This window comes from Streptomyces sp. NPDC051315, from assembly GCF_044455165.1.
Taxonomy (GTDB): Bacteria; Actinomycetota; Actinomycetes; order Streptomycetales; family Streptomycetaceae; genus Streptomyces.
In genome coordinates, this window is record NZ_JBITEN010000008.1 from 1 (window position 1) to 112,722 (window position 112,722).

At 73.2% G+C, this 112,722-nt stretch carries 95 protein-coding genes and 4 pseudogenes; 54 read left to right on the plus strand and 45 right to left on the minus strand.

What is annotated here, in order from left to right; translation table 11 throughout:
• Positions 1 to 398: 398 nt before the first annotated feature.
• A complete protein-coding gene (locus ACIBBD_RS16720) occupies positions 399 to 1,694 on the plus strand; it encodes an MFS transporter (protein WP_399420137.1) in 1,296 nt (431 codons plus the stop codon).
• A 440-nt stretch (positions 1,695 to 2,134) separates the two neighbouring features.
• On the opposite strand, the gene ACIBBD_RS16725 is transcribed toward ACIBBD_RS16720, so the two are convergent.
• Both ACIBBD_RS16725 and ACIBBD_RS16730 read right to left on the minus strand, forming a co-directional pair.
• A complete protein-coding gene (locus tag ACIBBD_RS16725) occupies positions 2,135 to 2,644 on the minus strand; it encodes a hypothetical protein (RefSeq protein ID WP_399420138.1) in 510 nt (169 codons plus the stop codon).
• A 387-nt stretch (positions 2,645 to 3,031) separates the two neighbouring features.
• Positions 3,032 to 3,610: a hypothetical protein gene (locus ACIBBD_RS16730; RefSeq protein WP_399420139.1), complete on the minus strand. Its 579-nt coding sequence runs from the start codon at positions 3,608 to 3,610 to the stop codon at positions 3,032 to 3,034.
• A gap of 380 nt (positions 3,611 to 3,990) precedes the next feature.
• On the opposite strand from ACIBBD_RS16730, the gene gndA reads away from it, so the two are divergent.
• Positions 3,991 to 5,433, plus strand: coding sequence for an NADP-dependent phosphogluconate dehydrogenase (gndA, locus tag ACIBBD_RS16735; protein ID WP_399420140.1), 1,443 nt, complete (start codon positions 3,991 to 3,993; stop codon positions 5,431 to 5,433).
• A gap of 46 nt (positions 5,434 to 5,479) precedes the next feature.
• Here gndA and ACIBBD_RS16740 read toward each other — a convergent pair whose 3' ends face one another.
• Entirely contained in the window at positions 5,480 to 6,934 is a 1,455-nt protein-coding gene (locus ACIBBD_RS16740) for a glyceraldehyde-3-phosphate dehydrogenase (protein WP_399420141.1), read from the minus strand.
• A gap of 185 nt (positions 6,935 to 7,119) precedes the next feature.
• Entirely contained in the window at positions 7,120 to 7,521 is a 402-nt protein-coding gene (locus ACIBBD_RS16745; RefSeq protein ID WP_399420142.1) for a DUF3291 domain-containing protein, read from the minus strand.
• 94 nt (positions 7,522 to 7,615) lie between these two features.
• Between ACIBBD_RS16745 and ACIBBD_RS16750 the strand changes: the two genes are divergently transcribed.
• The gene (locus ACIBBD_RS16750) at positions 7,616 to 8,287 is read left to right on the plus strand and encodes a MerR family transcriptional regulator (RefSeq protein ID WP_399420143.1); all 672 of its coding nucleotides are present in this window, start codon (positions 7,616 to 7,618) and stop codon (positions 8,285 to 8,287) included.
• A 34-nt stretch (positions 8,288 to 8,321) separates the two neighbouring features.
• Here ACIBBD_RS16750 and ACIBBD_RS16755 read toward each other — a convergent pair whose 3' ends face one another.
• Positions 8,322 to 8,585, minus strand: coding sequence for a hypothetical protein (locus tag ACIBBD_RS16755; protein WP_399420145.1), 264 nt, complete (start codon positions 8,583 to 8,585; stop codon positions 8,322 to 8,324).
• A gap of 90 nt (positions 8,586 to 8,675) precedes the next feature.
• A complete protein-coding gene (locus ACIBBD_RS16760) occupies positions 8,676 to 8,921 on the minus strand; it encodes a DUF2795 domain-containing protein (protein ID WP_399420146.1) in 246 nt (81 codons plus the stop codon).
• Positions 8,922 to 9,150: 229 nt separating this feature from the next.
• On the opposite strand from ACIBBD_RS16760, the gene ACIBBD_RS16765 reads away from it, so the two are divergent.
• The 3 genes from ACIBBD_RS16765 to ACIBBD_RS16775 all read left to right on the plus strand — a co-directional run bounded on the left by ACIBBD_RS16765 (position 9,151) and on the right by ACIBBD_RS16775 (position 11,708).
• Positions 9,151 to 10,638: a purine-cytosine permease family protein gene (locus tag ACIBBD_RS16765; protein ID WP_399420147.1), complete on the plus strand. Its 1,488-nt coding sequence runs from the start codon at positions 9,151 to 9,153 to the stop codon at positions 10,636 to 10,638.
• On the plus strand, positions 10,635 to 11,180 hold the full coding sequence (locus ACIBBD_RS16770) for a cysteine hydrolase family protein (RefSeq protein ID WP_399420148.1): 546 nt from the start codon (positions 10,635 to 10,637) through the stop codon (positions 11,178 to 11,180). Before ACIBBD_RS16765 ends, ACIBBD_RS16770 begins: the two co-directional genes overlap by 4 nt.
• A 129-nt stretch (positions 11,181 to 11,309) precedes the next feature.
• Entirely contained in the window at positions 11,310 to 11,708 is a 399-nt protein-coding gene (locus ACIBBD_RS16775) for an SseB family protein (protein WP_399420149.1), read from the plus strand.
• A gap of 274 nt (positions 11,709 to 11,982) precedes the next feature.
• Here the strand turns inward: ACIBBD_RS16775 and ACIBBD_RS16780 are convergent, their stop codons facing one another.
• The 5 genes from ACIBBD_RS16780 to ACIBBD_RS16800 all read right to left on the minus strand — a co-directional run bounded on the left by ACIBBD_RS16780 (position 11,983) and on the right by ACIBBD_RS16800 (position 16,763).
• Positions 11,983 to 12,372, minus strand: a complete 390-nt coding sequence (locus ACIBBD_RS16780) for a MarR family winged helix-turn-helix transcriptional regulator (RefSeq protein ID WP_399420150.1) — start codon at positions 12,370 to 12,372, stop codon at positions 11,983 to 11,985.
• Between the two features lie 158 nt (positions 12,373 to 12,530).
• Entirely contained in the window at positions 12,531 to 13,562 is a 1,032-nt protein-coding gene (locus ACIBBD_RS16785; protein ID WP_399420151.1) for a LacI family DNA-binding transcriptional regulator, read from the minus strand.
• Complete coding sequence (locus tag ACIBBD_RS16790; RefSeq protein ID WP_399420152.1) at positions 13,559 to 14,464, minus strand: carbohydrate ABC transporter permease; 906 nt, start codon at positions 14,462 to 14,464, stop codon at positions 13,559 to 13,561. Before ACIBBD_RS16790 ends, ACIBBD_RS16785 begins: the two co-directional genes overlap by 4 nt.
• Positions 14,461 to 15,438: a carbohydrate ABC transporter permease gene (locus ACIBBD_RS16795; RefSeq protein ID WP_399420153.1), complete on the minus strand. Its 978-nt coding sequence runs from the start codon at positions 15,436 to 15,438 to the stop codon at positions 14,461 to 14,463. The genes ACIBBD_RS16790 and ACIBBD_RS16795 overlap by 4 nt, the downstream gene beginning before the upstream one ends.
• Positions 15,435 to 16,763: an ABC transporter substrate-binding protein gene (locus tag ACIBBD_RS16800; RefSeq protein WP_399420154.1), complete on the minus strand. Its 1,329-nt coding sequence runs from the start codon at positions 16,761 to 16,763 to the stop codon at positions 15,435 to 15,437. The genes ACIBBD_RS16795 and ACIBBD_RS16800 overlap by 4 nt, the downstream gene beginning before the upstream one ends.
• A gap of 228 nt (positions 16,764 to 16,991) precedes the next feature.
• Here ACIBBD_RS16800 and ACIBBD_RS16805 point away from each other — a divergent pair, with 228 nt between their 5' ends.
• From ACIBBD_RS16805 to ACIBBD_RS16875, 15 genes and pseudogenes are all read left to right on the plus strand, one after another.
• Positions 16,992 to 19,013, plus strand: coding sequence for a beta-galactosidase (locus tag ACIBBD_RS16805; protein WP_399420155.1), 2,022 nt, complete (start codon positions 16,992 to 16,994; stop codon positions 19,011 to 19,013).
• 241 nt (positions 19,014 to 19,254) lie between these two features.
• Positions 19,255 to 20,823 (plus strand): arabinogalactan endo-beta-1,4-galactanase, encoded by a 1,569-nt coding sequence (locus tag ACIBBD_RS16810; RefSeq protein ID WP_399420156.1) that lies wholly within the window; start codon positions 19,255 to 19,257, stop codon positions 20,821 to 20,823.
• 239 nt (positions 20,824 to 21,062) lie between these two features.
• Entirely contained in the window at positions 21,063 to 21,350 is a 288-nt protein-coding gene (locus ACIBBD_RS16815) for an ArsR family transcriptional regulator (RefSeq protein ID WP_399420157.1), read from the plus strand.
• A gap of 617 nt (positions 21,351 to 21,967) precedes the next feature.
• A complete protein-coding gene (crcB, locus tag ACIBBD_RS16820; RefSeq protein ID WP_399420455.1) occupies positions 21,968 to 22,423 on the plus strand; it encodes a fluoride efflux transporter CrcB in 456 nt (151 codons plus the stop codon).
• Positions 22,420 to 22,791, plus strand: coding sequence for a DUF190 domain-containing protein (locus ACIBBD_RS16825; RefSeq protein ID WP_399420158.1), 372 nt, complete (start codon positions 22,420 to 22,422; stop codon positions 22,789 to 22,791). The genes crcB (ACIBBD_RS16820) and ACIBBD_RS16825 overlap by 4 nt, the downstream gene beginning before the upstream one ends.
• Positions 22,788 to 23,153 (plus strand): fluoride efflux transporter CrcB, encoded by a 366-nt coding sequence (gene crcB, locus ACIBBD_RS16830; RefSeq protein WP_399420159.1) that lies wholly within the window; start codon positions 22,788 to 22,790, stop codon positions 23,151 to 23,153. The genes ACIBBD_RS16825 and crcB (ACIBBD_RS16830) overlap by 4 nt, the downstream gene beginning before the upstream one ends.
• A gap of 73 nt (positions 23,154 to 23,226) precedes the next feature.
• Positions 23,227 to 24,063: an undecaprenyl-diphosphate phosphatase gene (locus tag ACIBBD_RS16835; RefSeq protein WP_399420160.1), complete on the plus strand. Its 837-nt coding sequence runs from the start codon at positions 23,227 to 23,229 to the stop codon at positions 24,061 to 24,063.
• Positions 24,064 to 24,220: 157 nt separating this feature from the next.
• Complete coding sequence (locus ACIBBD_RS16840; protein ID WP_399420456.1) at positions 24,221 to 24,898, plus strand: FadR/GntR family transcriptional regulator; 678 nt, start codon at positions 24,221 to 24,223, stop codon at positions 24,896 to 24,898.
• A complete protein-coding gene (locus ACIBBD_RS16845) occupies positions 24,895 to 26,334 on the plus strand; it encodes an amino acid permease (RefSeq protein WP_399420161.1) in 1,440 nt (479 codons plus the stop codon). The genes ACIBBD_RS16840 and ACIBBD_RS16845 overlap by 4 nt, the downstream gene beginning before the upstream one ends.
• 44 nt (positions 26,335 to 26,378) lie before the next feature.
• Complete coding sequence (locus tag ACIBBD_RS16850; protein WP_399420162.1) at positions 26,379 to 27,395, plus strand: asparaginase; 1,017 nt, start codon at positions 26,379 to 26,381, stop codon at positions 27,393 to 27,395.
• 978 nt (positions 27,396 to 28,373) lie between these two features.
• Positions 28,374 to 29,783: an aspartate ammonia-lyase gene (gene aspA, locus ACIBBD_RS16855; RefSeq protein WP_399420163.1), complete on the plus strand. Its 1,410-nt coding sequence runs from the start codon at positions 28,374 to 28,376 to the stop codon at positions 29,781 to 29,783.
• Between the two features lie 60 nt (positions 29,784 to 29,843).
• Complete coding sequence (locus ACIBBD_RS16860) at positions 29,844 to 30,782, plus strand: glutaminase (protein ID WP_399420164.1); 939 nt, start codon at positions 29,844 to 29,846, stop codon at positions 30,780 to 30,782.
• 50 nt (positions 30,783 to 30,832) lie between these two features.
• Positions 30,833 to 32,152, plus strand: a complete 1,320-nt coding sequence (locus ACIBBD_RS16865; RefSeq protein WP_399420165.1) for a tetratricopeptide repeat protein — start codon at positions 30,833 to 30,835, stop codon at positions 32,150 to 32,152.
• A gap of 67 nt (positions 32,153 to 32,219) precedes the next feature.
• Positions 32,220 to 33,653: pseudogene (gene mptB / locus ACIBBD_RS16870) on the plus strand (polyprenol phosphomannose-dependent alpha 1,6 mannosyltransferase MptB); the annotation flags it as partial.
• On the plus strand, positions 33,650 to 35,053 hold the full coding sequence (locus tag ACIBBD_RS16875) for a glycosyltransferase 87 family protein (RefSeq protein WP_399420166.1): 1,404 nt from the start codon (positions 33,650 to 33,652) through the stop codon (positions 35,051 to 35,053). The pseudogene mptB and the gene ACIBBD_RS16875, both read left to right, overlap by 4 nt.
• An 83-nt stretch (positions 35,054 to 35,136) precedes the next feature.
• Here ACIBBD_RS16875 and ACIBBD_RS16880 read toward each other — a convergent pair.
• Positions 35,137 to 35,973, minus strand: a pseudogene (locus ACIBBD_RS16880) (D-alanyl-D-alanine carboxypeptidase family protein); the annotation flags it as partial.
• Between the two features lie 222 nt (positions 35,974 to 36,195).
• Positions 36,196 to 37,338, minus strand: coding sequence for a transcription termination factor Rho (rho, locus tag ACIBBD_RS16885; RefSeq protein WP_399420167.1), 1,143 nt, complete (start codon positions 37,336 to 37,338; stop codon positions 36,196 to 36,198).
• A 459-nt stretch (positions 37,339 to 37,797) separates the two neighbouring features.
• Between rho and ACIBBD_RS16890 the strand changes: the two genes are divergently transcribed.
• Positions 37,798 to 38,697: a hypothetical protein gene (locus ACIBBD_RS16890; RefSeq protein WP_399420168.1), complete on the plus strand. Its 900-nt coding sequence runs from the start codon at positions 37,798 to 37,800 to the stop codon at positions 38,695 to 38,697.
• A gap of 105 nt (positions 38,698 to 38,802) precedes the next feature.
• Here ACIBBD_RS16890 and ACIBBD_RS16895 read toward each other — a convergent pair whose 3' ends face one another.
• Positions 38,803 to 39,201, minus strand: coding sequence for a nuclear transport factor 2 family protein (locus tag ACIBBD_RS16895; RefSeq protein ID WP_399420169.1), 399 nt, complete (start codon positions 39,199 to 39,201; stop codon positions 38,803 to 38,805).
• A 70-nt stretch (positions 39,202 to 39,271) separates the two neighbouring features.
• Between ACIBBD_RS16895 and ACIBBD_RS16900 the strand changes: the two genes are divergently transcribed.
• Positions 39,272 to 39,844: a PadR family transcriptional regulator gene (locus ACIBBD_RS16900; protein ID WP_399420170.1), complete on the plus strand. Its 573-nt coding sequence runs from the start codon at positions 39,272 to 39,274 to the stop codon at positions 39,842 to 39,844.
• 10 nt (positions 39,845 to 39,854) lie between these two features.
• A complete protein-coding gene (locus tag ACIBBD_RS16905) occupies positions 39,855 to 40,580 on the plus strand; it encodes a class I SAM-dependent methyltransferase (RefSeq protein WP_399420171.1) in 726 nt (241 codons plus the stop codon).
• Positions 40,581 to 40,626: 46 nt separating this feature from the next.
• Here ACIBBD_RS16905 and ACIBBD_RS16910 read toward each other — a convergent pair whose 3' ends face one another.
• The 6 genes from ACIBBD_RS16910 to ACIBBD_RS16935 all read right to left on the minus strand — a co-directional run bounded on the left by ACIBBD_RS16910 (position 40,627) and on the right by ACIBBD_RS16935 (position 45,910).
• Positions 40,627 to 41,406 (minus strand): GntR family transcriptional regulator, encoded by a 780-nt coding sequence (locus tag ACIBBD_RS16910; protein ID WP_399420172.1) that lies wholly within the window; start codon positions 41,404 to 41,406, stop codon positions 40,627 to 40,629.
• Positions 41,407 to 41,529: 123 nt separating this feature from the next.
• Positions 41,530 to 42,696: a serine hydrolase domain-containing protein gene (locus ACIBBD_RS16915; RefSeq protein ID WP_399420173.1), complete on the minus strand. Its 1,167-nt coding sequence runs from the start codon at positions 42,694 to 42,696 to the stop codon at positions 41,530 to 41,532.
• 99 nt (positions 42,697 to 42,795) lie between these two features.
• Complete coding sequence (locus ACIBBD_RS16920; RefSeq protein WP_399420174.1) at positions 42,796 to 43,764, minus strand: acetylxylan esterase; 969 nt, start codon at positions 43,762 to 43,764, stop codon at positions 42,796 to 42,798.
• A 112-nt stretch (positions 43,765 to 43,876) separates the two neighbouring features.
• Entirely contained in the window at positions 43,877 to 44,461 is a 585-nt protein-coding gene (locus ACIBBD_RS16925; RefSeq protein WP_399420175.1) for a hypothetical protein, read from the minus strand.
• 95 nt (positions 44,462 to 44,556) lie between these two features.
• On the minus strand, positions 44,557 to 45,312 hold the full coding sequence (locus tag ACIBBD_RS16930; protein ID WP_399420176.1) for a ferredoxin reductase: 756 nt from the start codon (positions 45,310 to 45,312) through the stop codon (positions 44,557 to 44,559).
• The gene (locus tag ACIBBD_RS16935) at positions 45,305 to 45,910 is read right to left on the minus strand and encodes a sulfite oxidase-like oxidoreductase (protein ID WP_399420177.1); all 606 of its coding nucleotides are present in this window, start codon (positions 45,908 to 45,910) and stop codon (positions 45,305 to 45,307) included. The genes ACIBBD_RS16930 and ACIBBD_RS16935 overlap by 8 nt, the downstream gene beginning before the upstream one ends.
• A gap of 438 nt (positions 45,911 to 46,348) precedes the next feature.
• Here ACIBBD_RS16935 and ACIBBD_RS16940 point away from each other — a divergent pair, with 438 nt between their 5' ends.
• Positions 46,349 to 47,065, plus strand: a complete 717-nt coding sequence (locus ACIBBD_RS16940; RefSeq protein WP_399420457.1) for a GNAT family N-acetyltransferase — start codon at positions 46,349 to 46,351, stop codon at positions 47,063 to 47,065.
• Positions 47,066 to 47,089: 24 nt separating this feature from the next.
• Here ACIBBD_RS16940 and ACIBBD_RS16945 read toward each other — a convergent pair whose 3' ends face one another.
• Complete coding sequence (locus ACIBBD_RS16945) at positions 47,090 to 47,533, minus strand: MarR family winged helix-turn-helix transcriptional regulator (protein WP_399420178.1); 444 nt, start codon at positions 47,531 to 47,533, stop codon at positions 47,090 to 47,092.
• A gap of 250 nt (positions 47,534 to 47,783) precedes the next feature.
• On the opposite strand from ACIBBD_RS16945, the gene ACIBBD_RS16950 reads away from it, so the two are divergent.
• A complete protein-coding gene (locus ACIBBD_RS16950; RefSeq protein WP_399420179.1) occupies positions 47,784 to 48,650 on the plus strand; it encodes a putative protein N(5)-glutamine methyltransferase in 867 nt (288 codons plus the stop codon).
• A 303-nt stretch (positions 48,651 to 48,953) separates the two neighbouring features.
• Here the strand turns inward: ACIBBD_RS16950 and ACIBBD_RS16955 are convergent, their stop codons facing one another.
• On the minus strand, positions 48,954 to 51,014 hold the full coding sequence (locus tag ACIBBD_RS16955) for a SpoIIE family protein phosphatase (RefSeq protein WP_399420181.1): 2,061 nt from the start codon (positions 51,012 to 51,014) through the stop codon (positions 48,954 to 48,956).
• A gap of 241 nt (positions 51,015 to 51,255) precedes the next feature.
• Here ACIBBD_RS16955 and ACIBBD_RS16960 point away from each other — a divergent pair, with 241 nt between their 5' ends.
• The 4 genes from ACIBBD_RS16960 to ACIBBD_RS16975 all read left to right on the plus strand — a co-directional run bounded on the left by ACIBBD_RS16960 (position 51,256) and on the right by ACIBBD_RS16975 (position 55,423).
• Positions 51,256 to 52,149, plus strand: a complete 894-nt coding sequence (locus ACIBBD_RS16960) for a hypothetical protein (RefSeq protein WP_399420182.1) — start codon at positions 51,256 to 51,258, stop codon at positions 52,147 to 52,149.
• Between the two features lie 125 nt (positions 52,150 to 52,274).
• The gene (locus tag ACIBBD_RS16965; RefSeq protein WP_399420183.1) at positions 52,275 to 52,643 is read left to right on the plus strand and encodes a hypothetical protein; all 369 of its coding nucleotides are present in this window, start codon (positions 52,275 to 52,277) and stop codon (positions 52,641 to 52,643) included.
• Positions 52,644 to 52,826: 183 nt separating this feature from the next.
• Positions 52,827 to 54,842, plus strand: coding sequence for an FAD-dependent oxidoreductase (locus ACIBBD_RS16970; RefSeq protein ID WP_399420184.1), 2,016 nt, complete (start codon positions 52,827 to 52,829; stop codon positions 54,840 to 54,842).
• A gap of 32 nt (positions 54,843 to 54,874) precedes the next feature.
• Complete coding sequence (locus tag ACIBBD_RS16975) at positions 54,875 to 55,423, plus strand: PadR family transcriptional regulator (protein ID WP_399420185.1); 549 nt, start codon at positions 54,875 to 54,877, stop codon at positions 55,421 to 55,423.
• Positions 55,424 to 55,526: 103 nt separating this feature from the next.
• Here the strand turns inward: ACIBBD_RS16975 and ACIBBD_RS16980 are convergent, their stop codons facing one another.
• The 3 genes from ACIBBD_RS16980 to ACIBBD_RS16990 form a co-directional block, all read right to left on the minus strand.
• Positions 55,527 to 56,063, minus strand: a complete 537-nt coding sequence (locus ACIBBD_RS16980) for a hypothetical protein (protein ID WP_399420186.1) — start codon at positions 56,061 to 56,063, stop codon at positions 55,527 to 55,529.
• Positions 56,064 to 56,213: 150 nt separating this feature from the next.
• Positions 56,214 to 57,173, minus strand: a complete 960-nt coding sequence (locus ACIBBD_RS16985; protein ID WP_399420188.1) for a fibronectin type III domain-containing protein — start codon at positions 57,171 to 57,173, stop codon at positions 56,214 to 56,216.
• Positions 57,174 to 57,687: 514 nt separating this feature from the next.
• A complete protein-coding gene (locus ACIBBD_RS16990; RefSeq protein WP_399420189.1) occupies positions 57,688 to 58,449 on the minus strand; it encodes an SDR family NAD(P)-dependent oxidoreductase in 762 nt (253 codons plus the stop codon).
• A 158-nt stretch (positions 58,450 to 58,607) separates the two neighbouring features.
• Here ACIBBD_RS16990 and ACIBBD_RS16995 point away from each other — a divergent pair, with 158 nt between their 5' ends.
• Positions 58,608 to 59,246, plus strand: coding sequence for a TetR/AcrR family transcriptional regulator (locus tag ACIBBD_RS16995; RefSeq protein ID WP_399420190.1), 639 nt, complete (start codon positions 58,608 to 58,610; stop codon positions 59,244 to 59,246).
• A gap of 224 nt (positions 59,247 to 59,470) precedes the next feature.
• On the opposite strand, the gene ACIBBD_RS17000 is transcribed toward ACIBBD_RS16995, so the two are convergent.
• The 4 genes from ACIBBD_RS17000 to ACIBBD_RS17015 all read right to left on the minus strand — a co-directional run bounded on the left by ACIBBD_RS17000 (position 59,471) and on the right by ACIBBD_RS17015 (position 62,291).
• Positions 59,471 to 59,881, minus strand: a complete 411-nt coding sequence (locus ACIBBD_RS17000; protein ID WP_399420192.1) for a PTS-dependent dihydroxyacetone kinase phosphotransferase subunit DhaM — start codon at positions 59,879 to 59,881, stop codon at positions 59,471 to 59,473.
• The gene (gene dhaL / locus ACIBBD_RS17005; RefSeq protein ID WP_399420193.1) at positions 59,874 to 60,473 is read right to left on the minus strand and encodes a dihydroxyacetone kinase subunit DhaL; all 600 of its coding nucleotides are present in this window, start codon (positions 60,471 to 60,473) and stop codon (positions 59,874 to 59,876) included. The genes ACIBBD_RS17000 and dhaL overlap by 8 nt, the downstream gene beginning before the upstream one ends.
• 50 nt (positions 60,474 to 60,523) lie before the next feature.
• Positions 60,524 to 61,516: a dihydroxyacetone kinase subunit DhaK gene (gene dhaK, locus ACIBBD_RS17010; protein WP_399420194.1), complete on the minus strand. Its 993-nt coding sequence runs from the start codon at positions 61,514 to 61,516 to the stop codon at positions 60,524 to 60,526.
• A 652-nt stretch (positions 61,517 to 62,168) separates the two neighbouring features.
• Positions 62,169 to 62,291 (minus strand): hypothetical protein, encoded by a 123-nt coding sequence (locus tag ACIBBD_RS17015; RefSeq protein ID WP_399420195.1) that lies wholly within the window; start codon positions 62,289 to 62,291, stop codon positions 62,169 to 62,171.
• 33 nt (positions 62,292 to 62,324) lie between these two features.
• Between ACIBBD_RS17015 and ACIBBD_RS17020 the strand changes: the two genes are divergently transcribed.
• A complete protein-coding gene (locus tag ACIBBD_RS17020) occupies positions 62,325 to 62,987 on the plus strand; it encodes a hypothetical protein (protein ID WP_399420196.1) in 663 nt (220 codons plus the stop codon).
• Positions 62,988 to 63,137: 150 nt separating this feature from the next.
• Here the strand turns inward: ACIBBD_RS17020 and ACIBBD_RS17025 are convergent, their stop codons facing one another.
• Positions 63,138 to 64,868 (minus strand): VanW family protein, encoded by a 1,731-nt coding sequence (locus ACIBBD_RS17025; RefSeq protein ID WP_399420197.1) that lies wholly within the window; start codon positions 64,866 to 64,868, stop codon positions 63,138 to 63,140.
• A gap of 313 nt (positions 64,869 to 65,181) precedes the next feature.
• On the opposite strand from ACIBBD_RS17025, the gene ACIBBD_RS17030 reads away from it, so the two are divergent.
• A complete protein-coding gene (locus tag ACIBBD_RS17030) occupies positions 65,182 to 65,511 on the plus strand; it encodes a universal stress protein (RefSeq protein WP_399420198.1) in 330 nt (109 codons plus the stop codon).
• On the opposite strand, the pseudogene ACIBBD_RS17035 reads toward ACIBBD_RS17030, so the two are convergent.
• A pseudogene (locus tag ACIBBD_RS17035) lies at positions 65,507 to 65,700 on the minus strand (hypothetical protein); the annotation flags it as partial. The gene ACIBBD_RS17030 and the pseudogene ACIBBD_RS17035 sit on opposite strands and share 5 nt — an antisense overlap.
• Before the next feature lie 812 nt (positions 65,701 to 66,512).
• Positions 66,513 to 69,434 carry a glycosyl hydrolase 115 family protein gene (locus ACIBBD_RS17040; protein ID WP_399420458.1) on the minus strand — a complete coding sequence of 974 codons (2,922 nt, stop codon included), beginning with the start codon at positions 69,432 to 69,434 and terminating at the stop codon, positions 66,513 to 66,515.
• Between the two features lie 196 nt (positions 69,435 to 69,630).
• Here ACIBBD_RS17040 and ACIBBD_RS17045 point away from each other — a divergent pair, with 196 nt between their 5' ends.
• From ACIBBD_RS17045 to ACIBBD_RS17060, 4 genes are all read left to right on the plus strand, one after another.
• A complete protein-coding gene (locus ACIBBD_RS17045) occupies positions 69,631 to 70,086 on the plus strand; it encodes an RpiB/LacA/LacB family sugar-phosphate isomerase (RefSeq protein WP_399420199.1) in 456 nt (151 codons plus the stop codon).
• Between the two features lie 138 nt (positions 70,087 to 70,224).
• Positions 70,225 to 72,609: a phosphoketolase gene (locus ACIBBD_RS17050; protein ID WP_399420200.1), complete on the plus strand. Its 2,385-nt coding sequence runs from the start codon at positions 70,225 to 70,227 to the stop codon at positions 72,607 to 72,609.
• A gap of 395 nt (positions 72,610 to 73,004) precedes the next feature.
• Positions 73,005 to 74,015 (plus strand): RimK family alpha-L-glutamate ligase, encoded by a 1,011-nt coding sequence (locus ACIBBD_RS17055; protein WP_399420201.1) that lies wholly within the window; start codon positions 73,005 to 73,007, stop codon positions 74,013 to 74,015.
• Positions 74,016 to 74,183: 168 nt separating this feature from the next.
• Positions 74,184 to 76,802, plus strand: a complete 2,619-nt coding sequence (locus ACIBBD_RS17060; protein WP_399420202.1) for a DUF6185 family protein — start codon at positions 74,184 to 74,186, stop codon at positions 76,800 to 76,802.
• A 3-nt stretch (positions 76,803 to 76,805) separates the two neighbouring features.
• Here the strand turns inward: ACIBBD_RS17060 and ACIBBD_RS17065 are convergent, their stop codons facing one another.
• A complete protein-coding gene (locus ACIBBD_RS17065; RefSeq protein WP_399420203.1) occupies positions 76,806 to 78,734 on the minus strand; it encodes a PAS domain S-box protein in 1,929 nt (642 codons plus the stop codon).
• A gap of 358 nt (positions 78,735 to 79,092) precedes the next feature.
• Between ACIBBD_RS17065 and ACIBBD_RS17070 the strand changes: the two genes are divergently transcribed.
• Complete coding sequence (locus tag ACIBBD_RS17070) at positions 79,093 to 79,641, plus strand: tellurite resistance TerB family protein (RefSeq protein WP_399420204.1); 549 nt, start codon at positions 79,093 to 79,095, stop codon at positions 79,639 to 79,641.
• 116 nt (positions 79,642 to 79,757) lie between these two features.
• Here ACIBBD_RS17070 and ACIBBD_RS17075 read toward each other — a convergent pair whose 3' ends face one another.
• Positions 79,758 to 81,311, minus strand: a complete 1,554-nt coding sequence (locus ACIBBD_RS17075; RefSeq protein WP_399420205.1) for an APC family permease — start codon at positions 81,309 to 81,311, stop codon at positions 79,758 to 79,760.
• 243 nt (positions 81,312 to 81,554) lie between these two features.
• On the opposite strand from ACIBBD_RS17075, the gene ACIBBD_RS17080 reads away from it, so the two are divergent.
• Positions 81,555 to 82,415 (plus strand): fructosamine kinase family protein, encoded by an 861-nt coding sequence (locus ACIBBD_RS17080; RefSeq protein ID WP_399420459.1) that lies wholly within the window; start codon positions 81,555 to 81,557, stop codon positions 82,413 to 82,415.
• A gap of 434 nt (positions 82,416 to 82,849) precedes the next feature.
• Here ACIBBD_RS17080 and ACIBBD_RS17085 read toward each other — a convergent pair whose 3' ends face one another.
• The gene (locus tag ACIBBD_RS17085) at positions 82,850 to 83,200 is read right to left on the minus strand and encodes a hypothetical protein (protein WP_399420206.1); all 351 of its coding nucleotides are present in this window, start codon (positions 83,198 to 83,200) and stop codon (positions 82,850 to 82,852) included.
• 74 nt (positions 83,201 to 83,274) lie between these two features.
• Positions 83,275 to 83,640 carry a DUF6479 family protein gene (locus ACIBBD_RS17090; protein ID WP_399420207.1) on the minus strand — a complete coding sequence of 122 codons (366 nt, stop codon included), beginning with the start codon at positions 83,638 to 83,640 and terminating at the stop codon, positions 83,275 to 83,277.
• A 192-nt stretch (positions 83,641 to 83,832) separates the two neighbouring features.
• Here ACIBBD_RS17090 and ACIBBD_RS17095 point away from each other — a divergent pair, with 192 nt between their 5' ends.
• Positions 83,833 to 84,207 (plus strand): ferredoxin, encoded by a 375-nt coding sequence (locus tag ACIBBD_RS17095; RefSeq protein WP_399420208.1) that lies wholly within the window; start codon positions 83,833 to 83,835, stop codon positions 84,205 to 84,207.
• A gap of 502 nt (positions 84,208 to 84,709) precedes the next feature.
• Complete coding sequence (locus ACIBBD_RS17100) at positions 84,710 to 85,888, plus strand: acyl-CoA dehydrogenase family protein (RefSeq protein WP_399420209.1); 1,179 nt, start codon at positions 84,710 to 84,712, stop codon at positions 85,886 to 85,888.
• Positions 85,889 to 86,181: 293 nt separating this feature from the next.
• Here the strand turns inward: ACIBBD_RS17100 and ACIBBD_RS17105 are convergent, their stop codons facing one another.
• Positions 86,182 to 87,063, minus strand: coding sequence for an NUDIX domain-containing protein (locus ACIBBD_RS17105; RefSeq protein WP_399420210.1), 882 nt, complete (start codon positions 87,061 to 87,063; stop codon positions 86,182 to 86,184).
• A gap of 100 nt (positions 87,064 to 87,163) precedes the next feature.
• Here ACIBBD_RS17105 and ACIBBD_RS17110 point away from each other — a divergent pair, with 100 nt between their 5' ends.
• The 4 genes from ACIBBD_RS17110 to ACIBBD_RS17125 all read left to right on the plus strand — a co-directional run bounded on the left by ACIBBD_RS17110 (position 87,164) and on the right by ACIBBD_RS17125 (position 91,894).
• The gene (locus ACIBBD_RS17110; RefSeq protein ID WP_399420211.1) at positions 87,164 to 88,741 is read left to right on the plus strand and encodes a phytoene desaturase family protein; all 1,578 of its coding nucleotides are present in this window, start codon (positions 87,164 to 87,166) and stop codon (positions 88,739 to 88,741) included.
• A gap of 73 nt (positions 88,742 to 88,814) precedes the next feature.
• On the plus strand, positions 88,815 to 89,006 hold the full coding sequence (locus ACIBBD_RS17115) for a DUF2795 domain-containing protein (protein WP_399420212.1): 192 nt from the start codon (positions 88,815 to 88,817) through the stop codon (positions 89,004 to 89,006).
• Positions 89,007 to 89,234: 228 nt separating this feature from the next.
• Positions 89,235 to 90,344 (plus strand): NAD(P)H-dependent flavin oxidoreductase, encoded by a 1,110-nt coding sequence (locus ACIBBD_RS17120; RefSeq protein ID WP_399420214.1) that lies wholly within the window; start codon positions 89,235 to 89,237, stop codon positions 90,342 to 90,344.
• Entirely contained in the window at positions 90,341 to 91,894 is a 1,554-nt protein-coding gene (locus ACIBBD_RS17125; RefSeq protein WP_399420215.1) for an acyl-CoA synthetase, read from the plus strand. The genes ACIBBD_RS17120 and ACIBBD_RS17125 overlap by 4 nt, the downstream gene beginning before the upstream one ends.
• Before the next feature lie 322 nt (positions 91,895 to 92,216).
• On the opposite strand, the gene ACIBBD_RS17130 is transcribed toward ACIBBD_RS17125, so the two are convergent.
• Positions 92,217 to 95,252 (minus strand): family 16 glycoside hydrolase, encoded by a 3,036-nt coding sequence (locus ACIBBD_RS17130; RefSeq protein ID WP_399420216.1) that lies wholly within the window; start codon positions 95,250 to 95,252, stop codon positions 92,217 to 92,219.
• A gap of 246 nt (positions 95,253 to 95,498) precedes the next feature.
• On the opposite strand from ACIBBD_RS17130, the pseudogene ACIBBD_RS17135 reads away from it, so the two are divergent.
• Positions 95,499 to 95,882 (plus strand): annotated as a pseudogene (locus tag ACIBBD_RS17135) (IS5/IS1182 family transposase); the annotation flags it as partial.
• Positions 95,883 to 96,012: 130 nt separating this feature from the next.
• Here the strand turns inward: ACIBBD_RS17135 and ACIBBD_RS17140 are convergent.
• From ACIBBD_RS17140 to ACIBBD_RS17155, 4 genes are read right to left on the minus strand one after another with little or no spacing between them, the layout of a single operon-like run.
• Entirely contained in the window at positions 96,013 to 97,146 is a 1,134-nt protein-coding gene (locus ACIBBD_RS17140) for an XdhC family protein (protein WP_399420217.1), read from the minus strand.
• The gene (locus ACIBBD_RS17145) at positions 97,139 to 99,271 is read right to left on the minus strand and encodes a xanthine dehydrogenase family protein molybdopterin-binding subunit (RefSeq protein ID WP_399420218.1); all 2,133 of its coding nucleotides are present in this window, start codon (positions 99,269 to 99,271) and stop codon (positions 97,139 to 97,141) included. Before ACIBBD_RS17145 ends, ACIBBD_RS17140 begins: the two co-directional genes overlap by 8 nt.
• Positions 99,268 to 100,260 carry an FAD binding domain-containing protein gene (locus tag ACIBBD_RS17150; RefSeq protein ID WP_399420219.1) on the minus strand — a complete coding sequence of 331 codons (993 nt, stop codon included), beginning with the start codon at positions 100,258 to 100,260 and terminating at the stop codon, positions 99,268 to 99,270. The genes ACIBBD_RS17145 and ACIBBD_RS17150 overlap by 4 nt, the downstream gene beginning before the upstream one ends.
• Positions 100,257 to 100,814 (minus strand): (2Fe-2S)-binding protein, encoded by a 558-nt coding sequence (locus ACIBBD_RS17155; RefSeq protein ID WP_399420220.1) that lies wholly within the window; start codon positions 100,812 to 100,814, stop codon positions 100,257 to 100,259. Before ACIBBD_RS17155 ends, ACIBBD_RS17150 begins: the two co-directional genes overlap by 4 nt.
• Before the next feature lie 284 nt (positions 100,815 to 101,098).
• Here ACIBBD_RS17155 and ACIBBD_RS17160 point away from each other — a divergent pair, with 284 nt between their 5' ends.
• Both ACIBBD_RS17160 and ACIBBD_RS17165 read left to right on the plus strand, forming a co-directional pair.
• Positions 101,099 to 101,680, plus strand: a complete 582-nt coding sequence (locus ACIBBD_RS17160) for a TetR/AcrR family transcriptional regulator (protein WP_399420221.1) — start codon at positions 101,099 to 101,101, stop codon at positions 101,678 to 101,680.
• 213 nt (positions 101,681 to 101,893) lie between these two features.
• Complete coding sequence (locus ACIBBD_RS17165; RefSeq protein ID WP_399420222.1) at positions 101,894 to 103,399, plus strand: acyl-CoA synthetase; 1,506 nt, start codon at positions 101,894 to 101,896, stop codon at positions 103,397 to 103,399.
• Here the strand turns inward: ACIBBD_RS17165 and ACIBBD_RS17170 are convergent.
• The gene (locus ACIBBD_RS17170) at positions 103,368 to 103,913 is read right to left on the minus strand and encodes a GNAT family N-acetyltransferase (RefSeq protein ID WP_399420223.1); all 546 of its coding nucleotides are present in this window, start codon (positions 103,911 to 103,913) and stop codon (positions 103,368 to 103,370) included. The genes ACIBBD_RS17165 and ACIBBD_RS17170 overlap by 32 nt on opposite strands.
• 43 nt (positions 103,914 to 103,956) lie before the next feature.
• A complete protein-coding gene (paaK, locus tag ACIBBD_RS17175) occupies positions 103,957 to 105,249 on the minus strand; it encodes a phenylacetate--CoA ligase PaaK (protein ID WP_399420225.1) in 1,293 nt (430 codons plus the stop codon).
• 158 nt (positions 105,250 to 105,407) lie between these two features.
• On the opposite strand from paaK, the gene ACIBBD_RS17180 reads away from it, so the two are divergent.
• Positions 105,408 to 106,295, plus strand: coding sequence for an alpha/beta fold hydrolase (locus ACIBBD_RS17180; RefSeq protein WP_399420460.1), 888 nt, complete (start codon positions 105,408 to 105,410; stop codon positions 106,293 to 106,295).
• Positions 106,296 to 106,381: 86 nt separating this feature from the next.
• On the opposite strand, the gene ACIBBD_RS17185 is transcribed toward ACIBBD_RS17180, so the two are convergent.
• A complete protein-coding gene (locus ACIBBD_RS17185; RefSeq protein WP_399420226.1) occupies positions 106,382 to 107,992 on the minus strand; it encodes an acyl-CoA synthetase in 1,611 nt (536 codons plus the stop codon).
• Between the two features lie 176 nt (positions 107,993 to 108,168).
• Here ACIBBD_RS17185 and ACIBBD_RS17190 point away from each other — a divergent pair, with 176 nt between their 5' ends.
• The 5 genes from ACIBBD_RS17190 (at position 108,169) to ACIBBD_RS17210 (ending at position 112,624) form a co-directional block, all read left to right on the plus strand.
• Positions 108,169 to 108,969 (plus strand): crotonase/enoyl-CoA hydratase family protein, encoded by an 801-nt coding sequence (locus ACIBBD_RS17190; RefSeq protein ID WP_399420227.1) that lies wholly within the window; start codon positions 108,169 to 108,171, stop codon positions 108,967 to 108,969.
• Positions 108,970 to 109,145: 176 nt separating this feature from the next.
• On the plus strand, positions 109,146 to 110,087 hold the full coding sequence (locus ACIBBD_RS17195) for a Zn-ribbon domain-containing OB-fold protein (RefSeq protein WP_399420228.1): 942 nt from the start codon (positions 109,146 to 109,148) through the stop codon (positions 110,085 to 110,087).
• Positions 110,087 to 111,136, plus strand: coding sequence for a thiolase domain-containing protein (locus ACIBBD_RS17200; RefSeq protein ID WP_399420229.1), 1,050 nt, complete (start codon positions 110,087 to 110,089; stop codon positions 111,134 to 111,136). Before ACIBBD_RS17195 ends, ACIBBD_RS17200 begins: the two co-directional genes overlap by 1 nt.
• Positions 111,133 to 112,299, plus strand: coding sequence for a thiolase domain-containing protein (locus ACIBBD_RS17205; RefSeq protein WP_399420230.1), 1,167 nt, complete (start codon positions 111,133 to 111,135; stop codon positions 112,297 to 112,299). Before ACIBBD_RS17200 ends, ACIBBD_RS17205 begins: the two co-directional genes overlap by 4 nt.
• A gap of 82 nt (positions 112,300 to 112,381) precedes the next feature.
• Entirely contained in the window at positions 112,382 to 112,624 is a 243-nt protein-coding gene (locus ACIBBD_RS17210) for a DUF397 domain-containing protein (protein ID WP_399420231.1), read from the plus strand.
• Positions 112,625 to 112,722: the final 98 nt, after the last annotated feature.

Below are 112,722 nucleotides of genomic sequence, written 5' to 3' on the forward strand. Positions count from 1 at the left end.
TATGCGCGGGCGCGCGGGCTTTGCGGGGTTCGCTGAATTGGCCGGGGGCGTCGCACAGGCCTCGGCCCGACGCGTCGCGCGAGCGGAACGGCGGGGGGGGGGGGGGGGGGGGGGGCGGCGCGGCCGCCCCCCCCCCCCCCCCCCCCCCCCCCCCGCTTCCCTGCCCCGTCTGCCACCATGGTCGGCGCCGTAACCGAGTAGGTGGAGTGGCCGCGCAGCGCAGCCGGCGTTCCCCGGTTCCGCTGCCCCTGTGACGTCCGCTCCCCCTCGGGTACCGCACTGTGTCTTTTGCCCCCGCTTCCGCACCCCGCCCTGCCCCGAACACCGTCGGCGCCCCCACCCCCGCCTCTGGCGGGAAGGCGTCGCGTTCGCCGTGGCGGTCCCTGAGGTACCGCAGCATGCGCTGGTGGTCCGTCGCGAACTTCCTCTCGAACGCCGGCACCTGGATGCAGCTCACGGTCCAGAACCTGCTCGTCCTCGAGATCACCGGCTCCGCCGCCGCGACCGGACTGTCCATGTCCGTCCAGGCCGCCCCCGCCCTGTTCATGAGCCTGCTGGGCGGCGCCGCCGTCGACCGCTGGCCGCTCAAGCTGACGGCCGCCGTCAGCCAGGCACTCCTCGGCGCGGTGGCGTTCACCACGGCCGTGCTCGTCGCGCTGGACCGGCTCGACATGACGACGCTGATGGTGCTGGCCGCCATCACCGGCACGATCGCCACCGTCGACGGGCCGGCCTGCGCCCTGCTGGGCAACGACCTCGTGCCCGTCCAGGACGTGCCGTCCGCCATCGGCGTCGGCGCGCTGGTCCACAACGCGGGCCGGCTCGCCGGCGCGGCGCTGGCCGGCGTGACGGTGGGCTTCCTCGGCACGGGCGCCGCCTACGCGGCCAACGGGCTGTCCTTCCTCTTCGTGACCGCGGTCATCCCGTTCCTGCGGCCCGCGTACGGCGCGGCAGGGCGCGCCGGTACCGGCGGGTCCGTGGGCGCCGGCCGGCGGGCCGGGGCGGGCAAACCGCTGATTCCGCGGCAGCGCGACCGGCGTGCCGGCCTGACCGTCCGGGAGGGCCTGCTCTACGTCGCCCGCCGGCCCCGCCTGGTCGCGCTCGCGAGCATCACCGGCGTCAGCAGCGTCTTCGGGCGGAACTACGGGCTCACCCTCGCGGTGCTCGTCACCGGGCCGCTCGCGGGCGGGGCGGGCGCGTTCGGCACCGTCTCCACGGTCCTCGCCGTCGGCGGCATCCTCGGCGCGGTCCTCGGCGCCCGGCTGCGCAAGCCCTCGGTGCGGACCGTGGGCGCCCTGGCGGCTGCGGGCGGGCTGCTCCAGGTGGCGGCGGGGCTGTCCCCGTCGCTGGCCGTACTGCTGATCATGGTCCTGCCCATGGCCGTGGTGGAGTCCGTCTCCGACACCGCCGGTACCGCCGTCCTGCAGACCGACCCGCCCGCCCACCTGCGCGGACGTGTGCTCGGCGTGTGGAGCAGCATCGGCACGGTCTGGAGCCTGGGCGGCCCTCCGGCCCTGGGCCTCCTCATGGAACTGGCCGGCGCCCGCGGCGCCCTCGTCACCGGCGGCCTCCTCATCGCCACGACGATCGGAGCGGGCTTCCTGCTCCGCACCCGCCGCACCCCGCGCCCGGTGGCCCTGCCGACTCCGGGCGAGGAGGTACCGGGCCGCGAGGCCCTGGAGACGGCTGCCTGAGGCCTGGGACGGCGGGACGGCCGCCGGATGGCGTCAGGTCGCGACGCCCCTGGGCGTCTCACCGGCCGGCGCCGACACGCGTGCCGCTGTCCGGCGGGTCACCGCGGGTGTGGTCGGGGGCGGCCCCGACCGGGCCGACGCAGAGAAGAAGAACCAGAGCGCTGAAGGTGGCGGTCGTGGCTCCGATGGCCGCGACGAGCTCACCGCGTGTACAAGAGGCGCGGTGACACTTGGCCACGGTGTACGAATCCGCCGCCGTGTTGGCCGCTGTGGAAGGCGACGTGGCGCGCATCGGGCACGTCCACGGCACGCGGAGGACCGGATGACTGGGTGACCCGTCTGACCGGCAGGCTTCCGCCGCGGGCCCCACCCATGAACCACCTGGGCGCGTCGGCCCCGTCACCCGCAGCCGGTCACGCCCGCCGTGTCGGTCCGGCCCCTCAGGCGATGAGCGCCTGTCCCGGCCCCAGCAGGTCCAGGAGCTGGCCCTGGTGGAGTTCGGCGACCGGGGCGAGGAGATCGGGGTGGCGGAGCAGGGCCGCTGCCCGGCGGTCACCGGCGTCGGGAGCGACCAGGCGGCGGAACTCCACCGGAAGCCCGGTCGTGTGGTCACCGCCGTCGAGGGCGGCCACGGCCAGCTCGGCCAGCTCCGGGTCGACGAGGAGACAGGCCGCCCAGCTCGCCACGACCTCGTCGACCCAGCTGCGCCAGGCCTCCTCGTCCGACTCCGCGCCGCTGATCCAGTCCAGCCTGGCCGAGCCGCCCGGGCCCGCCATGCCGACCAGTGCCGCGTCCATCACCGTGGGGTACCGCAGCCAGGCCGCGACGGTCACCGCCTGGCGCGCCTGCACCTCGCACAGGGCCGAGGCCAGCGCGCCGCCCGAGGCCGGGTAGGCCCGCGTCAGCCACTGGGCGGTCGCCGCGATGAGGGGGGAGAGGTCTGCGCGCACTGGGGGCCGTCCGAGCTGGGTACGGGAAACGGGCTGAGGGGGAGCTGGAAGCTGAAGGGAAACGGTAGCCCGCGGCCCCCGCGGACCGACATGGCCGAACCCCCACCGACGGCGTGGCTTCGGCCACACACGGAGCCTGCCAGCCGGTCTCACCGAGGCCCCCCGGCGGTCTCACGATGGCCCCGCCCGGTGGTCTCACCGGGGATCCCGCCCGGTGGTCTCACCAAGGACCCCCGCCCGATGGTCTCACCAAGGACCCCCGCCCGATGGTCTCCTCGCAGACCTCGCGGGTGGTCTCACCGGAGAGGCAGACCCGTCCGACGGTCTCCCACCGACCCGACCCACCCGACCCGACCCGGCCCGGCGGGGGCGCCCGGTCCGGCGGGCTCAGTGGTGCAACAGGAAGCGGGTGAGGAGGGAGCGGGCCCGGTCCGGGCTGATCCCCAGCGCGGTGCCGACCGACTCCCAGGACAGATCGTCGTCCTGGACCGCCTGGGCCGCCTCCTGGCCGATGTCGGGAAGCAGGCGTTCCAGTGTGGCCACCGCTCGCAGGGCGGCCACCGGCGCCCGCTCCGCGAGGGTGGCCAGCTGGTCCTCCAGCCGGTCGATCAGGTCGGTGACCTCGTCCGGGAGCGGTACGGTCCGACGCTCGACGGCGCGCAAGTGCTCGCTCCAGTCGCCGTAGGCGAGGGTGGTGTCCAGGTCGTACAGCCGGCCGTCCGGCAGCCGCTCCCAGTCGATCGGACGGGTCTCGCCCCGCCAGCCGCACGCGCACGCCGCGCGGTAGGAGGCCGCCCTCGGCCGCCGCAGCTGCCCGTCGTACGCCCACCACTCGCTGGTCTCCAGCCCGCCGTGGGCGCCGCTGCCGAAGTCCAGGTACACCGGCTTGGGCTCGCTGCCGTCGGCGAGGACCGCGCCGGCGATGCCCTCGTGGGAGTCCCCGAACTCCTCACTCGTCCAACCCATGGAATCTTCCCCCCTTGTTCCCGAGCCAGTCCGGGGCCCGGCACGCCACCGCACGGCGACGGCCGCCCCGCAGGCGAGCATGCCCCGGCCGGCCCGCCCCCGAACGGCGGTTTCTCCTCAACACCGGCCCGTGCGCTCGGCCCTCGGGCGGTCAGCGGCCGGTCGTCGTCGCGGACCCGCCGCCCTGGGGCAGCCCCCGGCGCTGCCCGCCCGGACCTGCCCGTCGCCGAGCGGACCGCGGGAGCGGGACGGCCCGCAGGACGTCGAGAAACACGCCCCCTCTTCGGCCCGGCATCGAGAAGAACGGGCTCGCGGGCCGTACCTGGTGGCACGAGGGGCCGCCCGCCCCGACCGCGCCACCGATACAAGGGACGTACCTCATGAACGCAACCGCTGCCATAGGCGTCACCGGCCTCGGCGTGATGGGCCGCAACCTCGCGCGCAACTTCGCCCGCAACGGCCACACCGTCGCCGTGCACAACCGCAGCGCGGGCCGCACGCGCGCGCTCGTCGCGGAGTTCGGGCACGAGGGCGCGTTCGTCCCCGCGGAGACGGCCGAGGAGTTCGTGGCCGCGCTGCAACGCCCCCGCCGCCTGATGATCATGGTGCAGGCGGGCGCGGTCACGGACGCCGTGATCGACGAGTTCGCCCCGCTCCTGGAGCCCGGCGACATGATCATCGATGGTGGCAACGCCCACTTCGCCGACACCCGTCGCCGCGAGGAGGCCCTGCGCGAGCGCGGTATCCACTTCGTCGGCACGGGCGTCTCGGGCGGCGAGGAGGGTGCCCTCAACGGGCCGTCGATCATGGTCGGCGGCTCGACCGAGTCGTACGACGTGCTCGGCCCGATGTTCGAGTCCATCAGCGCCCGCGTCGGCGGGGAGCCCTGCGCCGCCCATGTGGGCACCGATGGAGCGGGGCACTTCGTCAAGATGGTCCACAACGGCATCGAGTACGCCGACATGCAGCTCATCGCCGAGGCGTACGACCTGCTGCGCCAGGTGGCCGGCTACCGCCCCGCCGAGATCGCCGGCATCTTCCGCACCTGGAACGAGGGCCGGCTGGGCTCCTACCTGATCGAGATCACCGCCGAGGTGCTGGCCCACACCGACGCCGCCACCGGCCTGCCGTTCGTGGACGTCGTCGCGGACGCCGCCGGTCAGAAGGGCACCGGCCGCTGGACCGTGCAGACGGCCCTGGACCTGGCCTCCCCGGTCACCGCCATCGCCCAGGCCACCTTCGCCCGCGCCGCCTCCGGCCAGAGCGACCTGCGCGCCGCGTACGCCGGACTGCCCGGCGGAACCACGCCCCCGCTCAGCCGCACGGAGGCCGCGCGCTTCACCTCCCAGGTCGAGCACGCCCTGTACGCCTCGAAGGTCATCGCCTACGACCAGGGCTGGAAGATGATCCAGGACGCGGCCGGGGAGTTCGGCTGGAAGATCGACCTGGGTGCCGTCGCCCGGATCTGGCGCGGCGGCTGCATCATCCGCGCCTCCTTCCTCGACCGCATCCGCACCGCGTACGCCGCCGACCCGGAGCTGGTCAGCCTGCTCGCCGAGAAGGAGTTCGGCACGGAGATCGCCGAGGCGCAGGTGCCCTGGCGGGAGACCGTCGCCTCCGCCGCCCGCCGCGGCATCCCCGTCCCCGCGTTCTCCGCGGCCCTCGCCCACTACGACACGCTGCGCGCCGACCGTCTGCCCGCCGCCCTCCTCCAGGGCCAGCGCGACTTCTTCGGCGCGCACACCTACCGCCGTACCGACCGCCCCGGCGCCTTCCACACCCACTGGTCGGCGCCGGGCCGCCCGGAGACGGCGTCGGACTGAGGGGTCCTGTCCGGCCCGCCCCCGACCGGGCGGGCCGGACCGCCGGTCAGGCGCTCGGCGCCGGGTACGTCGGGTACTCCACCCCGGAGACGTGCTGCACGACGCGCACGACCTGGCAGGAGTAACCGAACTCGTTGTCGTACCAGAGGTAGAGGATCGCGTTGTCGCCCTCGACCTTCAGGGCACCGGCGTCGACGATCGACGCGTGGCGCGAGCCGATGAAGTCGCTGGAGACCGCGTCGGGGGCGCTGATGAAGTCGATCTGGCGCTTCAGCGGCGAGGTCAGGGAGACCTCACGCAGGTGGTCGAGGACCTCCTCGCGGGTGGTCTCCCGGGCGAGCTGGAGGTTGAGGATCGCGATCGACACGTCCGGCACCGGCACCCGGATCGAGCTGCCGGTGATCCTCGCCTTGAGGTCGGGCAGCGCCTTGGCGACGGCGGAGGCGGCGCCGGTCTCGGTGATGACCATGTTCAGCGGCGCGGACCGGCCCCGCCGGTCGGACTTGTGGTAGTTGTCCAGCAGGTTCTGGTCGTTGGTGAACGAGTGCACGGTCTCCACGTGGCCGCGCTGCACGCCGTACTCGTCCGCCATCGCCTTCAGCGGCGGGACGATCGCGTTGGTGGTGCAGGAGGCGCAGGACAGGATCCGCTCGTCCGGCTTGATGGTGTCGTGGTTGACGCCGTGAACGATGTTCGGGACGTCGCCCTTGCCCGGCGCGGTCAGCACGACCTTGTCGATACCGGGACGCAGGTGCTTGGACAAGCCCTCGCGGTCGCGCCACTTGCCCGTGTTGTCGATGAGGATGGCGTTCTTGATGCCGTACGCCGTGTAGTCGACCGCGGTCGGGTCGTCGGCGTAGATCACCCTGATCTCGTTGCCGTTGGCGACGATCGTGCTGGTGGCCTCGTCCACCGTGATCGTGCCCTGGAACTGGCCGTGCACGGAGTCGCGGCGCAGCAGCGAGGCGCGCTTGACGAGATCCTCGGCGGACCGGCCGCCGCCGCCGCGCACCACGATGGCCCGCAGCCGCAGACCGTTGCCGGAGCCGGACTTCTCGATGAGGAGGCGGGCGACCAGCCGCCCGATGCGTCCGAAGCCGTACAGCACGACGTCCCGCGGTTCGCGGCGGTCGATCTTGTTCGCGCCGGTGGCGCCGGCGACGGCCTCGGCGGTGAACTCCTCCACCGACAGGCCGCGGTCGTCGGCCCGGTAGGTGGCGGCGAGCATGCCGATGTCGATCTGGGAGGGGCCGAGGTCGAGCGTGGTGAGGGCCCGCAGGAAGGGGAACGTCTCGGTGACCGAGAGTTCCTCGCCGGCGATCTGCCGGGCGAAGCGGTGCGTCTTCAGGATGCTGACCACCGACTTGTTCACCAGGGAGCGGCTGTGCAGCAGGACCGTGACGTCCCGCTCCCGGTGGAGCTTGCCGATCATCGGAATCATCGACTCCGCGATCTCCTCGCGGTTCTTCCAGTTGGTGAACGAGTCCTCGTTGACAGTCACAGGTATCTCTTTCGAGCTAGGTGGCGCTCGTATGTTATCCCCATGCTCATTCGATCATTCAAGTGCCCACCTGTGCGGTCCCGGGCGGGATCCGGGCCGGACCGGTGGTGCCGTGGTTCCCCGCCTCAAGTGACGTCGACCGAGGTGAAGTTGGCGGTCCTGGGTCTTCCGCGGTGCGGGGCCGGTCAGGAGTCGGTGCGTGCCTGTTCGGCGAGGCGGCGCCGGGCGTCCGTCCAGTCGATGGGCAGATCGGCCGCCGGGGCCTGCCAGAAGGTGAAGGCCGACTCCTTCGTCGTGGAGCGCAGGCCGTTCATGATCGACCGGTGCGGTTCGGCCTTCGCGTACCTGTAGAGCGCCTCTCTGTCCTGCCATGCGGACACCGTCCAGAAGGTGCGCTTCAGCGGCTGCGCGATCAGGGAGGCGCCGTACGCGCCGGGCGCGCCGGTGACCTGCTTCCAGGCGGCCAGTGACTGGAGGAAGAAGCGGGGGACGTCCTTGAGGGAGCGGACTTCCAGCCGGGACGCCATGACGAACGCCTCGGTGTCCGGTGCGGGGGTGCTGACGGTGGTCCAGCGCAGGGTGGGCATGGGGGCGACTCCCCTTCGTCGGAGACGTATTGGATACCTCTGCTATCCATGTTAGACAGTGACGGTATCCAATAGCCAGAGTGGAGCCGTCCCGATGCGCATCTCCGAACTGAGCCGCCGCAGTGGCGTCTCCGTGACGACGATCAAGTACTACCTCCGCGAAGGGCTCCTCCCGCCCGGCCGGCAGACCTCGGCGACCCAGGCCGAGTACGACGACCAGCACCTGCGCAGGCTGCGTCTCGTCCGCGCGCTGACCGGCGTACGAGGGCTGTCCGTGAGCACCACCCGCGAGGTGCTGGGCGCCATCGAGGAGCACACCGGGGACCCCCACCGCCTGCTGGGCCTCACCCTCGGCTCGGTCCGCCTGTCCGAGAAGTCCGCCGAGAAGACACCGGGGCGGCCCGCCGGGAAGGCACCGGAGACCGAGGACCCCGCCGGCAAGGCACCGGAAGCGGAGGAGGTCGACGCGCTCGTCAGGGAGCTGGGCTGGGACGTGCACCGGTCGGCGCCCGCCCGTGCCACCCTCGCCGAGACCCTGACCACCCTGCGCTCGCTCGGCGTCCCTCTGGACCGGCACGCCCTGCTGCCCTACGCCCGCCTCGCCGAGCGGACCGCCGTGCTCGACCTCGACCGACTCGACGGCCTGACCGACCCCTTGGAGACGGCCGAGCGCGCCCTGCTGCTGACCGTCCTCCTGGAACCCGCCCTGATGGCGCTCCGCCGCATGGCCCAGGAGAACGAGTCGGCCCGACGGCACACGACTTGAGGGCCACGGCGGCGCGGGGCCGCGGCGGTGGCCCTCACAGTCGCGGCTTCGTCCCGAACCGCGGTCCCAGGTCCGGCCGGTCGGTGCCCGCCAGTTCGGTCACCAGCCGGTGCTCCCGCGTCAGCTCGTCCAGCAGGCCCCGCGTCTCCTCGGGCCCGATACCGGCGAGCCGGGAGATCTCCTCCAGGTGGATCCCCTCACCGCCGTGTCGCTCCTCGGCGGCGGTGAGGGCCCGGAAGACCTCCTCGTGCCGGTCGGTGTAGTCGGGGTGTGGTCGTCCGCTCGCCTCGCGTACCAAGAGGGCTCCTTCCGTCGTCGTCGGATGCCACGTGTCACGGGTCGTGCGTCAGGCGTCGTGTGTCACGAGCCGCGTGTCCCGGGTCGTGCGTCACTGATCGAGTTCCTCCTGCACCGGAGGCGCGGGTGCCTCCCGCAGATGCTGCGACTGGCCGGGCCGGCCGCCCGCACGGGCCTGCTCGGCGCGCTGCGCCGGACTCAGCCCCAGGTCGGAGGCCGGATCCACGCGCACCGACCGGGCGACCTCGTCCCGGTTGGCGTACTCCTCCGGCGGGATGCCGCGCAGAGCCGCGACGACCTCTCCGGAGGCGCCCGCCCGCTGCGCCGCGTCGATCAACTCGTCCTTGCCGGCCGGGAGCGGACGTCCCCGAGGGCGTCCACCACCTCGCGGGCACTGGTCGTACGGGCCATGACTGCTTCCCCTTTCCTGTCCCCGTCCCCGTGGATCACGGGGGAATGTGTCGGGTAGGACTTCTCCGGGTAACCACGAGCATCGCGCCCCTCACATCAGGGCCCCGGTCACATCCGAAACCGGGGCCGGCCCCGTCCAGACAGGCAGGTCGACGATGACGGACCACCCGGGCACCACGCCGGCGGACCGGCCGCTCAAGGTCGAGGCGCACGGCCTCGACGTCATCAGGGACACCGAACGCAGGGGCACGCCCCGCACGCTGTTCTGGCCCTGGTTCGGCGCCAACGTCTCCATCCTCGGACTCGGCTACGGCGCGTTCGCGCTCGGCTTCGGCATCTCCTTCTGGCAGGCCCTGGTCGCCGGAGTGACCGGCATCGTCTTCTCGTTCCTGCTCTGCGGGTTCGTCGCCGTCGCCGGCAAGCGCGGCTCCGCGCCGACGATGGTCCTCAGCCGCGCCGCCCACGGCGTCCGCGGCAACCGCCTGCCGTCGACGGTCTCCTGGCTGCTCACCGTCGGCTGGGAGACGGTCCTCGTCTCCCTCGCCGCCATGGCCACGGCGACCGTCCTCGACCGGCTCGGCTGGGGCGGCGGCACCGGCACCGAGGTCGTCGCGCTGATCGTGGTGGCCGCGCTCACCGTCGTCGTCGGTGTCATGGGCTTCGACCTGATCATGCGCCTGCAGACCGTGATCACGGTGGTGACGGGCGTGCTGACGCTGGTCTACGTGGCCCTGGTCGCCGACCACGTCCACTGGAGCGCCGTCAGCGCGATCCCCGCCGGCTCCGCCCAGGAGTTCATCGGCGCGCTGGTGTTCATGATGACGGGCTTCGGTCTGGGCTGGGTCAACGCCGCCGCCGACTACTCCCGTTACCTGCCGCGTTCCTCCTCCGGCCGGGGCGTGGCCGGCTGGACCACCTTCGGCGCCTCGCTGGCGCCGCTGCTCCTGCTGGTCTTCGGCCTGCTGCTCGCCGGTTCCTCCGAGACGCTCTCCGCGGCCGTCGCCGCCGACCCGATCGGCGCGCTGGCGACGATCCTGCCCACCTGGTTCCTGGTGCCGTTCGCCGTGGTCGCCGTCCTCGGCCTGGTCGGCGGCGCCGTCCTCGACATCTACTCCTCCGGCCTCGCCCTCCTCTCGGCCGGCCTGCGCGTCCCCCGCCCCCTGGCCGCGCTCCTCGACGGCGTCCTGATGATCGCGGGCTCGGTCTACATCGTCTTCTTCGCCGACGACTTCCTCGGCCCCTTCACGGGGTTCCTCACCACGCTCGGCGTCCCCATCGCCGCCTGGTGCGGGATCATGCTCGCCGACCTCGCCCTGCGCCGCCGCGACTACGACGAGGCCGACCTCTTCCGGCCCGACGGCCGCTACGGCGACGTACCGGCCCGGCCGCTGCTGCTCACCCTCGCCGCCACCGCCCTCGGCTGGGGACTGGTCACCAACGCCTCCGCCGACTGGCTGGAGTGGCAGGGCTACCTCCTCGGCCCCTTCGGTCTCGGCGGCACCTCCGGCGCCTGGGCCTACGCCAACCTCGGCGTCCTCGCTGCCCTCGCCCTCGGCTTCCTCGGCACCCTCGCCCTCGGCCGCCGCGACATCCGTGTCCAGGAGGGCAAGGCTCCCCGCCGGGAGGAGGTGGAGCCCGTATGACTCCGAGCGGCCTGCTCACCGTCATCGACATGCAGCACGTCTTCGCCGACCCCGCGAGCCCCTGGGCCACACCCCGCTTCGCCGAGGCCGCGGCAGGCGTACGACGGCTGCTGCCGGCCTTCGGCGGACGGGTCACCTTCACCCGCTTCGTCGCCCCCGGGCGGCCCACCGGCGCCTGGCGCGCCTACTACGACCAGTGGCCCTTCGCCCGCCAACCCCCCGACGCACCCCTGTGGCGCCTCACGGACGAGTTGGCGCCCCTGGCCGACCACGTGCTGGACGCCCCCACGTTCGGCAAGTGGACCCCGCACCTCGCCGCCCGCGTGGCACCGGAGGGCCGGCTCGTGCTGACGGGCGTCAGCACCGACTGCTGCGTGCTGTCCACGGCGCTCGCCGCCGCCGACGCGGGGACCGAGGTACTCGTGGTCGCCGACGCCTGCGCGGGCGTCGACGACGACTCCCACGCCAGGGCACTGCAGGTCATGGACCTGTACCGGCCGCTGGTCCGGGTCACGACGGTCCACGACGTCCTCGCCGGGTGACACCGGCCTGACCGCCGATCCGTCGCCGGCGCGATTGAGCCACCGTGGGCCGGGTACGCGAGGCCGGACCGCGGCCGGGGGGATCCCGTCCGGCCGCACCGCCCGACCGCCGCTACCTGGGGAGCTGCCATGGAGACACCCGCCCACGACTCGAACGCCACTCCCGCCGCGCGGGCGCTGGACGCACTGGCCCGGGACACCGGGGACACGACGGCGCTGGACACGCTCGCGCACTGCGACGTGCTCGTGCCCGTGCCCGACGACGCCACCGACGAGGACGTCACCAACCCCAGCACGCTGGCCCTGCCCGTGCTGGAGCAGCCCGGCAGCGCGCCCGTGGTGCCCGTGTTCACCTCCGAGCCGGAGATGGCCGACCTGCTGCCGGGCGTCGCCCGCTACCGAGTGGTGCCCCTCGGCGCGCTCGCCGCGCAGTGGCCGGAGAGCGAACTGTCACTGTCCATCGACGCGGCCGGCACCCACCCGCTGACGCTGACCTCGGAGGGAGTGCGCACCCTGCTGGTCCGGTGAGTCGCAGACCCCAGCCCGGGGCGGGCGTCCCCCGCGGGCCGAAGGCCTCCTCGGCCTGCGCTGCCGGGCGTGCGCCGCGGGCCCCGCATCCTCGGCGGCATCCTCACCAGCGAGCACGCCCACACCGTGCCCACCGGTGAGGATGCCGCCGAGCCGCATCACGGACACGAAGATCCCATCGGCCCCCCGGCCGAGGTCCGGCGGCCGCGCCGGCGTGGCCCGCGCGACGGGCCCGGAAAGGGCCGTAGGGGTGACTTCCCCGGAGGGGGGCGGCTCAGCCGCCGAGGATCCGCTCCAGGACCGCCCGCTGCAGCGGCCGCACCTCGGCGTGCAGGTCGCGGCCCTTCGGGGTGAGGGCCACCCACACCCCACGCCGGTCCTCCACGCAGACGGAGCGCTCCACCAGGCCGTCCTTCTCCAGCCGCCCGATGAGGCGGGACAGCGCGCTCTGGCTGAGGTGCACCCGGTCCACGAGGTCCTGCACCCGGCAGTGGTCGCCCTGCCGGGGCGCCTCGGTGGCGAGGAGGTCGAGCACCTCGAAGTCACTCGCGCCCAGGCCGTACGGATGCAGTACCCGGTCGATCTCGCACATCGTCCGCGCGTGTACCGACAGGATGCCCCGCCACCGTTCCTCGAGGCCCGCGCCGGCCGTTTTCGCTGCCATACCCGCACGGTAACACCGAAGACCCCATTTGTTTACTGTGCAACTACTGCAAGCACAAGCAAGCACGCGGGCGGCGGCCAGGGGGAAGCGGCGCGCGCCGCCGGGCAGGATCGCCGGGCGGCGCGCTCGCACGGGGGCGTCCGTGGACTCGCGCGTCGTCAGGTCGACTCGCGGCGTACCAGCTCCGTCGGCAGGATCACGGCGGCCGGGTCCTCGCCGCCTATCTGGGCCAGCAGCACCCGGACCATCTCACTGCTGATCCGGTCCCAGGGCTGGCGGATGGTGGTGAGCGCCGGGCTGGCGGCGGTGGCCGCGGGGGAGTCGTCGAAGCCGCCGACCGCGACGTCCCCGGGGACGCTCCGCCCCGCCCGTTGCAACGCGGCCAGCACGCCCTGCGCCATCAGGTCGGACGCGACGAACACTGCGTCCAGGTCCGGGGTCCGCTCCAGCAGCCGCTCCGCGCCCGCCTCACCGCTCGCCCGGCTGTAGTCACCGGGGACCACCAGCCGCTCGTCGTACGCGACGCCCGCTTCCGCGAGCACCTCCCGGTAACCGGCGAGTCGCTCCACACCGCCGGGGGTGTCCAGCGGACCGGTGACCACGCCGATCCGGCGGCGGCCGAGCGCCAGCAGATGGCGCACCATGTCCCGGGCGCCGTCCCGGTCGTCGGCGGCCACGTAACTCACCTTCGACCCGATCCCGATCGGCTTGCCGCACGCCACCAGCGGGACGCCCGCCTCGCGCAGCTCCTCGGCGATCGGGTCGCCGGAGTGGCTGGAGACCAGCAGCACCCCGTCGACGTGCCCCGCGGTGATGTACCGCGTGATGCGCCGCCGTTCGTCCTCCGTCCCGGCCAGCATCAGCAGCAGCGGGATGTCGTGCGCGGCCAGGGCCTGTGTGCAGCCGCGCAGCAGGACGTTGAAGTTGGGGTCCTCGAAGAACCGCTCCTGGGGCTCCGTGAGCAGGAAGCCCACGGAGTCCGATCGTCCGGTGATCAGCGAGCGGGCGTGCCGGTTCACGACGTAACCCGTCTTGCGGATGGCGGCGTTGACCGCCTCCTGGGCGGACGGGCTGACGTAGTGGCCGCCGTTGAGCACGCGCGAGACGGTGCCTCGTGAGACCCCCGCCTCGCGCGCGACGTCGTGGATCGTCGGCGGTTTGCGCCGGCCCCCGGCATGGTTCATGGTCATGACTTTACGGCCCCGGAGAGCAGGTCCAGGCTCCAGAACCGCTGAATGACCAGGAACAGTGCCACCAGCGGGATCACCGCGAGGAACGCCCCGGTGATCACCAGCGTGTACAGGGCCGGGGTGTTGGCGCCCTGCTCCAGGAGCGTGTAGAGGCCGAGCGTGATCGGGAACCGCTCGTCGTCGCTGAGCATGATGTACGGCAGCAGGAAGTTGTTCCACACCGCGACGAACTGGAACAGGAACACCGTCACCAGTCCGGGGACCATCATGGGCAGCGCGATCCGGGTGAAGATCCGCCACTCGCCCGCCCCGTCCATCCGGCCGGCCTCCACCACGTCGCCCGGCACGGCCGCGGCCGCGTAGATGCGCGAGAGGTAGACCCCGTACGGGGAGAGGATCTGGGGCAGCAGAACGGACCAGTAGGAGTCCGTGAGATCGGCCTTGGCCAGCAGCAGGTACTGCGGGATGGCGAGGATGATCGGCGGCATCAGCACGCCCGCGAGAAGGACGTTGAAGATCGTCTCGCGGCCGCGGAAACGGTAGGTCGCGAGCGCGTAACCGCTGAACGCGGAGACACACGTCGACAGCAGGGCGCCGAGACCGGCGTAGAGGGCGGAGTTGCCCATCCACTTCCAGTAGACGCCGTCGCGGTAGGCGTTGAGGTCCCCGACGTTGTCGGCGAAGCCCGTGCCCGGCAGGAAGGTGAACGTGGAGAACAGCTCACTGCCGGACTTGGTGGCCGCGATCACCACCCACGCCACCGGCAGCAGGCAGTAGACCGCGCCGAGCAGCAGCGTGACCGTCGGCACCAGCGCGATCCGCCGACGCAGCGGCGGACGGCTCCGGTCGGCCCCCGTGGCACCGGCCGCCGAGGAGGCCTTCCGGACGGCAAGAGAACTCATCGTGCTGCCTCCTGCTTGTTGCGACGGTTCGCGGCCCGCAGGAACCCGAAGGAGAGCAGCAGCGTGGCGAGCGCGATGATCACGGCCTGGGCGGCCGCCGCGTAGATGTCACCGGTGCCGAACGCGTCCCGGTACACCTTCATCAGCGGACTCCAGGTCGTGGACACGGAGTTGGTGAGCGGCTTCAGCGTGGTCGGCTCGTTGAACACCTGGAGCGTGGCGATGATCGAGAAGAAGAAGGTCAGCACCAGTGAGGGCGCCACCATCGGGATCTTGATCCGCAGCGCGATCTGCAGCGGGGTGGCACCGTCCAGCTTCGCCGCCTCGTACACCTCGGCCGGGATCGCCTGGAGCGAGGTGTAGATGACGATCATGTTGAACCCGGTGCCGCCCCACACCGCGATGTTGGACAGGGCCAGGTACAGCGGACCGCCGTCGAGCAGGTCCGGCTGCGGCAGGCCCAGTCGTTCGAGCACGAAGTAGAAGGGGCTGACGTCCGGCAGGTACAGGAAGCCCCACAGCAGCGCCGCCACCACACCGGGAATGGCGTACGGCAGGAAGATCGCGAGCCGGGTGAACGGCGAGAGCCGCACCTTGTCGGAGTCGAGCATCAGCGCGAACAGCAGCGCGAGGCCCAGCATCACCGGCACGACGATGCAGCCGTAGCCCAGCACGCGCAGGGCGCCGTCCAGCAGCTCGCTGTCGGTGAGGGCGGCGGTGTAGTTCTCCAGGCCGGCCCAGACCTCCTTGCGGGCACCGGAGCCCAGGCCGAGCCCGGAGACCTTCACCTTGTGGAAGCTGAGCCAGAGCGCGTACCCGATGGGCAGCGCGAAGAACAGGGCGAAGAGGATCGTCGCGGGCACGAGGAACAAGTAGGGGGCGCTTCGCGCTCGTTCGACGGTGGCGGAGGGAGACGGGTGGGCGTACGGGGCCCCCTCGACCCCGTACGACCCCCGGTGTGCCGCGGTTTTCACTCCGCGACCTCGAAGCCCTGCTTCTTCATGTCGGCGACCGTGTCCGCCTGCATCGTGTCCAGGGCGGCACCGAAGTCCGACTTGTTCTTGGCGGCGGCGCCGAAGGCGTCCTTGAAGGTGGTGTAGGCGACGTTCACGTTCGGGCCCCAGGCCGAGGGCGCCGTGGTCTTCGCGATCTTGGCGGCGACGGTGTAGAAGTCCGCCTGGTTGGAGAAGAAGTCCGGCGGGTTGGTGAAGGCGCCGCTGAGCTGGGCGGAGGTGGAGGCCGGGTAGATGCCGCCCTCCTTGGCCAGCGCGTTGAGCGCGTCACCGTCGGTGTTCAGCCAGGCGGCGAACTTGGCGGCGGCGTCCTTGTGCGAGGAGTCCGTGGTGACGGCGGTGGAGGAGCCGCCCCAGCTGCCGGTGACGTCCTCGCTCTGCGACCACTGGGGGAGCGGGGCCATGGCCCACTTGCCCTTGGTGTCCGGCGCGGCGGTGGTCAGCGTGCCCGGGGCCCACACGGCGCTGACCCAGGCGATCTGCTTGCCGGTGTTGAGCGCCTTGTTCCAGGCCGGGGTGTACATCGGCTGGTTGTCGATGGCGCCCTCCTCGACGAGGCCGCCCCAGAAGTCGGCGACCTTCTGGGAGGCCGCGTCGTTGATGCCGACCTTCCACTTGTCGCCGGAGGTCGTCCACCACCGGGCGCCGGCCTGCTGGGCCAGACCCGCGAAGAGACCGGAGTCGTTGGCGGAGAAGGTGGTGAGGTCGAGGTCCGGGGCCTTCTTCTTCAGCGTGCGGGCGGTCTCCGCGAACTGCTCCCAGGTGGTCGGGACCGTCAGGCCGTACTTCTCGAAGAGGTCCTGGCGGTAGTAGAACATCATCGGGCCGATGTCCTGCGGCACCGCGTAGACCGCGTCCGTGCCCAGCGTCGTCTGCTGCCAGACGCCCTCGGCGAACTTGCCCTTCGCTTCCTCGACGTTCTTCGAGATGTCCGCCAGCGCGTCATTGCTCACCAGCGTCGGCAGCGCCTGGTACTCGGCCTGGACGAGATCGGGGGCCTTGCCGGCCTTGTGCGCGGTGAGGATCTTGGTGACCAGCGTGTCGCCGGACGCCTGCTTCTTCACCGTGACCGTGATCTGCTGCTCCTTGCCCGGCCCCTTGTTCCACAGGTCCACGACCTTGTCCATGCCGGGCGTCCAGGTCCAGTACGTCAGCGAGACCGGCCCCGACTGGGCTTCGCTGTCGTCGTCGGACGAGCCGCACGCGGCGAGGGCGGTGGCGCCGAGCGTGACGGCGACGGCGGACGCTGCGACCTTGAAGAGCCGCCGGCGCTGGGTGTTGGGCATGGGTTTCTCCCCTGACCTGGGTTCCCGCCCGCTGCGAGAACCTGCCATGCGATCGCATGTCCTGGGGCCCCGCCCGTCGCGAGGCCCTGCCATGCTGTCTGTGAGCGTTCACAGTAGAGAAACATCCTGGACACTTGTCAATGGTTGTTGCTGTGCGGTTATGTTGGGCTCGCACCGCCAAAACCGTGTGTGCACGTTCCCAAATGATCGATTAAACGGGAGAGATCCATGCCGGAGACCACCCCCAGGGGCCTCACCAGGCTCGCCTTCGGTGGGGACTACAACCCCGAGCAGTGGCCGGAAAGTGTCTGGTCGGAGGACGTCCGGCTGATGCGGGAGGCCGGCGTCACCATGGTGAGCGTCGGGATCTTCTCCTGGGCCCTCCTGGAGCCCTCACCCGGGGAGTACGACTTCGGCTGGCTGGACCGGGTCATCGACCTGCTGCACGAGAACGGCATCCGCGTCGACCTGGGCACCCCCACCGTCTGCCCGCCCGTGTGGTTCTACCGGCAGCACCCCGAGGCGCTGCCCGTCACCGCCGACGGGGTGCGCTACGAGTTCGGCTCCCGCGCCGCGATCTGTCACAGCAACGCCGACTACCGCGCGGCGGCGGCAGGCATCACCACCAAGCTCGCCGAGCGCTACGGCGACCATCCGGCGCTGGCGATGTGGCACGTGCACAACGAGTACGGCGTCCCCGTCTCCGCCTGTTACTGCGACTCCTGCGCCGCCCACTTCCGCCGCTGGCTGGAGACCGCGTACGGCACGGTCGACGCGGTCAACGAGGCCTGGGGCACCGCCTTCTGGGGCCAGCGCTACGCGAGCTTCGACCAGATCAACCCGCCGCGCACCACCCCCGGCGTGGGCAACCCGGGCCAGGCGCTGGACTACAGGCGGTTCGCCGACGCCACCATGCGCGAGAACTTCGTGACGGAGCGGGACATCCTCCACCGCCTCGCCCCCGGCGTCCCGGTGACCACCAACTTCATGACGGCCCTCAGCCAGTGCGACTCCGTCGACTACTGGGCGTGGGGCCGCGAGGTCGACATCGTCAGCAACGACCACTACCTGATCACCGACGGCCGCCGCACGCACGTCAACCTCGCGATGGCCGCCGACCTCACCCGCTCCGTCGCGGGCGGCGCCCCCTGGATCCTCCTGGAGCACTCCACCTCGGGCGTCAACTGGCAGCCCCGCAACCCGGCGAAGGCCCCCGGCCAGATGGCCCGCAACTCCCTCGCGCACGTCGCCCGCGGCTCCGAGGGCGCGATGTTCTTCCAGTGGCGGCAGTCCCGGCGCGGCGCCGAGAAGTTCCACTCCGCGATGGTCCCGCAGGGCGGCACCGACACCCGCGTGTGGCGCGAGGTCGTCGAACTCGGCGCAGCCCTCGACTCGCTGGGCCCCGTCCGGGGCACCCGCACCGAGGCCGACGTGGCCGTCCTGTGGGACTGGCACTCCTGGTGGGCGCAGAGCCTCGACTACCGCCCCAGCGAGGACCACGACGCGCGTGAGCGCGCCGACGCCTTCTACGAGGCCCTCTACGACCGCCACCTCACCGTCGACTTCGCCCACCCCGAGGCCGACCTCTCCCGCTACCCGCTGGTCGTGGTGCCCGCCCTGTACCTGATGACGGAGACGGCCGGGAACAACCTCAGGAGCTACGTCGAGAACGGCGGCACCCTCGTCGTGTCGTACTTCTCCGGGATCGTCGACGAGCACGACGCCGTCCACGAGGGCGCCTACCCGGGCGTGCTGCGTGACGTCCTGGGCCTGACCGTGGAGGAGTTCTCGCCGCTGCTGGCGGGGGAGAGCGTCCGGATCACCGGCCCGGACGGGTCCGAGCTGAGCGGTGACGTGTGGACGGAGTTCGTGGTGCCGCGCGGCGCCGAGACCGTCTGGACGTACGCCGACGGCCTCACCGCCGGCCTGCCGGCCGTCACCCGCCACCGCCTCGGCGAGGGCACCGCCTGGTACGTCTCCACCCGCCTCGGCCACGAGGGCCTGGACGCCCTGCTCGGCCGGGCCGCCGAGGACGCCCGGGTGGCGCCGCGCGCCGACCTGCCGCGCGACGTGGAGGTCGTGCACCGCGACGGCGAGGCGGGCCGCTACCTGTTCGCCATCAACCACACCGGCACCGACGCCAAGGTCCCGCTGGACGCGTCCGGCACCGAGCTGCTGACGGGTGAGCGCGCCGCCGGCCGCCTCGCGGTGCCGGCGGGTGCCGTCCGGGTCGTCCGGCTCGACGGCTGAACCGACTCCCCCTTCGCCCGTGGAGCCGCGAGCCGCGGGCGGAGGGGGCCCCTCGCCCAGAGGGAGATCCATCCGGGCCCTCGCGCCGAGAGAAGCCCATCCCGGGCCTCGCGCCGCAGGATCCATCCGGCCCCTCGCTCCCGAGGGACCCGTCCGGATCTCTCGCCCCGAGGGAGCCTTCCGGGACCCTCGCCCCGAGGGAAACCCCATCCCCATCACGTCGAAGGGACGACGGACGACGATGTTCCATCCCAGACGCACGCTCAAAGCCCTGCTGCTGCCGCTCGCCGCGGGGCTCGCCCTGGCCGCCCTGCCCGCGCAGACCGCCCGGGCGGCCTCCACGCTCACCAACGCCGGCTTCGAGTCCGACGGCGCCGGCACCGCGACGCCGGCCGGCTGGTCCACCTACTCGGCGGCCGGCCAGAACGCCGCCTCCTTCACCGAGGCCGGCGGCCACAGCGGCGGCTACCGCCTGAGCCACTGGGCGTCCGGCGCGTACAAGGTCGAGACGTACCAGTACCTGTCGGGGCTGACCAACGGCAGCTACAAGCTGACCGCCTGGGTGCGCTCCGGCGGCGGCCAGAACGCGGCCTACATAGCCCTGAAGAACTGCGGCGGTGCCGAGCAGCGCACCGACCTGCCGGTCTCCTCCAGCGGCTGGATCCGCATCGTCGTCCCGGTGGCGGTGACGAACAACCAGTGCACGATCAGCATCAACAGTGACGCGAACGCGGGCAACTGGCTCAACGTCGACGACCTGACCTTCACGTCCGGTACGACCGGCCTGTCGATCAAGGGCGCCGACATCTCGTCCCTCGTCAAGAGCGAGGCCAAGGGCGGCGTCTACAAGACCGGTTCCGGCGCCACCGGCGACGCGGTCACCATCCTGAAGAACGCCGGCATGAACTACGCGCGCCTGAAGGTCTGGGTCAACCCGGCCGACGGCTACAACAACAAGGCGCGCGTGCTCGCCGTCGCCAAGCGCGTCAAGGCCGCGGGCCAGAAGCTCCTGGTGGACTTCCACTACTCGGACACCTGGGCCGACCCGGGCGCCCAGAGCAAGCCGGCCGCCTGGGCGGGCCACTCGTACACCCAGCTCAAGACGGACGTGTACAACCACACGTACGACGTGCTGAACGCGCTGAAGGCCCAGGGCACCACCGCCGACATGGTCCAGGTGGGCAACGAGATCAACGGCGGCATGCTGTGGAACGAGGGTTCCACCTCCAACTGGTCGCAGCTCGCCGGGCTGCTCAACTCCGGCTACGACGCGGTCAAGGCGGTCAACCCGTCCACGACCGTGGCCCTGCACCTCGCCAAGGGCGGTGACCTCTCCGGCACCCGCTGGTGGTTCGACAGCGCGGTCGCCAACGGCGTGAAGTTCGACGCCATCGGCCTGTCGTACTACGGCTACTGGCACGGCACGCTGTACGACTTCCAGACCACCCTGGACGACGCGGCCGCCCGCTACGGCAAGCCGGTCTTCGTCGCCGAGACGGCCTACCCGTTCCGGCTGGACAGCGAGGACGCGCACGAGAACATCATCGACCTGTCCACCGAGCTCGTCCCCGGTTACCCGGCGTCCGCGGCCGGCCAGCTCGCCTGGATGAACGCCGTGGCCAACATCGTGGAGGCCGTCCCGGGCGGCCGCGGTCTCGGTGTCTTCTACTGGGAGGCGACCTGGACCGCCGTCACCGGCAACGGCTGGGACCCCACCGACGCCTCCTCCGGCAACGGCTGGGAGAACCAGGCCCTGTTCGGCTATGACGACAGGGCGCTGTCCTCGATGGCGTGGTTCCGCCACCGCTGACCCCGGGGGGCACGGTCCAGCCACCGTTGACCCCGTGACCTCCACACCAAGGGACCCGGCCGCCTTCCCGCGGCCGGGTCCCTGCCCGTGTACCCGTGCCGGGCGAACTCCCCGGCAGCGCAAGGGTGCTCGATCCCGGCCAAGGGTGGGGGAGTCCAGGACGCGGCGGTCTCGGCTGCGGAAGAGTGGGAAGACGCGGTTCGTGGGGTGCTCCGACGGAAGGGACGGAGGGGACGACGATGCTGAGGACTCCCGTGGGTGTACGGAGACTGGACATCCTGGAGTGGCTGAAGGAGCCGGCCCGGCACTTCCCGACACAGCGGTACGGCGACCTCGTCGAGGACGGCGTCACCGCGGACACCGTCGCGGCGAAGCTGGGCGTGCGCCGCGGGGTGGCGGACACCCACCTCTCCCTCCTCGCCGACCTCGGCCTCCTGCGCGCCAAGCGCATCCGGCGCCGCACCTACTACCGGCGCGACGAGATGCGCATCGCCGAGGTGGCCCGGATGTTCGAGAAGGGGTGGTAGCAGCAACGTCGCCGCCCTGGCCGAGGAAACCGTCTTCTTCACCGTCTCCAGCCGCGTCCACCCCTTACGGGACTGGATGGCGACCTCTCGAACACACCGGCACCGGACGCCGGCTGCGCCTCGCGCCCGGCGACCGGGAAACCGAAGTCGTCCCGGAGGGAGCGCAGTTCGCGGCCGCCTCGCCCCGAACGCCGACGGCTCCTTCCTCTTCGTCGCCGAGACCGGTGCCCGCCGCCTCACCTGCCGTCGGCTCGCCGGTCCCCGCGTCCACCCCCCGCTGACCTGCTTTACCGCGCCGGCCCCGTCGTCCGCCGCGCCGCCCGCCTCGCCCTGCACGCCTCCCTTCCGCCCCTCGGGCACGGCCCAGGTCCTCGCCGTCGACGACAGGAGCCTCGTCGTCCGCCACCTCACCCGTCGCCGCCGCGGCCTCCGCTGGGTCACCTGCGTCTGCGAGGCCGGCGGCCGGTGGTCCTGGACAGCCTGGGGGAGCGGGGCGTCGCGGTCTGCGCGGCACCCGGGGCCACATGATCCGCGATGGTCCGGCGCTACGCTGGTGACCAGCCGTGATCCACCCCGCGGACGGGGTGACGGGCACCGGCAGGAGAGAGACGTACGACATGACGGCCCAGGAGGCGCGGAGCCTCCGTCGCAGCGCCCCACGGCGTTCCGCCGGGACGGGACAGCTCCCGGTGGTCGCCGTCGTCGCGGCGGGCGGCGGCCTCGGCGCGGCCGCCCGCTACGCGGCCTCGCTGTGGTGGCCCGCGCCGGCCGGCGGCTTTCCCTGGACGACGTTCTGGGTCAACGTCGTCGGCTGCGCGGTGATCGGCGTGTTCCTGGTGCTGATCACCGAGGCGCTGACCGTCCACCGCCTCGTCCGCCCCTTCTTCGGCACCGGCGTCCTCGGCGGCTTCACCACCTTCTCGACGTACGCCGTCGACCTGCAGAGACTCTTCGACGCGGGCCGGCCGGGCACGGCCCTGGCCTACCTGGCCGGGACCCTGTGCGCGGCGCTCACCGCGGTGTGGCTCGCGGCCACCGGGACCCGTCTCGCCCTGCGCGGGAGGCGGCCATGACGCGGCTCGCCGGCCGGGCCCTTCGCCTGACCGTCCTGGTCGGCGAGGACGACACCTGGCGCCGCAGGCCCCTGTACACGGAGATCGTGCACCGCGCCCACGCGGCCGGCCTCGCGGGCGCCAGCGTCTTCCGCGGCATCGAGGGCTTCGGCGCCTCCTCGCTGATCCACACCTCCCGGCTGCTGTCCCTCAGCGAGGACCTCCCCGTGGCGGTCGTCGTGGTCGACACCGAGGAGCGCGTCCGGGCCTTCCTGCCGCAGCTGGACGAACTCGTCGGGGACGGGCTCGTGATCCTCGACGCGTGCGAGGTCGTCAGGTACGCGGGCCGTGACGGCGAAACGGACGCGAAGGGTAAGAGATCGTCGTGAACTGGCTGGTCGTCGTCGCCGGCGGCATGATCGGCGCCCCGCTCCGCTATCTCACCGACCGCGCGGTGCAGGCGCGCCACGACTCGGTCTTCCCCTGGGGCACCTTCGTGGTCAACGTCGTCGGCTGCCTCGTCCTCGGCGTACTGACCGGAGCCGCCTTTGTCGGCCCCGACCTGCGGTTGTTCCTGGGAACCGGGCTGTGCGGGGCCCTCACGACGTACTCCACCTTCTCGTACGAGACCCTGCGGCTCACCGAGACCGGCGCGGGGCTGTACGCCGTCGCCAACGCCGTCGGGAGCGTGGCGGCCGGGCTCGGGGCGGCGTTCGCCGGGGTCGCCCTCGGCCACGCCGTGTGGCCGTAGACGCACCGGATCCGTACCCGCGGCTGGTAGGACTGTGCCCCGCACCGTCGACCCACCCGCAGAACGGGATTCCATGAGCGCCATCTCCGTCGGCCAGGCCGTCGTCCTCGGAGCCGTAGAGGGAGTGACCGAGTTCCTCCCCGTCTCCTCCACCGGCCACCTGAAGATCACCGAGGGTCTGATGGGCATCCCGGTCGACGACGACGCGGTCGTGGGGTTCTCCGCCGTCATCCAGGTCGGGGCGATCGCCGCCGTCCTGGTCTACTTCCGCGAGGACATCGTGCGGATCGTCTCCGCGTGGTTCCGCGGCCTGGTGAACAAGGACGAGCGTCACCACCACGACTACCGGTTCGCCTGGTGGGTGATCTGCGCGACGCTCCCGATCGTCGCCGTGGGCCTGGCCGCCAAGCCGCTCATCCAGGGCCCGCTGGCCTCCCTCTGGGTGGTCGCCGGCTCGCTGGTGGCCGGCAGCGGGGTGATGTGGGCGGCCGACCGGACGGGGCGGCACAAGCGGGGCGAGGACGACACCTCGTTCAAGGACGCCATGCTGGTCGGCGGTTCCCAGATCCTCGCCCTCCTCTTCCCCGGTTTCTCCCGCTCCGGCGCCACCATGTCCACCGCGCTCATGCTGGACCTGGACCGCGTCGCGGCCACCCGCCTCTCCTTCTTCCTCGGCATCCCCGCCCTGACCGGCGCGGGCCTGTACGAACTGAAGGACGCTCTCGGCACCGGCGCGGGCGCGGCGCCGCTGGCCGTCGGCACGGCCGTGTCCTTCGTGGTCGCCTACGCCTCCATCGCCTGGCTGCTGAGGTTCGTCGCCAAGCACTCCTTCACCGCGTTCGTGATCTACCGGATCGCCGTCGGTGTGCTGCTGTTCGGGCTGCTGGCGACGGGCGTGCTCGGCGGGTGAGCCGCGACCCGGGCGTCAAGTCCGCTTTCAGGACTCACGCCCGGTGCATCTTTCCGTTCAGCCGCCTTGACACCGACCGGGCCTCACCCGGAACATCTCTCCCGTGAACCTGTCAGACAGCCAGACAGGTGGTCGGCCGCCGCGTCGCGTCAGCGCGATGGAAGCGGTCCTCGGCCACCTCCGTGGCGCCATCGAGCGCGGCGAGTACGCCATCGGCGACAAGCTCCCCTCCGAGGCGGAGCTCTGCCGCACCCTCGAGGTATCCCGGCCCGTCCTGCGGGAGGCCCTGCGCGCCCTGCAGACCATGGGCCTGACGGTCTCCCGTACCGGCAAGGGCACCTTCGTCGTCGCGAACACCGTCGAGGACCCCACCTTCGGCGACTACGCGGCCAGCGACCTGCTGGAAGTGCGCCGCCACGTCGAGATCCCGGTCGCCGGGTACGCGGCCCTGCGCCGCACCCCGGAGAACCTGGACCACCTGGCCCACCTGCTGGACCGGATGGAACGGGAGACGGACACCACGGCGTGGGTCGCGATGGACACCCTCTTCCACCTGGCCGTCGCCGAGGCCGCCCAGAACCCGGTCTTCCGCCGCGTCATCGAGGAGATCCGTGACGCACTGGCGCGTCAGTCGGCCTTCCTCAACGAACTGGGCGGGCGCCGCGAGCAGTCGAACCGCGAGCACCGGGCCATCGTCGAAGCGCTGGCCGACGGTTCCGAGCACGACGCGGTGGAGGCCATGAGCCATCACCTGGACCGCGTCGAGACCACCCTCACCGACATCGTGCGTTCCCCCCGCACGACCACCCCCCTGGAAGGCGGACCCGAGGCGTGAGCGAACAGCACCTCGAAGACGGGACACGCCCCTCGACCCGTCACGTCGACGCCGGAGACGCGGGCTACAGCAAGTCCCTGAAGTCCCGCCACGTCAACATGATCGCCATCGGCGGCGCCATCGGCACCGGCCTCTTCCTCGGCGCCGGCGGCCGCCTCGCCGACGCCGGCCCCTCCCTCTTCATCGCCTACGCGGTCTGCGGACTCTTCGCCTTCCTCGTCGTGCGCGCCCTCGGTGAACTCGTCCTGTACCGCCCGTCCTCCGGCGCCTTCGTGTCGTACGCCCGCGAGTTCCTCGGCGAGAAGGGCGCGTACACCGCCGGCTGGATGTACTTCCTGAACTGGGCCACCACCGGCATCGCCGACATCACCGCGGTGGCCACCTACACCCACTACTGGGGCATGTTCTCCGACATACCCCAGTGGGTGATCGCGCTCATCGCCCTGGCCGTGGTCCTCACCGTGAACCTGATCTCGGTGAAGATCTTCGGCGAACTGGAGTTCTGGTTCGCCATCGTCAAGGTCGGCGCGCTCGTCGTCTTCCTGTGCATCGGCATCTTCCTGCTGGTCACCCAGCACCCGGTCGACGGCACCACCCCCGGCCCGTCCCTGATCACCGACCACGGCGGCGTCTTCCCCAACGGCCTGCTGCCCATGCTGCTGATCATCCAGGGCGTCGTCTTCGCCTACGCCTCCGTCGAACTGGTCGGCGTCGCCGCCGGCGAGACCGAGAACCCCGAGAAGATCATGCCGAAGGCGATCAACTCGATCATGTGGCGGGTCGGCCTCTTCTACGTCGGCTCGGTCGTCCTGCTCTCGATGCTGCTGCCGTGGAACGCGTACACCGCCGGCGAGAGCCCCTTCGTGACCGTCCTGTCCAACATCGGCGTCCCCGCGGCCGGCGGCGTGATGAACCTCGTCGTCCTCACCGCGGCGATGTCCTCCCTCAACTCCGGCCTGTACTCCACCGGCCGCATCCTGCGCTCCATGGCCGTCAACGGCTCCGCCCCCGCGTTCACCGCGAGGATGAGCCGCAGCCAGGTCCCCTACGGCGGCATCCTGCTCACCAGCGGCATGTGCGTCCTGGGCGTCGGCCTCAACTTCGTCGTCCCGGCGGACGCCTTCGAGATCGTCCTCAACTTCGCGGCGATCGGCATCCTCGCCACCTGGGGCATGATCATGATCTGTCACCTCGTCTTCTGGCAGAAGACCGAGAAGGGCGAGCTGACCCGCCCCGGCTACCGACTGCCGGGCTCCCCCTGGACCGAACTCGTGACGCTGGCCTTCCTCGCCTCCGTCCTGGTCCTCATGTACGCCGACGGCGGCGCCGGACGCACCACCGTGCTGTGCCTGCCGCTGATCGTCGGAGCGCTCGTCGCGGGCTGGTACGCCGTCCGCGGCCGCCTCGCGCGCACCACCCCCGGGGCCGACGCGTGAACCCGGCGCCGGCCCACGCCAACCCACCAGTGATCCAGGCAGTGATGTACAGCAGTTCCCTCGCCGAAGCCCCCGCGATCCGCGAACCCCTCCACGCGCCCGTCGCCCACCTCGTCCGCGGCGGGGTGACCGAGGGCATCCACTACGGCTCCGTCGTCGTCCTCGGCCCCGACGGCGAGGTCGACTTCCAGCTCGGTGACATCGAGGTCGCCTTCTACCCGCGCTCGGCCCTCAAGCCCGTCCAGGCCGTCGCCATGGTCCGGGCCGGCCTCCCGCTCGAGGGCGAGCTGCTCTCGCTCGCCGCCGCCAGCCACTCCGGCGAGGAACGCCACCTCGCCGGCACCCGGCGGATCCTGGAACTGGCCGGCGTCACCGAGGACGACCTGCGCAACGTGCCGGACATGCCGTTCGGCCGGGCGGTCCGCGACGCGTGGGTGCGGGAGGGCCGCCTGCCCTCGCGGCCGGCGCAGAACTGCTCCGGCAAGCACGCGGCCATGCTGTACACCTGCCGGCTCAACGACTGGCCCCTCGACGGCTACCTCGACCCGGAGCACCCGCTCCAGCAGGCGATCGCCGAGATCGTCGAGGACCTCACCGGCCAGCGGATCGCACGGGTCACCGTCGACGGGTGCGGCGCCCCGCTCTTCTCCGTGTCCCTGAACGGCCTGGCCCGGGCCGCCGCCCGCATCACCACCGCCGCGCCCGGCACCCCCGAGGCGCGCGTGGCGGACGCGATGCGCGAGCACGCCGAGATGGCCTCCGGCTCCGGCCGGGACGTGGCCGCGCTGATGCGGGCCGTGCCCGGGCTGCTCGCCAAGGACGGCTTCGAGGGCGTCGGGGTCGCCGCGCTTCCCGACGGCCGCGCGGTCGCCGTGAAGATCGCCGACGGTGCCGACCGGGCCCGCGTCCCGGTCACCGCGGCCGCCCTCGCCCGCGCCGGCGTCGACCCGGCCCTGCTCACCGAGTTCGCGGGCGAGCCCCTGCTCGGCGGAGGCGTACCGGTCGGCTGCGTCCGCCCGGTACGGGCCCTGGACCCGGTGTCCCTGCCGGCCTGCGCGTGATGCCTGCGGCGGCCGGCGGGGAGATACGGCACGGGCCGGCCACGCGCCGCCCGGCCCCACGGCCGGCGCCGTCACGGCCAGGCCCGCCTCCGTCCCCCCGGTCCGCCGTGGCGCGCAGGTGGCGATCCGCGCGCCACGTTCCTCCGACCGGTCGGCGAGGTCGCACGGCGCGTGCCGATGCGGCCCGGACCTGGCCACGCGCGAAGGCCACCGCCGGTGCCGTGCGGCCCGGGAGGCCCTCAGGGCCGTACCGCCCGGGCTCGGGCGGCCGGTACCGCGTGGTGCTGCCCGTCGGGCTGTGCTCGGTCCGGCGTTCACCGGGTGGGCGGCCGGTGCCGTCGTGCCGTTCCGGTGCCGGACCGGACCGGCGCGCACGGTCTCATGGTCGCGCGGGGGCCGGTCTCCATCGGACCGGTCGGCCGACGCCCACGTGTCGCCGCAGCCGGGTGCGCGGTTCCCCGGGCGACCGGCCGGTGTGGGCGACACCGCCGTACCGCTCGGCGGGCGTCCGCCGGGCCGGGGCCGGGCGGGCGGCGCACGCTCGGCAAGGGCACGGTCCGCCGCGACCGCCGACCGGGCAGGCAGCCGCGCGGGGCGGTCGCGCGTCACTCGCTCAGGGCGGTGGCGCGTCACTCGCTCAACGCGTTCACGCGCCACCCGTTCAGGGCGTTCACGCGCCACCCGTTCAGGGCGTTCACGCACCACCCGCTCAGGGCGGTCACGCCGCACCCGCTGTCCGACCGGCGCGCCGCGCCGGGCTCCTTGAGCCGCCGTCCTCGTGTCCCGCCTCCCGGTACGCGTCCGGCTCGCGCGGCACCACCCCCGAACCGCCGCCTCGGCTGACCCGCCGGGGCGGTCCCGGACCGGCTCGGGCGGGCGTCACCCCGTACCGCCCGAGCCGGCCACCACCTCGACGGACGTCGCCCGCTCCTCCCAGCCTCACCCTCACCCTCACCCTCAGAAAGAGGCCGCACCCTCATGACCGCCGCCATCCGCAGCGAACACGACCTGCTCGGAGACCGGGACGTCCCCGCCGACGCGTACTGGGGCATCCACACCCTGCGCGCCAGGGAGAACTTCCCCATCACCGGCACCCCGATCTCCGCCTACCCGCACCTGATCGACGCCCTGGCCGCCGTGAAGGAGGCCGCCGCCCTCGCCAACGAGGAGCTCGGACTGCTGGAGCCGCGGAAGGCCGCCGCGATCGTCGCCGCCTGCCGGGAGATCCGCGCCGGCCGGCTGCACGACCAGTTCGTCGTCGACGTGATCCAGGGCGGCGCGGGCACCTCGACCAACATGAACGCCAACGAGGTCGTCGCCAACCGGGCGCTGGAGCTGCTGGGCCACGCCAAGGGCGAGTACCGGTACCTGCACCCCAACGAGGACGTCAACCTCGGCCAGTCGACCAACGACGTCTACCCGACCGCCGTGAAGATCGCGACCGTCTTCGCGGTCCGCGGACTGCTCAAGGCCATGGCCGTGCTCCAGGACGCCTTCGCGGCCAAGGCGGTCGAGTTCCGCGACGTGCTGAAGATGGGCCGCACCCAGCTCCAGGACGCGGTGCCGATGACCCTCGGCCAGGAGTTCTCCGCCTACGCCGTCATGATCGAGGAGGACCGCAGCCGGCTCGCCGAGGCCGTCGAGCTGATCCACGAGATCAACCTCGGTGCCACCGCGATCGGCACCGGCCTCAACGCGCCCGCCGGATACGCCGAGTCGGCCCGCCGCCACCTCGCCGAGATCACCGGGCTGCCGCTGGTCACCGCCGCCAACCTGGTCGAAGCCACCCAGGACTGCGGGGCGTTCGTGCAGATGTCCGGCGTGCTCAAGCGGATCGCGGTCAAGCTCTCCAAGAGCTGCAACGACCTGCGGCTGCTGTCCTCCGGGCCGCGGGCGGGCCTCGGTGAGATCAACCTGCCGCCGGTGCAGGCCGGTTCGTCCATCATGCCCGGCAAGGTCAACCCGGTGATCCCCGAGGTCGTCAACCAGGTCGCCTTCGAGGTGATCGGCAACGACGTCACCATCACCATGGCCGCCGAGGCCGGACAGCTCCAGCTCAACGCCTTCGAGCCGGTCATCCTGCACTCCCTGTCGGAGTCCGTCACCCATCTGCGCGCGGCCTGTCTGACCCTCGCCGAGCGCTGCGTCGACGGCATCACCGCGAACACCGAGGTGCTGCGCGCGACGGTGGAGAACTCCATCGGCCTGGTCACCGCCCTGAACCCGTACATCGGGTACACGGCCGCCACCGACATCGCCAAGGAGGCTCTCGTCACCGGCCGCGGCGTGGCCGAACTCGTCCTGGAGAAGGGCCTGTTGCCCGCCGAGCGACTCGCCGACCTGCTGCGGCCCGAGGTCGTCGCCGGCAACGGCTCACCTCTGGTGTGACCGGCGTCTGACCCGGTCCTGACCTGCGCCGACGCTCCAGAACCGACCGAAGAAGGCACAATGGTGATCATGACAACGACGTCGTCGCTGACCTTCCAGCCGGTCCTGGAGCGCATCGCCGAGGAGATGGAGCGCACCCCCGGCCGAGGCCGGCCCGCCGACTACATCCCGGCGCTCGCCGCCCGTGACCCCCGCAGCTTCGGCATGGCCGTCGCGGAACTGGACGGCACGGTGTACGGCGTGGGGGAGTGGCGCGAGCCGTTCTCCACGCAGTCCATCACCAAGGTCTTCACCCTCGCCCTGGACCTTGCCCGCGAGGGCGACGCGCTCTGGGAGCACGTGGGCCGCGAACCCTCCGGCAACCCGTTCAACTCGCTGGTCCAGCTGGAGTACGAGAACGGCATCCCGCGCAACCCCTTCATCAACGCGGGCGCCCTGGTCGTCACCGACCGCCTGCACACCCGCAGTGGGGACGCGGCCGGCGAACTGCTGGCCTTCCTGCGTGCCGAGAGCGGCAACCCGGCCCTCGACTTCGACCGGCAGGTCGCCGCCTCCGAGTCCGCGCACGGCGACCGCAACGCCGCCCTCGCCCACTTCATGGCGTCCTACGGCAACATCGACAACCCCGTGCCGGCCCTCCTCGACCAGTACTTCCGGCAGTGCTCGATCACGGCATCCTGCGCCGACCTCGCCCTGGCCACCACCTTCCTCGCCCGGCACGGCGTCCGCGCCGACGGCACCCGCCTGCTCACGCGCAGCCAGGCCAAGCAGGTCAACGCCATCATGCTGACCTGCGGCACCTACGACGCGGCCGGCGACTTCGCCTACCGGGTCGGCCTGCCCGGCAAGAGCGGCGTCGGCGGCGGCATCATCGCGGTCGTCCCCGGCCGCTGCACCCTGTGCGTGTGGAGCCCGGGCCTGGACGAACGCGGCAACTCGGTGGCCGGTGTGGCGGCCCTGGACCGCTTCACGACGATGACCGGGCTCTCGGTGTTCTGATCGGCTAATCCGGTTGAGGACACACCCGGTCACCGGCGAAGATCCTCCGCATGTTCTCGCGCAGGCTCCGCCGTCCCACGTCCCCCGAACTGCTCACCGCCTGGGAGTGCCTGGACTCAGGCGACGTCCCCGGAGCACTGCGCCGGCTGCGGCAGGCCCCCGAGCCCCAGCCCCTCGCGGAGGTCGCCCTCGTGGTCGCGCGGGCCGCCGAGGCAGCCGGGTTCGACGACCTCCACCGGGCCGCCACCGCCGTGACCGCACAGCCGGACAAGGCCCGGACCCTGTACGACTACGGGTACGCGTGCGTGGAGCGCGGCGTGTCCCACCTCGCGATACCCGCGCTGCGCGAGGCCGTGCGCCTGGCGCCGGACTCCCCGGCGGCGCTGCGCGAACTGGTCTCGGCGTACGAGGACGAGGGCCGGCACCGTGAGGCGGCCGACCTCCTCGCCGCGCGCGAGGGCAGGTTCGACGAGTGGCCCGACCGCTACCTGCTGGTCTTCAACGCCGTCCTGGCGGGCGACCTGGGCCTGGCCCGCCACCACCACGCGCTGCTGCCGGCCCCCGACGACACCGTGTGGCTGCCCGCCCGCGACCGCCAGAACCGCGTCCTCGACCGCGCGGCGAGCGCCGAGGCGGTGAGCACGCTCGACCGCACGGACCTGCGCGGCTGGCAGTACGTCATGGGCGGCACCGTGCTGGGCACGCACTCCCCGTACGGCTTCGGCGCCGGCATGGCCGGCCGGTTCGCCTACCTCCAGGACACCCATGACACGTGCCTGCAGGGCCTGTTGCGCCTCAAGGCGGTGCTCCACGCGGCCCAGGTGCGCCCGCGTTCGGTGTCCCTGCTGCCGGACCGCGGCAGCCGCATCCTCGGCCTGGCCGCGGCGGAGGTCCTCGGCCTCCCCGCGGAGCCCTTCGACGCGGGACGCCAGGACACCGTCGTCATCGCCTACGACCTGAACCGGACGGCCGAGGCGGACCAGGGAGCGGAGACGCTCGGCCGGCTGTTCGACCGGGCTCCGGGCCAGGTGCTCCACGAGCACGCGAGTTGCTGGACCGACACGCCCGCCGTCACCCCCGACAGCGTCACGCTGCTCCACCAGACGGTGGTGGCGCCGTGGGGCGAGGGGCTGCGGCAGACCCCCGACGGCGGGGTGGAGCGGACAGAGCCCGACGAGCGGCCCGAGGCGGAGATCGCCGCGGAGATCGTGGCCGCCGACCCGACGCCCGACCAGGGCGACGGTGAGACGCCCGCGGATCCCGTCGAGCGGCTCACGGACTTCGTCACCGCCGTCCGCGGCACCTGGCTGCGGGGCGACCGGGCCAGGGTGAAGTCGTCCGGACCCGTGTCCAGCCCGCGTTTCCGCTGACGGCCGGACACGCTCACGCGGCGGTCACGCACAGGCCGCCGCCCGGAGGGGGAGGCGTCGCTTTCCGGCCACCCGGCGTCGACACGCTGACCACGTGGTGGCCCTGGCTCTCCCCGTCGATCTCCGCCGCTGTCAGGTGCTGGGTCTGACCGGCACCGCCTGTCTCGCCCTCGGCGGCGGGACGGCCGGCGCGTTGCCCGCCCGCGAACTCCTCGCCCCGTCCTCGCCGCACGCGGTGCTGGGCCTGGTCGGCGTGTACTTCGGGCTCGTCCTGCTGACCGCGGCCTGGATGCTGCTCGGCCGCCTGGTGCGCGGCGGCGACCCGCCCGCCCCGCGCGCCCTGGCGCTGGTCCTCGCCGTCTGGGCGGCGCCCCTGCTGATCGCGCCGCCGCTGTTCAGCCGGGACGTCTACAGCTATCTGGCCCAGGGCGCCATGGTCGACGCCCACCTGGACGTCTACGCGCACGGTCCGGCGCGGCTCGGCGGTCCGCTCGCCGAGGAGGTCGCCCCGCTGTGGCAGCACACCGGCGCCCCCTACGGTCCGGTGTTCCTCGCCGTCGCCGCCGCCCTGTCCTTTCTGACCCGCGGTGACCTCCCGGCCGGCCTGATCGGGATGCGCTGCGTCGCGCTGTGCGGGGTGGCGCTGATGGCCGCCGCCCTGCCCCGGCTGGCCCGGCACAGCGGCGCCGACCCGGCCGCCGCGCTGTGGCTGGGCGCCCTCAACCCGCTGGTCCTGCTGCACCTGGTGGCCGGCGCCCACAACGACGCGATCATGCTGGGCCTGCTCGGCGTCGGCCTGGTCGCCGCCCTCGGCCGCCACCCGGTCCTCGCAGCCGTCCTCGTCACCCTCGCCGCCCTGGTCAAGGCACCCGCCGCGCTCGGGCTCGCCGCTGTCCTGGCCCTCCACCCGCGGGCGGGACAGCGCCCGGTCCGCGCCGCGCTGACCACGACGGCCGCCTCCGCCGCCACCACGGTCACCGCGACCGCCGTGGCGGGCACCGGATACGGCTGGATCGGCGCCCTCGACACCCCGGTCTCCGCACAGAACTGGGCCCTCACCAGCCTGCTCGGCCGTGCCACCCGCGCCCTGCTGGAGACCCTCGGCAGCGACCTCGCCCCCCTCGCCGTCCCCCTGTGGCACGCCCTGGGCCTGGCCGTCACGGCCGTCGCCCTGGTCGTCATCTGGTGGCGGCTGCGCCCGCGTCCGGTGTACGCGCTCGGCCTGAGCCTCGCGGCGGTCGCCGCGTTCGGCCCGGCCGTCCGCCCCTGGTACGCCCTGTGGGGCCTGTTCCTCATCGCGGCCGCGGCTCCCAGCACCTCCGTACGGCACCGGACGGCGGCCGTGGCCGGCGTGCTCGCCCTCGCCGTCCTGCCCGACGGCGGCCCCGCCGACACCGGCCGTCTGGTCCTCGCGGTCTCCGGGGGCGCGCTGGCGGTGGTCGTCCTGTGGCAGGCCCACCTCGCGGCCCGGGCCCCGGCGCCCCTGGGACGCCCGGCATGAGAGCAACCTCGACTCCGGCCACCGACCGCGGCCGCATCCTGCTGGCCCTCGCCCTCGTCACCGCCGTGACCGTCTTCACCGCGACGGTCCCCCTCCTGCGCGACTGGTTCGACCTGCGCGTCTACTACGGAACCGTCACCACCTGGGTGCACGACGGCGGCCGTGTCTACGACTACCGGGTGCCGGGCACGCCGTACGGCTTCACCTATCCGCCGTTCGCGGCCGTCACCATGCTGCCGATGGCGCTGGTCGGGCTGCCCACCGCCATCGCGGTGGCGCTGCTGCTCAACCTGACGGCGCTCACCGTCGTCGTCCGTGTCCTGACCGGCCCGGCCTGGCGCCGCCACGGCTGGTACGGCGCCGCCCTCGCGGCCTCGGCCCTCGCGCTGTTCGAACCGTTGCGGGACACCGTCAGCTTCGGCCAGGTCAACCTCCTGCTGCTGGCCCTGGTGCTGACCGACTGCCTGCTGCTGTCCACCGGGCGGACCCGCTGGGCCGGGATCGGCATCGGCCTCGCGGCGGCGGTCAAGCTCACGCCGGCGCTCTTCATCGGCCTGCTGCTGGTCGCCCACCGCCGGCGCCCGGCCGCCGTCGCCACCGGTGTCGCCGTCGGGGCCTCGGCGTTCGCGGCCCTCATCGCCCCGGACGCCTCCCGTTTCTACTGGACGCGGGCCCTGTGGGACACGAGCCGGGTGGGCCGCCTCGACTACGTCTCCAACCAGTCGCTCCAGGGCGTGCTGGCCCGGCTGGGCGTGGAGAGCCGGCCCGTGTGGGCGGTGCTGGCCGGGCTGGTGCTGTGCGGGTGGGCCTGGCGGTCGCGGCGGGCGGTGGCCGCGGGGGACTGGCAGGCGGCCTTCGCGCTCACCGGCCTGACCACCTGCCTGGTCAGCCCCATCACGTGGGTGCACCACCTGGTCTGGCTGCTGCCGTCGTTCGCCGTGCTGATCCGTGCCGGGCACCCGCGCCTGGCGGGTGCCCTGTACGCGGTGCTCTGCACGAGCGTGGTGTGGCTGTGGTCCGACGACGCGTCCGGTGTCGACGGCTTCCTGGGCGCCAACCTCTACACGTGGATCGCTCTCGGCCTGCTCGTCCGGCTGCCCGTGGGTCACCGCCCGGAGGGGCGGCGCCCCAGGAGCCACAGCACGAGCGCCACGACGGCGCCGCCCAGCACGGCGGCGCCGGTGATGACGGCCGCCTCCGACCAGCCGGGCCGTCCCTCCCCGACGGCGTCCGCGGCGGCGACCGGCCCCGCGGCGGCGACCGGCCCCGCGTCGGGCACCGGCCCCGCGTCGGGCTCCGGCCGCGGTCGGGCCGCCCGCGGCGCGTCCAGCGAACCCACCGGGTCGACCCGCCCGGCGGCCTCGAACCCCCAGTCGAGCAGGTCGCGCGCCTCCTCGTAGACGGTGAAACCGCCACCCGCCCGCGGGTTCATCACCGTCACGACGAGGGTGCGTTCGCCCCGGCGGGCGGCGGCGACGAGAGTGTGGCCGGCTTCGCTGGTGTAGCCGTTCTTGATGCCGATCAGCCCCGGATACGGCTCGACACCGTCCTTGCCCGTCAGCAGCCGGTTGGTGTTGACGATCGGGTAGGTCCCGCCGCCGCGCCCGGGAAACCGGGCCTCGACCGTCGCGCAGTACCGGGCGAAGTCGGGATGGCGCAGTCCGGCCCGCCCGAACACGGCCAGGTCGTACGCCGACGACACCTGGCCCGGCGTGTCGTAGCCGTCCGGGGAGAGCACGCGCGTGTCCAGGGCGCCCAGCGACCGCGCCTTGGCCTGCATCCGGGCGGCCGTGGTGCGCCAGCCGCCGTTGAGGGCGGCCAGGACGCGCACGGCGTCGTTGCCGGAGCTGAGGAACACCCCGTGCCACAGGTCGGAGACCCGGTACCTGCGTCCCTCGGCGACTCCGACGAGACTGCTGCCGGCCCCGATGCCGGTCAGCTCCTCCTCGGCCACCCGGTGGCGGATGCCCGCGGGCAGCACCGGCAGCACCGTGAGGGCGAACAGGGTCTTGAGGGTGCTGGCGGGCGGCAGCCTGCGGTGCGCGTTCGACGCCGCGAGCACCTCACCGGTGCGGGCGTCGGCCACCAACCACGACCGTGCGGAGACGTCCGGGACCTCGGGTGCTCCGGAGCGGGGCCTGACCTGCGTACCGGAGCGGTGGAGCAGCCCGGGCCGCGGCGTTGTCGTCCGCGGGCCGCCGGGCACACCGGGGTCCGCCGCGGCGCCGGCGACGGCCGCGGCGGGGCCGAGGGCCAGGACGCCTGCCACACAGAACGCACAGGCCGGCACAGCGACCCGGGAAGAGAATCCGATCGTCATATGATCAACGTAGGAACGAACCCGGCCTTCTCCCCGCCTGTCCGTGCGGAACACCCCGTGCGTGCACCCGGATGCCGCACGCCGCGTGCCCGAGGGGCGGCAGGACGGGTGCCCGGGGGACCGCGGGCCGCGTGCCCGTGGGGGCCCCTCCCGCCCGCGTGTCCGTGAGGCCCGCCGACCGCGTGCCCGTGGGCTCCACGCCGGTGTTCCCGGCGGTGGGTCCTAGGCGGCCGGCAGTGTCGGCTGGATGCGGCGCAGGAACGTGGCGTTGTCCGGCGTCTGCCGCATCCGCTCCAGCAGCGTCTCCAGGTTCCCCTGACCGTCCCGGGTCTGCAGCGCACGGCGCAGTCCGCGCAGGGTGGTCAACTCGTCGGGGGAGAGGAGGAGTTCCTCACGGCGGGTGCCGGAGGCGTTGATGTCGACGGCGGGGAAGACCCGGCGGGAGGCCGGTTCCCGGTCGAGGCGGAGCTCCATGTTGCCGGTGCCCTTCAGCTCCTCGAAGAAGAATTCGTCGGCCCGGGAGCCGGTTTCGACCAGGGCGGTGGCGAGAACCGTGAGGGAACCGCCCTCCTCGGCGGCCCGCGCGGCGCCGAAGAACCGCTTCGGCCCGATCAGCGCGGTGGCGTCGACACCGCCGCTGAGGGTGCGGCCCCCGGCGGCGGCCGCGTTGTTGTGCGCCCGGCACAGCCGGGTCAGCGAGTCGAGCAGGATCACGACGTCCTCGCCCGCCTCGACGAGCCGCTTGGCCCGCTCGACGACGAGTTCGGCCAGGGCGATGTGCTGCCTGGGGGCCTGGTCGAAGGTCGAGGCGTACACCTCGCCGCGCACGGAGCGCCGCATGTCGGTGACCTCCTCCGGGCGTTCGTCGAGCAGCACCACCATCAGCCGGGCCTCGGGGTGGTTGCCGGCGACCGCGGCGGCGATCTGCTGGAGCAGCACGGTCTTGCCCGTCTTGGGCGGGGCGACGAGCAGCCCGCGCTGGCCCTTGCCGACGGGAGCGAGCAGGTCGGTGACCCGTCCGGCGAGCCCGGCCGCGGGGTGTTCGAGGCGGAGCCGCTCGTGAGGGTGCAGGGGCGTCAGGTCGCGGAAGTGACGGCGGCCGTGCAGATCCTCCGGTGTGCGGCCGTTGACGCGTGCCACGTCGGCGAGCGCGCGCCGGCCGTCGCCGGTGCCTTCGACGAAGTCGCCCTTGCGCAGGCCGAGTCGGCGGATCAGCGCCGGCGGGACCGTGAGGTCGGTGGCGGAGGGCAGGCAGTGCCCGGCCCGCAGGTGCCCCTTCCCGTTGCCGTCGATGTCGAGGACACCGGTGACGAGCTGGGCCGGGGGCTGCCGGCGGACAGGGGGGTGTTCGAGCGTGGTGGTCATGGTGGTGGTCCTTTCGAGGACGGAGGGCATGAGGCATGCGGAAGGAAGGGGGGAGAAGCGCGACGGGAGGGACGGGAACGCGTGCCTCCGACGGCGGGGAGCATCACCTCGGGGAGCGGAGAAGTCCTGCTCACGAGGGGTGCGGGAGAGCTGACGCACCGCCGTGCCGGGCGGGCGGGCGGGTCAGCGAACTGAAGGAGAACTGGCATCGGCGCCGGCAACCGGGCGTACACAGATGCTGACGTCAGCGTAGCACTCGGTGTGCGGCCCTGGCTATGGGACGCGTGACTCGTGCCGGGTGAACGCGGCGAGGACCGCGTCCATTCCCGACGGGCGGCCGCCGCGCCGAGGAGGCCGGGGCCGAGCCGCCCGCTGTCAGGTTCACCCCAGATGTCCCCAGACCATAACGATCCCTGACGACAAGGGACTTGACCGCCATCGTTGCCGTATCTTCACGTCATGTCCACGCCGCCAAAGCCTCCGCAGCAGCCCGAGCAGCCGTCCGAGGCGCCCGCCCAGCCGAGCGCGTACCCGTATCCGCATCCGCAGTCGCCGGGCTCCCACGAGACCGCCGGGTTCCCTCCGTCGTCACCCGCGTCCCCGCAGGGCCAGCAGGCCTTCTACGCCCAGCCCACTCTGGCGGGTCAGCCGGGCCTGCCCCAGCCGGCCAATCCGTACCTCCAGCAGGCTCCGTACGGCCCCGCGGCCGTCCCGCCGGCCGGCGGCGGGACCGGCGGGGCCGGACGGGCGGTCCTGTGGGTGGTCGTCGGCGCGCTGGTGGCGTCCGCCGCGTGGGCGGCCGGTGTCTTCCTGATCGGCGGCGCGGAAGCCGACGCGGACCTGCGTGGTTACACGGCGCCGGCGAACCTGTGCACCGTCGCGGACTACTCGTCGTTCCAGGACGAGTACCCGGAGGACGACAGTTCCCCGAGCCACAACGAACTCCAGGACCCCGCCCTCGACGAGAGCTACTGCAGCCTCAGTCTGAAGAAGTCGGGTTCGACCTACTCGGACGCCTACCTCTCCATCGAGGTGGGCCTGCACAAGGAGACGGACCCCGGGCCGGAGTTCACCGCCAGGTGGAGGAACTACGGTGAGAGCCGCTCGGGTTACGAGGTGGACACCGTCACGGGCATCGGTGACGAGGCCTACCTCGTCAGCGAGGACACCACCGACAGCTCCGACAGCGGCTCCATGGACGCCACCCTCGCCGTACGGGACGGCTGGGTGACGTACACGATGAACTACAGCGTCTACCTCTCCTCGTACGACGAGGACGACGACCCGCCGACGCTGGACCAGGTCGGCGACTGGCTGAAGACGGACACCAGGGCCACTTTGAAGGCGCTCGGGAACTGACGTCGGCGTGATGCCGCCCTGCCCGCTCCGTGCGGGACGGGCATCGGCCTGTCGGTGGGGATGGCCGCCCCGCGTGGGGAGCGGCTCGCGCGCGGCCCGGGCGGATCAGGCCGCCCGGGTCTGCGCGTCCTTCACGATCTCCTCGAACCGCTCCCCCATCGCCGCCGCCAGCGCCTGCGCACCCGACAACGGCCGCACCATGACGGTCAGTTCGTCGATGAGACCGTCCCCGTTCAGGTGGATGAAGTCGCAGCCGGTCAGCTTCCGCTCGCCCACCCGGGCGGTGAACACCAGCGCGTGGTCGCGGCCGTCCGCGCCGGTCAGCTCCCTGTCGTACCGGAAGTCCTCGAAGACCTGCGACACGGCCCGCAGGACGGCCGCGGTGATCGCCTTGCCCGCGTACGGCGTGAACGCGACCGGACTGGTGAACACCACGTCCTCGGCCAGCAGGGCCTCCACGGCGCCGAGGTCGCCGGCCTCCACCGCCGCACGGAACGCGCGCATCGGATCACCTCATATTCAAATAATTGAGTAGGTGTCGATGAGAATAATCACCGGCCCGTACCATGTCCACATGTCCCTCAAGTACGCCGTTCTGGCAGCCCTCCTGGAGGGCGAGGCCTCGGGCTACGAGCTGTCCAAGATCTTCGACGTCTCCCTCGCGAACTTCTGGCCCGCGACCCCGCAGCAGCTCTACCGGGAGCTGGAGCGGCTCGCGGGGGACGGTCTGATCCAGGCGCGCGTCGTGCAGCAGGAGCGCCGGCCCACCAAGCGGATGTTCACGCTCACCGAGGCCGGCCGCGAGGACCTGCGCGCCTTCGCCGCCGCCCCGCCCCGCAAGCCCACCGCCATCCGCGACGAACTCCTCATCAAGATCCAGGCCATGGACGGCGTGGACCCCGCGGTGACGCGAGCGCAGATCGAGGAACGCATGAGCTGGGCACGCGGCAAACTCACCCGTTACGAGCGGGTGCGCGAACGGCTCCTCGACGGCCGGACCGAGGACGACTACCTGCGCGAGGCCGACCGGATCGGCCCCTACCTCACCCTGATGGGCGGCATCGCCTTCGAGGAGGAGAACCTGCGCTGGTGCGTACGCGTCCTCGCGCTGCTGGAGCGCCGTACCCCCGTCGTCCGGCGGGGATAGGCTGACCGGGATGTTCAGCCCCGAAGGCCCCACCCTGCGCGAGCTCGCCGTCCAGGCGCTGTCCTCCGTCGAGCGCGGCTACGACCTGCTCGCGCCGAAGTTCGACCACACGCCCTTCCGCACCCCCGACTCCGTCCTGGACGCGGTGACCTCGGCCCTGCGCCGCACGGGCCCGTACGACGACGGACTCGACCTGTGCTGCGGCACCGGCGCCGGCGTCGACGTACTGACGACGGTCTGCCGACGCAGCGTCACCGGCGTCGACTTCAGCGCGGGCATGCTCGACGTGGCCCGCGAGCGCACCCGGCCGGCGGGCCCGCGGGTGTCCTGGGTCCGCGCGGACGCCCGCGCCCTGCCGTTCACGGCCGCCTTCGACCTCGTCGTCAGCTTCGGCGCGTTCGGGCACTTCCTGCCGCGCGAACTACCGGGACTCTTCGCGCAGGTGCACGGGGTGCTGCGACCCGGCGGCCGCTTCGCGTTCCCCGTGCTCGCACCGCCGTGTCCGTCGTCCCCGGCCTTCTGGATGCTGCTCGGCTTCGACGCCGTCATGCGGGTGCGCAACGCCCTGTGGAGGCCGCCGTTCGTGATGTACTACCGGGCCTTCCGGCTCGGCGAGGTGCGCCGGGAGCTCGAGCGGGCCGGGTTCCGTGTGGACCTCCACGTCCTGCCCGAGTTCGGCACCAGGAGCGACGGAAGTCCACGCGTCCGGATGGTCGAGGCGCGCCGCGTGCGCTGACCGGCCGGCGGCGGACCGGGCGCGTGGACCGGGCGCGTGGACCGGCTCAGAGCGCACGGCTGGGGACCCACCGCGCGGCGTCCGGGACGGCGCGCGGCCCGTCCGCCGCCGGGAGCGTGAACGCGTAGACCAGTTCCTCCTGGTGGGCGTCCATCACCAGCTCGGTGATCTCCAGCGGCCGTGCGTACTGGTCGTGCACCCGCCGCGTCACCCGCAGCGATCGGGCGTCGTCGTCGAGGGTGAGGGAGTCCCGGTGGTGCAGCGTCATGCCCGCCCGGCGCATCCAGTCGTACGCCCGGCGCAGCTGGGGGCATCCGGCGGTGCCGGCGCGGTCGCGGTAGCGGGCGAGTTCCGGCACCTCGGCGAGGGCGACCGCGGAGAACGACGTCACGGCCGTGCGCAGCCCGCGTCCGTCGGCTCCGGTGGACCGGTAGCGGTGGACCAGCGTCGGGCGGTACGGGGCGAGCCCGAGCGCCTCGGCGTGCCGCGGCGGGGGCGGCTCCCAGCCGACCGCGGTCCGTTCCACCGCCGTGGGGTCGTCCGCGGCCCGGACGCCCAGCGGGAAGGCGAGGAAGGACAGCGTGCCGACCGGCGTCCCGGGCAGGGACGCGTGCGTGCCGCGCCGGTCGGTCGCGACCAGCCCGTCCCGGCGCAGCACCTCCAGCGCCTGCCGGACGGTCACCCGGCTGACGCCGAAGTGCTCCGCCAACTGCCGTTCGCCGGGCAGGCGTTCACCGGGCGGGATGGTGCCGTCGCGCAGTTCGCCGAGCAACTCCTTCGCTATCCGCCAGTACATGGGCCGGTCGTCGGGGGTGGTGCGGGCCATGCCGCGCGCCTCCTGGGGGTGCGTGCCGTGCGGGCTTGTGCGCCACCAGATCTAGCATTGGTCTAAACCACCAGGGAAGGGCGGGTGGCCCGATCGGCCGAAACCGGACCGGCCCGCCGCCCCTCACAGCGCGCTGTACACGGCCTCCACCAGCGCCATTTTCCGGGGATCGTCCGCGATGCCCGGCCCCATGCGGTTCATCACGTAGCCCAGCGAGACCCCCGCCTCCGGATCGGCGAGGCCGCAGGAGCCGCCGAAGCCGTCGTGTCCGAAAGCCCGCGGGTTCGGCCCGTACGAGCCGTTCGGGCCGCTGAGCCACAGGCCGAGCCCGATCTCCGTGTCGTGCGCGAAGCCGGCGCCCAGCACCAGGTCCCGGCAGCTGCCCTGCCCCTCGCGCACCCGCTCGGCCGCCTCCGCGGACAGGACCCGGTGGCCGCCGTGGGAGCCCCGGCCGGCGAGGACGCCGTACAGCGCGGCGACGGCCCGCGCGGTGCCGTGCCCGTTCGCGGCCGGGACCTCGGCGGCTCGCCATCCGGGCGAGTTGGCCTCCTCGGCGCCCACCGGGGGATTGGCCAGCGCGGCGATGGCGGCGGGCGTCAACCGGCTGAAGAACGCCGCCCGTTCACTGCTCGACGCGGCCGGCGGACGGATCAGCTCGGCCGCCCGCCCGGCCTCCTTCTCGGGCAGCCCGATGGTGAAGTCGATGTCGAGCGGGCCCGTCACCTCCCGCTCCAGGAAGGCGCCGGGCAGCAGACCCGACACGCGCCGCACGACCTCGCCGACGAGGAAGCCGTACGTGAACGCGTGGTAACCCGACCGTGTGCCCGGCTCCCACCAGGGCTCCGTCGCCGCCAGGCGCGCGGTCGTCGACTCCCAGTCGTACAGCTGCTCCAGGGTGTGCGGTTCGCGCAGACCGGACAGGCCCGCGCGGTGCGACAGCAGATGCCGCACGAGGACCCGCTCCTTGCCCGCCGCCGCGAACTCGGGCCAGTACGCGGCGACCGGCGCGTCCAGGTCGAGCAGCCCCCGGTCGGCCAGGATGTGCGCGCACAGCGCCACCGGCCCCTTCGACGTCGACCACACGTTGACCAGCGTGTCCCGCTCCCACGCGCGGGTGCGCGCCCGGTCGGCCCAGCCGCCCCACAGATCGGCCACGGTCACGCCGTCGACCACCACGGCCACCGCCGCGCCCAGCTCACCCCGCTCCCGGAAGTTCTCCTCGAACGCGGACCGCACGGCGGCGAACCGCGCGTCGCAGTGGCCGTGAACCTGGGGCACGTGCTCGGACATGGGCCCTCCGTGATCCGTCGGAAGCCCGGACCACGACCGCGCGGTCCGGGCCCCCTGAACGTACCGACCGGTCGGACCAGTGGGAAGGCCGAGGGTGCCTCAGACGTACGACCTCAGCCAGCGCAGCTTGGCCGCCTCGTGGTAGGGGCCGCCGCCCTCGTGGTCGTTGAAGTCGTACACCTCGATCGCCTTCTCCGCGTGCGCCCACGCGTTGAAGGCCGCGAACACCGTCGACGGCGGGCAGGTCTGGTCCTCCAGGGCCACCGAGAAGAGCGTGGGCGCCGAGGCGCGCGAGGCGAAGTGCACGCCGTCGAAGTACGACAGGGTGCGCAGCGCGTCCTGCGTGCGGCCGCGGTGCGTCTTGAGGAACAGGCCGATCTCCCGGTACGGATGCCGGTCCGTCAGTGTCGCCGCGCGCGGGAAGTCGCACAGGAACGGCACGTCCGGGGCGACCCCCAGCAGGTCCGGCACCAGGCCGCCCACGGCGATGCTGATGCCGCCGCCCTGGCTCGCGCCGGTCACCACCGTGCGCGCCGCGTCGGCCAGCGGATGCGAGCGGGCCGCCTCGACGGCGCGCACCGCGTCGGTGAACACCCGGCGGTAGTAGTAGTTCTCGGGCGCGTCGATACCGCGCGTCATGAACCCGGGGTACGCCGGCGCGCCGCCCACCGGGTCGGCGGTGGCGCCCCCGCCGCCCCAGGCGCTGCCCTGGCCGCGGGTGTCCATGATGAAGTGCGCACGGCCCGTCGACGCCCACAGCAGGTGCTCGTGCGGCAGACCGCGGCCACCGCCGTAGCCGACGAACTCCACGACCAGCGGCAGCGGTTCCTCGGCTCCGGCGGGCAGCGTCAGCCAGGCCTTCACGGGATGCCCGCCGAACCCGGCGAACGTCACGTCGTACACCCGCACGGTGGCCAGCCCCGTGTCCACGGGCTCGAAGCGCGCGTCGAGTTCGTGGTCGCGGGCCTCCTGGAGGGTCTTCGACCAGAACGCGTCGAAGTCCTCCGGCTCGGTGGACGCGCTGCGGTACTCGTGGAGCTCCTCGAGGGAGAGGTCGAACAGGGCCATGAACAACCGCCTTTTGTAAAGTGGCCGAACGAATGATCACACCGTACGTGGGCAGGGGGAACGCCCGCCAGACCTCACTGCGGCCACCTCTCCGCGGGGGCGCCCACGGCGCTCACGCGCTGCGCCGGCTCCACTCGGGACCCGTGCGCGCCCACTCCCGGCCCCATTCGTCCAGCCGGCGCCGCAGCGCCACCCGCCGGACCACCGTGTGCCCGAGCAGCACCAGGGCCGCCGTGCCGCCCGCCGTGGCCACCCCCAGGGTGAGGGTGTGCTGCCACACCGCCGTGCCGTCCGCCGGCGGGCCGACGCCGCGGCCCCGCGCGTCGAACCACACGTCGACCACCTCACCCTGCCGTGTGCCCGCCGGGACCCGCGCGGTGGCGGTCCGCGTGCCCTGTCCCGGCTCCGTCCAGCGCACCGCGACCCGGTAGGAGTCGTCCCGGCCGCCCTGCACCGTCGCCAGGGCGTCGGCCGGCCGGCCGACGACCTCGGCCCGCACCCGCTGCCGTTCCGCCCGCTGCTCCGCCGCCGTCGCCCGCGCGTCGTCGTGGGCCCACCGGCCGGCCACCGCCCCCGCCAGGGGCGCGCCCACCAGCAGCAGCACGGCCACCACCAGCGCCGTCCAGGCCTCCACCACGTCCGACCGGCGCCGCAGCGGATTCCGCCGCTGTCCCCGGCCGCGCACCCGGTTTCGCATGTCGACCTCCTCGCCGTCACGCGGACGAGTGCCCACAGCGAGCGGATACCCCCTCCGGGCGAGATCCCTCATCGCGCCGGCCGACGGGCGCGACGTCAGCCGAACCGCTCGATCCGGATCCGGTCCACCGGCTGCCCCGCCGCCACCAGCAGCCGCGAGGCGTGCTCGGCGAACGCGTTGGACCCGCACACGTACGCCTCCCAGCCGCCCGCCGGCTCCTCGGCGAGCAGCGGCGCCAGCCGGGCGGCCGTCAGCCGGCCCACGGGAACCCCCTCAGGGGCGCTCCGGGTGAACACGGTCGTCGTCTCCGCGCCGTACTCCCGGGCGTAGATCAGCTCCTCGGGGCTGCGGGCGGACACCAGCAGCCGCAACGGCACCGCGAGGCCGCGCGCCCGGTGGTGGCGGACCATCGACATCAGCGGGACGACCCCGGAGCCGGCGCCGATCAGCAGCGCCGGCCGGTCGCCCGGCCAGGCGAAGAAACCGCTGAGCGGGCCGCGCACCTCGACCTCGTCGCCCGGCTCGGCCACGGTGTGGAACCAGCCGGAGACCTCGCCGCCGTCCACGTGGTCCAGGGTCAGCTCGATGTGCCCCGAGTCGTCGGGCGCGGACGCGATCGAGTAGTGCCGCTGGGCCCTGTAGCCGTCCTCGGCGGTCAGCCGCAGCATCAGGTGCTGCCCCGGCAGATGTCCCGCCCACGCGGGCACCGCGAACCGGAAGGTGGCCGCCCGCGGTGTCTCACGGCGGATCTCCGTGAGCGTGGCCGTCTGCCACACCCCCGCGGCGAGGTCGCTCACGGCGATGCGGCCCGGCACGGCGAACCGGGCCGGGGGAGTGAAGGTCTCAGTCACCGGAGTACCTCTGCTCCTCCCAGGGGTTGCCGCGCGCGTGGTAGCCGTTCTGCTCCCAGAAGCCGGGCTCGTCGTGGTCGAGGAGACGCAGGCCCGCGATCCACTTGGCGCTCTTCCAGAAGTACAGGTGGGGCACGACCAGCCGCGCCGGACCGCCGTGCTCGGGGGTGAGCGGCTCGCCGTCGTACGCGAAGGCGATCCAGGCGCGTCCGCCGGTCAGGTCCGCGAGCGGCAGACCGGTGGTGTACCCGGTGTGGGAGTAGGCGACGGCGTGGGTCGCGGAGGTGTGCGGCCGGACCGCGTCCAGGAAGGCGTCCAGCGACACGCCCCCGAACCGCACCCCGAACTTCGACCAGCCGGTCACGCAGTGGATGTCGCCCTCGTAGGCGGAGGCGGGCAGCGCGTGCGCCTGCTCCCAGGTCCAGGCACGGGGCGCCTCCACCAGCCCGTCGACCCGGAAGGTCCAGTCGGCCGGCGCGAGGTCGGGGGTGACCTCGGCGGACAGTACGGGCCAGTCGTCGCCCGCGTCGTACTGACCGGGCGGCAGTCCCGGATGGTGGACGCGCGGGCGTCCGGTGAAGCCTCGGGTGACGTTCATGCGGTTCCAGCGTGAGGGTCGGCGACGGTGTGCTCCGTCAACCGTACGTGCAAGCCGGCGGTGCCCCGGACCCGGGCCGCCCAGGATCATTAAGCCCGTATGAACTCTCCCGCGCCCCGGGAATAGCCGCCCTTCACTCCCTCCTTGCAGGTGTCGTTCGTGCAGGTTGTCGTTGCCGCCGGCGGCCCCGCCGACGGCGAAGGAGAGTGGGAGCACATGCCGAAGGCGTACGTCTTCACCCGGTACGGCGGTCCGGAGCCCGAGGCTCTCGTCGACGCGGACCGGCCCGGCGGGTCCGCGCCGGAGCCCGAGCCCATGGCCGAGCCCGCCTCCGCCTCCGCGTCCGAACCCGCGCCTGCCCCCGACCCCGCCTCCCCGGCCGCGCCCGCACCCTCGCGCAGGTCCCGCTTCGCCTCCGCGTCGCCCGCACGGCCCGACGTGCCCCACGTTCTCGACAACCCCGCCCTCGCCTCCCTGAGCGGCCCGCACGCGCGCTTCGCCGAGCGGCGGGGCCGGGTGCTGCGCTACCCCGTCGACGTGTCCCCCTGGCTGGCCCTGCCCGACGAGCCGGACGCCGAGGACTGGGCGGACCTCGCCGCGCTGGCGGGGCCGGGCGCGGAGGTGCCGCTGCCCGGGTTCCGGGGCGAGGTTCCCGCCGGCTGGGAGATCACCTTCCGGGCCGAGGGCGTACAACTCGTCGATGAGGGACTGGACGCCGCGCCGGATCCGGAGGCGGTCCGCCTGGGCCCCGCCGACGTCCCCGAGATGCTCGACCTGGTCGCCCGCACCCGGCCCGGCCCCTTCGAACGCCGCACCATAGAACTCGGCACCTACCTCGGCATCCGCCGTGACGGCGTCCTCGTCGCCATGGCCGGCGAGCGCCTCCACCCCCCGGGCTGGACCGAGATCAGCGCCGTCTGCACCGACCCCGCCTTCCGGGGCGGGGGACTCGCCTCCCGCCTGGTCCTCGCCGTCGCCCACGGCATCCGCGAACGCGGCGAAACCCCCTTCCTCCACACCGGTGCCGCCAACACCCACGCCGTCCGCCTCTACGAGTCGCTGGGCTTCCGCCTGCGCCGCAGGACGGCGTTCCTGTCGGCCCGGGCCCCGGAGCGGCTGGGGGAGGGCCGGAGGACGGCGGCGCCGGTGGGGTAGCGGGGCGCCGGCGAGGTCCGCTCCTCAGCCGGCGTCCGAAGCCGGCCCCGTACCCCACGCGTTGTACCGCACCAGATACTCCGCGAACCGCTCCAGGTCCTCCCGGGGCCACCGCGCGAGCCGCTCGCGGAAGGCGGCGCGGCGGCTCTCGGTGACCTGGGCGAGGACGCGGCGGCCGGCGTCCGTGAGGTGGAGGACCTGGACACGGTGGTCCCGCGGGTCCTGGCTCCGTTCGATCAGGCCGGCCCGCTCCAGCGCGGCCACCTGCCGGCTGACGGTGGACTTGTCCAGCGCGTAGTGCGCGGCCAGGTCCGTGGCCCGGCAGCCGCCGCTCTCCTCGAGGTGGCCGAGCAGGGTGTACGACACGAGCGACAGCTCGGGGTGCAACCGGCCCGCCGAGGCACGGGCACGCCGGGCGAAGGTCGTCATCTCGCGCTGGATGGTCTCCACGGCCTGCGCTGCTTCCACCGGGACCTCCTTCGCTCTCCTGGTTGTACGGTACAACCAGGAGGGCGGGGTCCGGCTGGACGGCTTTCCCGTCCGCCCGTTGGGGTAGGGTGGCCGTCCGGCTGCGGAGGTCCCCAGCCGTGTGCGACCGAGGGGGTGAGACCCATTACCGCTGTGTCAGGTCGGGTGCTCTCCCCTCGAAACGGCGCGGACCGCCGCCGGTAGGCGACCGTGAGAGCGCCCTTCGGCTCCCGAAAGGCTCTCGGCTTCCATGCCCCCACTGTCTCCCTCCTCGTCTCCTGCCTCCCCTTCCTCTCCGTCGTCCCCCTCCCGTGACGCGGTCGTCACGGCGCTGCGCGCCGCGGGGTGCGTCTTCGCGGAGGACGAGGCGCAGCTGATCCTGGCCGCCGCCCGCACACCGGTGGAGCTCGCCGTCCTGGTGGAGCGCCGCGTCACCGGCCTCCCCCTCGAACTCGTCGTCGGCTGGGCCGAGTTCCACGGCCTGCGCGTCGCCGTCGAACCGGGTGTCTTCGTGCCCCGCCGCCGCACGGAGTTCCTCGTGACCCAGGCCCTCGCCCAGGCCCCGCACGCGTCCGTCGTGGTGGACCTGTGCTGCGGATCCGGCGCGGTCGGCGCGGCGCTCGCCACGGCCCTCGGGCGGGTCGAGCTGCACGCCGCCGACATCGACCCGGCCGCGGTGCGCTGTGCCCGCCGCAATGTCGTCGCACTCGGCGGGCACGTCCACACGGGCGATCTGTTCGAGGCGCTTCCGGTCCGGTTGCGCGGCCGCGTCGACATCCTGGCCGCCAACGTGCCGTACGTCCCCACCGGCGAGGTCCCGCTGCTGCCCGCGGAGGCACGCGACCACGAGCCCCTCGCCGCCCTCGACGGCGGCGCCGACGGACTCGACGTGCTGCGCCGGGTGGCCGCCGGGGCGGTGCACTGGCTCGCGCCCGGCGGCTGCCTCCTCGTGGAGACGAGTGAGCGTCAGACACCGGCCGCCGTCGAGGCGTTCACCCGCGGCGGACTGTCGACGCGGGTGGCGGTGGACGAGGAGCTGTACGCCCACGTGGTGGTCGGTACCAGGGAAGCGGAGGAGGAAGCGCCAGGGAGACGGGGAACCCCTCCCGCTCGGTGACGACGGCTCGCGGTACTCCTCACCGGCCCGTTCCCAAGAGCGCCTCGCGGACAGGTCCTTGCCGCCGAGCACGGCGGGCAGGGGTGCGTACGTCGTCGAGGACGACGGCGCGGCTCGCCGGGCGTTCCGGGGTGCGGCGCACGGCTGTCCGTCGTGCGGCGAGGCGGCCGGCGTGCGCGCCGGATCCGGGCCGCACCTGGGTGAGCGCGACGCCCGAAGTGAAACGGAGGCAGCATCCGGCCAGCTCGGCACCCCCGCTCCGCCGACACCTGGACGGCATTCGAAGCGGGGTGCACGGCGTCGTCAGGCCCGGGCCCGCGCCACGAGCAGGGCCACGTCGTCGTGGTTGTCGGGGTGGTGCAGCGCGCTCAGGAGCAGGTCGCACATCTCCTCCAGCGGGCGCGCCGGGTCGTCCAGCAGAGCGAGCAGCGCGTCCAGGCGCTCGTCCAGGGAGTGCCACCGTGTCTCGACCAACCCGTCCGTGTAGAGCACCAGTTGGTCGCCGACGGCGAAGTCGACGTCGGTCGAGGAGAACGCCACCCCGCCCACCCCCAGGGGCACCCCGGTGGGCAGGTCGAGCAGTTCCGGTGGACGTCCGGGGCGCACGTGCGCGGGCGGCAGGTGTCCGGCGTTGGCGATCCGGCACCGGCCCAGGGCGGGGTCGTGGACGACGTACACGCAGGTGGCGATGGAGTGGTCCAGGCCCGAGGTGATCCGGTCGAGGTGCTCCAGCAGCACCGCCGGGTCGAGGTCCAGGGAGGCCAGGGTGGTGGTCGCGGTGCGCAGCCGGCCCATGGTGGCGGCGGCGTCGATGCCGCTGCCCATCACGTCACCCACGACGAGGGCGGTCTTGCCGCCGTCCAGCGGGATGACGTCGAACCAGTCGCCGCCCACCTCGGTGGTGGCTCCGGCGGGCTGGTAGCGAGAGGCCACCTCCAGTCCTCCGGTGACCGGCGGATGGCTCGGCAGCAGGCTGCGCTGGAGGGTGAGCGCGGTGGTCCGGGCGTTCTGGTACCAGCGGGCGTTGTCGATCTGCACGGCCGCGCGGGCGGCCAGCTCGCGGGCGAGCAGCAGGTCGTCCCGGCTGAAGGGCACGGGGTTGCGGGTCCGTCTGAGGTCCAGGGCGCCGAGCACCTCTCCCCGGGCGATGAGCGGGACCGCCAGGTACGAGTGGACGCCCGCCCGTTCCAGCAGCCCGGCCGCCTCCGAGGAGCGGGCGATACGGGCCAGGTCGTCGTCCTTGACCCGCGTCACCATGACCGGCCGGCCGGTGCGCACGCACTCCGTCACGAAGCGGTCGGGGGCGTAGCGGGTGACCTGTCCGGGCGAGTCGGCGGCATCGAGGGCGTCCGGTCCGTCGGCGGCCCGGACGGCCAGCGCGCGGATCACGGCCGGTTCGGCGGGCCCGAGGCTGGTGCGCCGGCCCGCGACCACGGCGTCGAGCAGGTCCACGGTGGCGACGTCGGCCAGCTCCGGCACGGCGACCTCGGCCAGCTCCCGCGCGGTCTGCTCCAGGTCCAGGGTGGTCCCGATCCGTGCGGAGGCGTCGGCGATCAGGGCCAGGCGGCGGCGCGCGGCCTCCGCCTCGATGCCCGACCGGTACTGCTCGGTGACGTCGAGGACCGAGAGGGCCACCCCCAGCACGGTGCCGCGGGTGTCCTCCAGCCGGTACAGCGACACCGACCAGGCGTGATCCTCGTCGGGGTCCGCGGGGGTGCGGCCGACGGCGGACCGGTCGACGAGGGGCACACCGGTCCGCAGCACCTCGCGGGCGGCCGACTCCAGCGCCTCCGTGTCCAGCAGGGGGAGCACGTCGCGGACCGTGCGGCCCACGTGCTCCTGCGCGGGGACGCCGTTGATCCGCTCCAGCGCGGGGTTGACCGTGACGTAGCGCAGACGGGTGTCGAGGACGGCGAGGCCGATGGGGGACTGCGTGACCATCCGCGTGGACAGGGCCACGTCCCGCTCCAGCCGGCGCACCGTGGACTGGTCGGCGGCCAGGCCCAGGGCGTAGACGTCGCCCCGGTCGTCCACCAGCCGCATGTTGCGGAACTCCACCAGCCGCGTGCTGCCGTCCTTGCGCCGGATGGGGAAGGCGCCCGCCCAGCTGCGGCCGGTCGACATGACGTCGGCGAACAGTTTCACGACCAGCTCGAAGTGGCGCTCGTGCACCATCACGTGTGCCGCGTACCGGCCCAGCGCCTCCCGCGCCGAGTAGCCGAACAACTCCTCCGCCTGCGGGCTCCACAGGACGATCCGTCCGTCGGTGTCGAGCACCACCGAGGCCACGTTCAGCACGTCCAGCAGCCCGCTGGGTCCGGTCGGGCCGCTCGCCTCGGCCGCGATCGATCCGTCTGCACTCATGCCACGTACCACCTCCGAGGTCGTCGCGGCACGCCGTCCCCCGTGCCGACTCCCCTTGTTCTCCCGCGCACAACCGCTTCTCCCGCGCCTGGTGCACCGTCTTCCATGCTCCTCCAGTACGGCGCAGCCCGCCGTTCTCCTCACGGTCCGCACCTGTCCATTCCTTTGGCTTGTACATGACGATCAGGGGCGGCCAGACTGTCGGCCGAGCGCGCACCCACCCCCCTCCCGGAGGAGACCCATGCCCCTGCGCCCTGCCCGCAGACCCCGTCGCGCGGCGCGTGCCGCCCGCGCCGCCCTGGTTGCGCTGGTCACCGCGACGGCCGCGGCCCTCGGGGCCGCACCGCCCGCCGCGGCCGCCGACACCTGGACCGAGGCCGGCTTCGACCGCGCCGACCCGCTGACCGAGAGTCAGGGCCTCACCTCGGTCGAGATCCCGGCCAACAGCGCCAACCGCTACACGGGCATCGGCACCATCCCCCTCGGCCTGAGCGTGCGCGGCTGGAACCACGTCGGAGACCCGGACGCCTCCTACGACGGCCACTACATCGAGCCCTACCAGCGCGACTCGGGCACCGCGAAGATGTTCCGGGTGCAGGCGCCCGGCGGCACCTGGTCGGAGTACGTCCACACGCTGAGCTCCGGTGAGGCCCTCAACAACTCCTGGGTGGCGATCGCGCCCGGCGGCCAGTGGATGCTGGCGGGCGAGTGGGGCACCATGACCCGGCTGCTGGTCTTCCCCACCCCCGGCGTCAACCCGAGCACCTCGCCCTCGGCGAACCTGCCGCAGGTCTCCACCGTCCGCCTCGACCACGCCGTGCGCGACGTCCAGGGCTGCGACTTCACCGGCCCGACCACCCTCCTGTGCTCATCCGACGACCCGGCGGGCACCCTCTTCGGCATCACCAAGCCCCTCCTCCAGGTCGACCTGTCCGCCGAACCGGGCGGCACCTCCGACGTGACCGGCCATGTCACGGCCCTGCGCCAGCTCCCGCTGCGCAGCTCCTGCTCGGGCACGTTCGAGACGGAGGGCGTCGACTACGACCGCCGTAGCGGCACCCTGCGGGTGATCGTGCTCTCGCCGGGCTTCTGCGTGGTGACGGACAGCAGGACGTACCGCCTCACGCGCGGGTGACATCCGTCCCGGGCGGGCGCCCCGCAGGTGGTGCCCGCCCGGAAAAGTGGTGCTTTTCTTGGGATGTGACGCGGTTCGCGGGGAACCCGCGCTATCGCGTCACCGCCATGAGAGGAGCGATCACGATGGACCGCGAGCGATCGCACGAGGAGTCCGTCTCCGTCGAGATCAGCGGCTGCAGCAAGGAGGACGCCCGGATCGTGTTCGACGCGCTGTGCGCGTGCTTCGAGTCCGACCGCTGCGCCGAGGACGTCCCCGAGCAACTCCACGACACCCGTCCGATGGTGTGGCTCGGCACCTTCGAGGTCACCGACGCCCACGAGCCTCCGGCTCCCGCCCGGCTCTCGTCCTCCGTCGAGGCCGACGCGCAGGGCAGCTACTGGGCCATCGAGCGGCTGCGTTCGACCCTGGACTCCCTGTTCACCGTGCGCGACCTCTCCTCGGCCTCGGGGGACCAGGAGAGGGAACTGCACGTCCTGCTCGAAAGCCGGTGACGACGGACACGGGCCGACAGGCGGCGGGGCGGGCCCCCACCACGACGGCATGAGCCGGTGACGACGGCACAGAGCCGCCGTGACCTGCGGCACAGACCCTCCGGCTCATTGTGCAACTAGTTGCATAATCCGTGCGCGGTCCTCTAGAACTACTGGGGACGACACCGCGCACGGAGGCCTGCCATGAGCCCTTACCCGCACCTGCTGAGCCCGCTGGACCTGGGCTTCACCACGCTGCCCAACCGCGTCCTGATGGGCTCGATGCACGTCGGCCTGGAGGAGGCCGAGCGCGGCTTCGAGCGCATGGCGGAGTTCTACGCCGCCCGCGCGCGCGGGGGAGTGGGCCTGATCGTCACCGGCGGCATCGCCCCCAACGACGAGGGACGCCCGTACGAGGGCGGGGCGAAGCTCACCACCGACGCGGAGGCCGAACAGCACCGGACGATCACCGAGGCCGTGCACCGCGAGGGCGGCCGCATCGCCCTGCAGATCCTGCACTTCGGCCGCTACGCCTACCACCGCGACCTGGTCGCCCCCAGCCCGCTCCAGGCCCCGATCAGCCCCTTCCCGCCGCGCGAGCTGACCGACGCCGACATCGAGCGCACCATCGACGACTACGCCCGCGCCGCCCGTCTCGCCCGGCAGGCCGGCTACGACGGCGTCGAGATCATGGGCTCCGAGGGCTACCTCATCAACGAGTTCATCGCCGCGCCCACCAACCGGCGCACCGACCGCTGGGGCGGATCGTACGAGAACCGCATGCGCTTCCCCGTGGAGATCGTCCGGCGGGTGCGCGAGGCGGTCGGCGAGGACTTCATCGTCATCTACCGGCTGTCGATGCTGGACCTGGTGCCCGGCGGCTCGACGCTCGACGAGGTCGTCACCCTCGCGAAGGCCGTCGAGGAGGCGGGGGCGACCCTCATCAACACCGGCATCGGCTGGCACGAGGCCCGCATCCCCACCATCGCCACCTCCGTGCCGCGCGGCGCCTACACCTGGGTGACGAAGCGGCTCATGGGCGCGGTGTCCGTCCCGCTCGTCACCACCAACCGCATCAACACCCCCGAACTCGCCGAGCGGTTGATCGCCGACGGCTGCGCGGACATGGTGTCGATGGCCCGCCCGATGCTCGCCGACCCCGACTTCGTCGCCAAGGCCGCGGCCGGCACGCCCGAGGCCATCAACACCTGCATCGGCTGCAACCAGGCCTGCCTCGACCACACCTTCAGCGGGCAGATCACCTCCTGCCTGGTCAACCCGCGCGCCTGCCACGAGACCGAGCTGGTCCTCTCCCCGACCCGGCGGCGCAAGCGCGTGGCGGTCGTCGGAGCCGGACCGGCGGGCCTCGCGTGCGCGGTGTCGGCGGCCGAACGCGGCCACGAGGTCACGCTGTTCGACGCCGCCGGCGAGATCGGCGGCCAGCTCAACGTCGCCCGCCGGGTCCCCGGCAAGCAGGAGTTCGACGAGACGCTGCGCTACTTCCGCCACCAGCTCGACGCGCACGGCGTGGACGTACGGCTGAACACGCCCGTCGGGGCGGCGGACCTGACCGGCTACGACGAGGTCGTCGTCGCCACCGGCGTCACCCCCCGCACCCCCGACATCCCCGGCGTCGACCACCCGAGCGTCGTCGGCTACCTCGACGTCCTGCGCGACGGCGCCCCGGTCGGCGACCGCGTCGCCATCCTCGGCGCGGGCGGCATCGGCTTCGACGTCGCCGAGTTCCTCACCGACGGCGGAGACAAGGCGAGCGAGGACCCGGCGACGTACTTCCGCCACTGGGGCGTCGACATGGACTACGCGGCGCCCGGCGGCCTCGCCGCGCCGGAACGCCCCGCCCCGCCGCGCACCGTGCACCTGCTCCAGCGCAAGACGACCAAGGTCGGCGCCGGCCTCGGCAAGACCACCGGCTGGATCCACCGCACCGAGCTCAAGCACCGGGGGGTGACGATGGTCCCGGGCGTGCGCTACGACCGAATCGACGACGCCGGACTGCACGTCACCGTCGGCGAGGAGAGCACGGTCCTGGAGGTCGACACCATCGTGCTGTGCACCGGCCAGGACCCGCGCCGGGACCTGTACGAGGAGCTGGTCGCCGCCGGTGTGAACGCCCACCTCATCGGCGGCGCCGACGTGGCCGCCGAACTGGACGCCAAGCGGGCCATCAAGCAGGGAACCGAGCTGGCGGCGGCGCTGTAGGCCCCGCCGGACGCGTCCCTAGGATGACCCCCATGTCACTCCCGCACGCGATCCTCACCGCCCTGCTCGAGAAGCCGTCGTCGGGGCTGGATCTGACCCGCCGCTTCGACAAGTCGATCGGCTACTTCTGGTCGGCGACGCACCAGCAGATCTACCGCGAGCTGGGAAAACTGGAGGCCGAGGGGTACATCCGGGCCCTGCCGTCCGAGCAGCCGGCCCGCGGGCAGAAGAAGGCCTACGAGGTCCTGCCCGCGGGCCGCGCCGAACTGGAGCGGTGGACGGCCGCGGCGCAGGACCCCCGACCGCACCGGGACGCGCTGCTGCTGCGGCTGCGCGCCGCCGCCGTCGTGGGCACCGCCGGCCTGGAGGCCGATCTGCGCCGCCATCTCGACCTGCACCGGCGGCAGTTGGCCGAGTACGAGGAGATCGAGAGGCGCGACTTCCCGCCGGGCGACGACAGCGCGCAGGCCAGGATCCAGCACCTGGTCCTGCGCGCCGGCATCGAGCTGGAGACGTTCTGGACGCAGTGGCTCACCGAGGCCCTGGAGGAACTGCCCGGCCCGACCGGTCAGGCGTCCTGAAGGCCCTACGGCCCGGCGCCCCACCGCCCCGGGGCCGTACGGCTCGCGCGGGCGGCGGGGCCCACAGTGGCCGTACGGCCCGGAGGCGGGCCGAGAGGCGGGCTCAGAGGCGGTACGGCTTCGAGCGGCGGCGCAGGAACCAGGCCGCCGCGATGATGCCGGAGCCGACCAGCGCCCCGCCGACCGCCATGGTGACCGCGCCGTACTCGCGCACCGCGCCGCCCACGCCGCCCATGACCCCCCGCGAGGGCGAGGCCGTGGTGGAGATCGTCGGCGTGGACGCGGCGGACACGATCACCGACTGGCTGCCCGCGGTGCTGCCGTTCGAGCACACGACGACGACCGTGTACGTGCCCGGGCTGACGCTCGACCAGGCCGCGGACTGGCTGACGCTCGTGCCGGACAGCGCCACCTGGCGCCCCTGGGCGAAGTTGGCCTGGCTGCTGGTGAGCAGTGACGCCGTGCCCCAGCTGCCGCTGATCTGCGTGCACGCGCCGGTCACCACGGACACCGTGGAGCCGGTCGTGCTGACGGAGATGCCGGAGACCCCGGCGGCCGGCTGGGCGGTCACGGCGAGCGGAAGCGCGGCGGCGGCTGCCACGGTCAGTCCGGATCGGACGAGAAGACGGGAAGTGCGCATCGGATGTCCTCCGGCGGCACGGTTGGCGGTACATCCCTTGCGCCGCCGAAGGTCGGGTACGCCCGTGCTGCCACAGGGGCAGCCAACGTCTCCCGGGAAGGCTCCGCACCCCGGCCGCCCCCGTCCGGGTGACGGATTCCTCCGGACGGCTCAACGCGGCCCGGGGCCCGTCGTGACCGTCCGTTCCGCCGAGAACGCGCCCCAGCTCCCGTCCGGCAGCCGGGCCCGCAGCCGCACCCGGTGCCCGGCGCCGGCCTCCTGCCCCACGTAGAAGCTGTAGGAGGCCCGGTCGCGCGGAGGCGTCCCGCCCCACACGAGCGAGGTGGCCGGCCGCCCGTCGAGCTGGATCTGGTACTCCGTGACCACGCCGTCCACGCGCGGCGGCACCCAGGCCAGGTCGATGTAGTACGCCCCGTCGGCCGGCCGGGCCGTGGCCCGGAACTCCGTGGGCGCGGTGTCCCGCCCCTCGTCGGAGCCCGGCGCGGTGGTGAGGCGCACCGGCGCGCCGGCCGGCGAGAGGTTGCCGGCCGCGTCGCGCGCCCGCACGGTGAAGGTGTACCGGGTGCCCGGCCGCAGTCCCGTGACCACCGTCGCGGTCTGGTTGCCGCCGACGCTGTGGATCTTCGTGCCGCCCCGGTAGACGTCGTAGGACACCACTCCGCGGTCGTCCGTGGACGCCGACCAGGACAGCTGGGCCGCCCGGCTCCCGGCCGCCCGGCCGGTGGCGCCATGCGGCCGGGTCGGGGGCGTGCGGTCCGTCGCGACCGCCGCCGGCGTCGTCGCCCGTACCTCCCGGCTGCGCGGCCCGAGCCGCCCCTCGGCATCCCGGGCGCGCACGGTGAAGACATAGGTGGTGGACGGCGCCAGGCGGGTGACGTCGAGCATGCGCCCGGAGGCGGGCACGACCGCGACCTTCGTGGGGCCCCGGTACACCTCGTACGCGCTGACCGCGGGGACCGCGTTCCACATCACGTGCACGCTGGTGGCGCTTCCCGCCTCGGCGGTGACCCCCGTGGGGGCACCCGGCGCCCGCCCCTCGTCCCCGCCGCCCGGACCCGCGCACGCGCAGCACGCCACGAGGACACCTCCGCACAGCACAACGCGTCGCACGGCTTCGCCTCCCGGCCCGGCACGGCGGCAATGGTCCGGACCAATATGACGCGGTGGCGCGAACACATCAAGAGGGCGGCGGAACGGGGACCGGTGTGGGCGGGCGGTCACCCCGGTTACGTATGCTGAAGCTCCTCACGGCCGAACTCCCCCTGAGAGCTCGGGAGTTCGTGCCGATGGCGCGGACCGCTGTCGTCGCTGATCCCGCGCCGGCGGGGCGGCCGGGCGGCCGGCGCCGAGACGGGCGCCGGTCCCCGGCCCCTCTCGCACCGGCGGAAGCCGTGCACCGTACGGCTCCCGCGGGGATCCCGGCATGCGAGCGGCCGGCACCGGCGGCCGAGGGCGTGGGCGGCGGCGGCCGTCCGGGACGAGGGGCGGGGGCTGTCCGGGGCAGGCACCGTCGGCCGTCCGGGGCTGGATCGGGGGCGTCCGGGGCGCGGACTCGGGAGTGTCCGGGGCGCGGACTCGGGGGGTGTCCGGGGTGGGCGCCCGGGGCCGTCCCAAGTGCGGCCCGTCAGACCGTCGACCAGCCGTCGTCGACCGGCAGGATCACGCCGTTGATGTCGCTCGCCGCGTCGGAGGCGAGGAACACGATCGCGGCGGCCTGCTCCTCCGGCTCGGCCAAGCGGCCGACGTTGACGAAGTGCGGGCCGAGCGCCGCCGGGCCGTGGGTGCCCTGCTCGACGTCCACGACGATGCCGGTCCTCGTGCCGCCCGGCGCGATCGCGTTCGCCCGTATGCCCTTGCCCCGGTACATCACCGCCAGTGACTTGGTCAGTCCCACCACGCCGTGCTTCGAGGCCGTGTAGGCCGCGCCCGCCGCGCTGCCCCGCAGGCCCGCCTCGGACGCCGTGTTGACGATCGCGCCCCGGCCGGCGGCCAGCATGTGCGGGAGCACCGCGCGGGTCAGCAGGAACGGGGCGGTCAGGTTGACCCGGATGACCCGCTCCCACTCCGCGTCGCTCACGTCCGCCAGTGCCGACATGCGGTCCATGATCCCGGCGTTGTTCACCAGTACGTCCACCCCGCCGAAGCCCTCCACCGCGGTGGCGGCCACCTCGTCGACGACCGCCCGCTCACTCAGATCGCCGGGGACGGCGACGGCCGTACCGCCCGCCCGCTCGATCTCGTCGACGACGGCGCGGGCCCCCTCGGCGTTCAGGTCGGCCACCAGGACCCGCGCCCCCTCCGCCGCGAAGCCCAGGGCGGCGGCGCGACCGATGCCCGAACCCGCTCCGGTGACGATGACGCCGCGTCCGTCCAGTCCAGTGGCCATGGGCTCTCCTCCGTGTGCTGTCTTCTTCGGGGTGGGGCGGGCGTCGAGCCCGGCGAGCCCTCACCCTACGACTTAATGTCTGTGAGTGACATAAAGTCATGGTGAAGAATTTCCGGCGCACGGACAGTGCTGAACGGCGACTGGAACCGGAGGGCCGGATGACGGCATCCCGCGGACGCACGGGGCGACCGCCCCTGACCGAGGAGCGCAAGGCCGAGATCCGGCTGGAGATCGCCCGTGCCGCGGTGGACCTCTTCGTCGACCAGGGCGTCGCGGCCACCACCGGCGAACAGATCGGGCAGGCGGTCGGGGTGTCGGCCCGGACCGTGTGGCGGTACTTCCCGAGCAAGGAGAACTGCGTGAGCCCGCTCTTCTCGGCGGGCATCGACCTGATCGCCACCTGTCTGCGGCAGTGGCGCCCCGGCCGGCCCCTGGCCGAGGCGTTCGCCCGGGCCCTGGGGGAGGACCAGCGGCTCCTCGTCGGTCCCGACCCCGCCACCGTCGCGGCCCTGGTCCGGCTGACCCGCACCGAACCGGGCCTGCGCGCGGTCTGGCTCCAGACCTACGACGAGGCCGAGCCGGCGTTCGCCCGCGCCCTCGCCGACCGGGCGGGCCTGCCACCCGACGACCTGCGGCCGGCGATCCAGGCGGCGATGTTCAACGCGGCCCTGCGCGCGGCAGTGGAGCAGCACGCCTGGCGCACCGCCGGTACCCGGGAGGACAGGGCGGCGGCGAGAGCGGGGCTGGCGGACGCCATCCGCTCGGCCCTCGCCGTCGCGGCCGACGGCCTGACCTGAGCAACCGGACCTCACCCGCCCGTGCGTCAGCCGGGTTCCCCGGACCCCGGGGACGCCGGCCGGGACGCCCTCCGGAACCCGGGGGCGCCGACCGGGATGCCGTGTCCGCGGCCGCGGCGGCTCCGGCCGCGTCGGGCACCGGGCGGCCGCGTCGAGGCGCCGCGCCACGCGCCGTCCGCCCGCGGACGCCGTATCCGGCGGGGGCGGGGGCGACCGAGCGGTGGTCAGACCTTCCGGTAGGTGTACGCCTCGGCGGCCGCCGCCTCGACCGCGTCGAGGTCGGCCCCCGTCGCCGCCGTGACGACGGCGGCCACCGCGCCCTCCAGGAAGGGCGCGTCCACGAGCCGGGTTCCGGCGGGCAGTTCGTCGCCCTCGGCGAGCAGCGTCTTGACGGTGAGCACGGCACTGCCGAGGTCGGTGAGGACGGCGACCCCGGCGCCGCGGTCCACGGCGGCGGCAGCGGCGGCGATCAGCTCCGCGCTGGTGCCGAACCCGCCGTCCTCGGTGCCGCCCGCCGGAGCGACGGGCACGTCGGTCCCGCCGCCTGCCAGCCCCCGCGCCAACCCGGCCACGGCGGCGGCCACGTCCGCGCTGTGCGACACGAGCACGATCCCGACCCGCTGGTCGTCACTCACCGGCTGCCTCCGAAAGACACGCGACGAGCAGGGCCGACGAGGTGGCTCCGGGATCCTGGTGCCCGATGCTGCGCTCGCCCAGATAGCTCGCCCTGCCCTTGCGGGCCTGCAGGGGGGTCGTGGCGAGGGCCCCCTGCTCGGCCGCGGCGCGGGCAGCGCCGAATCCGTCGCCCAGGGCGTTCACGGCGGGCACCAGGGCGTCGATCATCGTCTTGTCGCCCGGCGCGGCCCCGCCGAGCTGCATCACCGCGTCCACGCCCGCGCGCAGCGCCTCGGCGAACTGCTCCTCGCTCACCTCGGCCGCGTCCCCGAGCGCCTTCCCGGTCCGGCGCAGCAGCGTGCCGTACAGGGGACCGGACGCCCCGCCGACCGTCGAGATGAGCCGGCGTCCGACCAGGGTGAGGACGGCGCCGGGGGTCTCCGGCGTCTCCTTCTCCAGGGCGGCGACGGCGGCGTGGAAACCGCGCTGGAGGTTGCTGCCGTGGTCGGCGTCACCGATGGGCGAGTCGAGGGCCGTGAGCCGTTCCGCCTCACGGTCGACGGAGGCGGCGGTGGCCGTCATCCAACGGTGGAAGAAAGCGGCGTCGAGCACTGGATCTCCTTGCCTGGTAGTCGAGTCCGGCGAGGGGTGTCCCCCTCGTCTCACATGCCCCAGCGCAGCCCCGGCGTCCTCACCGGCGCGTCCCAGAGCCGCAGCAGCTCCTCGTCGACCTGGCACAGGGTCACCGAGGCGCCGGCCATGTCGAGGGACGTCACGTAGTTGCCGACGAGCGTACGGGCGACGGGGACCCCGCGCTCGGCCAGCACCCGCTGCACCTCGGCGTTGAAGCCGTACAGCTCCAGCAGCGGCGTCGCACCCATGCCGTTGACCAGGACCAGGACCGGGCTGCGCGGTGACATGTCCTCCAGGAGGGCGTGGACCGCGAAGTCGGCGATCTCACCGGAGGTCATCATCGGGCGCCGTTCCCGTCCGGGCTCGCCGTGGATGCCGATGCCCAGTTCCAGTTCTCCGGGAGGCAGGTCGAAGGTCGGGCTGCCCTTGGCGGGCGTCGTGCACGCGCTCAGCGCCACGCCGAAGCTGCGCGCGTTCTCGTTGACCTGCCGGGCGATCGACTCGACCCGCTCCAGCGGCTGCCCCTCGTCGGCCGCCGCCCCCGCGATCTTCTCGACGAACAGCGTGGCGCCCGTACCGCGCCGCCCGGCCGTGTAGAGACTGTCGGTCACCGCGACGTCGTCGTTGACCAGCACCCTCGCCACCCGGATGCCCTCGTCCTCGGCGAGCTCGGCCGCCATGTCGAAGTTGAGGACGTCGCCGGTGTAGTTCTTCACGACGAACAGCACCCCGGCCCCGCTGTCCACGGCGGCCGCCGCGCGCACCATCTGGTCGGGCACGGGCGAGGTGAAGACCTCCCCCGGACAGGCCGCCGAGAGCATCCCGGGCCCCACGAACCCCCCGTGCAACGGCTCGTGTCCCGAACCGCCGCCCGACACCAGGGCGACCTTCCCGGCCACCGGCGCGTCCCGCCGTACGATCACCCGGTTCTCGACGTCGACGGTCAGCTCGGGGTGAGCGGCGGCCATCCCCCGCAGCGCGTCGGCGACCACGGTTTCGGGGACGTTGATGAGCATCCTCATGGGAACCTCCTGGAGATCTCGGCAGGCGTGTCTGCGATCTGCGTCTTCGCTGGTCGGAGCGGGCGGTGACCTCTTCTCGATCGTGGCGGTCCGCAGGGGGCCGACGTGGTGCGGCCGAGTGCTGCTCTTGGAAGTATCGACCTTGTGGGAGCGAAGGTCACGTGCACGAAGGTGCGCTTCCCGCATGAGCCGCCGGACCCGGCTGCGGGGCGTACGTGAGTGCCCGCTGTCACGCGTCTCCGCCCGATCGACTCCGTCGGAGGTTCCGTGAGCCATCGTCCCCGTCGGGGGTTCCGTGAACGCACAGGACGAGGACCCTCGCCCCGACCCTCGCCCCGTGGTCCCTCCCTCCGGGCATCGGCCGACGGCGCCCGGTCGGATCCGCGGCCGGTGCGTGCTCGGCGGGTTCGGGCCGTCTCCTGCCGGCGGCTCGGCCGGCCGTGTCCGGGGACGACCGGGCCGGCCGAGGGGCCGTACGCGAAGACGCCGGTGGGCACCGCCCCCGGACCGGTCACCGGCGCCGCCGCGGCCCTGCGCGCGCTCGTCGGCGCGGCAGGCGTTGGGCGCAGCGGCACCACCGCCCCGCATACCGCCTCCCTCGCCTGCTCGGGGGCGTCAGCGCGGTCGGGCGGCGGAGGCGTGCCGGTCGGTGTCACGCCGAACCGGGATCGGACTCGGCGGCGACGCCCCGGGCGCGCGGCTCGTGCCGTACCACCGGGAGGGAGGCGACGCAGGACAGCGCGGCGAGCACGGTCGCCGTGGCCATGGCGGTCATGACCCGCTGGAGGCCGGCGCCCAGCTCGCCCCGATGGCCGTCGGCGTCCTGGCGTGCAGCATCCTGGTCAGCCCGCGGGCGCTGAAGGCGGTCGGCGTCGGCAAGGGCATCCTCATCGGGGTCACCTGTTCGGCCGCCGGGCTGCTCACCGTGGCGCTGGCGCCCGACGAGAACGGCTACGCCCTGGTGGCCGGTCTGCTGCTGGGCGGTGGCGCGGGCATCTCGGGTCCCCTGGTCGCCAACGCGCTGATGAGCTCCATCCCCCGCGAGCGCGCCGGCAACGGGTCCGGGGTGAACAACACCCTGCAGGAGCTGGGCAGTGGCCTGGGCATCGGCGTCCTCGGCGCGCTCCTGACCGGGATCTTCGCCCAGGCGGTGCCCGACGCGCTGCACCCGGCCGCCGGTGATTCCTATCCGGCGGCCGTCGCCGCGGCCGAGGGTTCCTCGGGACTGCTGGACGAGGTCCGGGACAGCTTCGCGCAGGCTCTGACGCTCAGTCAGCTCATCGGTGCCGCAGCGGTCCTGCTGGGCGGGTGCATCGCCGGGTCGATGCTGCTGCGGGCCGAGAAGGCGGAGCAGGCGCGGGCCGCCGCGCAGGACGGGCAGGACACGCAGCAGCCGACGAAGGCTGCCGCCGACCGACCGGCAGACCCATCGGGCCGCCGCGGCGGCAGGTCCCATCCCCCGGGGGTGTGACCGCCGCGGCAGGGTGCGCCGGGACCGGTGTTCGGAGGGCGGTTCCCGGCGCAGCGCCGACACGGGCGTGCGGCCGAGTTCGTCGGCCAGGCGGCGACGGACCCGTTCGTAGACGCTCAGCTCGGAATTCTGCGCCGATTCGCGACACTTTCACTCCGCATCCACTTCGCACACGATCTCGTCACGCGGCGTGTAGTGGGTGCGGAACGGTTCCCGCTTCACCTCCCGGCCGGCGTCGTAGAAAACGCGTTCCACGGTGACGTCGAAACCCTCGAGCGGTGTCTGCGGCACGCACTCCTCGGCGTCGCTCACCTCGCGCGCGGGCTGCTTCACCTGGCTGCGTGGTCCCTTGACCGACCTGATCTCGTCGTACTTCCCGGTGCCGAGGAAGGTGACGGTCACGGAGGTGTCGGTGGACTCCGCCTGGATGGCGAGGGTGTGGCCGGAGTCGTTGGTGAACCGCAGGTCGAGGCTGCCCCAGGCGACCGTCGCCTCGCGGCCCTCCGGGTAGCGCTCGATGTAGAAGGAGTGGGCGCCGTACTCGACGGGCTTGACGCCCGCGAAGAACATCGCGTTGAAGACGGTCGTGGCGACGGCCGAGACCCCGCCGCCGGGCGCCTTCGTGAACTGGTCGTCGAGGATCATGATGCCCTCGACGAAACCGTTGGCCTCGGTGCGTTCGCCGACGGTCCGGTTGAAGCTCCAGGTCTCGTCCGGCGAGACGACGGAGCCGTTGATGAGCTGCACGGCCCGCCCGATGTTCTTCGTGCGGTACGGCGCGGGCTCGAAGTCGACGGTGAAGGAGGACATCTTCTCCGTGAGGCCCAGCCGCGCGGCGTTCTCACGGGTCACCTCCGGCTGGGTACGCCGTGCGGCGACCTCGCCGGCGCGGGCGGCGCCCGACCTCGTCAGCAGCGGCAGTACGGCCTTGCCCAGCGCCTTGTCGGTGACCTGGACGCCGATCCTGGCGTCCTCGGCGACGACGACCCGGTCGCCGTCGAGCCGCAGCCGGGCGTTCCGCGGGGTGGTGGTGATCTCGGCCAGGGGCCGGGCCACGGCGGGGGTGGCGCGCAGGCCCTCGGCGTCGAGGCGCGGTGTCAGCCTGCCGGAGCCGTCCGGCCGCAGGGCGAGGTGGTCGCTCAGCACGGCCTGGTCGATCGTGAACCGTTTGCCGTCCGCGGTGAGGGTGACCGGCGCCGACATGGCCGGCTGCGCGAACTCGCGCACCGCCCGCCGTACCTCCTGCGCCGTGACCTTCGGCTCGGTCGCGCGGGCGGGCAGGGCCGTGACCGAGCCCGCCGCGCCGCGCAGGAAGGCGGCGCGCAGGGGGCCGACCGCGGCGTCCACGTCCAGCGCGTACCCGGTGCGCGGGGCGACCTGCTCGACCCGGCCGTCCGCGAAGGCGACGGCGCCGTCGCGGACCTTCTGGTCGAGGGTTCGCGCCAACTGTCCCAGGGTGGCGTGGGCCTTGTCCTCGTCGACGCGTACGACCGGCTCGATGGCGCCGCCCGAGCGGAAGAATCCGGCGATCACGCTGAACGGGTCGGCGCCGGTGCGTGCCGCCCGGTCGACGGTCCGCTCGGCGTCGAAGGAGAGACCCGCCGCCCGCGGGTCCACCGTGCCGCCGCGGTCGCCGACCCTCACGGCCAGCTCCCGCGATCCGGCCGCCGCCAGGTGCCGCTCCAGTTTCCGCACGGCCTCCCCCTGGCTCAGACCGCCGATGCCCACCCCGCGCACCGTCGTGCCGTCCTCGATCTCGCCGCCCGTGACCAGCAGCCCGGCGAGGTACAGACCGCCGACGCCCACGGTCAGGGCGCCGCCGGCCAGGGCGAGGCGGGGGACGGCGGCTATGAGCGGGACGGAAGGTCCTCGGGGGCGCATGGGTCTCCTGGTCGGTCGAGAGGACGGTGTACCCGATGACGCAACACTGGGCGCGGGCAAGCACCTCAAACTATCCACAACCGGGCAGTGAAACTGCTATGTCCCAGGCCACCTATGGTGCAGGTCACGTCCGCTCGTCGTACGTCGCGGGGGGTGGGCTCCCCGGCGTGGAGGTCGCCGCCGCCCAGGCCGGGAGCCCGGACCGCGCCCTCGGCCGGCCCCGGGGACCGGAGCGAGGTTCTGGCGGGAGCGCGGGAGCGCGGGAGGACGGGAGGACGGGAGGACGGCCGGATCGTACCGCTGCTCACCGGCTGTGCGCGGACGGCGACGGACCTTCGGCACCGCGCGTCCGGAGGCGAGGCTGCGGGGCCTGCCGCTGAAGGTCGTCCACGCGGACGAGCCCGCCCCCCGGCCCATGGCCCAGGCGCCGTCGCCCGGCGCCGAGACGCAGGGGCACTGGAGCGAGCGCATGACGCGGGAGACGGCCGAGGGGCTCGCCCCGCGCCACCCCGGCGTGGACGTCACCGCGGAACGGCGGACCGGCCGGCCCGCCGACGTCCTGACGGACGCGGCGAACGACGCCGACCTGCTGGTCCTGGGCTCCCGCGGGCTCAGCGGAATCGGCGGCTTCCTGGTCGGATGACGGCGGCGCGCCGGCCCGGCACGTGCAGATCGAGGGCGACCGTGCCGGTCCGCACGATCCAGAAACGGTCGGCGTGCCGTCCCTCCCCGAAGAGGCGGGCGCCCATACCGAAGAGACCTCGTGGGCGATGCGCGTCAGACGCTCCCGGTGCTGGACCGGAAGGGCCGCGGCCAAGGTGGTGGTGGTCATCGTTCCTGATCCTCTCGTTCCCGTTCGGCAGTCGGCCGGCCGCAGGGCGTCGGTGAGGCGGGGGTGCAGCTCGAAGACGCCGGCCAGACCGGTCAGGCGCAGGAGAGACCGCAGACGGGCGTCGTCGGAGACCATGCGCAGTCGGCCCCGCCGCTCCTCGGTGCGCCTGCGCGCCCGGCACAGCAGGCGCAGTCGATGAAGGACACCGGGCGCAGGTCGACCACCAGGTCGGGGCGGGGCGCGGCGGTCAGGGGCGTCGAGCCGCGCCGACACGGGCGGCGCGGTGAGGATGTCGATCTCGCCGTACGGCTCCAGGACGGTCGTGCCGCCGACGGTGCGCTCGGTGCGGCACGGCCCGGTGCCGGTGTGCGTGTGCGCCATGAGGAAAGCCAAGCCCACGCACCGGCCGGGGCGGTAGGGCCGGGTGGCCCCGCGCACGCACGGAAGCGGGGCCGTCCGGCCCTACGACCCCACGTACGCGCGGAAGCGGCGCCGTCCGCCCCTACGGCCCACGACGCCAGGCCGGTGCCGGCGACGCACGCCCGCGCACCGGGAGCACGCCGCCGACGCACGTCGCGGCGCACTCCACCATGGACGACCCCGACCTGCTGCACACCCGCGTACACCGGCACGGGCGCCGGTAGCCGGCCGCGGGGCTCGCGCCGCACCCGTCGGCCGCGACACCTCCGGCCGCCGCACGCCGACGCGGGCGTCGGGCGGTCGAGCCTCCCCGCACCACCGCTCCCGGACACGCGGGAGCGGTGGTGCGGGGAGGCTCGCGGACGGGCGCGGCCGGTGACCCCGCCCGCCGGCTACAGCGCGGGCGCGTCCACCCCGTCCCCTGCCGGCACCGGCTCGGGACGGAACACCGGGTGGTAACTCTCCGGCGGCGCCAGGTACGCCGCCGGCAGCCCGCCCGTGTCGATGACGATCTGATCGACGGCGATCGCGGGGTCGACCATGAAGAGGCGCAGGACGTGTTCACCGGGTTCCGTGACCGTCACGGTGGCGGTCAGCTTCTCGACGCCCTCCTCGACGTTGCGGGCCCAGGCGTCGCCCCGGTTGCCGGTGGCGACGGCCTGACCGGACAGGACGGTCACGGGCTGGTCGTCGAGGGCGAGTGCCAGGCGACGGTGGCCGCGCTCGTCGAGGGAGGGCAGCCGGAACACCGTCACGGGGAAGGTCCCGGTGCCGTCGAAGTGCACCCGGTACCTCAACTCGGGCGCCCGGGCGGCGACGTCACCGGTGACCGTCGCCGCCGTCGAGGGCACCGCCTCCACGGCGGCCGTACGGCGGCCCAGCCCGCGCACGGTCCGCCAGCGGGCCCCGCCGCGCGCCACCCGGCGGTCGGCGTGCACGGCGTCGATCGAGACGTATCCGTGGGCCTCGACGAACCCGCGGGCCCGCCGCCGCGCGCGCTCCCCGTCGTGGCGGACCCGCAGCGGCACCTCGAACCGCTGCCCGGCGCCGCTGACGGTGACCGTCGCGTCCCACGTCCCCTCCGGCACCCGAGCCCAGTCGACCTCCACCCACAGCCGCAGCTGCTCGGCCAGTGATCCGCCCGCCGCGCTCAGCACCACCCACGGACGGTCCGCCTCCGCCGCCCACTCCACCGGCAGGAAACCCGTGTTGAAGACGTCCACGAAACGACGGTCCCGGGTGAGGGAGGTGAAGGACAGGGGCCGTGCCGTGCCGGTCTCGTTGCCCTCGGCCGCCACGCCCAGTCCGGATGTCTCCTGCCGGGTGAGGCGGGTGACCGTCGGGCGGCCCGGCGCCTTCGGTATCTGGGACGGGTACGGATTGACGATCCCGTCCCACTTTCCGCCCGCCACCTGGGTGTTGTACCGCTGGGTGAGCGCCGCCTCCTCGGCGTGCGCGGCGTGCGCCAGGTCCGCGAAACGGTTGGTGCCCGCCCCCCGGCCCTGTCGCACGGCCAGCGCGTTGCGGTCCGCCCAGTAGTACTTGAGGTTCATCAGGTAGGCGCCGTGCACCGGGTATTCGACCAGCTCGAAGAAGGCGTCCCGGTACGCCTTTGGCAGCTTGGCCCCCACGGCCCGCACCCGCTCCAGCAGCCGGTCGTAGGCGGCCAGCCGGCGTCCCGCCTCGTCACCGTGGTGGACGACGGAGAAGATCTGGCGGTCGATGAACTCCGGGCGTCTCTCCGCCGCCAGCCGGTAGTACTCGGTGCGGATCGCGGCGATCTCCCCGGCGTGACGGCGCCCGAACTGCCGTCCGGCCCACTGGGCGAGGAAGCCCTCGACGTCGTCGGCCTGCCACCGGTCCACGTCCCAGGCCATGTCCATGCAGAAGGACAGACCGGTCTCGACCGACTTGACGTCACCCACGTTGAAGATCCACATGCGGTCGGCCCCGTGCTCGTACACGCGCCGCAACTCCTGCCACACCTTGGCCAGTTGGGTGGTGTCCAGCCACAGGTAGCTGCGGGGCCGGCCCCAGTAGGAGAGGTGGTAGTAGATGCCGTTGCCGCCCGCGCGGGCGCGCTCCGCCGCGTCGGGCAGCTGGCGCATGTTGCCGTGGTTGTCGTCGGGCCAAATCAGCGTGACGTCCTCGGGGACCTGGACGCCCGCGTTGTACAGCTCCAGGACCTCCTTGTACGGGATGAAGATCTGCGGCTCGGCCGCGGCGCCGACCTCCTCGGCCAGGATCCGGCGCTGGTCGGCGATGATGGCGTTCATCACCGCGACCTTCTCGGGGACGGTGGTGGCGTGCTTCGTCTCCAGCGCGCTGTCGTGCAGGCCGCGCATGCCGAGCGTCCAGCTGCTCTCGTAGGCCGCGTTCTCACGGGCCCGGGCTCTCCAGTAGTCGGAGATGACACCGGGGTTCACCGTGTAGTCGTACACCGGCGGGCTCCCGTCCGCGCCGGGGTGGTCCCGCGCCCAGGGTTCCCACTCGTGGACGCCGTTGCGCAGCAGGGCCTCGGGGTGGCTGGAGCCGACGACGACGCCGTAGCGGTCGGCGAGTTCGGGGTTCTCGCGGTGCTTGTTGAAGAAGTCGGAGTACGGATGCATCGCCGGCCACAGGTAGTTGGCCTTCAGGCGCAGCAGCAGCTCGAAGATCCGCTCGTAGGTCCTGGGGCCGATGTTCTTGTCCGGCTCCTGGGTGCGGTGGGACCAGGTGGTGAGGTTCTGCTCGTCGTTGACGAAGACGCCCCGGTAGCGGACGGACGGCTCGTACCGTTTGAGGGGGCCGGCCGGCACGGTCACGGTCCCGCGCCGCGCGACCGGGACGTCGGCCCACCAGTACCAGGGCGACACGCCGATGCGCTCCGAGGTGTCGTAGACGCCGTAGACGGTGCCCCGCCGGTCGCTGCCCGCGATCACCAGGGCGCGGTCCACGCCGGGCAGCGGGTGCTCCACCACCTGGGTCACTGAGGCCTCCCAGCGGCCCCGCACCCGCGAGACGTCCAGCCGCCCCTGCGCGACGAGCCGGTCGACGACCGGGCTGGCGCCGAGGGTGCCGACCACGACCAGGCCCGCCGCCCGCTCGGGAAGCGTGTGCCGCAGGACCGGCCGGACGGCGGCGACCCGTTCGACGTCCGCCCGGAGGTCGCCGGCCGCGCGGATCACGGCGGCGTCGTCCGCCGCGTCCACGAACACGTCGACCGCGACGCCGTCGCGCACCAGCGTGAAGTCCGGGCGGTCCGCCGCCGCGGCCGGGGTGGCGGCCGCGGGAAGGACGCCGGGCAGCAGCGGGGTCAGCCCGACGGCCGTCATTCCCCTCAGGAACGACTTGCGGCTCCACCACTGCGACGGGTCCTGCGACGGGTCCTGCGGTGCGTTGGAGGGCACTCTCGCTTCCCTTCCTGCGGGAACGGGTTCATGGCATGAGCATGCAGAAAGCGCTTTCCCCGCACCTTAGGGCGGCGGCGTCCGTGGCGTCCACAACCGTGCACTCAGTAGGCTCCGAAGCATGCGCATCTCCGTCTCCTCCGACATGGACGAACCCGTGGCCCGTGCCCTCGTCGCCGAGCTGCGCGGCCGCGGCCACGACGTCGTGACGCACGGGGCCCTGCGTCCGGGAGCCGACCCGCAGTGGGCGGTGTGCTCGGAGGCGGCTGCCCGGGACGTCGCCGACGGGACCTCGCGGCAGGCGGTGGTCTGCTGCTGGACCGGCACCGGCGCGTCGATCGCCGCGAACAAGGTGCCCGGCGTCCGCGCCGCCCTGTGCACCGACGCGTACACGGCCGACGGCGCCCGCCGCTGGAACGACGCGAACGTCCTCGCGCTCAGCCTGCGCCTCACCTCCGAGCCGCTGCTCAAGGAGATCCTGGACGCCTGGTTCACCGCCGAGGCCGGTGCGGACGCCGAGGACCGCAAGAACGTGGCCCACATCGACGAGCTCGACCGGGGACGCACCGGCCACTGACGGGGGAACCCATCGGTCCGTCCGGTTGGTCCGGATGGGCCGATCGGCCCTGGCGGGTACCCGGCGGCCGGGACAGGGTGGGGAGGTACGGACCACAGAACACCTCCCGCCGCCCCCCGATCCGGAAGGGAACCCGAGATGTCCGTCGACACCCAGCAGGCGCCCGCCCCGCTCACCGACGACGAGCTGAGGACGCTGGACGCCCACTGGCGCGCCGCGAACTACCTGTCCGTCGGCCAGATCTACCTCATGGCCAACCCCCTGCTCACCGAGCCGCTGCGCCCGGAGCACGTCAAACCCCGGCTGCTCGGCCACTGGGGCACCTCGCCCGGCCTCAACCTCGTGTACACCCACCTCAACCGCGTCATCCGCACCCGCGACCTCGACGCCCTGTGCGTCTGGGGCCCCGGCCACGGCGGCCCCGCGGTGGTCGCCAACTCCTGGCTGGAGGGCTCGTACACCGAGACCTACCCCGACGTCACCCGGGACGCGGCCGGCATGGCCCGCCTGTTCCGGCAGTTCTCCTTCCCCGGCGGCGTCCCCAGCCACGTCGCCCCCGAGACCCCCGGGTCGATCCACGAGGGCGGCGAACTCGGCTACTCGCTCTCCCACGCCTACGGCGCCGCCTACGACAACCCCGGCCTGCTCGTCGCCTGTGTGATCGGCGACGGCGAGGCCGAGACCGGGCCGCTGGCCGCGTCCTGGCACTCCAACAAGTTCCTCGACCCCGTCCACGACGGCGCCGTCCTGCCCATCCTCCACCTCAACGGCTACAAGATCGCCAACCCGGCGGTCCTCGCCCGCCTCCCCGAGCCCGAGCTCGACGAACTGCTGCGCGGTTACGGCCACGACCCGATCCACGTCACCGGCGACGACCCGGCCGCCGTCCACCGCGCGATGGCCGAGGCCATGGACACCGCGCTCGACCGCATCGCCGCCCTTCAGCGCGCAGCCCGCGAGGACGGCACCGGCGAGCGCCCGCGCTGGCCGGTCATCGTGCTGCGCACCCCGAAGGGCTGGACCGGCCCCGCCCAGGTCGACGGCCTGCCCGTGGAGGGCACCTGGCGCGCCCACCAGGTACCGCTGGCCGCCGTCCGGGACAACCCCGACCACCTGCGCCAGCTGGAGACATGGCTGCGCTCCTACCGGCCCGAGAAACTCTTCGACGCGGACGGCAGCCCGCGGCTCGACGTCCTGGCCTGGATCCCCGAGGGCGGCCGCCGCCTCGGATCCACCCCGCACGCCAACGGCGGACTCCTGCTGCGCGCACTCCCGCTGCCCGACCTGGAGCCGTACGCCGTACCCGTCGACAAGCCCGGCGCGACCCTGCACGAACCCACCGGAGTGCTGGGCGAAATGCTGGAGGACGTCATGCGCGCCACCGCCGGGCGGCGCGACTTCCGGCTCGTCGGACCCGACGAGACCGCCTCCAACCGTCTCCAGGCCGTCTACGGCGCCAGCGGCAAGGCCTGGCAGGCGCAGACCCTCCAGGTCGACGAACACCTCGACCGGCACGGCCGGGTGATGGAGATCCTCTCCGAACACACCTGCCAGGGCTGGCTGGAGGGATATCTGCTGACCGGCCGACACGGGCTGTTCTCCTGCTACGAGGCGTTCGTGCACATCGTCGACTCGATGGTCAACCAGCACATCAAATGGCTCCGCGTGACACGGCGGCTCCCCTGGCGTGCCCCCATCGCCTCCCTCAACTACCTGCTGACGTCCCACGTCTGGCGCCAGGACCACAACGGCTTCTCCCACCAGGACCCCGGCTTCGTCGACCACATCCTCAACAAGAGCCCCGAGGCCGTGCGCGTCTACCTGCCGCCGGACGCCAACACCCTGCTGTCGGTGGCCGACCACGTGCTGCGCAGCCGCGACTACGTCAACGTCGTGGTCGCCGGCAAGCAGCCCTGCTTCGACTGGCTGACCCTGGACCAGGCCCGCGTCCACTGCGCGCGTGGCGCCGGCGTGTGGGAGTGGGCCGGCACCGAGGACGGCACCCGCGAACCGGACGTGGTCCTCGCCTGCGCGGGCGACGTGCCCACCCAGGAGGTGCTGGCCGCCGCCCAGCTGCTCCGCCGTCACCTGCCGGAGCTGTGCGTGAGGGTGGTGAACGTCGTCGACATCGCCCGGCTGCTGCCGAGCGAGGAACACCCCCACGGGATGAGCGACTCCGAGTACGACGGCCTGTTCACCACCGACAAGCCGGTCGTCTTCGCCTACCACGGCTACCCGTGGCTGATCCACCGCCTCGCCTACCGCCGCTCGGGCCACGCCCACCTGCACGTACGCGGCTACAAGGAGATCGGCACCACCACGACGCCGTTCGACATGGTCGTCCGCAACGACCTCGACCGCTACCGCCTGGTCATGGACGTCATCGACCGCGTCCCCGGCCTCGCGGTGCGCGCCGCCGTCGTACGGCAGCGGATGGCGGACGCGCGGCTGCGCCACCACGACTGGATCCGCGTCCACGGCACCGACCTGCCGGAGGTCGCCGACTGGGCCTGGGACGGCTGACCCGGCGTCCACGGCACCGACCTGCCGGGGGTCGCCGACTGGGCCTTGGGACGGCTGACCCGCCTTTCGGGCAGGGCGCACGGGCGGGGGCGGACGGCGCAGAGGACGGGGCAGGAGGCAGGCGGGCGTGCGCCCTGTTCCGGGGTGCCGCCGCGTGCCTACAGTGGTCGGCCGGCCCTGCGACGCGGATCCGGCGGGGCGAGCCCCACCCCGTGGTCACCGGCCGTGCCGGCCCGGCTCCCGTCCGGTCCCGGTCCGGCCCGCACACCGGCGCGGCTTCCAGGGCGACGGGTGCGAGGACCACCCGCGCGACAGGCACCACCCCGTGACGCCGTTCGGGCCGCGTAGCCGGGTGCCCGGCTCCGGGCGCGCGTCGAGAGCCACTGGAGGCCGCTGTGTCCCGACCGTGCATCGCCCTGATCGCCGATCCGACGTCGCCCGAAGGCTGCCGCGAGTACCTCGCCCAGGCGGTGGAACTGCTCACCGGCGTACCGCCGGTCCGGATCGACTCCCGGCACTTCGCGACCGGCGGAACCGGCCGCGGCGTCCGCGACGAAGGCCGGCTACGGCTCCAAGTCCCCGAAGCGGGGCTGGACTTCGTACCGGACATCGTCGTGCTCTACGAGATCCCGCCGCACCGCCGCCGGGCGCTCGCCGCCTTCCAGGAACTCCTGGAACGGCACGACGTGGTGACCCTCGGCACCGGGCCGGAGGCCTGGCGGACCGCCACGGAGAAGAACCTCACGGTCGAGCGTTTCCGCCGGGACGGCATCGCCCAGATGGAGACCGTCGTCCTGTCCCGGCCCTCGGCCCGGGAGGCGGCCGACGCCTTCGAGCGGCTCGGCGGCGACACGTGGGCCCGCCCCGTCGTCGGCACCGGTGGCAACGACACCTTCCACGTCACCACCCCGGCCGAACTCGAGGACGCCACCGCCTACTACGCCAAGCACGGCACCGACTGGATGCTCTCCCGCGACGCGGGCAACATCACCGCCGACGGCCAGCGCCACCAGTTCCGTGTCTTCGTCCTCGGCGGCCGTGTCGTGCACGCCCGCGAGCACCTCCAGCCCGCCCCCGACACTCCCTGCAACACCTGCCGGGGCGCCACCCCCGTCCACATCGCCCCACCGGACCTGCCGCCCCGCCTCGGCGAACTCGCCGTCGCCGCCACCGCTTCGGTCGGCCTCCCCTTCGCCGGGGTCGACCTCGCCATCGAGAACGGCGGGGTCGTCTTCGAGGTCAACGTCCAGCCGGCCTTCGTCGACGGCGAACTCGAACGGGTGGCCGTGCCGTACATCCAGGCGCACCTGGACGCCCACGCCCTGGCCGCCGAAGGCGGCCACCTCAGGCCCGTCCCGCCGGCGTCCGTCCCCCTCGGCCCGGAGGACCGGCTCACCGCCCGGTGACACCGGTGGGGCGGACCACCCACCACGTGCTCCGCCCCACCACCGGGACAGGAGCGCGCGCCCCCGGTGCGCAACCACGCGCGCTCCTCTTCCCCCCTGCCGAGGAGGGGCGGCCCGGGCGCCACGCGGCGATGATGGAGGGCCGCATCGGCCTCGGGGGAGGGCTGTTTGACATCCGGAGCGACCCGTCGCGCACCCGCACGCCTCCTCGTCGTTCTCCTGGCGTTCCTGGTACTGCCACACGTCGCCGCCGCACCGGCGTCGGCCGCGCCGGACGATCCCTGCGACCCGCGGGGCCTGTCGAAGGCCGTCGTCGAGGCGGGGCTGCGGCTCGAGCACGACGACCGCACGTACACCAAGGTGCTCACCGAGCTGACCGTCGAGGTACCCCTCACCTGGTCGCTCGCCGGCCACCTGCTGCACGACCACGACTCCGAGCGCTACCGGCACGCCATGCGGTGTCTGGTACGGGGAGACGTCCGCGGCCTGTGGACCAACTGGCACGAATGGCGGTCCGGGGAACCGGCCATCACCCCCGTGCCGGCCACCTCCGGCGGCAAGGCCGCGCAGGCCAGAGCGCTGAAGGTGGTCGCCACGGCGCACGGCTGGGTCGACCAGCGCGGTACCCGCGAGATCGGGCCGTGGACCATCGAGGCGGGCAGGGCCACGTGGCTCGTCCGCCTGGACCCACCCGACACACTGACCCACGCGCGCTGGCGGCTGGTCACCGTGGAGCCCGGCAGCGCGGGAGCCGTGTCGGCGGAGAAGAACGTCACCGTCGGTGAGAGCGCGGACGTCCTCGCCTGGCGGCCCACCGGCAGCGGGGCCGCGCCCGAGGTGACCGTGCGGATGGCGCCCGCCTGGCCCCGCTCCTTCTCCGCCCAGGACGACAACCCGCCGTTCGCGGCGCTCGGAGAGGCCGGAGGGCTGCTGTGGTCACTGCTGCTCGTCGTGGCGACATGGTGTGCGCTGATCCTGCTCCCACGGCACGGCGTTCCGGACCCCGTCGAGGAGCGGACCCGCGCGAATCTGCGCGACTGGAGCTGGGTGCTCCTCGCCCTGTCCCTGCTGGTGACCGGCCGCAGCCTGTACCTGGGGGCGACCGGGGCGTTCGAGGCCGACGAGGAGTGGGCGCAGCAGGCGGTCCATGCCCCGTGGGCCTGGCTGACCGCCGTCGCGACGGGCGGGCTCCTGCTGGCCTTCGGCCGGCCCTCACCGAGGGTGGGGCTCGCCGGGGTGCGCCTCGCGGCGGTGGCCCTCGTCCCGGTCCTGTGGCCCGCTCCGTTCCACCTGGAACCCCAGCGGTTCGTCCGGGACGACGTCCCCGCTCCGGCCGTCTCCGCGCTGGTCGCCGTGTGCCTGGCCGCCTTCTGCTCGGTCACCCTCCTCGTCCTGGGCAGCGCCCTGGCCGTACGCCGGCTGGCCGTGGACGGCGGTCTGTACAGCCCCCGCCGCCCGGCCCCCCGGACGTGGACCCTGCTGGGCGGCACCGTCGCCGTCGTCGTCGTCCTGGCCGTCTGCTGCGCGGCGGCGGCCGAGCGCGACTGGAACCGTGCGTCCTGGCTGTCTCCCCAGATCGACGCGGGGGAGGCCGGCTACGGCTTCGGACACCACGCGGAGTTCCGGAGCAGCCTGCTGTGGTTCACGCACCAGGTGCAGAACTGGTGGTGCGCGATGGCGTGGCTCCCCAGCGGACTGGCCGTGCTGGCGCTCCTGCGCGGCAGGGGGAGTCGGACGGCGGACGAGCCGGTGGAGCGGCGCGGCCCCCACGGGGCCGACCGGTTGCTGCTGTTGCTGCTCTTTCCCGTGATGGTGGCGCTCAACATCGGCGAGTACACCGGCAGCGGCACCCTGACGTGGATCTGGTTCCTCCTCTACCTCCTCGCGCCCGTCGCCGTCCTGCGGATCGGTTCCGGCCGTGCGGTCGGCGACCGCTCCCTGCAACGGTCCGGTGAGCCCCTCGGACGGACCCTGCGGGTCACGGACCGGGCCACCCTGCTCGACCGGTCCCGCAGCCACCGCGAACTCCACGCCCGGCTGCGGCGTCTCGACCAGGGCCAGCCCGACGAGGGCGACGGACCGCGGCGCGCCCTCGAGTCCCGTCTCGAACGGCTGCGGCGGTGGCGGTCCTCCTCGGGTGCCGACGACCGTCTGCCCCACGGCGTCTCCGTGGTGGACGCCGCGCTCGCCCTCGGGCCCGGCCGCACGTGGTGGGAGAACGGCGTCAGGGCGGCCCGGTTCACCCAGCCCGTCTCCCTGCCCATCAGCGCGGGACTGGTCTGGGCGCATCAGCTGAGCGGAGAGTCCCTGACCGGCACCCTGTACGACCGGCTCGGACTGCCCGACGTGCCCACCCAGTTCGTGCTCTGGCAGGTCGGCTACGCCGCCGCGGGGTTCGTCCTCGGCGCCCTGTGGCACGAACTCCCCGGCCGGCGCGGCGCGGCCAAGGCGTTCCCGCTCGCTGTCGCCTACGCGCTCCCCGCCGGATTGTTCGCTCTCGGCAACTGGGCACTGGGGGAGGAGCAGACGGGCCTGGCCTTCGCCGTCGCGGCGATGACCCTCGTCCTGACGGTGACCGGCATCCTGATGGACCTGGAGACCTTCAGCGGCGAACGCCACCTCTGGCGCAGCCGGGTGAGCCTGCTCTACTCCGTCTACCAGATGCGCTTCCTGTCCATCCAGGTCGCCTGGCTGCTGGCACAGGCGGCGGCGGTCGTCACGATCTGGCAGTTCTTCGTGGAGGACGGGGGCTCGCCTCCCCAGAACACGGGCGGCGGGGGGCGCTGAGGGTCACAGCGTCAGGGTGAACCAGGTCGTCTTCCCCTCGTCGGTCGGCCGCACGCCCCAGCTGTCGGCGAGGGCCCGGACCAGGACCAGGCCGCGCCCGGACTCCTCGTCCTCGGCCGCCGGGCGCGGCTGGGGGACGTGCGGGCTGTGGTCGCCGACCTCGACCGTGAGGGCCGTGGCCGTGCGGTGCAGGTGCAGCGCGATGGGGCCGTGGGCGTGCTGGACGGCGTTGGTCAGCGTCTCCGACAGCAGCAGGAGGGCGTCGTCGGCGCGGTCCGCGCAGTGCCAGGAGGTCAGCGCCTGGTGCAGGAAGGCGCGGCCCTCCGGCACGGAGGCCGGGACGCCCGGGAGGTCGGTGCGGACCGCCGCGAGGGGCGCGGCCGGAAGCTGCGCGAGCAGCAGGGTGACGTCGTCGTTGTGACTGTCGGGGTCGGGGAGCAGCGCCGTCAGCACCTGGTCGGCCGCGGTCTCCAGGCACGGCGTACCGGTGAACAACTCGTCCAGCAGGGACGTCAGTTCGCCGATCCGTGTCTCGATGTCGCTGTCCGGCGTCTCGATCAGACCGTCCGTGTAGAGCACCAGGGTGGCGCCCGGCGGTATCTCCGAACTGGACTGCTCGTACGGGACGTCGCCCACGCCGAGGGGCGCGTTGACCGGGGCGGAGAGGGCGCGGACTCCGTCGCCCACGCCGGCGACCAGGACCGGCAGATGTCCCGCCGAGCAGACGGTCACCGTGCCCGCGTCCGGGGCGATCACCAGGTAGCAGCAGGTGACGAGCTGGTCGGGCACGTCGAGGTCGGCGACGCAGGTGTCGAGTGCCCGCATCAGCTGCCGCGGCTGCATCCCGGTCTTCGCCAGGGCGTGCGCGGCCGAGCGCAGTTGGCCCATCACCGCCGCGGCCTCGAGTCCGCGTCCCATGACGTCGCCGATCAGCACGCCCACCCGGTCGGCGCCCAGGGGGATCAGGTCGAACCAGTCACCGCCCACGCCGGCGCCCTGGGTGGCGGGCCGGTAGCGGCTGGCGGTGTCGAGGCCGGGCAGGGCGGGCGGGGTGCCCATCAGGCTCCGCTGCAGGGTGAGCGCGATGTGCCGCTGCTGCTCGTACAGGGCGGTGAGTTCGGCCTCCGCGCGCTTGCGGTCGCTGATGTCCCGCACGATCGCGCACGCCCCGACGACCGTGCCGTGGGTGTCCCGCGTCGGCCACAGCGTGACGTCCACGTCCAGCAGCGCCCCGGTGCGGGTGACCCGCAGCGTCTCGAAGTGCTCGACCTTCCGTCCCCGCCGCAGCCGTTTGAGCAGTGCCTTGACCTCGCCGCGCAGCTCCGGCGGCGCCAGCAGGGAGACGTGCCGGCCGATGACCTCCTCGGCGGTGTAGCGGTACAGGCGCTGCGCGGCCGCGTTCCAGTAGGTGATGTACCCGTCGAGGGTGTGGGCGAGGATCGCGTCCTGCGAGGACTCCACCAGCCCGGCCAGCTCGTTGATGCGGGCCTCGGCCGCCTTGCGGTCGCTGACGTCGCGCACGGCGGCCGACACCAGCAGGCCGTCCGTGGTCTCCAGCGGGCTCAGGCTGATCTCGACGGGGAACTCCGTGCCGTCCTTGCGCAGCCCGTGCAGTTCCAGCCCGGCACCCATGGGGCGGACCTGCCGGTTGGCCGCGTATCCGCCGCGGTGCGCGGTGTGCTGTTCGCGGAAGCGGTACGGCATCAGCAACTCGACCGGCTGGCCGAGCAACTCCTCACGGCGGTAGCCGAACAGCGCCTCCGTCTGGGCGTTGACGAGCCGGATGAGGCCCGTGTCGTCGACGATGACCATCGCGTCCGGCGCCGCCTCCAGCAACCCGCGGAACCGCTCCTCGGCCCCGCCCTCGCGCACGGGGGCGCGGCAGCCGCAGCGTTGTCGTTCCGCCGGCTCCGCCTGCACCACGTCGGCCATGATCCACCTCACCTTGCGCGACGATTCAGGCCATCACACCGCCTTCACCCCGGCCCCGCTCCGCGATGTCGTTTACTGACCGTTCACGCCCGAAGCTGGCCGCAGAGGCGCCGGGTGTGTCGGGGCCGGTGGTGGTCGCTCCTGGGCACGGCCTGATCACGTCCGTGCGGCCCATCGGGGCCTGCGCCGCCGTCGTTGCCGGCCACCCGCGTGCCGTTGACCCCGGTCACGCGGGATGTCGGCCGCACCTTGGGCGCGGCGCTTTGCGGAACCTTTGCCCGGAGGTCGATCGTTGATCCAGTGAGCGCGCGCGAGCGGGTGCGCTGGATGACTCCGATCGAATACCGAGGTGACGTCGATGGCAGTGTGGGACCGGCTCAAGGACCAGGCCAGGACTTTCCAGCAGTCTCAGGGTGGGCGGGGCGCGACCGGCGGTCACAGCCACAGCCCGGGGTCCGGCGGGGGCGCCCGCGCTCAGCTGGTCAGCGCGTTGAAGACGCAGCTCGTCTCCCTCAAGACCGAGCTGAAGAGCGGCGCGTACCGGGACGCCAGCATGGCGATGTGCGCACTGGTCGCGGCCGCGGACGGGCACGTGGATCCGGCCGAGCGGCAGCAGGTCGAGTCGATGATCCTCAGCAATGAGGTGCTGCAGAACTTCCCGCCGGAGCAGCTGCGTCAGCGCTTCAACAAGCACGTGGACCAGCTGGGCCACAATTTCCAGCAGGGGAAGGCCGAGGCGATGCAGGAGATCGCCAAGGCCGCCAAGAAGCCGACCGAGGCGAGGGCGGTCGTCCAGACCGGCATCGTCGTCGCGGGAGCCGACGGCGACTTCTCCCAGGCCGAGCAGATGGTCCTCCGGGAGGCGTGCGCGGCGCTGGGGGTGTCCCCCGCCGAGTTCCAGCTCTGACCCGCGCCCGCGGTCCGGTTCCCGGGGTGTGCGGACACACCGCACACCCCGGGAACCGGACGGTCGGCCGCGGACCGGCGGCTGACGGGCGGGGACCGCCGGACGGCGGACGGCGTTCAGTCCCCGACCACGAGGGCCGGTGTCCGCGTGGTCAGGACCTCGCCGCGGAAGAAGGCCGGGCTGCTCCGCCGCATCGCCACCATGAGGACCACGCCGAGCAGCAGCAGACCGACACCGATGACGAAGACCGAGCCGACGCCGAACACGGCCGAACCGCTGCCGTAGGCCGGGTCCCACATGTCGTACAGCGTCTTGCCGAACACGGCGGTCAGCAGGACGCCGCCCAGCACCGGGAAGAGCCCCTTGAAGACCGCGTCGCGCACCGACCGGGTGAGGGTGTCGCGGAAGTACCAGGCGCACGCGAAGGCCGTCAGCGCGTAGTAGAAGCAGATCATCAGGCCGAGCGCGTAGATGGTGTCGACGAGGACGTGCTCGCTGACGAGGGTCATCACGGTGTAGAAGACGCCGGTCGCGACACCAGCGACGACCGTGGCGCGCCCGGGCGTCCGGAAGCGTTCGTGCACGCCCGCGTACGACGCGGGCAGCGCCTCGTACGCCGCCATGGCCAGCACCGTGCGGGCCACGGGGATGAACGTCGTCTGGAGGCTGGCGGCGGCCGAGGCGAGGACGGCGAGGAAGAGCAGGATGCCGAGGGCGTCGCCCATGACGGGACCGGCGAGGGCGGCGAAGACGTTGTCGGAGGTCTCGGGGTTCGCGAGGCCGAGGCCGTCGGTCCCGGCGCCGACCGCCATCTGGGCGGCCACCCCGGTCGTCAGGTAGGAGCCGACCAGGACGATCATCGCGACGAGCGCGGCGCGGCCGGGCGTCCTCTCGCTGCCGACGGTCTCCTCGTTCGCCGTCAGACAGGCGTCCCAGCCCCAGTACATGAAGATGGACAGGGACAGCCCGGCGCTGAAGGCCGCGAACGACTTCACCTCGAAGGGGTTCAGCCAGGACCAGGAGAAGCCGAGGTGGCCGGCGAAGGCGCCGGAGCGGGCCTTCTGCACCGCCAGGGCGACGAACACGGCCAGCACGACCAGTTGCAGCCCCACCAGCGCGTACTGCACGCCCTTCGTGGTCGTCATCCCGCGGTAGCTGATCGCCGTGGCGATCGCGATGAGCAACAGACAGGTCAGGATGTGGACCGCTTTGTTCCCGTCGAGGCCGGCGATCCGGTCGCTGCCGGTGACCTCTCCGGCCAGCAGCCAGAAGTACGAGGTGGCGACACCCGCCAGGTTCGACAGCACGATCACCGTCGCGATGACCAGACCCCAGCCGCACATCCAGCCGACGTGCGGCCCGAACGCCTTGACGGTCCAGGTGAACGAGGTGCCGCAGTCCGGCACCGCCCGATTCAGCTCCCGGTAGGCGAACGCGACCAGCAGCATCGGCAGGAACCCGGCCAGGAACACGGCCGGCATCTGCACCCCCACCTCGCCGGCGGTGGAACCCAGGGTGGAGGTCAGGCAATAGACCGGCGCGACGGTCGAGACCCCGATGACCGCACTGCCCAGCAGGCCGACGGAATTCCCGCCGAGCCCCTTGCCCCGCACGCCGTCGGCACTGTTCTGCGTCTCGTCGGTCCGGGACCGCGCCACCGTCTCAGTCATGCCATGGGACGTTAAATCATGCGTTTTCCATTGTTGGGGTCCTCTTCACCCACCCCGTGTACCTGGGAATCGCAGACGGTAGCCGCAGGACGTCCATGGATTGCATTCACTGAAGGGGTACCGTATCTGACTTTGCAAGGATTCCTCCGCGCTGTTCGATATTCGGAAACCGTACGGCCGCCCGAAATGGCCCGTTCCCTCTCTTCCATGTGACCTGCGTCGCCCTACTCTGGCGCCGTGTACATGCCTGATGCGGCCGGCGCCGTCGCGACCCGTCTCACCGGAGCCGCCGCCCTCGAGGAACGCCCGCTGTCCGCGACCGTCGCCGAGGTCGCCCTCGATGACGGTCGCACGGTGATGGTCAAGCGCGGCGACGGGCCGGGCGCGGTACGCGCGGAGGCCGCGGGGCTGCGCTGGCTGGCCGACGCCGGCCCGGTCCGCGTCCCCGCGGTGCACGGGTACGACGGACGCTGGCTGGTGACCGACCGGGTGCCGACCGGTCGGCCGACCCCCGAGGCCGCCCGCCGGTTCGGCCGCGACCTCGCCGCTCTGCACGCCACCGGCGCCCCCGCCTTCGGCGCTCCACCGCCGGGCGGTCCCCGGGACGCCCGCATCGGGCTCGCCCCCATGCGGAACGCGGACGGCGACGACTGGCCCGGCTGGTACGCCGAACACCGGGTGCTGCCGTATCTGCGCACGGCGGTCGACGACGGCACCGTGCGCCCCGGCGAGGCGGCGGTCGTCGAGCGGCTCTGCGCACGGCTGCCCGAACTGGCCGGCCCCGCCGAGCCGCCCGCGCGGCTCCACGGCGACCTGTGGAACGGCAACGTGCTGTGGGGCGAGGACGGGCACGCCTGGCTCATCGACCCGGCCGCACACGGCGGACACCGCGAGACCGATCTCGCGATGCTCCAGCTGTTCGGCTGCCCGCACCTGGAGCAGGTGCTGGACGGCTACCAGGAGGCGGCACCGCTCGCCGACGGCTGGCCCGGCCGCGTCGGCCTGCACCAGCTCTTCCCGCTCCTCGTCCACGCGGTCCTCTTCGGCCGGACGTACGCCGAGCAGGCGCTGTCGGTGGCCACGCGGGCCCTGCGCGACCAGTGAGCGGGCGGGCTCCGCGGCACCGTTGACCGGGCCCCGCGATGCCTGTGATCGGGTGGGTCCCGCGCTGCCTGTGATCGGGTGGGTCCCGCGCTGCCTGTGATCGGGGGTCCGCGCCGCCCGTGATCGGGTGGGTCCCGCGCCGGCTCTCCGTGACCAGTGACCGGGCTGTGCTCCGTGACGAGTGGTCGGGCGAGCCGTGCGCCACCAGGGACCGGGTGAGCCGTACGCCAAGGGCCGGGTGAGCCGCCTGTGGCCGGGCTGACCGGGCGAGCCCCGCGCGATGGCTGACGCGCGAGCCGTGGGCGACGCGGCCCGTGACCTCATGAGCCTGTGCGAGCCTCGCGCGACCACACGAAAGGGCCCGGGCGGTCGGCCCGGGCCCTTCTCGTTCTCTCCGCGGCGCACGGACTATCCCGCGCCCGGCCGGGAAATCGCTACGTCCGGTTTCCCTTCGGCTTGCCCCGCTGGTCGGGGGTGCCGTGCGGCGGCGGGCTGGAGGGCTCCGGCGACGTCACCGGCGACACCGGGGAGCCCGCGTGCCCCTGGGACTGCTCCGGGCGCAGGGCCCCCGGATCGCCCGAGGTCGGCTCGGCGCCCGCCTCCAGCTGCTCCAGACGGGACGTCAGCAGCTCGGTGACCGGAAGCCGGTCGGCGTGCGTCCGTTCATAGGCGAGCAGCTCCTCCACCTCCCCGGCCGTGAGCGACCGGACGCGGCTCTCGAGGCCGCCGAGGGGCAGGTGGTCGTAGTCGGGCAGAGGCAGAGTGCTGCGGCCGTGCTCGGCCATGAATCTCACTTCCGTTCGCAACGTCGCTTCCAGCGGCATCCGTGCGCGGGAGGGCGGAGGGCCGCCGGGCCCACTCAGTGGGAGCCCAGACCGCCCCCGCCGAACGAGCCGCTGCTGCCCCGTCCCCAGCGCGGCCGCGTCTTGGAGGCGCTCGTCCGCGTCTGCATGTTGGTCAGTTCGTACGGGGTCAGGGGGCGACCGCCTTTGGGGGTGTGGGGTACCTCGTCGGGCTCCCGGTTCTCCTGTACCTCGTGGACCGGGCCGTCCGGCGGCAGGTGCGGCTGCTCCTCGGGGCGCGGTCGGGGCGGCTCGCGCAGCTTGATACGCGCGCCCATCCAGAAGCTGCCGGCCAGCAGGGCCACCAGGGCGATGCCGACCACGAACATGCCCAGGCTGAGCAGGCCGCTGGAGGCGGCCAGCTGCATGCTTGCGGTACTCATATCAGGCGAATACCCCTGCAATCGGTCGTGAATCGCCTCGGTGCACCCCTTGCTCTGTGTGCGCGTCCTGTCGCGCGGTGCTCGAGAGGGGCCACGGACGGTGCTCCCGGCCGGTGGCCGAAAAGGCCGAAGAAGGGCCGCGGGCGGGACGCCGACTGGTTTGGCGCCGCCCGGCCCGGCTACCCGCCGGGTGTGACTTCGACGACATCCCAACAGGAGCTGTTCCGGTTCCTGGAGGATCGCTTCGCCTGCGCCCAGGCGTGCACCGAGTGTGCCCGTGCCTGTGCGCTGCGCGCGAGCCTCGTGGATCCGGACGGAACGGAACTGCAGGACCTCGTACGGCGCAAGGGCATCATGTGCGCGGAGGTCTGCGACGCGACCTGCCGTGTGCTGTCCGAGAACAACCGGATGGACGAGGCCGGCATCCGCGCCCAGCTGGAGTGGTGCCGGACCGTGTGCCTGGAGAGCGCGCACGTCTTCGACAGGCAGCCGGGTGCCGAGGAGAGCGCGGCGGCGTGCCGCGCGTGCGCCCAGGCCTGCACCGACTTCATGGCCACGCTCGCCTGAGGCGCCTCGGTCGTCTCGGTCGGCGTTCCGGTCGGCGTCTCCGCCGGCCGGCCGACGGCCGGTCGGGAGGCGCCGTGGTCTGCCGACGGTTCGACTGGCCGCCGAGGCGACCCGGTCGGCGGGGTGGCCCGGAGCGGCGCGGCCGGGCGGCCAGGGCTCCGGTCGCGGCGCCGAGCCGTCTGCGCCCCTCCCGCCGCCCGCCCCGCCGTCTGCCTGGCCGTGCGCCCGTCGGCCCGGAGTGGTCGAGTCGGTACCCGGGCGCGCGGCACCTGCCCACCCCGTCGGCGGTCGCGGGGGTGGAGTGGGCGCGGGGACGGCGGCGGGCGCGCCGGGGCGTAGTACCCGCTCCCGCTCCGGCTCCGGTGCCCGCCCGCCGGTGACGGTGACCACCGGTTCCGGCCGACCCCGGGCGATCCGCCGCGCACTCGCCATTCCCAATTACTGGAACACGTTCTACCGTGTGCGCCGTCAGGACCCCGGCCTTGGGTAGCCAGGAGGCGCCGTGCACCTCGACCACACGCCCGAGCAGCTGCGGCTGCGCACCGAACTGCGCGCCTACTTCGCCGAGTTGGTGCCGGACAACGCCTACGCCCGGCACGCCGACCCCGTCGCCGCCAAGCGCTTCTACCGCGCGACCATCCGCCGGCTCGGCGCGGACGGCTGGCTCGGCGTCGGCTGGCCCGAGGAGTACGGCGGCCGCGGCCTGACCCCGATCGAGCAGTTCGTCTTCTTCGACGAGGCCGCCCAGGCCGGCGTCCCCCTGCCGCTGATGGCGCTCAACACGGTCGGCCCGACGATCATGCGCTACGGCACCGACGAGCAGAAGGCGTACTTCCTGCCGAGGATCCTCGCCGGCGAGATCGACTTCGCCATCGGCTACAGCGAACCCGACGCCGGTACCGACCTGGCCGCCCTGAAGACCCGCGCGGTGCGCGACGGCGACCACTACGTCGTCAACGGCCAGAAGATCTGGACGACCAACGGCGACACCGCCGACTGGGTCTGGCTCGCGGTACGCACCGACCCCGACGCCCCGCCGCACCAGGGCATCACGATGCTGCTGGTGCCGACCACCGACCCCGGCTACTCCTGCACGGTCATCCGCACCCTCGCCTCGCACGACACCACCACCAGCTACTACGACGACGTCCGCGTCCCCGTCTCCCACCGTGTCGGCGCCGAGAACGAGGGCTGGCGGCTGATCACCAACCAGCTCAACCACGAGCGCGTGACGCTGGCCGCCCACGGCACCATGGCCATCCGCGCCCTGCACGACGTGCAGCGCTGGGCCAGGGAGACCAAGCTCGCCGACGGCCGCCGCGTCGTCGACCTGCCCTGGGTGCGCCGCCGGCTCGCGCAGACGCACGTGAAGCTCGACGCCCTGAAGCTCCTCAACTGGCGGATGGTGGGCGCCCTGCAGAACGGCACCCTCACCCCGCAGGACGCCTCCGCCGTCAAGGTCTACGGCTCCGAGGCGCGCCGCGACGCGTACGCCTGGCTGATGGAGGTCGTCGCGGCCCCCGGCGCCCTCAAGGAGGGCTCGGCGGGCGCCGTCCTGCACGGCGAACTCGAACGGGGTTACCGCTCCGCCGTGATCTTCACCTTCGGCGGCGGCAACAACGAGATCCAGCGGGAGATCATCTCCTGGATCGGGCTGGGGATGCCCCGGGTGCGGCGCTGACCCCGTACCGCGGTGTGCGGCTGATCCCGACCGTGAGGCGAAGGCGTGAGCATGCCCACCGAGGTCCCGGACTCCCGGATGTCGTCTCCCCACCGGATCCAGTGGTCCTCCGCAGGCACCCGCCCGGCCCACCCTCGTCGCCATCGCCATCGCCATCGCACCGTCACCGTCACCGTCACCGCGGTCGGTGGCGCCGTCGTCGTGGGCGGCGTGGTCGGCGGGATGACGTCACTCATCGGTCCGACGGAGGCGGTCGGCGCCGGGGCGGCGCGCAAGGCCCGGCGGTGGGCCGCTCAGTCCCAGCCCAGCTCCGTGTACAGCCGGCCGTCGCGGATCCCGTCGAGGGCCGCTCGCGCGTAGGGGACCATCGGGTCGGGCAGCGCGTCGAGGGGCCACCACCGCCACCCGAGGCACTTGTCCGGCTCCAGCAGCCGCGGTTCGCCCCGCCGGCGCCGGGCGCGGAAGACGAGTTGGAGGCGCGGCTGCCCGCCGGGCGCGTCCACGACGTGGACGGCGTGGGCCAGCTCGACGTCCTCGGCCTCGATCTCGAGCCCCGCCTCCTCGCGGGCCTCCCGGATCAGGCAGGCGACGGCGGACTCCTGCTCGCAGTGACCGGCCAGGAAGTGGTGGCGCAGTGGCGCGAAGGGCGAGTCGGGGTGGCGCAGGCCGAGCAGGACCTTGCCGCCCTCCTCCAGGAGGAGGTGCACCCCGATGACGTTCGGGACCGCCCGCTGCCCGTGCGACAGCGGCGGGGGCGTGGTGCCGTCGGCCCGGTGGCGGGCGAGGACCTCCGCCGCCCACGGCGCCATCGTCAGTCGCTCGGTGGTCACGGCGTCGAAGAAGGCGGACATGATGCCCTCGGTGACCGGCAGAAGCGCGGGGTCGCCGTCCCAGCCGCCCAGGAAGACCTGGACGGTGTCGTCGACGACGGTGAAGCGGGTCAGGCCGTCGAGGACGAGTCCCGTCCTGGACGTACTTCGGCGGCTCCTACGTCGCCGAACGACCGGGTCACCCTGCCGTTCGGCTCGGGGCGCGCCATCCGCTACCGGCGGATGACGCTGGAGACGTTCCCGGGCGAGCTGCTCGGCGCCGGATACGTCCTCGAGGAGCTGGTGGAGCCGCGGGCGACGGAGGACGCCCGCCCGGCCGACCCCGGCCGGTACGAGAAGACGCACCGCGCCGACCTTCGTGGCCGTACGGATGCGCCGCCCCTGAACCCCGGGCCCCGCGGGCGCACCTCTGGCCGACCTTGATCGCCCCGTGTTACCAAGAACCATGCCTGCACACGAGGGACACCGGGGACAGCGCGCCTACGACGCCGTCATCGTCGGCGGCGGCCACAACGGGCTGGTCGCCGCCGCCTACCTGGCCCGGGCCGGCCGGTCCGTGCTGGTGCTGGAGCGGCTGGACCACACCGGGGGCGCCGCCGTCTCCAGCCGCCCGTTCGCCGGGGTGGACGCCCGGCTGTCGCGCTACTCGTACCTGGTCAGCCTGTTGCCGCACAAGATCGTGCGGGACCTGGGCCTGGACTTCCGTGTCCAGAGCCGCACCATCTCGTCGTACACCCCCGTCGAGCGCGGCGGGCGGGCCACCGGGCTGCTCGTGGGCGGGGGCGAGGAGCGCACCCGGGAGGCGTTCGCGCGGCTCACGGGCGGTGAGCGCGAGTACGCGGCCTGGCAGCGCTTCTACGGCATGACCGGGCGGGTCGCCCAGCGGGTCTTCCCGACGCTCACCGAGCCGCTGCCCACCCGCGAGGCGCTGCGCCGCCGCGTCGACGACGAGGACGCCTGGCGGACCCTCTTCGAGGAACCGATCGGCGTCGCCGTCGAGGAGCACTTCGCGGACGACCTGGTGCGGGGCGTGGTCCTCACCGACGCGCTGATCGGCACCTTCGCCGACGCCCACGACCCCTCCCTCCAGCAGAACCGCTGCTTCCTCTACCACGTCATCGGCGGCGGTACCGGTGCCTGGGACGTCCCCGTCGGCGGCATGGGCGCCCTCACCGACGCCCTGGCCGCCGCCGCCCGGGACGCGGGCGCCGTCCTCGCCACCGGCCACGAGGCCGTGCGGATCGCCACGGACGGCCGCGGCGCCGAGGTCACCTACCGCACCGCCGACGGCGAGGGCGTCGCCGCCGCCCGGCACGTCCTGGTGAACGCCTCGCCGCAGGCGCTCGCCGCCCTCACCGGCGACGAGCCGCCCGCGCCCGCCGAGGGCGCCCAGCTGAAGGTGAACATGCTGCTCGAGCGGCTGCCCCGGCTGCGGGACAGCTCCGTCGACCCGCGCGAGGCCTTCGCCGGTACCTTCCACATCGCCGAGGGCTACGGGCAACTGGCCACCGCCCACGCCCAGGCGGCCGCCGGCGACCTGCCCGCCGCACCGCCCTCGGAGATCTACTGCCACTCCCTGACCGACCCGAGCATCCTCGGCCCGGACCTGGCCGCCCGGGGGTTCCAGACGCTGACCCTGTTCGGGCTGCACACACCCGCGCGGCTCTTCGCGCGGGACAACGACGCCGTCCGTGAGGAGCTGCTGAGGTCGACCCTCGCCCAGCTCGACGCCCATCTGGCCGAACCCCTCGCCGACTGCCTGGCCACCGACGCCGAGGGCCGCCCCTGCATCGAGGCGAAGACGCCGCTGGACCTGGAGCGCGACCTCGGGCTGCCCGGCGGCAACATCTTCCACCGCGATCTCGCCTGGCCCCACGCCGGCGAGGGAACCGGTCGCTGGGGTGTGGAGACCCGGCACGCCAACGTCCTGCTGTGCGGGGCCGGCGCGGTGCGCGGGGGAGGGGTCAGCGGAGTGCCGGGGCACAACGCGGCGATGGCGGTGCTGGAGGCAGGAGAGGGCTGAAGTGGTGCATGGGGCGGCGGGGGATGGGTACCGCGGCATAACGGAAAGACCGCACCTATGACAGGAGGCTGTCATGGCGGAACTCAGCCCCATCGACCTGCAGAAAGCCCTCAGCGGCATGGACTACCCGACGGACAAGCAACACCTCGTCGAGCGTGCCCGCAAGAACAAGGCCGACGACAAGGTCGTCAGCCGCCTCAACGACCTGAAGCAGGACCAGTTCGACGGGCCGAACGAGGTGCAGAAGGCCGTCTTCAACGAGTAGCCGGCCGTCACGGGCCTTCGGCCCCCGCGGGGGCCGGTCCTCACGGGCGAGCGACCTTCCCGGGCGGCCGGCCTCACGAGTGGCCGACAGCGGCGAGGATTCCCCGGCCGGCGAACCGGTCGGGGAACCGACAGGGGAGCCGGCTGGGGAGCCGACTGGGGAACGCAAATCTGACGGTGTATCAGAAAACCTCTTCCGTCGTCCGGGCGGCTGCGGCATCCTGCGCCCATGCAGACGGAGCTGAGCAAGCAACTGGGAGTCGAGCACGCCGTCTTCGGCTTCACGCCGTTCCCCGCCGTCGCCGCGGCCATCAGCCGCGCCGGCGGCTTCGGCGTGCTCGGCGCGGTCCGCTACACCGCCCCCGACGACCTCGAGCGCGACCTCGACTGGATCGAGGCGCACGTCGACGGCCGCCCCTACGGCCTGGACGTCGTCATGCCGGCGAAAAAGGTGGAAGGCGTCACCGAGGCCGACGTCGAGGCGATGATCCCCGAGGAACACCGGAGGTTCGTGCGGGAGACGCTCGCCCGGTACGGCGTGCCCGACCTGCCCGAAGGAGAGGCGTCCGGCTGGCGCATCACCGGGTGGATGGAACAGGTCGCCCGGGCCCAGCTCGACGTCGCCTTCGACTACCCGATCCGGCTGCTCGCCAACGCCCTGGGGTCCCCGCCCGCCGACGTCGTCGCCCGCGCCCACGAGCGGGGTGTGCGGGTCGCCGCGCTCGCGGGCAGCGCCCGGCACGCGCTGAAGCACAAGGAGGCGGGCCTCGACATCGTCGTCGCCCAGGGCTACGAGGCCGGCGGCCACACCGGCGAGATCGCCTCCATGGTGCTCACCCCCGAGGTCGTCGACGCCGTCGCCCCGCTGCCCGTCCTGGCCGCCGGCGGCATCGGCAGCGGACGGCAGATCGCCGCCGCCATCGCCCTCGGCGCCCAGGGCGTGTGGCTCGGTTCGCTCTGGCTGACCACCGCCGAGGCCGACCTGCACTCGCCCGCCCTGACCCGCAAACTCCTCGCGGCCGGCTCCGGCGACACCGTCCGCTCCCGTGCCCTCACCGGGAAACCCGCACGCCAGCTCCGTACCGAATGGACCGACGCCTGGGACGACCCGAGGGGACCCGGCGCCCTCCCCATGCCCCTCCAGGGCCTGCTCGTCGCCGAGGCCGTCTCCCGTATCCAGACGTACGAGGTCGACCCCCTGCTCGGCACGCCCGTCGGCCAGATCGTCGGCCGGATGAACGACGTCCGCCCCGTCCAGGCCGTCTTCGACGACCTCACCCGCGGTTTCGAGCAGGCCGTGGACCGCATCGACCGCGTCGCCGGAAGGAGCGCCCGATGACGAGCACGTCCCCCGCCGGCTTCTGGGCCCAGGCCGCCCAGGCCCCCGACCGCACCGTTCTCGTCGCGCCGGACGGCGAGGAGTGGACCGCCGGACGCCTGCACGCCGACGCCAACCGCCTGGTGCACGGACTGCGGGCGGCAGGCCTCGCCCGCGGTGACGCCTTCGCGGTCGTCCTGCCCAACTCGGCCGAGTTCCTCACCGCCTACCTGGCCGCCACCCAGGCCGGTTTCTACCTCGTCCCCGTCAACCACCACCTCGTCGGCCCCGAGATCGCCTGGATCGTCTCCGACTCCGGCGCCAAGGTCCTCCTCGCCCACGAGCGCTTCGCCGGACAGGCCCGCCGCGCCGCCGACGAGGCCGGCCTCCCGGCCACCCACCGGTACGCCGTCGGCGAGGCCGAAAGCTTCCGTCCCTACGCCGACCTCCTCGCGGGACAGCCGGAGTCGGCACCCGCCGACCGCACCCTCGGCTGGGTCATGAACTACACCTCGGGCACGACGGGCCGCCCGCGCGGCATCCGGCGCCCGCTGCCCCGCAAGCTCCCGGAGGAGGCGTACCTCGGCGGCTTCCTCGGCATCTTCGGTATCCGGCCCTTCGACGACAACGTGCACCTCGTGTGCTCGCCGCTCTACCACACCGCCGTGCTCCAGTTCGCGGGCGCGTCCCTGCACATCGGCCACCGCCTGGTCGTGATGGACAAGTGGACGCCCGAGGAGATGCTCCGCCTCGTCGACGTCCACCGGTGCACGCACACCCACATGGTCCCGACCCAGTTCCACCGCCTGCTCGCCCTGCCCGAGCCCGTCCGGCAGGCCTACGACGTCTCGTCCATGCGGCACGCCGTCCACGGCGCCGCGCCCTGCCCCGACCACGTCAAACGGGCGATGATCGACTGGTGGGGCGACTGTGTGGAGGAGTACTACGCGGCCAGCGAGGGCGGCGGCGCCTTCGCCACGACCGAGGACTGGCTGAAGAAGCCCGGTACGGTCGGCAAGGCCTGGCCCATCAGCGAACTCGCCGTCTTCGACGACGACGGCAACCGGCTCGGACCCGGTGAACTCGGCACCGTGTACATGAAGATGAGCACGGGCGGCTTCAGCTACCACAAGGACGAGACGAAGACCCGCGCCCACCGCATCGGCGACTTCTTCACCGTCGGTGACCTCGGCTACCTCGACGAGGACGGCTACCTCTTCCTACGCGACCGCAAGATCGACCTGATCATCTCCGGCGGCGTCAACATCTACCCGGCCGAGATCGAGTCCGCGCTGCTCGCCCACCCGGCCGTCGCCGACGCCGCCGCCTTCGGCATCCCGCACGACGACTGGGGCGAGGAGGTCAAGGCCGTCGTCGAACCGGCCCCCGGCCACGACGCCGGCCCCGACCTCGCCACCGCCCTCCTCGCCCACTGCGCCGACCGGCTGGCCGGCTACAAGCGGCCGAGGAGTGTCGACTTCGTCACCGAGATGCCCCGCGACCCCAACGGCAAGCTGTACAAGCGGCGGCTGCGCGAGCCGTACTGGGAGGGCCGCCCCCGGCCGCTGTGATCAGCGTTCCCGGCCCCGGAGGACCTCCGGCGCGGGCGGCGCCAGGACGTCCTGCTCGCAGAACCGGGACGTCACCCACTTCTCCCCGGAGAACAACCGGGTCCGGTCGTCGGAGCGGGGCGAGCCGGGCTGCGAGGACGGCGAGTGACGCGGGACGGCGAACCGCTCTCCGTCCCGGACAGGGCCGGGCGGGTCGCCTCCGGCGACCGCGGCGCTGCCGCACGCGGCGTGGGTGGGGCCGGCGCACCCGCACGCTCCGCGCAGGAGACGGCCTGACGGGTGTGGCCGTCTCCTGCGCGACCGGGTCGCGGCGTGCGGGCGGTCAGTTCAGTGGTTCGACCCACACATTGCGGTAGCGGACCTTGTTGCCGTGGTCCTGGAGCTTGACCGGTCCGGTGGCCGGGCCTTCGGCGATGCCGCCGCCGGTCGGCCCGTCGATGACCACGTCGTCGTGGACCTTCTTGCCGTTCCATACCAGTGTGACCCGGGCCTTCTCGGTCCTCTCTCCGGCGCTGTCGTAACGCGCGGCCCGGAAGACGATGTCGTACGACTGCCAGGTCTCGGGCGGCGACGACGCGTTGGCGTCGGCTGCCTTCTGGTGGTAGATGGCGCCGGCCTCGTTGTCGGCGAGGGTGGGCACGCCGTAGGAGTCGAGGATCTGGATCTCGTAGCGGTTCTGAAGGTAGACGCCGCTGTTGCCGCGGTCCTGGCCGGTGACGTCGTCGGGGAGCCGGGGGACCCGGAACTCGACGTGCAGCCTGTGGTCGCCGAAGTTCCGCTTGGTGCGGATGTCCCCGCAGCACACCTCGATGGAGTTCCCCTCGGTCCGGGGCCATTCGACCGCGCGGCCGTCGGTGTGCTGCCACTGCGACAGGCTGCCGCCGTCGAACAGGTCGACGCGTTCTCCGGGACGGTCGATGTGGATCATGTCGAGGTTGACGTGGCCGTCGTCGCCGTCGTCGTACCGGTAGGCGACGGTGTTGACGCCCTTGCGTAACGTCAGCCTCTCGCTCTGCGTCGCCCAGGTGTCCCAGTCGGCGGTCGGCGGCAGTACCGTCTGGCGGACCTTGGCTCCGTTGACGTAGAGGCTGATCTTCTTGTTGCCGTGGAAGGGGTGCGGGCCGTTGGCGTAGCGCAGTCCCACGTCGTACGTGCCCTTCCGGGCGATGTCGACGCGGAAGGCGGTGGTGGCGCCGGGGGTGCCGTAGCGGTCGACGAAGCCGCCGCCGGAGTAGCCCTGGTGGTCCTTGTTGACGCCGGCGCCGCCGGTGAGCTTTGCCTCCTCCGCCTCGTAGGCGGTGACGGGCGTTTCGTTGCCGGGGATCGCGTTGAGGGTGTACCAGGCCTCGGTGCTCCACAGGGTCTCGCCGTTGTCCGCGGCGAAGGGACGCGGGGAGCGGATGTGCACCACGCGGTCGGTCCCGAGCCCGGGGATGTCCAGCCGGACCTGCCTGCGGTCGTCCGAGACGACGGCGCGGGACACGGTCAGCGGCTCCTCGTCGATCTTCGGGCCGCCGTACTCGGGCGTGGGCGAGTAGCGCCACTGGCGGACCTGGTAGCTCTGCGCGAGCTTGTCGACGGTCTCCTGGGAGAGGGGCCGGGTGTACTTGAGGACGAAGCCGTTCCTCGTGGCGCGCATCGAGTGGATGTCGAAGGCGTTGGTGCCGTTCGGGGTCAGCTTCTGAAGGCCGAAGCGGAGCTTGCCCTCCTGGCCCCAGTTGCCGTCGGCGCCGAGGCCGCCGGCGTAGATGGCGCCGTCGGGACCGACGCTGATGCGGTTGACGCCCGCCTCAAGGCCCTGGGTGTGGCGGAAGACGGCGCCCTGGTACTCGCCGTCGATCTTCTCCAGGCTCGCGCGCTGGATTCCGCCGTAGGTGACGTCGCCGAAGAGCATCTGCCCGGCGAAGGGGCCCTTCTTCAGCAGGAGCGGTGTGCTGGGCGAGTTGGCGATCTCGTTCTGCGGCAGCCACAGGACCGGCTTGGTCACCGGACGGTCGTCGAAGGGGCCGGGCCGCGAGGGGGCGTTCTCGCCCGTGCCGTCCCGGTACCGCGTGTAGTGGTTGAAGAAGCGGTCCTGCTTGATGTGCACCAGCTTCGAGGACGGCAGCCAGCCGCCCTGGTTGTCGGTGACGAAGATGCCCTTGTCCGGGCCCCAGCCGATGCCGTTGGGCGTGCGCAGGCCTCCGGCGATGTAGGAGACCTTGCCGGTCGCCCTGTCGACCTTGACGGTGGTGCCGCGGCCGCCCTCGGCCGGCTGCGGGTCGGTCGTGGCGCCGCCGTAGTTGATGGAGACCGACAGGTTCAGATAGAAGCTGCCCTTGTCGTAGAGCAGGCCGAAGGCGAACTCGTGGAAGTTGCCGCCGTAGGGCCAGGAGGCGATCTTCCTCTTCTCGTCGGTGACTTCGTCGCCGTCGCGGTCGTTCAGCTCGGTCAGCTGGTGCTTCTCCGAGACGTACAGTTTGCCGTCGACGTACTTGATGCCCATGGGCTCCTTGAGCCCCGAGGCGACCTTCTTGACCGTGACCTTCTCCGGGCCGGTGTCCCCGGTGACGTTGTCCAGGAGGTAGACCTCACCGTTGGTGGTCTCGCTCCCTCCCCAGGTGGACACGGCCAGTCTGCCGTCCGGCAGCCAGTCCATGGCCGAGACCTTCGGTTCGAAACCGGCGGGACGCAGGTCGGTGAGGGTGTAGTTCGGGTGGACGCCGGCCAGCGGCAGGCCGTCGCCCGGGCTGTCCTGGCCGCCGACGCACTCCTTGCGGCCGGGCGCGGTGACGCGCACGACTCCGGCGTCGGTGCTCAGCGCCGAGTTGGGCACGAGGGTGAAGTCCGCGGCGCCTGGCGGCTTCCACTGCAGGGTGAGCTGCTGCCCGCCGCCCGCCTCGAAGTACTCGATGCGCAGCGGGTGCGGACCGGCGGTCAGATCGACGGTGCCGTCCTTGGGTTCGGCGCCGTGCAGCCCGTCGTGGTCGATGACGACCTGGTCACCGATGTGCAGGCGTGAGCCGTCGTCGCTGATCAGCCGGAAGGCATACGTACCGTCCTGCGGGACGTGGAGGTTCGCGACGACGTGGGAGACGAAGTTGGCGGCCATGCCGAAGTCCGCATCCGTCGTCCAGTCGACGGTGGGCATCAGCTTGTCGATGTTGGGCGTCTGACCGCCCTTCAACTCGCAGATCGCCTTCAAGGGCGCCTGCACGTCGAAGACGCGCAGCGTCACTCCGGGTTCCTGCGGGGGGATGTCCGCGGCGGCCCGGGGGGCAGACTGGGCGGCGGCGGGGGTCCAGCTTGCGACGACAACTGCGGCGAGTGCCACCCCCGCAGCATGTCTGCGAAGTCGGCGGTGCGGCCGTTGGCTCACTCTTCCTCCTGGCGCTCGGGGCACGGACCGCGGACGGCTGGTCAGGGGTGAACCGGCCTTCGGCCTCGGACGAACGGCGAAGGCGGGCGTCTGCGATCCGGTGACGGGGGGCTGCGCTGTACATGGGGGAGTGGTTGCGACCAAGACGGTAGGGACTTTCGCTCCTGCCGTCCATGCTTTGTCCTCGAAAAGTCGAAAGAGTCGGCCTGGCCGATCCGTCGGCGACTCCGCCGTGCAGAGGCCGTCCGGTGCGTGCGGGATCGCCGTCAGGCGGTCGATGGCACCCTGCGAAGCTGTCGACTCCGGCGGCCCGCGGATCCCGCCGGGTGTGACGGGCCGTGGGAGACGGTCCACGGACGTTTCCGTCGCCGGCCCGCCGACGGGACCTGGAACCCCCGTCTCCTCGCCGACGTCCGGCAGCGCTGCGACGCCGTCGGCGCGGGCGACCGGAGCGTCGTGTGTGTGGGGGGATGACAGGAAGGTGCGGGCCCATCAGCACGCGTCCGCAGGCCAAAAGGGGCAGGACCGGCCGGGTGAGGCGATCGGCCGGTCCTGCGGGGGACTGCGGGCAAGCGCGGGGACTGCGGGGGACTGATGGCGAAGACCCATCTCGTCTGCGACGGGCAGGGCCCTCACCCCCCGGCGCTCCACGATCGTCACGCCCGCCGACTACCGACGACGCCGACTACCGATGAGTCGACTACCGACGACGCGACTAACGACGACGCCGACTACCGACCACGCCGTACGAGATGCCCTGTCAGGCGGCCGCCGTGTCACGGGCGTCGTGGTGGATGGGTGTCCCGGCGCCGGTCAGCGGTACGCCGGTTCCGCCCCGGCGGGCTGCGACGATCTCCGCCGCGATGGACAGCGCCGTCTCCTCCGGGGTACGGGCGCCGAGGTCGAGGCCGATCGGGGACCTGAGCCGGGCCAGCTCCCGCTGCCCCACGCCCGCCTCGCGCAGCCGCCGCTCGCGGTCGGCGTGCGTACGGCGCGAGCCCATCGCCCCCACGAACGCCACCGGCATGCCCAGGGCCTCCTTCAGCAGCGGCACGTCGAACTTCGCGTCGTGGGTGAGCACACACAGCACGGTGCGCCGGTCGGTCGTGGTACCGCGCAGATATCGGTGCGGCCAGTCGACCACGATCTCGTCGGCTTCCGGGAAGCGCGCCCGGGTGGCGAAGACCGGCCGGGCATCGCACACGGTGACGTGATAGCCGAGGAACTTGCCCACCCGCACCAGCGCCGCCGCGAAGTCGATCGCGCCGAAGACGATCATGCGGGGCGGCGGCACCGCGGACTCGACGAGCAGGGTCAGGCCGCCGGGGCAGTGCGAACCGTCCGCCGCGAGGTCGACGGTTGCGGTGCGCCCGCCGTCCAGCAGCGCCCGGGCCTCGGCCGCCGCCGTCCGGTCCAGCTCCGGGCTGCCGCCGACGCCGCCCTCGAGGGAGCCGTCCGCGCGGACGAACAACGCCCCGCCCAGGAGCCCCGCAGGGCCCCGGACGACCCGCGCGAGCGCCCCCGGTTCACCGCGGACGACGGCCGACAGCGCCGCCCGGAGCACCGGCCGTACGGGGCTGTGCGCGCCGACCGGACTCACCATGACGTCGATGACCCCGCCGCAGGTCAGTCCGACCGCGAAGGCGTCCTCGTCGCTGAAGCCGAACCGTTCGACACGGGTCTCGCCGTCCTCCAGCGCCTGGACGCACAGCTCGTACACCGCACCCTCCACGCACCCTCCGGAGACGGACCCCACCGCTGTGCCGTCGCGGTCGACGGCGAGGGCGGCGCCGGGGCCGCGCGGGGCGCTGCCGCCCACGGACACGACGGTCGCCACGGCGAACTCCCGGCCCTCGGCCAGCCACCGGTGCAGCTCACCGGCGATGTCAAGCACCCGGTCCTCCCGCCCGCAGCACCCGGTCCGGGCGGATGGGCAGGCTCCGATGGCGTACGCCGGTCGCGTGCCACACCGCGTTGGCGACGGCCGCCGCCGCACCGACGACGCCGATCTCACCGATGCCCTTGATGCCGACCGGGTCGTCGGGGTCCGGGTCGTCCACCCAGTCCGCCTCGATCGCCGGGACGTCGGCGTGGGTCGCGACGTGGTAGCCGGCCAGGTCGGCGCCGTAGTGGCCGCCCGAGACGCGGTCGCGGACCGCCTCCTCGTGCAGGGCCATGGAGATGCCCCAGGTCATGCCGCCGACGAGCTGGCCCCGCGCGGTGAGCGGGTTGACGATCCGGCCCGCCGCGAAGATGCCCAGCATCCGGCGCACCCGCACCTCGCCGGTGGTGACGTCCACGGCGACCTCGGCGAACTGCGCCCCGAAGGAGTGCCGCTCCTTCTGGGCGAGGGCGCCGAGGGCGGCGGTGGTGTCGGAGCGCACGGTGATGCCCTCCGGCGGCACGGCGGCGCCCGGGACGAGCCGGTCGCGCAGTTCGTCGGCGGCGACGGTGACCGCCCAGGCCCAGGAGCGGGTGCCCATCGACCCGCCGGCGAGCCCCGCCGGGCCGAAGTCGCTGTCGCCGATCAGCACCCGGACCCGTTCGGGCGGCACCCCGAGCGCGTCGGCGGCGACCAGGGTGAGCGCGGTGCGGGCCCCGGTGCCGATGTCGGCCGCGGCGATCCGCACGGTGAAGGTGCCGTCCGCCTCGGCGGTCACCGCGGCCGTCGAGGGGAGGGCACCCGCGGGGAAGGAGGCGGCGGCCGTGCCCGTGCCGAGCAGCCAGCGTCCGTCGCGGCGCACGCCGGGGCGCGGGTCGCGGCCGGCCCAGCCGAAGCGCCGGGCGCCCTCCCGGAAGCAGGCGGCGAGGTGGCGGCCGGCGAAGGGCAGTCCGGAGACCGGGCTCCGCTCGGGGTCGTTGCGCAGCCGCAGTTCGACCGGGTCGACGCCGCACTTCTCGGCGAGCTCGTCGAGCGCCGCCTCCAGAGCGAACGACCCGGGTGCCTCGCCCGGCGCCCGCATCCAGGTCGGGGACGGCACGTCCAGCCGTACCACCTCGTTGACCGTGCGGTGGGCGTCGGCGTCGTACATCGTCCGCGCCACCCCGGCGCTCGGTTCGACGAACTCCCAGACCGTCGACGTCTGGTTCAGCGAGCGGTGCTCCAGGGCGCGCAGCCGTCCGTCGGTGTCCGCGCCGAGCCGGACGCGCTGTGCGGTGGGGCTGCGGTAACCGGTGAGCGAGAACATCTGACGGCGGGTCAGCACCACGCGTACGGGCCGCCGCAGGGCGGTGGCGGCCATCACGGCGGACACCTGGTGGGCCCGCAGGCCCTTGCTGCCGAAGCCGCCGCCGACGTGCTCGGAGCGGACCCGCACCGCGGACGGGTCCAGCGAGAACATCCTCACGAGTTCGTCCGCGACCCAGGTGGTGCTCTGGTTGGAGTCCACGACCTCGAGCCGGCCGCCGTCCCACAGGGCCGTGGCCGCGTGCGGCTCCATCATCCCGTGGTGTTCCTCGGGCGTGGTGTACTCCTCGTCCACCACGTGGGCGCAGGCGGCGAGTTCGGCGTCCAGGTCGCCCTTCTCGGTGACGGCGGGCATGTGCCCCTGCGCCGGGTAGGCGTCCGGGCGGCCGGCGGAGAACGCGATGTCGTGCGGCTGCCGTTCGTAGGTGACGACCAGTGCCTCCGCGGCCTCGCGGGCCTGCTCGGGGGTCTCGGCGACGACGAGCGCGACGGGCCATCCGGCGTGCGGGATCCGGTCGTGCTGGAAGACGGCGGCGGTCGGGTCCGGCGGGACGCCCAGCATGCCGACGTAGTCGGTGTCGAGGCGGGGGGCGTTCCCGTGGTGCAGGACGGTCAGCACGCCCGGCATGGCGAGCACGGGACCGGTCTCGACGGACAGGATCCGGCCGCGCGCGACGGTGGACAGCACGAGCCAGCCGTGGGCCAGGCCCGCGAACGGTATCTCGCCGGCGTACCGGGCGGCTCCGGTGACCTTGTCACGGCCCTCCACGCGGGTGTGGGCGGTGCCGACGGCGCTCGTCCCCGTCGTGCGGCCGGTGGTGGCGGTGGTCATCGGGCGGCCTCTTCGGCGAGTTCGGACAGGACGGCCACCACCAGGTTGCGCATGAGGGTCACCTTGTAGGCGTTGTCGGGCAGCGGCCGGGCCGCCGCGAGTTCGGCGTCCGCCGCCGCGGCGAAGTACTCCCGCGTGGCCGGGGCACCGGTCAGCACGCGTTCGGCGGCACGGGCCCGCCAGGGCCGGGACGCCACCGCACCGAAGGCCAGGCGCGCCTCGCGCACGACGCCGTCGCTCACGTCGAGGGCCGCGGCGACGGAGCCGATCGCGAAGGCGTAGGAAGCACGCTCGCGGACCTTGCGGTAGCGGGAGCGGGCGGCGGCGGGCGCCGGCGGCAGGGTGACGCCGGTGATGAGCGCGCCGGGCGGCAGGGCGGTCTCCCGGTGCGGGGTGTCACCCACGGGCAGATAGAAGTCGGCGAGAGGCAACTCGCCCGGCCCGGCGGCCGTTTCGTACGTGACGACGGCGTCGAGGGCGGTCAGCGCGACGCCCATGTCGGAGGGGTGGACGGCCACGCAGTGGTCGGAGGCGCCCAGGACGGCGTGGTTGCGGTGCTCGCCGGTGACGGCGGGGCAACCGCTGCCGGGGACGCGCTTGTTGCAGGGTTTGGTCACGTCGGTGAAGTAGCCGCAGCGGGTGCGCTGGAGCAGGTTGCCGCCCACGGTGGCCATGTTGCGCAGCTGCCCGGACGCCCCGGCGAGCACCGCCTGGGTCAGGACCGGGTAGCGGCGGCGGACCTCGGGGTGGGCGGCGAGCTCGCTGTTGGTGACGGTGGCGCCGACGCGCAGCCCGCCGCCGTCGGCCGGCTCGATCCGGTTCAGCGGGAGCCGGCGGACGTCGACGAGCCGGGCGGGGCGCTCGATGCCCGCCTTCATGAGGTCGACGAGGTTGGTGCCTCCGCCGAGGTAACGCGCGTCCGGGTCGGCGCCGAGCAGGGCCACCGCGCCGGAGACGTCGTCGGCGCGCCGGTAGTCGAACTCCCTCACGCCGCCGCCCCCTCGGTCCCGGGCCGGGTCTGCGCGGCCGCGCGGGCGACGGCCTGGGCGATGGACACGTAGGCGCCGCAGCGGCACAGGTTGCCGCTCATCCGCTCGCGGATCTCCTCCGGGGTCAGGGGTGGCGGGCCCGCCTCGGGCCGTACGTCGTCGGTGACGGCGCTCGGCCAGCCCGCGGCGTGCTCCTCGATGACGGCGACGGCCGAACAGATCTGGCCGGGCGTGCAGTAACCGCACTGGAAGCCGTCCAGATCGAGGAAGGCCTGCTGCACCGGGTGCAGCCGTTCCCCCTCGGCGAGGCCCTCCACGGTGGTGATCTCCTGTTCATCGGCCGCGACGGCCAGTTGGAGGCAGGACACGGTGCGGCGGCCGTCGACCAGGACCGTGCAGGCGCCGCACTGTCCGTGGTCGCAGCCCTTCTTGGTGCCGGTGAGATCGAGGCGCTCGCGCAGGGCGTCGAGCAGGGTTGTGCGGTGGTCGACGGACAGCGTGTGCTTCTCGCCGTTGATGTTCAAAGTGACGGTGCTGGTCGTCGAGGGGGCCATGCGCAGCCTTCTTTCGCGGATCCGGGACGCCCGGCGGACGGCGTTCCGCCAAGACGGACGAGTCGGTGACGTGGAGGTGCTGTACGGAACGGGGGTGGTTCGGGACCATGAGGGGCGCGGAGGGCCGGGGCACCGGTCATCCGGGCCGGGGCACGGACCGTCCCGCGCCGTCCGTGTCCGCCGATACGATGGACCGAAGCGGACGGCTGTCCGTTACTGAAACGTAGTGGACAGCTGTCCGGTTAACAAGGACGGGTTTCGGCCACGACCCGTGAGGAGGACGAGTGCGGGAGAAGAAGGAAGCGCCGCCCCTGCGTTCCGACGCGCAGCGCAACCGCGAGCGCATCCTGGAAGTGGCCCTCACCGAACTCACCCGCTCGGCGGGCACTCCGCTGAGCGTGATCGCCAAGAAGGCGTGCGTCGGACAGGGCACCTTCTACCGGAACTTCCCCAGCCGTGAGGCGCTCGTCCTGGAGATCTACCGGCACGAGATGCGGCAGGTCGCCGACAGCGCTGCCCAGTTGCTGGCGACTCGGGAACCCGACCGGGCCCTGCGCGAGTGGATGGACCGGCTCGCCCGGTTCGCCATGGCCAAGGCCGGGCTGGCCGACGCCATCCGGCAGGCCACCAGCGGGCCGGGCAGCCCGGCGAAGCCGGGACACAGCCCGGTGACCGAGGCGGCCGAACTCCTGCTGCGCGCCTGTGAGGACGCCGGAGTCATCCGCCCGGGGGTGACCGCGGACGACTTCCTCCTCGCCATCGGCGGCCTGTGGCAGCTCGACCCCGCCGACGACTGGCAGCCCCGCGCCACTCGGCTGTTGGACCTCATCATGGACGGCCTGCGCGCGGGAGCACCCGGACGGTAGCGCCCGTCGGGCGACCGCCGCCGGCGACAGTTCCCGCAGCGGTGGCCCTCACCGCCGGGCGGGCGCGGCCGCCGCTGCGCGTCTCAGGGACGCGAGGGCGCGACGCGGGCCGCCGCTCACGGGCCGTGCCACGCCGGGATCGCCGGTCCGTGCTCGGCCGTGATCACCTGCCGTCGACTTGACCTGCCCCGGCCGCCCCCCGAGGATCACGTCATGACGCCCGGAACGACGCCCGGACACGGCAGCACCGTCGACGGGGTGCTGCGGCGCAGCGCCCGACGCACCCCGGCACGCGTCGCGGTCGAGTACCGCGACCGCACCTGGACCTACGAGCAACTCGACGAGGCCGTCTCGCGCGCCGCCGGCGTCCTGCTCGGCCAGGGGCTCGCCCCCGGCGACCGGGTCGGCGCCTACGGCCACAATTCGGACGCGTACCTCATCGGGTTCCTCGCCTGCGCCCGCGCCGGCCTGGTGCACGTCCCCGTCAACCAGAACCTCACCGGCGACGACCTCGCGTACATCGTCGGCCAGTCGGGCAGCACCCTGGTCCTGACCGACCCCGGCCTGGCGGACCGACTCCCCGACGGCGTACGGACGGTGCCGCTGCGTGACACCGACGACTCGCTCCTCGCCCGGCTGGCCGCGTCCCCTCCGTACGACGGCCCCGAGCCGCGCAGCGAGGACCTGGTCCAACTCCTCTACACCTCGGGCACCACGGCCCTGCCCAAGGGCGCGATGATGACCCACCGCGCCCTGGTGCACGAGTACCTGAGCGCCATCACCGCCCTCGACCTGAGCGCCGGCGACCGCCCCGCACACTCGCTGCCGCTGTACCACTCGGCGCAGATGCACGTGTTCCTGCTGCCGTACCTCGCCGTCGGCGCCACGAACCTCATCCTCGACGCGCCCGACGGCGACCGGTTGTTCGACCTGATCGAGGCGGACCGGGTCGACAGCCTCTTTGCCCCGCCCACCGTGTGGATCGGCCTCGCCAACCGTCCCGACTTCACCACCCGCGACCTCGGCGGACTGCGCAAGGCGTACTACGGGGCGTCGATCATGCCGGTCCCCGTCCTGGAACGCCTGCGCGAACGCCTCCCGGAGCTGGCCCTCTACAACTGCTTCGGCCAGAGCGAGATCGGTCCGCTCGCCACCGTCCTCGCCCCCGACGAGCACAAGGGCCGCATGGACTCCTGCGGCCGTACGGTCCTGTTCGTGGACGCCCGCGTCGTCGACGAGAACGGCGAGGACGTCCCCGACGGCACGCCGGGTGAGATCGTCTACCGATCCCCGCAGTTGTGCGAGGGCTACTGGGACAAGCCCGAGGAGACCGCGGAGGCCTTCCGCGACGGCTGGTTCCACTCCGGCGACCTCGCCGTCCGCGACGCCCACGGCTACTTCACCATCGTCGACCGGGTGAAGGACGTCATCAACTCCGGTGGTGTCCTGGTCCCCTCCCGTCAGGTCGAGGACGCCCTCTACACCCACGAGGCCGTCGCCGAGGCGGCGGTCATCGGCCTGCCCGACGAGAAGTGGATCGAGGCGGTCACCGCGGTCGTCGTCCCCCGCGGCGAGGTGACCGAGCGGGAACTGATGGCGTACGCCCGCGAGCAGCTGCCCTCCTTCAAGGCGCCGAAGAAGGTGCTGTTCGTGAACACACTGCCGCGCAACGCCAGCGGCAAGATCCTCAAGCGGGAGCTGCGCGAGCGGTTCGGCTGAGCCGGCGGCCCCGGGTCCGGCGGCGCCTCAGCACGCGCGTGGTGGTGCCGTCGTCCTCGGCCACGTCCCGGACGTGCTCGAAGCCGATCCTGTTCAGCAGGCCCAGCGAGGCACTGTTCGGCGCCGCGACGGTGGCGTACACCTCCGTGAGCCCCAGGGTGTCGAAGCCGTGGGCGACGAGCGCCTCGGCCAGTTCCGTGCCGAGGCCCGATCCCCACACGTCAGGGGTCAGCGCGTAGATGATCTCGTGGCCTCCGGTCGCGTCGGTCGGCTTGATCTCGGCGTGTCCGATCAGGCGGCCGTTCCGGCGAACGGCCCAGACGTCGAACAGGTCCTGGGCGTAGACCTTCGTGAAGAGCCGGCCGAACAGGGCGCGGTCCTCCGCCTCGGTGGCAGGGCCGTCGCCCATCCACCGCGAGACCTGCCGGTCCTGGAACAGCGCGACGAAGTCCTCCTGGTCCTCGGTGGTGTACGGCTCCAGCAGCAGGCGCTCGGTGCGCAGGGTCGGGGTCATGGACGGTGAAGCTATCCGCGCGCGGGTCTCCCGGCAAACGGGCTCAGCGCGGCCGCAGATCCACGACCCGTCTGATCTTCCCCACCGACCGCTCCAGCGTCTCCGGTGCGACGATCTCCACGCCTGCCGAGACTCCGATCCCGTCCTTCACGGCCGCCGCGATGGAGCGTGCGGCCGCCTCCCTGGTCCCGGGGTCCGCGTCGGGGCGGGCCTCCGCGCGGACCGTCAGGGCGTCGAGGCGGCCGTCGCGGGTGAGCCGGAGCTGGAAGTGCGGGGCGACGCCCGGGGTGCGCAGGACGATCTCCTCGATCTGGGTGGGGAAGAGGTTCACCCCGCGCAGGATGACCATGTCGTCACTGCGGCCGGTCACCTTGCGCATCCGGCGGAACACGCGCGCCGTACCGGGCAGCAGGCACGTCAGGTCCCTGGTCCGGTACCGGACGACGGGCATGGCCTCCTTGGTGAGCGAGGTGAGGACCAGTTCGCCCTCCTCGCCGTCCGGCAGGACCTCACCGGTGAGGGGGTCGACGACCTCCGGATAGAAGTGGTCCTCCCAGATGTGCAGTCCGTCCTTCGTCTCCACGCACTCCTGGGCGACCCCCGGGCCGATCACCTCCGACAGTCCGTAGAGGTCGACCGCGTCGATCGCGAACCGTTCCTCGATCTCCCGGCGCATCTGCTCGGTCCACGGCTCGGCGCCGAAGACGCCCACGCGCAGGGAGGTGCCGCGCGGATCGACACCCTGTCGCTCGAACTCGTCGAGCAGGGTGAGCATGTAGGACGGGGTCACCATGATGATGCCGGGCTCCAGGTCCCGGATCAGCCGGACCTGACGGGAGGTCATCCCGCCGGACGCGGGGATCACCGTACAGCCGAGCCGTTCGGCGCCGTAGTGGGCGCCCAGGCCGCCGGTGAACAGGCCGTAGCCGTAGGCGACATGGACCGTGTCGCCGGGGCGGCCGCCCGCCGCCCGGATCGAACGGGCCACCAGGTCCGCCCACAGGGACAGGTCGTTCTCCGTGTAACCGACGACCGTGGGGCGTCCGGTGGTGCCGCTGGAGGCGTGGATGCGGCGGATGCGGTCCCGGCCCACGGCGAACATGCCGTACGGGTAGTGCTCGCGCAGGTCCGCCTTGGTGGTGAAGGGGAAGCGGGACAGGTCGGCGAGGTCACGGCAGTCGTCGGGATGGACGCCCGCCTTGTCGAAGGCCTCGCGGTAGAAGGGGACACGGGTGTAGGCATGGCGCAACGAGGCCCGCAGACGCTCCCGTTGCAGGGCGCGCAGCGCGCCCGCGTCGAGCCGTTCGCCCTCGTCCAGCACGTCCCGCGCAGCCATCACGGACGTCTCCCTCGCCACCGCGTCGATCCGGACGACCGATCATTCGGTCGACTCCTTCACGTCCAATGATCCAGACCGGCGGAGAGTCGGCAAGGGGGCGGCCGCACTTTCCTACCCCGGGAAACTCCTTGCGCCGGACGAGGTCCGCCCCGAAGATCGAACTCGTGTCCCACCACTTCACCGCACCCGACGGAACCCGGCTCGTCCATCACGTCCGGGGTGAGGGCGCCCCTCTCGTCGTCCTGCCCGGCGGCCCCATGCGGCCCTCCGCCTACCTCGGGGACCTGGGCGGCCTCACCGCCCACCGCCGGCTGATCCTGCTGGACCCGCGCGGCACCGGCGACTCCGCGACCCCGGCGGATCCGGCGACGTACCGGTGCGACCGGCAGATCGAGGACGTGGAGGCGCTCCGCGTCCGTCTGGGACTGGAGCGGATGGACCTCCTCGCGCACTCGGCGGGCGGCAGCCTGGCGATGCTGTACGCGGCGCGGTATCCGCACCGGGTGGCGCGGCTCGTGCTCGTCACGGTCATCCCGTGGGTCCTGGGCCTTCCGGCCACTGCCGAGGACCGGCTGGCGGCGGCGCGCCTGCGCGCGGACGAGCCGTGGTTCGCGGCCGCCTTCCCGGCGTTCGAGGCGTGGCTGACGGGCGCGCGGGAGCCCGACGGCGACGACTTCGCGTCCTTCGGCGGCTTCTTCTACGGCCGTTGGGACGACACCGCCCGCGCCCACGCGGCCGCCATGGACGAGCGGGTCAACGAGGAGGCGGAGGAGCGCTTCCACGGGCCGGGCGCCTACGACCCGCCCGCCCTGCGGGCCGCCCTCGCCCATGTCACCGCCCGGGTGCTCGTCCTCGCCGGTGAGGTGGACGGCGGCCCCCGCCCCGGCCTCGCCCGGAGCGTCGCCGAGGCCTTCCCGCACGCGGAGTTCGACGTCCAGCCCGGCGCCGGCCACTACCCGTGGCTGGACGACCCCGACCGGTTCGTCCGCCGCACCGTCACGTTCCTGGACGGCGTCCGCTCCGCTCCCTCCTCGGCCGAGTAGGGATACGGCGACGTCGCCGGCCGGCGCGGGCCTTCCGGCGGGCGCCGGCAGCCCCACGCCGGTCCGGTGTGACCGGCCGCCCCCGCTCAGCGGTCCGCCGCCACCGCCACCTCCCGCGCCCACCGGTAGTCCGCCTTCCCGCTCGGCGAACGGCGAATGGACTCCGTGACGACCAGCTGGCGCGGGATCTTGTACCCGGCGAGACGGCCGCGGCAGTGGTTCTGGAGGTCCTCCAGGGACGGCCGCGGCGCGCCCGTGCGCACCTGCACCACGGCCGCCACATGGTTGCCCCACGTCGGGTCCGGCACCCCGGCCACCAGGGCGTCGTACACGTCCGGATGTGCCTTCAGCGCCTGCTCGACCTCCTCGGGGTACACCTTCTCGCCCCCGGTGTTGATGCACTGCGAGCCGCGGCCGAGGACGATGACGACACCGTCCTCGTCGACGGTGGCCATGTCGCCCAGGAGCACCCAGCGCTCGCCGTCCCGCTCGAAGAACGTCTCGGCCGTCTTCACCGGGTCGTTGTAGTAGCCGAGCGGGACGTGTCCGCGCTGGGCGACGCGGCCCACCTCGCCCGCCGCGACCGGCTCACGGGTGGCCGGGTCCACCACCCGGGTACGGGAGTTGACGCGGACGCGGAAGCCGCGCTCGGGTCCGGCGTCCTCCGTCGCGGTGCCGTTGAAGCCGGACTCCGAGGAGCCGAAGTTGTTCAGCAGCATCGCGTTGGGCAGCAGGGCCCGGAACTGGCGCCGGACCGTGTCCGACATGATCGCCCCGGACGAGGAGACGCTGAGGACGGACGAGCAGTCCGTGCCCTTCATCGGGCCCCGGAGCGCGTCGATCAACGGCCGCAGCATCGCGTCACCCACCAGGGAGACGCTGGTGACCTTCTCCTTCTCGATCGTCCGCAGCACCTCCTCCGGCACGAACTTGCGGTGGAGGACGACTCGTTGGCCGAAGTGGAAACCGACGAACGCCGTCAGGGTGGAGGTGCCGTGCATCAGCGGGGGAGTGGGGAAGAAGGTGATCCCCGACCCGCCGGCCGCCACCCGCTCCGCGACCTCCTCCGGCCTGCTCACCGGCTCCCCGGTCGGCGCCCCGCCGCCCAGCCCGGCGAAGAACAGGTCCTCCTGACGCCACATCACCCCCTTCGGCAGCCCGGTCGTGCCGCCGGTGTAGATGATGAACTGGTCGTCCCCGGAACGCGCAGGGAACCCCCGCTCCGGGGAGCCGCCCGCCTCCGCCTCCGTGAGGGAGACGGCCGCGATCCCCTCCGGCCCCGCACCCACCCGGATCAGGTGCCGCAGCGCCGGCGCCTGCGGCAGCGCGCCCGCCACCCGGTCCGTGAACTCCGCGTCGAAGACCAGGGCGACCAGATCGGCGTCCCGGTAGAGGTGGACCAGCTCGTCCTCGACATAGCGGTAGTTGACGTTGACCGGCACGATCCGCGCCTTCAGGCAGCCGAGCACCGTCTGGAGGTACTCGACGCCGTTGTAGAGGTGGAGCCCGAGGTGCTCGCCGGGGCGGACACCGCTGTCCAGGAGATGGTGACCGATACGGTTGGCCGCCGCGTCCAGCTCCGCGTACGTCAGACGGCGCTCCGCACCCGTGCCCGGATGGTCCACGTACACGAGGGCCTCGCGGTCCGGCACCACGTCGACGACCGACTCGAACAGGTCGGCAAGGTTGTACTCCACCGCTCCTCCTGACCTCGGACGGCCTGGCTCCCTGACGGTTCGCCGGTCATCAGAGCAAAGGGCGCCCCAGGTGTGAAGGCCCGCACCAAATAAATCTGACTACCTGTCAGAAAACCCTTGAAGTGGCTCCCCGCCTCCTGCAACCTGTTCTCGTTCTGTCAGAGGGGAGATGGGCGATGAGTGGCACCGAACACCTCACCGTGCGGCGCGAGGGCGCCACACTCGTGCTCACGCTCGACCGGCCGGAGGCGAGGAACGCGCTCTCGCTCGGCATGCTCGTCGGCCTGCACGACGGCTGGGTGCAGGCCGACGAGGACGACTCGGTCCGCTCCGTCGTCCTCACCGGCGCAGGCGGCGCCTTCTGCGCCGGCATGGACCTCAAGGCCCTCGCCGGGAAGGGCATGGAGGGGGAGCGCCACCGCGACCGGCTCGAGGCCGACCCCGACCTGCACTGGAAGGCGATGCTGCGCCACCACCGCCCCCGCAAGCCCGTGATCGCCGCCGTCGAGGGGTACTGCGTGGCGGGCGGCACCGAGATGCTCCAGGGCACCGACATCCGCGTCGCGGGCGAGTCCGCCACCTTCGGCCTCTTCGAGGTCAGGCGCGGCCTGTTCCCGATCGGCGGTTCAACGGTCCGCCTGCAACGGCAGATACCCCGCACCCACGCCCTGGAGATGCTGCTCACCGGACGGCCGTACAGCGCGCGCGAGGCCGCGGCCGTCGGACTCGTCGGCCACGTCGTCCCGGACGGCACCGCCCTGGAGAAGGCCCTGGAGATCGCCGAACGGGTCAACGCCTGCGGCCCGTTGGCCGTCGAGGCCGTCAAGGCGTCCGTGTACGAGACCGCCGAGATGACGGAGACCGACGGCCTCGCCGCGGAACTGAAACGCGGCCGGCCGATCTTCGACACCGCCGACGCCAAGGAGGGCGCCCGCGCCTTCGCCGACAAGCGGCCCCCCGTCTACAAGCGCGCGTGACGATCCGCCGGCGGGGCGGTGCGGACACCGCCGGCCGCGAGCGGCTGGTCGCGCCCACGCGGCGCAGCCACGGCCTGCCACGGGCCCGCGCCCCATGGGCGGCGCGAGGCACCGTCCCTGTTCCGCCCCCGCCCGGCCACCGCGCACGCGCGGTCCCCCAAGGAGGCAAGCCCCCGATGCCCGACGTCCTCAAGGCCCCCCTCGTCGTCGAGTTCCCCTTCACCCGCTCCCTCGGCCCCGTGCAGAGCGCCTTCCTGACCGGCCTGCGCGAACGCGTCGTCCTCGGCGTGCGCACCACCGACGGCCGCACCCTCGTCCCGCCCGTCGAGTACGACCCCGTCACCGCCGAGGAGATCGGTGACCTGGTGGAGGTCGCCCCCACCGGCACGGTCACCACCTGGGCCTGGAACCACGCCCCCCGTCGCGGCCAGCCCCTCGCCACCCCCTTCGCCTGGGTCCTGGTCCGTCTCGACGGCGCCGACACCGCCCTCCTGCACGCCCTCGACGCCCCCGGCCCCGAAGCCGTCCGCACCGGGATGCGCGTCCGCGTCCGCTGGTCCGGGGAACGGACCGGAGCCATCACCGACATCGCCTGCTTCGAACCGTACGACGGCGCCGCGACCCCGCCCACGGGCCGCACCGGCGCGTTCGAGGACACGGTCACCGGCATCGTCGCCGCCGCCCGCCTCGACTACACCTACTCGCCGGGCCGCGCCCAGTCCGCGTACATCACCGCGCTCTCCGAGCAGCGCACGGTCGGCGAACGCTGCCCGTCCTGCCGCAAGGTCTACGTCCCGCCCCGCGGCGCCTGCCCCACCTGCGGCGTCCCCACCGCCGAGCAGGTCGAGGTCGGCCCGCGCGGCACCGTCACCACCTTCTGCATCGTCAACATCAAGGCGAAGAACCTCGACATCGACGTCCCCTACGTCTACGCCCACATCGCCCTCGACGGGGCCGACCTCGCCCTGCACGGACGCATCGGCGGCATCCCCTACGACCAGGTACGGATGGGTTTGCGGGTGGAGCCCGTGTGGACGCCGGGCGCCCGCCACCCCGACCACTACCGGCCGACCGGCGAACCCGACGCGGACTACGACACCTACAAGGAGCTGCTCTGATGACCCGGGACATCGCCGTCGTGGCCTTCGCCCAGACCGACGTCCTGCGCACCTCCGACGAGCTCTCCGAGGTCGAGATGCTCATGCCGGTCCTGCACGAGGTCCTGGCGCGCACCGGCCTGCGGACCGCCGACATCGGCTTCACCTGCTCCGGCTCCAGCGACTACCTCGCCGGCCGCGCCTTCTCCTTCACCCTGGCCCTCGACGGCGTCGGCGCCTGGCCGCCGATCTCCGAGTCCCACGTCGAGATGGACGGCGCCTGGGCCCTCTACGAGGCCTGGACCAAGCTGCTCACCGGCGACGCGGACACCGCGCTCGTCTACGCCTACGGCAAGTCCTCACCCGGCTCCGTCCGCGACGTCCTCACCCGCCAGCTGGACCCCTACTACGTCGCCCCCCTGTGGCCCGACTCCGTCGCCCTCGCCGCCCTCCAGGCCCAGGCCCTCATCGACGCAGGCGACACCGACGAACCGGCCCTCGCCGCGATCGCCGGCCGCAACCGGACGGCGGCCACCACCAACCCCCACGCCCAGCTCCGGGGTCCGGTGCCCCACGGCGACCACGTCGTACGTCCGCTGCGCACCGGCGACTGCCCGCCCATCGGCGACGGAGCCGCCGCCGTGATCCTCGCGGCGGGGGAGCGGGCCCGCGAGCTGTGCGCACGCCCCGCCTGGATCAGGGGCGTCGACCACCGCATCGAGGCGCACGGCCTCGGCGTCCGCGACCTCACCGACTCGCCCTCCACCCGCCTCGCCGCCGAGAAGGCCGGCGCCTTCGAACGCCCCGTGGACACCGCCGAGTTGCACGCCCCCTTCACCGCGCAGGAGGTCGTCCTGCGCAAGGCGCTCCGGCTCGGCGACGACGTCCGGGTCAACCCGTCGGGCGGCGCCCTCGCCGCCCACCCGATGATGGCCGCCGGACTCGTCCGCATCGGCGAGGCCGCCGCCCGCGTCCACCGGGGCGAGTCCGACCGCGCCCTCGCCCACGCCACCTCCGGCCCGTGCCTGCAACAGAACCTGGTCGCCGTACTCGAAGGGGATCCGCGATGAGCAAGGAGCCCGTGGCCGTCGTCGGGATCGGTCAGACCAAGCACGTGGCCGCCCGGCGGGACGTGTCGATCGCCGGGCTGGTGCGCGAGGCCGCCCGCCGTGCCCTCGACGACGCCGAGCTGACGTGGGCGGACGTCGACGCCGTCGTCATCGGCAAGGCACCCGACTTCTTCGAGGGCGTCATGATGCCCGAGCTGTACCTCGCCGACGCCCTCGGCGCGGTCGGCAAACCCATGCTCCGGGTGCACACGGCGGGCTCCGTCGGCGGCTCCACCGCCCTGGTCGCCGCGGGCCTCGTCGCCTCCCGCGTCCACACCACGGTGCTGACGCTGGCCTTCGAGAAGCAGTCCGAGTCCAACGCCATGTGGGGCCTGTCCCTGCCGATCCCCTTCCAGCAGCCCCTGCTGGCGGGGGCCGGCGGCTTCTTCGCCCCGCACGTGCGCGCGTACATGCGGCGCAGCGGCGCCCCCGACACCATCGGCTCGCTCGTCGCCTTCAAGGACCGCCGCAACGCCCTCAAGAACCCCTACGCCCACCTCCACGAGCACGACATCACCCTGGAGAAGGTCCAGGCCTCGCCCATGCTCTGGGACCCCATCCGCTACTCCGAGACCTGCCCCTCCTCCGACGGCGCCTGCGCCATGGTCCTCACCGACCGCGCGGGCGCGGCCCGCTCCCCGCGCCCGCCCGCCTGGATGCTCGGCGGCGCCATGCGCAGCGAACCGACCCTGTTCGCCGGAAAGGACTTCGTGTCCCCGCGCGCCGGCCGGGACTGCGCGGCCGACGTCTACCGGCAGGCCGGCATCGCCGACCCGCGCCGCGACATCGACGCCGTCGAGATGTACGTGCCGTTCTCCTGGTACGAGCCCATGTGGCTGGAGAACCTCGGCTTCGCCGCCGAGGGCGAGGGCTGGAAGCTGACCGAGTCCGGGGTGACCGAACTCGACGGCGACCTGCCCGTCAACATGTCGGGCGGCGTGCTGTCCACCAACCCCATCGGCGCCTCCGGCATGATCCGCTTCGCCGAGGCCGCCCTCCAGGTGCGCGGCCAGGCGGGGGAACACCAGGTGGACGGGGCCGCCAGGGTCCTCGGACACGCCTACGGCGGTGGCTCGCAGTTCTTCTCCATGTGGCTCGTGGGAGCGCGGCCACCCACGTCCTGAAAGGTCCCCCTCACGTGCTCTGTCCGCGTCCGTGACCGGTCGCTAGGCTGGCCGCGGACGACGAACCGGGAGGAGCACGGACGTGGCCGAGAGCACCATCCAGCAGCAGCCGTTCGCGGGCTGGGACAAGCCGGAGCTGGACCTCAGCAGGGCGGAGTGGCAGTCCAGCAGCAGGGGCCTGGGGGATGTCCAGATCGCCTTCGTCGAGGGATTCATCGCGATGCGCAACAGCCGCCGTCCCGAGAGCCCTTCCCTGATCTTCACCCCGGCGGAGTGGGGCGCCTTCGTGTCCGGCGCGCGGGAGGGGGAGTTCGACCTGACCTGACCCCCTCTCAGCCGTCCCGTTCGCCGCGGCGGGCCGAACCAGCGGTGTTCTCCCCCGATTTCCGGACACGCGACCGCGTGGACCCGGCCGGGGCCCGC

Excerpts from the sequence above, each read along its gene's own strand:
- ACIBBD_RS17045 (WP_399420199.1), top strand. The coding sequence starts at position 69,631 with ATGCGCATCTCCGTCTCCTCCGACATGGACGAACCCGTGGCCCGTGCC.
- ACIBBD_RS17070 (WP_399420204.1), top strand. The coding sequence starts at position 79,093 with ATGGCAGTGTGGGACCGGCTCAAGGACCAGGCCAGGACTTTCCAGCAG.
- ACIBBD_RS16955 (WP_399420181.1), bottom strand. The coding sequence starts at position 51,014 with ATGAGTGCAGACGGATCGATCGCGGCCGAGGCGAGCGGCCCGACCGGA.
- ACIBBD_RS17110 (WP_399420211.1), top strand. The coding sequence starts at position 87,164 with ATGCCTGCACACGAGGGACACCGGGGACAGCGCGCCTACGACGCCGTC.
- ACIBBD_RS16720 (WP_399420137.1), top strand. The coding sequence starts at position 399 with ATGCGCTGGTGGTCCGTCGCGAACTTCCTCTCGAACGCCGGCACCTGG.
- ACIBBD_RS17015 (WP_399420195.1), bottom strand. The coding sequence starts at position 62,291 with ATGACCGCCATGGCCACGGCGACCGTGCTCGCCGCGCTGTCCTGCGTC.
- ACIBBD_RS17155 (WP_399420220.1), bottom strand. The coding sequence starts at position 100,814 with ATGGCCCCCTCGACGACCAGCACCGTCACTTTGAACATCAACGGCGAG.
- ACIBBD_RS16975 (WP_399420185.1), top strand. The coding sequence starts at position 54,875 with ATGTCACTCCCGCACGCGATCCTCACCGCCCTGCTCGAGAAGCCGTCG.
- ACIBBD_RS16950 (WP_399420179.1), top strand. The coding sequence starts at position 47,784 with ATGCCCCCACTGTCTCCCTCCTCGTCTCCTGCCTCCCCTTCCTCTCCG.
- ACIBBD_RS17165 (WP_399420222.1), top strand. The coding sequence starts at position 101,894 with ATGACGCCCGGAACGACGCCCGGACACGGCAGCACCGTCGACGGGGTG.
- ACIBBD_RS16865 (WP_399420165.1), top strand. The coding sequence starts at position 30,833 with ATGTTCTCGCGCAGGCTCCGCCGTCCCACGTCCCCCGAACTGCTCACC.
- ACIBBD_RS16800 (WP_399420154.1), bottom strand. The coding sequence starts at position 16,763 with ATGCCCAACACCCAGCGCCGGCGGCTCTTCAAGGTCGCAGCGTCCGCC.
- ACIBBD_RS16970 (WP_399420184.1), top strand. The coding sequence starts at position 52,827 with ATGAGCCCTTACCCGCACCTGCTGAGCCCGCTGGACCTGGGCTTCACC.
- ACIBBD_RS16875 (WP_399420166.1), top strand. The coding sequence starts at position 33,650 with ATGAGAGCAACCTCGACTCCGGCCACCGACCGCGGCCGCATCCTGCTG.
- ACIBBD_RS17025 (WP_399420197.1), bottom strand. The coding sequence starts at position 64,868 with ATGCGCCCCCGAGGACCTTCCGTCCCGCTCATAGCCGCCGTCCCCCGC.
- ACIBBD_RS16915 (WP_399420173.1), bottom strand. The coding sequence starts at position 42,696 with ATGTCCGAGCACGTGCCCCAGGTTCACGGCCACTGCGACGCGCGGTTC.
- dhaK (WP_399420194.1), bottom strand. The coding sequence starts at position 61,516 with ATGAGGATGCTCATCAACGTCCCCGAAACCGTGGTCGCCGACGCGCTG.
- ACIBBD_RS16965 (WP_399420183.1), top strand. The coding sequence starts at position 52,275 with ATGGACCGCGAGCGATCGCACGAGGAGTCCGTCTCCGTCGAGATCAGC.
- rho (WP_399420167.1), bottom strand. The coding sequence starts at position 37,338 with ATGACCACCACGCTCGAACACCCCCCTGTCCGCCGGCAGCCCCCGGCC.
- ACIBBD_RS16935 (WP_399420177.1), bottom strand. The coding sequence starts at position 45,910 with ATGAACGTCACCCGAGGCTTCACCGGACGCCCGCGCGTCCACCATCCG.
- ACIBBD_RS17090 (WP_399420207.1), bottom strand. The coding sequence starts at position 83,640 with ATGAGTACCGCAAGCATGCAGCTGGCCGCCTCCAGCGGCCTGCTCAGC.
- ACIBBD_RS16730 (WP_399420139.1), bottom strand. The coding sequence starts at position 3,610 with ATGGGTTGGACGAGTGAGGAGTTCGGGGACTCCCACGAGGGCATCGCC.
- ACIBBD_RS17170 (WP_399420223.1), bottom strand. The coding sequence starts at position 103,913 with ATGACCCCGACCCTGCGCACCGAGCGCCTGCTGCTGGAGCCGTACACC.
- ACIBBD_RS17205 (WP_399420230.1), top strand. The coding sequence starts at position 111,133 with ATGAGCAAGGAGCCCGTGGCCGTCGTCGGGATCGGTCAGACCAAGCAC.
- ACIBBD_RS16770 (WP_399420148.1), top strand. The coding sequence starts at position 10,635 with ATGACTCCGAGCGGCCTGCTCACCGTCATCGACATGCAGCACGTCTTC.
- ACIBBD_RS17085 (WP_399420206.1), bottom strand. The coding sequence starts at position 83,200 with ATGGCCGAGCACGGCCGCAGCACTCTGCCTCTGCCCGACTACGACCAC.
- ACIBBD_RS17075 (WP_399420205.1), bottom strand. The coding sequence starts at position 81,311 with ATGACTGAGACGGTGGCGCGGTCCCGGACCGACGAGACGCAGAACAGT.
- ACIBBD_RS16785 (WP_399420151.1), bottom strand. The coding sequence starts at position 13,562 with ATGACCATGAACCATGCCGGGGGCCGGCGCAAACCGCCGACGATCCAC.
- ACIBBD_RS16895 (WP_399420169.1), bottom strand. The coding sequence starts at position 39,201 with ATGCGCGCGTTCCGTGCGGCGGTGGAGGCCGGCGACCTCGGCGCCGTG.
- ACIBBD_RS17050 (WP_399420200.1), top strand. The coding sequence starts at position 70,225 with ATGTCCGTCGACACCCAGCAGGCGCCCGCCCCGCTCACCGACGACGAG.
- ACIBBD_RS16805 (WP_399420155.1), top strand. The coding sequence starts at position 16,992 with ATGCCGGAGACCACCCCCAGGGGCCTCACCAGGCTCGCCTTCGGTGGG.
- ACIBBD_RS16990 (WP_399420189.1), bottom strand. The coding sequence starts at position 58,449 with ATGGCCACTGGACTGGACGGACGCGGCGTCATCGTCACCGGAGCGGGT.
- ACIBBD_RS16920 (WP_399420174.1), bottom strand. The coding sequence starts at position 43,764 with ATGGCCCTGTTCGACCTCTCCCTCGAGGAGCTCCACGAGTACCGCAGC.
- ACIBBD_RS16900 (WP_399420170.1), top strand. The coding sequence starts at position 39,272 with ATGTCCCTCAAGTACGCCGTTCTGGCAGCCCTCCTGGAGGGCGAGGCC.
- ACIBBD_RS16745 (WP_399420142.1), bottom strand. The coding sequence starts at position 7,521 with ATGCCCACCCTGCGCTGGACCACCGTCAGCACCCCCGCACCGGACACC.
- ACIBBD_RS16995 (WP_399420190.1), top strand. The coding sequence starts at position 58,608 with ATGACGGCATCCCGCGGACGCACGGGGCGACCGCCCCTGACCGAGGAG.
- ACIBBD_RS16750 (WP_399420143.1), top strand. The coding sequence starts at position 7,616 with ATGCGCATCTCCGAACTGAGCCGCCGCAGTGGCGTCTCCGTGACGACG.
- ACIBBD_RS17195 (WP_399420228.1), top strand. The coding sequence starts at position 109,146 with ATGCCCGACGTCCTCAAGGCCCCCCTCGTCGTCGAGTTCCCCTTCACC.
- crcB (WP_399420455.1), top strand. The coding sequence starts at position 21,968 with ATGACGGCCCAGGAGGCGCGGAGCCTCCGTCGCAGCGCCCCACGGCGT.
- ACIBBD_RS17125 (WP_399420215.1), top strand. The coding sequence starts at position 90,341 with ATGACGAGCACGTCCCCCGCCGGCTTCTGGGCCCAGGCCGCCCAGGCC.
- ACIBBD_RS17040 (WP_399420458.1), bottom strand. The coding sequence starts at position 69,434 with ATGACGGCCGTCGGGCTGACCCCGCTGCTGCCCGGCGTCCTTCCCGCG.
- ACIBBD_RS17080 (WP_399420459.1), top strand. The coding sequence starts at position 81,555 with ATGCCTGATGCGGCCGGCGCCGTCGCGACCCGTCTCACCGGAGCCGCC.
- ACIBBD_RS16835 (WP_399420160.1), top strand. The coding sequence starts at position 23,227 with ATGAGCGCCATCTCCGTCGGCCAGGCCGTCGTCCTCGGAGCCGTAGAG.
- ACIBBD_RS16960 (WP_399420182.1), top strand. The coding sequence starts at position 51,256 with ATGCCCCTGCGCCCTGCCCGCAGACCCCGTCGCGCGGCGCGTGCCGCC.
- ACIBBD_RS17200 (WP_399420229.1), top strand. The coding sequence starts at position 110,087 with ATGACCCGGGACATCGCCGTCGTGGCCTTCGCCCAGACCGACGTCCTG.
- ACIBBD_RS17120 (WP_399420214.1), top strand. The coding sequence starts at position 89,235 with ATGCAGACGGAGCTGAGCAAGCAACTGGGAGTCGAGCACGCCGTCTTC.
- ACIBBD_RS16905 (WP_399420171.1), top strand. The coding sequence starts at position 39,855 with ATGTTCAGCCCCGAAGGCCCCACCCTGCGCGAGCTCGCCGTCCAGGCG.
- ACIBBD_RS17065 (WP_399420203.1), bottom strand. The coding sequence starts at position 78,734 with ATGGCCGACGTGGTGCAGGCGGAGCCGGCGGAACGACAACGCTGCGGC.
- ACIBBD_RS16910 (WP_399420172.1), bottom strand. The coding sequence starts at position 41,406 with ATGGCCCGCACCACCCCCGACGACCGGCCCATGTACTGGCGGATAGCG.
- gndA (WP_399420140.1), top strand. The coding sequence starts at position 3,991 with ATGAACGCAACCGCTGCCATAGGCGTCACCGGCCTCGGCGTGATGGGC.
- ACIBBD_RS16765 (WP_399420147.1), top strand. The coding sequence starts at position 9,151 with ATGACGGACCACCCGGGCACCACGCCGGCGGACCGGCCGCTCAAGGTC.
- ACIBBD_RS17115 (WP_399420212.1), top strand. The coding sequence starts at position 88,815 with ATGGCGGAACTCAGCCCCATCGACCTGCAGAAAGCCCTCAGCGGCATG.
- aspA (WP_399420163.1), top strand. The coding sequence starts at position 28,374 with ATGACCGCCGCCATCCGCAGCGAACACGACCTGCTCGGAGACCGGGAC.
- ACIBBD_RS16840 (WP_399420456.1), top strand. The coding sequence starts at position 24,221 with ATGGAAGCGGTCCTCGGCCACCTCCGTGGCGCCATCGAGCGCGGCGAG.
- paaK (WP_399420225.1), bottom strand. The coding sequence starts at position 105,249 with ATGGCTGCGCGGGACGTGCTGGACGAGGGCGAACGGCTCGACGCGGGC.
- ACIBBD_RS17020 (WP_399420196.1), top strand. The coding sequence starts at position 62,325 with ATGGCCGTCGGCGTCCTGGCGTGCAGCATCCTGGTCAGCCCGCGGGCG.
- ACIBBD_RS16815 (WP_399420157.1), top strand. The coding sequence starts at position 21,063 with ATGCTGAGGACTCCCGTGGGTGTACGGAGACTGGACATCCTGGAGTGG.
- ACIBBD_RS16780 (WP_399420150.1), bottom strand. The coding sequence starts at position 12,372 with ATGGCAGCGAAAACGGCCGGCGCGGGCCTCGAGGAACGGTGGCGGGGC.
- ACIBBD_RS16810 (WP_399420156.1), top strand. The coding sequence starts at position 19,255 with ATGTTCCATCCCAGACGCACGCTCAAAGCCCTGCTGCTGCCGCTCGCC.
- ACIBBD_RS17190 (WP_399420227.1), top strand. The coding sequence starts at position 108,169 with ATGAGTGGCACCGAACACCTCACCGTGCGGCGCGAGGGCGCCACACTC.
- ACIBBD_RS16980 (WP_399420186.1), bottom strand. The coding sequence starts at position 56,063 with ATGCGCACTTCCCGTCTTCTCGTCCGATCCGGACTGACCGTGGCAGCC.
- ACIBBD_RS16775 (WP_399420149.1), top strand. The coding sequence starts at position 11,310 with ATGGAGACACCCGCCCACGACTCGAACGCCACTCCCGCCGCGCGGGCG.
- ACIBBD_RS16925 (WP_399420175.1), bottom strand. The coding sequence starts at position 44,461 with ATGCGAAACCGGGTGCGCGGCCGGGGACAGCGGCGGAATCCGCTGCGG.
- ACIBBD_RS16825 (WP_399420158.1), top strand. The coding sequence starts at position 22,420 with ATGACGCGGCTCGCCGGCCGGGCCCTTCGCCTGACCGTCCTGGTCGGC.
- ACIBBD_RS16890 (WP_399420168.1), top strand. The coding sequence starts at position 37,798 with ATGTCCACGCCGCCAAAGCCTCCGCAGCAGCCCGAGCAGCCGTCCGAG.
- ACIBBD_RS16860 (WP_399420164.1), top strand. The coding sequence starts at position 29,844 with ATGGTGATCATGACAACGACGTCGTCGCTGACCTTCCAGCCGGTCCTG.
- ACIBBD_RS16850 (WP_399420162.1), top strand. The coding sequence starts at position 26,379 with ATGTACAGCAGTTCCCTCGCCGAAGCCCCCGCGATCCGCGAACCCCTC.
- ACIBBD_RS17145 (WP_399420218.1), bottom strand. The coding sequence starts at position 99,271 with ATGACCACCGCCACCACCGGCCGCACGACGGGGACGAGCGCCGTCGGC.
- ACIBBD_RS16790 (WP_399420152.1), bottom strand. The coding sequence starts at position 14,464 with ATGAGTTCTCTTGCCGTCCGGAAGGCCTCCTCGGCGGCCGGTGCCACG.